The 113,573-nt window shown below is 54.4% G+C and carries 97 protein-coding genes and 1 pseudogene (1 of these 98 cut by a window edge); 60 read left to right on the plus strand and 38 right to left on the minus strand.

What is annotated here, in order from left to right; translation table 11 throughout:
- From ACFFT4_RS05645 to ACFFT4_RS05665, 5 genes are all read left to right on the plus strand, one after another.
- Nucleotides 1-439: the final stretch of an alpha-L-fucosidase gene (locus ACFFT4_RS05645; RefSeq protein WP_378045788.1), read on the plus strand. It extends 806 nt beyond the left edge of the window; only the last 439 of its 1,245 coding nucleotides appear in the window; its start codon lies off the left edge, out of view; it ends in the stop codon at nucleotides 437-439.
- A gap of 66 nt (nucleotides 440-505) precedes the next feature.
- A complete protein-coding gene (locus ACFFT4_RS05650) occupies nucleotides 506-6,748 on the plus strand; it encodes a LamG-like jellyroll fold domain-containing protein (protein ID WP_378045790.1) in 6,243 nt (2,080 codons plus the stop codon).
- A 102-nt stretch (nucleotides 6,749-6,850) separates the two neighbouring features.
- Complete coding sequence (locus ACFFT4_RS05655) at nucleotides 6,851-10,741, plus strand: LamG-like jellyroll fold domain-containing protein (protein ID WP_378045791.1); 3,891 nt, start codon at nucleotides 6,851-6,853, stop codon at nucleotides 10,739-10,741.
- Nucleotides 10,738-12,108 carry an alpha-L-fucosidase gene (locus ACFFT4_RS05660; protein WP_378045792.1) on the plus strand — a complete coding sequence of 457 codons (1,371 nt, stop codon included), beginning with the start codon at nucleotides 10,738-10,740 and terminating at the stop codon, nucleotides 12,106-12,108. The genes ACFFT4_RS05655 and ACFFT4_RS05660 overlap by 4 nt, the downstream gene beginning before the upstream one ends.
- Before the next feature lie 243 nt (nucleotides 12,109-12,351).
- Entirely contained in the window at nucleotides 12,352-12,666 is a 315-nt protein-coding gene (locus ACFFT4_RS05665; RefSeq protein ID WP_181917478.1) for a metal-sulfur cluster assembly factor, read from the plus strand.
- On the opposite strand, the gene ACFFT4_RS05670 is transcribed toward ACFFT4_RS05665, so the two are convergent.
- Together ACFFT4_RS05670 and ACFFT4_RS05675 are read right to left on the minus strand one after the other, a co-directional pair.
- Nucleotides 12,659-13,987 (minus strand): sensor histidine kinase, encoded by a 1,329-nt coding sequence (locus tag ACFFT4_RS05670; RefSeq protein WP_378045794.1) that lies wholly within the window; start codon nucleotides 13,985-13,987, stop codon nucleotides 12,659-12,661. The genes ACFFT4_RS05665 and ACFFT4_RS05670 overlap by 8 nt on opposite strands.
- Nucleotides 13,984-14,676 carry a response regulator transcription factor gene (locus tag ACFFT4_RS05675; protein WP_116059035.1) on the minus strand — a complete coding sequence of 231 codons (693 nt, stop codon included), beginning with the start codon at nucleotides 14,674-14,676 and terminating at the stop codon, nucleotides 13,984-13,986. Before ACFFT4_RS05675 ends, ACFFT4_RS05670 begins: the two co-directional genes overlap by 4 nt.
- Nucleotides 14,677-14,849: 173 nt before the next feature.
- Here ACFFT4_RS05675 and ACFFT4_RS05680 point away from each other — a divergent pair, with 173 nt between their 5' ends.
- The 16 genes from ACFFT4_RS05680 (at nucleotide 14,850) to ACFFT4_RS05755 (ending at nucleotide 30,837) form a co-directional block, all read left to right on the plus strand.
- On the plus strand, nucleotides 14,850-15,221 hold the full coding sequence (locus tag ACFFT4_RS05680) for a DUF6220 domain-containing protein (protein WP_378045796.1): 372 nt from the start codon (nucleotides 14,850-14,852) through the stop codon (nucleotides 15,219-15,221).
- Between the two features lie 40 nt (nucleotides 15,222-15,261).
- Entirely contained in the window at nucleotides 15,262-16,110 is an 849-nt protein-coding gene (locus ACFFT4_RS05685; RefSeq protein WP_378045797.1) for an SGNH/GDSL hydrolase family protein, read from the plus strand.
- Between the two features lie 48 nt (nucleotides 16,111-16,158).
- Nucleotides 16,159-16,803 (plus strand): DUF2306 domain-containing protein, encoded by a 645-nt coding sequence (locus tag ACFFT4_RS05690; RefSeq protein WP_378045798.1) that lies wholly within the window; start codon nucleotides 16,159-16,161, stop codon nucleotides 16,801-16,803.
- Nucleotides 16,804-16,976: 173 nt separating this feature from the next.
- The gene (gene ppsA / locus ACFFT4_RS05695; RefSeq protein WP_378045800.1) at nucleotides 16,977-19,565 is read left to right on the plus strand and encodes a phosphoenolpyruvate synthase; all 2,589 of its coding nucleotides are present in this window, start codon (nucleotides 16,977-16,979) and stop codon (nucleotides 19,563-19,565) included.
- Between the two features lie 80 nt (nucleotides 19,566-19,645).
- A complete protein-coding gene (locus tag ACFFT4_RS05700; RefSeq protein WP_116059031.1) occupies nucleotides 19,646-19,840 on the plus strand; it encodes a DUF2188 domain-containing protein in 195 nt (64 codons plus the stop codon).
- 200 nt (nucleotides 19,841-20,040) lie between these two features.
- Nucleotides 20,041-20,283, plus strand: coding sequence for a hypothetical protein (locus ACFFT4_RS05705; RefSeq protein WP_378045801.1), 243 nt, complete (start codon nucleotides 20,041-20,043; stop codon nucleotides 20,281-20,283).
- A 260-nt stretch (nucleotides 20,284-20,543) separates the two neighbouring features.
- Nucleotides 20,544-22,520, plus strand: a complete 1,977-nt coding sequence (locus ACFFT4_RS05710) for a helix-turn-helix domain-containing protein (RefSeq protein ID WP_378045803.1) — start codon at nucleotides 20,544-20,546, stop codon at nucleotides 22,518-22,520.
- 20 nt (nucleotides 22,521-22,540) lie between these two features.
- Nucleotides 22,541-23,566: a FecCD family ABC transporter permease gene (locus ACFFT4_RS05715; RefSeq protein ID WP_378045805.1), complete on the plus strand. Its 1,026-nt coding sequence runs from the start codon at nucleotides 22,541-22,543 to the stop codon at nucleotides 23,564-23,566.
- Complete coding sequence (locus ACFFT4_RS05720; RefSeq protein ID WP_378045807.1) at nucleotides 23,563-24,576, plus strand: FecCD family ABC transporter permease; 1,014 nt, start codon at nucleotides 23,563-23,565, stop codon at nucleotides 24,574-24,576. The genes ACFFT4_RS05715 and ACFFT4_RS05720 overlap by 4 nt, the downstream gene beginning before the upstream one ends.
- Nucleotides 24,577-24,585: 9 nt before the next feature.
- A complete protein-coding gene (locus tag ACFFT4_RS05725) occupies nucleotides 24,586-25,407 on the plus strand; it encodes an ABC transporter ATP-binding protein (RefSeq protein ID WP_378045809.1) in 822 nt (273 codons plus the stop codon).
- Entirely contained in the window at nucleotides 25,404-27,128 is a 1,725-nt protein-coding gene (locus tag ACFFT4_RS05730; RefSeq protein WP_378045811.1) for an ABC transporter ATP-binding protein, read from the plus strand. Before ACFFT4_RS05725 ends, ACFFT4_RS05730 begins: the two co-directional genes overlap by 4 nt.
- A gap of 260 nt (nucleotides 27,129-27,388) precedes the next feature.
- Nucleotides 27,389-27,988, plus strand: a complete 600-nt coding sequence (locus ACFFT4_RS05735; RefSeq protein ID WP_378045813.1) for a helix-turn-helix domain-containing protein — start codon at nucleotides 27,389-27,391, stop codon at nucleotides 27,986-27,988.
- Nucleotides 27,979-28,332: an AraC family transcriptional regulator gene (locus ACFFT4_RS05740; RefSeq protein ID WP_378045945.1), complete on the plus strand. Its 354-nt coding sequence runs from the start codon at nucleotides 27,979-27,981 to the stop codon at nucleotides 28,330-28,332. The genes ACFFT4_RS05735 and ACFFT4_RS05740 overlap by 10 nt, the downstream gene beginning before the upstream one ends.
- Nucleotides 28,333-28,903: 571 nt before the next feature.
- On the plus strand, nucleotides 28,904-29,608 hold the full coding sequence (locus ACFFT4_RS05745) for a DUF6338 family protein (protein WP_378045814.1): 705 nt from the start codon (nucleotides 28,904-28,906) through the stop codon (nucleotides 29,606-29,608).
- A gap of 605 nt (nucleotides 29,609-30,213) precedes the next feature.
- Nucleotides 30,214-30,456, plus strand: a complete 243-nt coding sequence (locus ACFFT4_RS05750) for a hypothetical protein (protein ID WP_378045815.1) — start codon at nucleotides 30,214-30,216, stop codon at nucleotides 30,454-30,456.
- Nucleotides 30,457-30,837, plus strand: a complete 381-nt coding sequence (locus ACFFT4_RS05755) for a retropepsin-like aspartic protease (protein ID WP_378045817.1) — start codon at nucleotides 30,457-30,459, stop codon at nucleotides 30,835-30,837.
- A gap of 887 nt (nucleotides 30,838-31,724) precedes the next feature.
- On the opposite strand, the gene ACFFT4_RS05760 is transcribed toward ACFFT4_RS05755, so the two are convergent.
- Together ACFFT4_RS05760 and ACFFT4_RS05765 are read right to left on the minus strand one after the other, a co-directional pair.
- A complete protein-coding gene (locus ACFFT4_RS05760) occupies nucleotides 31,725-32,072 on the minus strand; it encodes a hypothetical protein (protein WP_378045819.1) in 348 nt (115 codons plus the stop codon).
- A 374-nt stretch (nucleotides 32,073-32,446) separates the two neighbouring features.
- On the minus strand, nucleotides 32,447-33,175 hold the full coding sequence (locus ACFFT4_RS05765; RefSeq protein ID WP_378045821.1) for an EAL domain-containing protein: 729 nt from the start codon (nucleotides 33,173-33,175) through the stop codon (nucleotides 32,447-32,449).
- A gap of 444 nt (nucleotides 33,176-33,619) precedes the next feature.
- Here ACFFT4_RS05765 and ACFFT4_RS05770 point away from each other — a divergent pair, with 444 nt between their 5' ends.
- From ACFFT4_RS05770 to mntR, 5 genes are all read left to right on the plus strand, one after another.
- Nucleotides 33,620-34,570 carry a metal ABC transporter solute-binding protein, Zn/Mn family gene (locus ACFFT4_RS05770; RefSeq protein WP_378045947.1) on the plus strand — a complete coding sequence of 317 codons (951 nt, stop codon included), beginning with the start codon at nucleotides 33,620-33,622 and terminating at the stop codon, nucleotides 34,568-34,570.
- Nucleotides 34,571-34,575: 5 nt separating this feature from the next.
- Nucleotides 34,576-35,313 (plus strand): metal ABC transporter ATP-binding protein, encoded by a 738-nt coding sequence (locus ACFFT4_RS05775; RefSeq protein WP_378045823.1) that lies wholly within the window; start codon nucleotides 34,576-34,578, stop codon nucleotides 35,311-35,313.
- Nucleotides 35,310-36,164 carry a metal ABC transporter permease gene (locus tag ACFFT4_RS05780; protein ID WP_378045825.1) on the plus strand — a complete coding sequence of 285 codons (855 nt, stop codon included), beginning with the start codon at nucleotides 35,310-35,312 and terminating at the stop codon, nucleotides 36,162-36,164. The genes ACFFT4_RS05775 and ACFFT4_RS05780 overlap by 4 nt, the downstream gene beginning before the upstream one ends.
- Before the next feature lie 68 nt (nucleotides 36,165-36,232).
- Nucleotides 36,233-37,108 carry a metal ABC transporter permease gene (locus tag ACFFT4_RS05785; RefSeq protein ID WP_378045826.1) on the plus strand — a complete coding sequence of 292 codons (876 nt, stop codon included), beginning with the start codon at nucleotides 36,233-36,235 and terminating at the stop codon, nucleotides 37,106-37,108.
- A 14-nt stretch (nucleotides 37,109-37,122) separates the two neighbouring features.
- Nucleotides 37,123-37,536, plus strand: a complete 414-nt coding sequence (gene mntR, locus ACFFT4_RS05790; RefSeq protein ID WP_378045828.1) for a transcriptional regulator MntR — start codon at nucleotides 37,123-37,125, stop codon at nucleotides 37,534-37,536.
- A 24-nt stretch (nucleotides 37,537-37,560) separates the two neighbouring features.
- Here mntR and ACFFT4_RS05795 read toward each other — a convergent pair whose 3' ends face one another.
- The 4 genes from ACFFT4_RS05795 to ACFFT4_RS05810 form a co-directional block, all read right to left on the minus strand.
- The gene (locus ACFFT4_RS05795; protein WP_378045830.1) at nucleotides 37,561-38,535 is read right to left on the minus strand and encodes a TIGR03943 family putative permease subunit; all 975 of its coding nucleotides are present in this window, start codon (nucleotides 38,533-38,535) and stop codon (nucleotides 37,561-37,563) included.
- A complete protein-coding gene (locus ACFFT4_RS05800; protein ID WP_378045831.1) occupies nucleotides 38,532-39,437 on the minus strand; it encodes a permease in 906 nt (301 codons plus the stop codon). The genes ACFFT4_RS05795 and ACFFT4_RS05800 overlap by 4 nt, the downstream gene beginning before the upstream one ends.
- 104 nt (nucleotides 39,438-39,541) lie before the next feature.
- Entirely contained in the window at nucleotides 39,542-40,828 is a 1,287-nt protein-coding gene (locus ACFFT4_RS05805) for a DHHW family protein (RefSeq protein WP_378045833.1), read from the minus strand.
- A gap of 23 nt (nucleotides 40,829-40,851) precedes the next feature.
- Nucleotides 40,852-42,258, minus strand: coding sequence for an MBOAT family O-acyltransferase (locus tag ACFFT4_RS05810; RefSeq protein WP_378045835.1), 1,407 nt, complete (start codon nucleotides 42,256-42,258; stop codon nucleotides 40,852-40,854).
- A gap of 219 nt (nucleotides 42,259-42,477) precedes the next feature.
- Between ACFFT4_RS05810 and ACFFT4_RS05815 the strand changes: the two genes are divergently transcribed.
- The 3 genes from ACFFT4_RS05815 (at nucleotide 42,478) to ACFFT4_RS05825 (ending at nucleotide 49,088) form a co-directional block, all read left to right on the plus strand.
- Entirely contained in the window at nucleotides 42,478-46,569 is a 4,092-nt protein-coding gene (locus ACFFT4_RS05815; RefSeq protein WP_378045837.1) for a LuxR C-terminal-related transcriptional regulator, read from the plus strand.
- A gap of 243 nt (nucleotides 46,570-46,812) precedes the next feature.
- Entirely contained in the window at nucleotides 46,813-48,501 is a 1,689-nt protein-coding gene (locus ACFFT4_RS05820) for a DUF2207 family protein (protein ID WP_378045839.1), read from the plus strand.
- Nucleotides 48,502-48,539: 38 nt separating this feature from the next.
- Nucleotides 48,540-49,088, plus strand: a complete 549-nt coding sequence (locus tag ACFFT4_RS05825) for a LemA family protein (RefSeq protein WP_378045840.1) — start codon at nucleotides 48,540-48,542, stop codon at nucleotides 49,086-49,088.
- 135 nt (nucleotides 49,089-49,223) lie between these two features.
- Here ACFFT4_RS05825 and ACFFT4_RS05830 read toward each other — a convergent pair whose 3' ends face one another.
- The 5 genes from ACFFT4_RS05830 to ACFFT4_RS05850 form a co-directional block, all read right to left on the minus strand.
- The gene (locus ACFFT4_RS05830; protein WP_378045949.1) at nucleotides 49,224-49,859 is read right to left on the minus strand and encodes a DNA-3-methyladenine glycosylase family protein; all 636 of its coding nucleotides are present in this window, start codon (nucleotides 49,857-49,859) and stop codon (nucleotides 49,224-49,226) included.
- Nucleotides 49,860-49,921: 62 nt separating this feature from the next.
- Complete coding sequence (locus tag ACFFT4_RS05835) at nucleotides 49,922-51,106, minus strand: epoxide hydrolase family protein (protein WP_378045842.1); 1,185 nt, start codon at nucleotides 51,104-51,106, stop codon at nucleotides 49,922-49,924.
- 235 nt (nucleotides 51,107-51,341) lie between these two features.
- A complete protein-coding gene (gene msrA, locus ACFFT4_RS05840) occupies nucleotides 51,342-51,863 on the minus strand; it encodes a peptide-methionine (S)-S-oxide reductase MsrA (RefSeq protein WP_378045950.1) in 522 nt (173 codons plus the stop codon).
- A 153-nt stretch (nucleotides 51,864-52,016) separates the two neighbouring features.
- The gene (locus ACFFT4_RS05845; protein WP_378045844.1) at nucleotides 52,017-52,910 is read right to left on the minus strand and encodes an RCC1 domain-containing protein; all 894 of its coding nucleotides are present in this window, start codon (nucleotides 52,908-52,910) and stop codon (nucleotides 52,017-52,019) included.
- A 107-nt stretch (nucleotides 52,911-53,017) separates the two neighbouring features.
- Nucleotides 53,018-53,608 carry a TetR/AcrR family transcriptional regulator gene (locus ACFFT4_RS05850; RefSeq protein ID WP_378045845.1) on the minus strand — a complete coding sequence of 197 codons (591 nt, stop codon included), beginning with the start codon at nucleotides 53,606-53,608 and terminating at the stop codon, nucleotides 53,018-53,020.
- Between the two features lie 165 nt (nucleotides 53,609-53,773).
- Here ACFFT4_RS05850 and ACFFT4_RS05855 point away from each other — a divergent pair, with 165 nt between their 5' ends.
- Together ACFFT4_RS05855 and ACFFT4_RS05860 are read left to right on the plus strand one after the other, a co-directional pair.
- Complete coding sequence (locus tag ACFFT4_RS05855) at nucleotides 53,774-57,652, plus strand: FG-GAP-like repeat-containing protein (RefSeq protein ID WP_378045846.1); 3,879 nt, start codon at nucleotides 53,774-53,776, stop codon at nucleotides 57,650-57,652.
- An 82-nt stretch (nucleotides 57,653-57,734) separates the two neighbouring features.
- Nucleotides 57,735-58,661 (plus strand): phosphotransferase family protein, encoded by a 927-nt coding sequence (locus ACFFT4_RS05860; protein WP_378045848.1) that lies wholly within the window; start codon nucleotides 57,735-57,737, stop codon nucleotides 58,659-58,661.
- Between the two features lie 129 nt (nucleotides 58,662-58,790).
- Here the strand turns inward: ACFFT4_RS05860 and ACFFT4_RS05865 are convergent, their stop codons facing one another.
- Complete coding sequence (locus ACFFT4_RS05865) at nucleotides 58,791-59,363, minus strand: dihydrofolate reductase family protein (protein ID WP_378045849.1); 573 nt, start codon at nucleotides 59,361-59,363, stop codon at nucleotides 58,791-58,793.
- Nucleotides 59,364-59,669: 306 nt separating this feature from the next.
- Here ACFFT4_RS05865 and ACFFT4_RS05870 point away from each other — a divergent pair, with 306 nt between their 5' ends.
- The 6 genes from ACFFT4_RS05870 (at nucleotide 59,670) to ACFFT4_RS05895 (ending at nucleotide 64,052) form a co-directional block, all read left to right on the plus strand.
- On the plus strand, nucleotides 59,670-60,578 hold the full coding sequence (locus ACFFT4_RS05870; RefSeq protein WP_378045851.1) for an NAD(P)-dependent alcohol dehydrogenase: 909 nt from the start codon (nucleotides 59,670-59,672) through the stop codon (nucleotides 60,576-60,578).
- 420 nt (nucleotides 60,579-60,998) lie between these two features.
- Nucleotides 60,999-61,562, plus strand: a complete 564-nt coding sequence (locus ACFFT4_RS05875; protein ID WP_378045852.1) for a sigma-70 family RNA polymerase sigma factor — start codon at nucleotides 60,999-61,001, stop codon at nucleotides 61,560-61,562.
- The gene (locus ACFFT4_RS05880) at nucleotides 61,552-62,055 is read left to right on the plus strand and encodes a DUF3600 domain-containing protein (protein WP_378045854.1); all 504 of its coding nucleotides are present in this window, start codon (nucleotides 61,552-61,554) and stop codon (nucleotides 62,053-62,055) included. Before ACFFT4_RS05875 ends, ACFFT4_RS05880 begins: the two co-directional genes overlap by 11 nt.
- Before the next feature lie 122 nt (nucleotides 62,056-62,177).
- On the plus strand, nucleotides 62,178-62,780 hold the full coding sequence (locus tag ACFFT4_RS05885) for a TetR/AcrR family transcriptional regulator (RefSeq protein WP_378045856.1): 603 nt from the start codon (nucleotides 62,178-62,180) through the stop codon (nucleotides 62,778-62,780).
- 5 nt (nucleotides 62,781-62,785) lie between these two features.
- The gene (gene map / locus ACFFT4_RS05890; RefSeq protein ID WP_378045857.1) at nucleotides 62,786-63,532 is read left to right on the plus strand and encodes a type I methionyl aminopeptidase; all 747 of its coding nucleotides are present in this window, start codon (nucleotides 62,786-62,788) and stop codon (nucleotides 63,530-63,532) included.
- Between the two features lie 76 nt (nucleotides 63,533-63,608).
- Complete coding sequence (locus tag ACFFT4_RS05895; RefSeq protein ID WP_378045859.1) at nucleotides 63,609-64,052, plus strand: cell wall hydrolase; 444 nt, start codon at nucleotides 63,609-63,611, stop codon at nucleotides 64,050-64,052.
- A 93-nt stretch (nucleotides 64,053-64,145) separates the two neighbouring features.
- Here ACFFT4_RS05895 and ACFFT4_RS05900 read toward each other — a convergent pair whose 3' ends face one another.
- Nucleotides 64,146-64,634, minus strand: a complete 489-nt coding sequence (locus ACFFT4_RS05900; protein WP_378045861.1) for a MarR family transcriptional regulator — start codon at nucleotides 64,632-64,634, stop codon at nucleotides 64,146-64,148.
- Nucleotides 64,635-64,911: 277 nt separating this feature from the next.
- On the opposite strand from ACFFT4_RS05900, the gene ACFFT4_RS05905 reads away from it, so the two are divergent.
- From ACFFT4_RS05905 to ACFFT4_RS05915, 3 genes are all read left to right on the plus strand, one after another.
- Complete coding sequence (locus tag ACFFT4_RS05905) at nucleotides 64,912-65,937, plus strand: nitroreductase family protein (protein WP_378045863.1); 1,026 nt, start codon at nucleotides 64,912-64,914, stop codon at nucleotides 65,935-65,937.
- A 95-nt stretch (nucleotides 65,938-66,032) separates the two neighbouring features.
- Entirely contained in the window at nucleotides 66,033-66,920 is an 888-nt protein-coding gene (locus ACFFT4_RS05910) for a fructose bisphosphate aldolase (protein ID WP_378045865.1), read from the plus strand.
- Between the two features lie 374 nt (nucleotides 66,921-67,294).
- Nucleotides 67,295-68,077: an alpha/beta fold hydrolase gene (locus tag ACFFT4_RS05915; RefSeq protein WP_378045867.1), complete on the plus strand. Its 783-nt coding sequence runs from the start codon at nucleotides 67,295-67,297 to the stop codon at nucleotides 68,075-68,077.
- A gap of 124 nt (nucleotides 68,078-68,201) precedes the next feature.
- Here the strand turns inward: ACFFT4_RS05915 and ACFFT4_RS05920 are convergent, their stop codons facing one another.
- The 5 genes from ACFFT4_RS05920 to ACFFT4_RS05940 form a co-directional block, all read right to left on the minus strand.
- Complete coding sequence (locus ACFFT4_RS05920; RefSeq protein WP_378045869.1) at nucleotides 68,202-68,363, minus strand: hypothetical protein; 162 nt, start codon at nucleotides 68,361-68,363, stop codon at nucleotides 68,202-68,204.
- A 114-nt stretch (nucleotides 68,364-68,477) separates the two neighbouring features.
- Nucleotides 68,478-69,830 (minus strand): family 4 glycosyl hydrolase, encoded by a 1,353-nt coding sequence (locus tag ACFFT4_RS05925; protein WP_378045871.1) that lies wholly within the window; start codon nucleotides 69,828-69,830, stop codon nucleotides 68,478-68,480.
- A 57-nt stretch (nucleotides 69,831-69,887) separates the two neighbouring features.
- Nucleotides 69,888-70,700: a carbohydrate ABC transporter permease gene (locus ACFFT4_RS05930; RefSeq protein ID WP_378045872.1), complete on the minus strand. Its 813-nt coding sequence runs from the start codon at nucleotides 70,698-70,700 to the stop codon at nucleotides 69,888-69,890.
- 2 nt (nucleotides 70,701-70,702) lie between these two features.
- Nucleotides 70,703-71,575, minus strand: coding sequence for a carbohydrate ABC transporter permease (locus ACFFT4_RS05935; protein ID WP_378045874.1), 873 nt, complete (start codon nucleotides 71,573-71,575; stop codon nucleotides 70,703-70,705).
- Nucleotides 71,576-71,600: 25 nt separating this feature from the next.
- The gene (locus ACFFT4_RS05940) at nucleotides 71,601-72,920 is read right to left on the minus strand and encodes an ABC transporter substrate-binding protein (protein ID WP_378045875.1); all 1,320 of its coding nucleotides are present in this window, start codon (nucleotides 72,918-72,920) and stop codon (nucleotides 71,601-71,603) included.
- Nucleotides 72,921-73,169: 249 nt separating this feature from the next.
- Here ACFFT4_RS05940 and ACFFT4_RS05945 point away from each other — a divergent pair, with 249 nt between their 5' ends.
- From ACFFT4_RS05945 to ACFFT4_RS05965, 5 genes are all read left to right on the plus strand, one after another.
- Entirely contained in the window at nucleotides 73,170-74,921 is a 1,752-nt protein-coding gene (locus ACFFT4_RS05945) for a sensor histidine kinase (RefSeq protein ID WP_378045877.1), read from the plus strand.
- Entirely contained in the window at nucleotides 74,918-76,450 is a 1,533-nt protein-coding gene (locus tag ACFFT4_RS05950; protein WP_378045879.1) for a response regulator transcription factor, read from the plus strand. Before ACFFT4_RS05945 ends, ACFFT4_RS05950 begins: the two co-directional genes overlap by 4 nt.
- Nucleotides 76,451-76,579: 129 nt before the next feature.
- Nucleotides 76,580-78,112 (plus strand): stalk domain-containing protein, encoded by a 1,533-nt coding sequence (locus tag ACFFT4_RS05955; protein WP_378045880.1) that lies wholly within the window; start codon nucleotides 76,580-76,582, stop codon nucleotides 78,110-78,112.
- A gap of 256 nt (nucleotides 78,113-78,368) precedes the next feature.
- Nucleotides 78,369-79,325, plus strand: coding sequence for a sigma-70 family RNA polymerase sigma factor (locus tag ACFFT4_RS05960; protein WP_378045881.1), 957 nt, complete (start codon nucleotides 78,369-78,371; stop codon nucleotides 79,323-79,325).
- Between the two features lie 76 nt (nucleotides 79,326-79,401).
- Nucleotides 79,402-79,827, plus strand: coding sequence for an SRPBCC family protein (locus ACFFT4_RS05965; RefSeq protein WP_378045883.1), 426 nt, complete (start codon nucleotides 79,402-79,404; stop codon nucleotides 79,825-79,827).
- 79 nt (nucleotides 79,828-79,906) lie between these two features.
- On the opposite strand, the gene ACFFT4_RS05970 is transcribed toward ACFFT4_RS05965, so the two are convergent.
- Nucleotides 79,907-80,323 carry a VOC family protein gene (locus ACFFT4_RS05970; RefSeq protein ID WP_378045885.1) on the minus strand — a complete coding sequence of 139 codons (417 nt, stop codon included), beginning with the start codon at nucleotides 80,321-80,323 and terminating at the stop codon, nucleotides 79,907-79,909.
- Nucleotides 80,324-80,606: 283 nt separating this feature from the next.
- On the opposite strand from ACFFT4_RS05970, the gene ACFFT4_RS05975 reads away from it, so the two are divergent.
- The gene (locus ACFFT4_RS05975) at nucleotides 80,607-81,017 is read left to right on the plus strand and encodes a HEPN domain-containing protein (protein ID WP_378045887.1); all 411 of its coding nucleotides are present in this window, start codon (nucleotides 80,607-80,609) and stop codon (nucleotides 81,015-81,017) included.
- 681 nt (nucleotides 81,018-81,698) lie between these two features.
- The gene (locus ACFFT4_RS05980) at nucleotides 81,699-83,273 is read left to right on the plus strand and encodes a hypothetical protein (RefSeq protein ID WP_378045889.1); all 1,575 of its coding nucleotides are present in this window, start codon (nucleotides 81,699-81,701) and stop codon (nucleotides 83,271-83,273) included.
- A gap of 162 nt (nucleotides 83,274-83,435) precedes the next feature.
- Here ACFFT4_RS05980 and ACFFT4_RS05985 read toward each other — a convergent pair whose 3' ends face one another.
- Nucleotides 83,436-84,386 (minus strand): helix-turn-helix transcriptional regulator, encoded by a 951-nt coding sequence (locus ACFFT4_RS05985; RefSeq protein WP_378045891.1) that lies wholly within the window; start codon nucleotides 84,384-84,386, stop codon nucleotides 83,436-83,438.
- A 150-nt stretch (nucleotides 84,387-84,536) separates the two neighbouring features.
- Here ACFFT4_RS05985 and ACFFT4_RS05990 point away from each other — a divergent pair, with 150 nt between their 5' ends.
- Nucleotides 84,537-85,016, plus strand: coding sequence for a hypothetical protein (locus ACFFT4_RS05990; RefSeq protein WP_378045893.1), 480 nt, complete (start codon nucleotides 84,537-84,539; stop codon nucleotides 85,014-85,016).
- Nucleotides 85,017-85,033: 17 nt separating this feature from the next.
- Nucleotides 85,034-85,510 (plus strand): GyrI-like domain-containing protein, encoded by a 477-nt coding sequence (locus tag ACFFT4_RS05995; RefSeq protein WP_378045895.1) that lies wholly within the window; start codon nucleotides 85,034-85,036, stop codon nucleotides 85,508-85,510.
- A gap of 89 nt (nucleotides 85,511-85,599) precedes the next feature.
- Here ACFFT4_RS05995 and ACFFT4_RS06000 read toward each other — a convergent pair whose 3' ends face one another.
- The 3 genes and pseudogenes from ACFFT4_RS06000 to ACFFT4_RS06010 form a co-directional block, all read right to left on the minus strand.
- A complete protein-coding gene (locus tag ACFFT4_RS06000) occupies nucleotides 85,600-86,154 on the minus strand; it encodes a hypothetical protein (RefSeq protein ID WP_378045897.1) in 555 nt (184 codons plus the stop codon).
- Nucleotides 86,155-86,321: 167 nt separating this feature from the next.
- Nucleotides 86,322-87,731, minus strand: a complete 1,410-nt coding sequence (locus ACFFT4_RS06005) for an MDR family MFS transporter (RefSeq protein ID WP_378045899.1) — start codon at nucleotides 87,729-87,731, stop codon at nucleotides 86,322-86,324.
- A 159-nt stretch (nucleotides 87,732-87,890) separates the two neighbouring features.
- A pseudogene (locus tag ACFFT4_RS06010) lies at nucleotides 87,891-88,139 on the minus strand (winged helix DNA-binding protein); the annotation flags it as partial.
- A 55-nt stretch (nucleotides 88,140-88,194) separates the two neighbouring features.
- Between ACFFT4_RS06010 and ACFFT4_RS06015 the strand changes: the two are divergent.
- A complete protein-coding gene (locus ACFFT4_RS06015; protein WP_378045952.1) occupies nucleotides 88,195-89,175 on the plus strand; it encodes an MFS transporter in 981 nt (326 codons plus the stop codon).
- On the opposite strand, the gene ACFFT4_RS06020 is transcribed toward ACFFT4_RS06015, so the two are convergent.
- Nucleotides 89,172-90,362, minus strand: coding sequence for an MFS transporter (locus ACFFT4_RS06020; RefSeq protein WP_378045900.1), 1,191 nt, complete (start codon nucleotides 90,360-90,362; stop codon nucleotides 89,172-89,174). The genes ACFFT4_RS06015 and ACFFT4_RS06020 overlap by 4 nt on opposite strands.
- A gap of 228 nt (nucleotides 90,363-90,590) precedes the next feature.
- Between ACFFT4_RS06020 and ACFFT4_RS06025 the strand changes: the two genes are divergently transcribed.
- Entirely contained in the window at nucleotides 90,591-90,875 is a 285-nt protein-coding gene (locus tag ACFFT4_RS06025) for a winged helix-turn-helix transcriptional regulator (protein ID WP_378045953.1), read from the plus strand.
- A gap of 54 nt (nucleotides 90,876-90,929) precedes the next feature.
- Here the strand turns inward: ACFFT4_RS06025 and ACFFT4_RS06030 are convergent, their stop codons facing one another.
- From ACFFT4_RS06030 to ACFFT4_RS06060, 7 genes are all read right to left on the minus strand, one after another.
- On the minus strand, nucleotides 90,930-92,057 hold the full coding sequence (locus ACFFT4_RS06030) for an NADH:flavin oxidoreductase (protein WP_378045901.1): 1,128 nt from the start codon (nucleotides 92,055-92,057) through the stop codon (nucleotides 90,930-90,932).
- 71 nt (nucleotides 92,058-92,128) lie between these two features.
- A complete protein-coding gene (locus ACFFT4_RS06035; protein ID WP_378045903.1) occupies nucleotides 92,129-92,440 on the minus strand; it encodes an ArsR/SmtB family transcription factor in 312 nt (103 codons plus the stop codon).
- A 123-nt stretch (nucleotides 92,441-92,563) separates the two neighbouring features.
- Nucleotides 92,564-94,117, minus strand: a complete 1,554-nt coding sequence (locus ACFFT4_RS06040; protein ID WP_378045904.1) for an NAD(P)H-hydrate dehydratase — start codon at nucleotides 94,115-94,117, stop codon at nucleotides 92,564-92,566.
- Between the two features lie 51 nt (nucleotides 94,118-94,168).
- Nucleotides 94,169-95,176, minus strand: coding sequence for a phosphotransferase (locus ACFFT4_RS06045; protein ID WP_378045906.1), 1,008 nt, complete (start codon nucleotides 95,174-95,176; stop codon nucleotides 94,169-94,171).
- A 192-nt stretch (nucleotides 95,177-95,368) separates the two neighbouring features.
- Nucleotides 95,369-96,208, minus strand: coding sequence for a VanW family protein (locus ACFFT4_RS06050; protein ID WP_378045908.1), 840 nt, complete (start codon nucleotides 96,206-96,208; stop codon nucleotides 95,369-95,371).
- Between the two features lie 249 nt (nucleotides 96,209-96,457).
- Entirely contained in the window at nucleotides 96,458-97,012 is a 555-nt protein-coding gene (locus ACFFT4_RS06055) for a GNAT family N-acetyltransferase (RefSeq protein ID WP_378045909.1), read from the minus strand.
- Between the two features lie 2 nt (nucleotides 97,013-97,014).
- The gene (locus ACFFT4_RS06060; RefSeq protein WP_378045911.1) at nucleotides 97,015-97,647 is read right to left on the minus strand and encodes an HD domain-containing protein; all 633 of its coding nucleotides are present in this window, start codon (nucleotides 97,645-97,647) and stop codon (nucleotides 97,015-97,017) included.
- A gap of 217 nt (nucleotides 97,648-97,864) precedes the next feature.
- Between ACFFT4_RS06060 and ACFFT4_RS06065 the strand changes: the two genes are divergently transcribed.
- Both ACFFT4_RS06065 and ACFFT4_RS06070 read left to right on the plus strand, forming a co-directional pair.
- Nucleotides 97,865-98,539: a response regulator transcription factor gene (locus ACFFT4_RS06065; RefSeq protein WP_378045913.1), complete on the plus strand. Its 675-nt coding sequence runs from the start codon at nucleotides 97,865-97,867 to the stop codon at nucleotides 98,537-98,539.
- On the plus strand, nucleotides 98,536-99,714 hold the full coding sequence (locus tag ACFFT4_RS06070) for a sensor histidine kinase (RefSeq protein ID WP_378045915.1): 1,179 nt from the start codon (nucleotides 98,536-98,538) through the stop codon (nucleotides 99,712-99,714). Before ACFFT4_RS06065 ends, ACFFT4_RS06070 begins: the two co-directional genes overlap by 4 nt.
- 197 nt (nucleotides 99,715-99,911) lie before the next feature.
- Here ACFFT4_RS06070 and ACFFT4_RS06075 read toward each other — a convergent pair whose 3' ends face one another.
- Complete coding sequence (locus ACFFT4_RS06075) at nucleotides 99,912-100,202, minus strand: hypothetical protein (RefSeq protein WP_378045916.1); 291 nt, start codon at nucleotides 100,200-100,202, stop codon at nucleotides 99,912-99,914.
- Nucleotides 100,203-100,364: 162 nt separating this feature from the next.
- On the opposite strand from ACFFT4_RS06075, the gene ACFFT4_RS06080 reads away from it, so the two are divergent.
- From ACFFT4_RS06080 to ACFFT4_RS06090, 3 genes are all read left to right on the plus strand, one after another.
- Nucleotides 100,365-104,201: a response regulator gene (locus ACFFT4_RS06080; protein ID WP_378045918.1), complete on the plus strand. Its 3,837-nt coding sequence runs from the start codon at nucleotides 100,365-100,367 to the stop codon at nucleotides 104,199-104,201.
- 101 nt (nucleotides 104,202-104,302) lie between these two features.
- On the plus strand, nucleotides 104,303-105,025 hold the full coding sequence (locus ACFFT4_RS06085) for a response regulator transcription factor (RefSeq protein WP_378045955.1): 723 nt from the start codon (nucleotides 104,303-104,305) through the stop codon (nucleotides 105,023-105,025).
- A 279-nt stretch (nucleotides 105,026-105,304) separates the two neighbouring features.
- Nucleotides 105,305-106,309 carry an EAL domain-containing protein gene (locus tag ACFFT4_RS06090; RefSeq protein ID WP_378045919.1) on the plus strand — a complete coding sequence of 335 codons (1,005 nt, stop codon included), beginning with the start codon at nucleotides 105,305-105,307 and terminating at the stop codon, nucleotides 106,307-106,309.
- A gap of 12 nt (nucleotides 106,310-106,321) precedes the next feature.
- On the opposite strand, the gene hisC is transcribed toward ACFFT4_RS06090, so the two are convergent.
- Nucleotides 106,322-107,380, minus strand: a complete 1,059-nt coding sequence (hisC, locus tag ACFFT4_RS06095; protein WP_378045921.1) for a histidinol-phosphate transaminase — start codon at nucleotides 107,378-107,380, stop codon at nucleotides 106,322-106,324.
- 178 nt (nucleotides 107,381-107,558) lie between these two features.
- Between hisC and ACFFT4_RS06100 the strand changes: the two genes are divergently transcribed.
- Both ACFFT4_RS06100 and ACFFT4_RS06105 read left to right on the plus strand, forming a co-directional pair.
- The gene (locus ACFFT4_RS06100; RefSeq protein WP_378045923.1) at nucleotides 107,559-108,311 is read left to right on the plus strand and encodes a DUF2087 domain-containing protein; all 753 of its coding nucleotides are present in this window, start codon (nucleotides 107,559-107,561) and stop codon (nucleotides 108,309-108,311) included.
- Nucleotides 108,312-108,377: 66 nt separating this feature from the next.
- A complete protein-coding gene (locus ACFFT4_RS06105) occupies nucleotides 108,378-108,743 on the plus strand; it encodes a GIY-YIG nuclease family protein (protein WP_378045925.1) in 366 nt (121 codons plus the stop codon).
- Here the strand turns inward: ACFFT4_RS06105 and ACFFT4_RS06110 are convergent.
- Nucleotides 108,736-109,728 carry a DUF3558 domain-containing protein gene (locus ACFFT4_RS06110; protein ID WP_378045926.1) on the minus strand — a complete coding sequence of 331 codons (993 nt, stop codon included), beginning with the start codon at nucleotides 109,726-109,728 and terminating at the stop codon, nucleotides 108,736-108,738. The two genes, ACFFT4_RS06105 and ACFFT4_RS06110, sit on opposite strands and share 8 nt — an antisense overlap.
- A 101-nt stretch (nucleotides 109,729-109,829) precedes the next feature.
- Between ACFFT4_RS06110 and ACFFT4_RS06115 the strand changes: the two genes are divergently transcribed.
- Complete coding sequence (locus ACFFT4_RS06115; protein WP_378045928.1) at nucleotides 109,830-111,386, plus strand: ABC-F family ATP-binding cassette domain-containing protein; 1,557 nt, start codon at nucleotides 109,830-109,832, stop codon at nucleotides 111,384-111,386.
- Nucleotides 111,387-111,464: 78 nt separating this feature from the next.
- Here ACFFT4_RS06115 and ACFFT4_RS06120 read toward each other — a convergent pair whose 3' ends face one another.
- Nucleotides 111,465-112,163 (minus strand): SDR family oxidoreductase, encoded by a 699-nt coding sequence (locus tag ACFFT4_RS06120; protein ID WP_378045930.1) that lies wholly within the window; start codon nucleotides 112,161-112,163, stop codon nucleotides 111,465-111,467.
- 334 nt (nucleotides 112,164-112,497) lie between these two features.
- Here ACFFT4_RS06120 and ACFFT4_RS06125 point away from each other — a divergent pair, with 334 nt between their 5' ends.
- Entirely contained in the window at nucleotides 112,498-113,073 is a 576-nt protein-coding gene (locus ACFFT4_RS06125) for a TetR/AcrR family transcriptional regulator (RefSeq protein WP_378045932.1), read from the plus strand.
- Nucleotides 113,074-113,119: 46 nt separating this feature from the next.
- Here ACFFT4_RS06125 and ACFFT4_RS06130 read toward each other — a convergent pair whose 3' ends face one another.
- Nucleotides 113,120-113,443, minus strand: a complete 324-nt coding sequence (locus ACFFT4_RS06130; protein ID WP_378045934.1) for a hypothetical protein — start codon at nucleotides 113,441-113,443, stop codon at nucleotides 113,120-113,122.
- Nucleotides 113,444-113,573: the final 130 nt, after the last annotated feature.

The following is a 113,573-nucleotide window of genomic DNA, read 5'->3' on the forward strand; positions in this document are numbered from 1 at the left end:
CTATTATCGCTCCGTCGGCCACGGCGCGAATTTGCTGCTGAATATTGCCCCCGACGATCGCGGATTGCTGCCCGAGGCGGACGTGAAGCGCGCGATGGAGCTCGGAAACGAGATTCGGCGCCGGTTCGATCATCCGCTCGGAGAGACGGAGGGAGCCGGGAATGAGCTGACGATGGAATGGCCGTCTCCGCAGACATTCGATCATGCGGTCGTTCAGGAGCGAATCGAGGAAGGCGAACGCGTGCGCGACTACCGGCTTGAGGCCAGGGTCGACGGACGATGGAGGACGATAGCCGAGGGCAGCGCGATCGGGCACAAAAAAATCGACCGCTTCGCTCCGGTGACCGCCGACGGCTTGCGGCTGACCGTCCGCCAAGCCGATGCGGAGCCGCTCATTCGTCGAATGGCGTGTTACTTCGCGGACGATGCCCGCTCGTAAGATTTGCCGTTGGTCGGATGAGAAAACCTTGAAAATGTGATTGCCAATAAGGAGAGGGGTATGAACATGTCTCGTTCAGCAACGCCCATGTCCGCTTTATTGTCCATTGTAATGTGCGTTTCTTTGCTCTTCGGGGCGACGGCGGGACCGTCGCCGGCCGCCGCGTCGGCTCCGAATCCGGCCCGGGCTTTCGCGTTCGACGAAGGTCAGGGCGGCGGAGCGGCCGACAGCGTAAGCGGCGTCCCGCACGCGATCTCGGGCACGCCGGTCTGGGTTCCGGGCAAGATCGGCCAGGCGCTCGATTTCGACGGACAGACGACGTCCGTCGTGATGGACGCCTTCGACAAGTCCGCTTTCACGATGACGGCCTGGATCAAGCCCCGGTCGTACGCATACAACCATTTTATCGTAGGACAAGGCGTATCCGGCACGCAGCCCGATATGTTCAACTGGTGGGTGAACGACGGAAAGCTGTTTTTTCTGGTGAGCGACTCGGCGGGCAACGGCTTCGGGCTGTGGCCGTTCTCCACGGCCAACGATTCCGTTCCGCTCGACGAATGGACGCATGTGGCGGTGTCGCGCAGCGGCAGCGTCTTTAAGCTGTACGTGAACGGGGCGCCGGCGGCGAGCAAGAGCGCCTCCGGCGCGATCGATCTGTCCGGCAATCCGAATCCGCTGCGAATCGGCGCCCAGAATACGTCCGCCGGGGAACCGATGGGCGTGTTCGACGGAGCGATCGACGAATTCACGATCTATTCGGAAGCGCTTACGGACATGCAGATCGCGGCCATCGCCGCGGAAGGAGGCGGAACCTTGACGGAGACGACCTATTACGTAGATTCGGCGGCGGGAAACGATGCCAATTCCGGTACGGTCGAGGAGGCTCCCTGGCGCACGCTGGACAAGGTGAACGCCGCGACGTTCCAGCCCGGCGACCGGATTTTGCTGAAGGCGGGATCGTCGTGGACCGGGCAGCTCTGGCCCAAGGGCTCCGGAACGGCGGCCAAGCCGATCGTCGTCGACCGGTACGGCCAAGGAGCCAAGCCGGCCATTCACGGCGCCGGTCTATACCAAGAGACAGTGAAGCTGTTCAATCAGCAGTATTGGGAGATCAACAATCTGGAGCTTACGAACGTCGCCGAGGTGCGCCAGACGCGCCGGGCGGTATGGATCGAGGCGCAGGACATCGGCATCGCTCGGCACATCCATCTGAAGAACTTGGACATTCACGACGTAAGCGGGCAAACGGAGGTTCAGGACCTCGAGTCGGGCGGCATCATTGTCCGGGTCACCGGCAGCGCGACGCCGACCAAGTTCGACGACGTGCTTATCGAGGGCAACACGTTTACGGACGTCGACAGCACCGGCATCTTCGTGCGCAGCAACTGGCGCAACCGCGATACGCGAACCGACGGGGTCGGGCCTTGGCTCGGGATGACGAACCTTGTCATTCGCGGCAACAGCCTGAACCGCACGGGCGGAGACGCGATCATTGTATGTGAGGGCGACGCGCCGTTGGTCGAGCATAACGTGGCGGCTCACAGCTATTACGATTCGGTCGGCTACCACGCGGCGATCTGGGCGATCAATTCCGACGACGCGCTGTTCCAGTACAATGAAGCGTACAAGACGCACAACACGCTGGATGGGATGGCCTTCGATATCGACGAGCTGTGCAACAACTGCGTGATGCAGTACAACTACAGCCACGACAACGAAGGCGGGTTTATGCTATTGGTCGGACAGCGGGGCGAGGGGACCGGATACGACCGCGGCGGCATCGTGCGCTACAATGTCAGCGAGAACGACGGGACGGCGCTCATTCAGGCGGTCGGACGGCTCGACGATTACCAGGTGTACAACAACACGTTCTATACCGGGCCGGAATCGAACGCAAGGTTTCTGATGGCGCCGGACGGGAACAACCTGCCGGAGGGGACGCTGAGCTTCCGGAACAATATCATTTACAATTTGGGAACGAACCTGACCTATTATTGCGGAAACGCGACGTGTACGTTCGATTCCAATACGTTCTACGGTAATCATGATGCGAGCGGGCCGGCGGACGCGAACAAGCTGACGACCGATCCGGGTCTGGTCGCTCCGGGCTTCGGGAGCATTGGGCGCACGACGACGGACGGCTACAAGCTGGCGGCGGGATCGCCGTCGCTGGGCAGCGGCACGCTCATAGCGGGCAGCGGAGGCCAAGACTATTGGGGCAACGCCGTGTCGGCGTCGGCGGCTCCGAATCGCGGCGCTTACAACGGCGCGGGTCAGCAGGTTACGTTTATCCCGAAAGCAACGATCGCCGTCGACGGAACGCTTGGCGACTGGGCCGGCCTGCCGGATATCGATCTGAACGCGCAGGGGCAGGTGGAAATGCCGGACTACGGCGGAACCGAGGATTTGAGCGGCAAAATCGCTTTCGCATGGGATGACGATTATTTGTACCTGTCCGCCAGCGTTCGCGACGACGTTCATCATCAACCGGAGACGGGCGACGGCATCTGGCTCGGCGACAGCGTGCAGTTCGCGATATCGCCGGGCGCTCCCGGCTCCAGCTCCTCATGGTATGAATTCGGCATGGCGCTTACGTCCGCGGGGCCGCAATTGTACCGGTGGTCGGGCATCGGCCACTCCGGCGGCTTCGTCACCAGCGGGCAGCTGGCGATCGTCCGGAACGAGCCGGCGGGCGACACCCGTTACGAGCTGGCGCTTCCCTGGGCCGAGCTCTCTCCGATCGCTGCCGCGGACGGCGCGTTCAGCCTGTCGCTGCTCGTGAACGACAACGACGGCTCAGGCCGGAAAGGCTGGATCGAGTGGGGCGGCGGCATCGGCGGCAGCAAGGATTCCGCTCTGTTCCATCCGGCGGCGCTGTCCGGAGCTTCCGCCTCCCGGAGCCCGGCGGAGAACGCTATCGCGCTTGCCGGGATTTTGGGATCCGGGACGCTCCTGAGCGAAGGGAAGTCCGCGATCGTCTCCTCGATCGGCAACGGGAACGACGGCTCTCGGGCGTTCGACGGCTCGCCCTCCACCAAGTGGGAGAGTCAGAACGCCGATCCGCAATGGCTGATCGCAGATCTTGGAAAGCCGCACCTCATCAATCGCGTAAAGCTCGTGTGGGACGACAACGCATACGCGACGAGCTATAAAATCCGGATCTCGGACGATCTCATTCATTGGACGGAGGCGTACTCGACAACGAACGGCTCCGGCGGCACGCTGGACGTAAGCTTCGCCGACACGGAGGGCCGCTTCGTCCAGATGTACGGCACGAAACGAAGCGGAGCAACGGCTTACGCCGTCTACGAGTTCGAAGTGTACGGCGAGGAAATTCCGTACACGCCGCCCACCGTCGCGCCGCTGCTGCCGCATTTGCCGATCCCGACCGACTCGCAGCTCGCTTATCAGAAGATGGAGACGATCGCGTTCGCCCATTTCGGGATGAATACGTTCACCGAGCGGGAATGGGGCACCGGGGACGAGGACCCGACGCTGTTCAATCCGACGGATTTCGATGCCAGACAGTGGGTCAGCGCCTTGAAAGACGCCGGCTTTAAGCTGCTGATCCTGACCGCCAAGCATCATGACGGATTCGCTTTATGGCCGAGCGCTTACACGACGCACGACGTGGCGTCCAGCCCCTGGAAGAACGGGCAGGGCGACGTGGTCAAGGAAGTGTCCGACGCCTGCCAGGAGTTCGGAATCAAATTCGGCCTTTATTTGTCGCCGTGGGATATGCACGAACCGACTTACGGCACGGGGGAACCGTACAACGATTTCTTCGTGAACCAGCTGACCGAGCTGTTGACCAACTACGGGGAAATCAGCGAAATGTGGTTCGACGGCGCGAAGGGCGAGAACACTCCCCAGGAGTACGATACGGAACGCTGGTATTCCGTCATCCGTCAGCTGCAGCCCAATGCGATCATCTGGGGAATGCCGGGGGATGCGCGGTATATCGGCAACGAAGACGGTATCGCCAGCGCGACGAACTGGTCCAAGGTTATCCCTCAGCAGCCGGGCAATCCGTACTGGTCGCCCAACCAATACGGGGAGGGATTCCCGAACGGAACGGTCTGGCAGTCCGGCGAGGCCGACGTGCCGCTGCGGCCGGGCTGGTTCTACCACGATTGGGAGGACAGCCATATCAAGAGCTTGTCGTCCTTGATCGATATTTACCAGCAGTCGGTCGGACGAGGAGCCAATCTGCTGCTTAACGTGTCGCCCGACAAGCGCGGCAAGCTGCCCGAAGCGGATATCGCCCGCCTTATGGAGCTGAGGGAATGGATCGATGACGCTTACGGCGCGAATGCGGCGGCCGGCGCGTCCGCTGCGGCCAGCAATACGCGCGGAGGCGCTGCCGTTTACTCGCCCGCGAACGTCGTCGATACGGATTACGACAGTTACTGGGCGACGGACGATAACGTCACGACGGGTTACGTCGAACTCGATTTCGGAGCGGAGAAATCGTTCGACGCCGTCGTGCTGCAGGAGTATATCCCGCTCGGTCAACGCATTGCCGGCTTTCAGGTGCAAGTATGGAAGAACAATGCCTGGGAGACGGCGGCGACCGGCACGACCGTCGGCTACAAGCGGATCGTGACGTTCCCGGCCGTTGCCGCTTCCAAGCTGCGGATTCAAATCACATCCTCCCAAGCGGCGCCGGCGCTTAATTTCGTCGGGGCTTACGATATCGACGCCGCCGGGGGAGGAGGCTCAAGCGTCGATCAGGACCGGGAGCAGTATTTTTCCTTTGACGAGGGGCAGGGCGGCAGTGTGACGGAGAGCGTCAGCGGACAAACGCTCGCCATTCAGGGCGGCTATTCCTGGGTTCCCGGGAAAGTCGGTCAAGCGCTTGCGTTTAACGGCTGGGATACGTCGATCGTTACCGATTCGATCGTCAAGCAGAATTTTACCTTCGCGGCGTGGATCAAGCCGTCGTCCGACAGCACGAACCGGCTCATTGTCGGCCAAGGGGAATCGGGCAGCGGAATCAATATGTTCAACTGGTGGATCGTCGACGGCCGGATGGAATTTCTTATGTCCGACGAGCTTGGCCAAGGGCATAATCTGTGGCCGTTCGCGACGGCGAACCAGTCGATTCCGCTAAACGAGTGGACGCACGTGGCAGTGTCCAAATCGGGCAGCGAGTTCAAGCTGTATATCAACGGCCAGCTCGCGGTCAGCAAGACGGCCTCGTCCGCGATCCCGCAGCCGAACAACCCGAATCCGTTCCGGATCGGGGGACAGAATGCGAACGGCGGCGCGGGAGAGGTGTTCGACGGGGCGATCGACGAGCTGCGGATGTACCCGAGAACGCTCACCGATCAGGAGATTTACGCGCTGAGCCAGACGGGCGGACAGCAGCCCGGACAACCGATCAACGTTGCGCTGATCGGCGACAGCATCACGACGGGCAGCTATCCGTCGCAGCTGCAGCAGCTGCTCGGATCGGATTATTACGTGAATCCTTACGGGGCGGGCGGTACGACGATGCTGAAGAACGGGGATCACCCGTATTGGGATTCCTGGGAGTTCGTCAACAGCTCGAACTGGGACCCCGACATCGTCGTCATCATGCTCGGCACGAACGATTCGGCGGCGCAGAACTGGCAGTACAGCGCCGATTACGTCTCCGATTACCTGGATATGATCGATCATTACCGCGGCCTGCCTTCGAGTCCTGTCGTGTACGTGGCGACTTCGCCGCACGATTATTGGCCGGGCAACGTCGTCACAAGCGAAGTCGTGCCGCTGCAGATCCAGGCGGCGGCTTCCGCCGGCGCGACCGTCATTCACGTCAATCCGCAGACACAGGGCATGGCGCACAATTTTCCCGATAACGTGCACCCGAACGACGCAGGCTCGACTGCGATCGCAACGACGATCTATAACGCGCTGAAGCCGTCGAGCCTGCCAACGCTGACCCAGGCCTTCTCGCGGATCGAAGCGGAGAGCTTCAGCGCCAAGAGCGGTTCGGTGCAGGCCGAGCCGAGCAGCGAAGGCACGGACAATCTCGGGTTTATCGGGACGGGAGATTATGTCATGTACGAGAACGTGAACTTCGGACTCGGCGCCTCCGTCATCGACGCGCGAATCGCCGGAGATTCCGCGGTCGGCAAAATCGAGGTGCGGCTGGACAGTCCGACCGGGACGCTGCTCGGAACGGTCGACGGAGTGAACACCGGCTCCTATCAGACGTACACGACGGTTCAGACCTCGCTCGGAGCCGTTACCGGCGTTCATAACGTCTATCTCGTATTTACGGCCGGACTGAACTTGAACTGGTTCCAGTTCCGGCAGTAAGCCGGAGTTCGGCGGCCGGGACCCGGCGGGCCTGTGGAGGCCTGCCGGGTTTGCCTCCGGCCGGCGCTGCGCGGTCACCATTCGGAAGGAGGAGAAGACAGGATGAAAATCAAGCTTAAGCCCGCATCGGCGTTTGTCGTATGCGGCTGGCTGCTGCTGCTGGCGATCTGCATGACGGCGGAATCTCCCGAAACGCAGGCCGGCGGAGGAACGTCGAGAACCTATTACGTAGATTCGGCTGCCGGAAACGACGCCAACGCGGGGACGCGCGCGAACGCCCCCTGGCGCACGCTGGACAAGGTGAACGCAGTGACATTCCAGCCCGGCGACCGGATTTTGCTGAAGGCGGGATCGTCGTGGACCGGGCAGCTCTGGCCCAAGGGCTCCGGCACGGCGGCCAAGCCGATCGTCGTCGACCGGTACGGCGAAGGAGCCAAGCCGGCCATTCACGGCGCCGGTCTATACCAAGAGACAGTGAAGCTGTTCAATCAGCAGTATTGGGAAATCAACAATCTCGAGCTTACGAACGTCGGCGAGGTGCGTCAGACGCGCCGGGCGGTATGGATCGAGGCGCAGGACATCGGCACGGCCAGCCATATCCATCTGAAGAACCTGGACATTCACGACGTGAACGGGCAAACGGAGGTTCAGGATCTCGAGTCGGGCGGCATCATCGTCCGGGTGACCGGCAGCGCGACGCCGACCAAGTTCGACGACGTACTTATCGAGGGCAACACGTTTACGGACGTGGACAGCACCGGCATCTTCGTGCGCAGCAACTGGCGCAACCGGGATACGCGCACCGACGGGGTCGGGCCTTGGCTCGGAATGACGAACCTCGTCATTCGCGGCAACAGCCTGAACCGCACGGGCGGGGACGCGATCGTCGTATGCGAGGGCGACGCGCCGTTGGTCGAGCATAATGTGGCGGCTCACAGCTATTACGATTCGGTCGGGTACCACGCGGCGATCTGGGCGATCAATTCGGACGACGCGCTGTTCCAGTACAATGAAGCGTACAAGACGCACAACACGCTGGACGGGATGGCCTTCGACATCGACGAGCTGTGCAACAACTGCGTGATGCAGTACAACTACAGCCACGACAACGAGGGCGGGTTTATGCTGCTGGTCGGACAGCGTGGCGAGGGGACCGGATACGACCGCGGCGGCATCGTGCGGTATAACGTCAGCGAGAACGACGGGACGGCGCTCATTCAGGCGGTCGGACGGCTGGACGATTACCAGGTGTACAACAACACGTTCTATACCGGTCCGGAATCGAACGCAAGGTTCCTGATGGCGCCGGACGGGAACAACCTGCCGGAAGGAACGCTGAGCTTCCGGAACAACATCATCTATAATCTGGGGTCGAACCTGACGTATTATTGCGGAAACGCGGCGTGTACGTTCGATTCCAATACGTTCTACGGCAATCATGACCCGAGCGAGCCGGCGGACGCAAACAAGCTGACGACCGATCCGGGCCTGGTCGCTCCGGGTTTCGGGAGTATCGGCCGCACGACGACGGACGGCTACAAGCTGGCGGCGGGATCGCCGTCGCTGGGCAGCGGCACGCTCATAGCGGGCAGCGGAGGCCGGGACTATTGGGGCAACGCCGTGTCGGCGTCCGCGGCTCCGAATCGCGGTGCTTACAACGGTTCGGGATTGCCGGACGAGAACGCAGGCGGAGGCATTCTCAGCTATGTGATCCAGACTGGCAGGACGGAAACCCGTCTCGTTCGGTCGGCCGAGCCGACGACGGCCGCGGTGAAAGCGAATAAGCCGATCACGGTCACCGATGCGGAAGGTCTGTCGAAAACCTATTATCCGGGTCAGGGCAATCTGATCTACCTCACGATTTCCCAAGATGCGTTAAAGCTGACCGGTAAGGTCAAAAACCTCAAGCCGAGCGGGAAGTATTCGTTGCAGGGAGAAGACGCCTATCGTAACGACGAACTGCCGCTGCTCCTTCAAGTGGACAATACGATCGCTCCGCGCGCCCGCATCGACGCGCAGTTCGCGATCGGCGACCGGACGGTGCCGGTCCGGGTCGCGCCGGGTCAAACGGCTGAAATCGCCTTATCGGCTCCCGGCTTCGAGACAGCCGGCAGCTACCGCGTGGTCGGGGAGATTCTCGACCGAGGCAAGCCGGTTGCCCGGCTGACGAAGGACATTGTCGTGAAGGAGCCTTTGCGGATACAGGCCAGGCATCTGGCAGGCGCGGCAGGCATGGAGCCGGAGACGCTGCGGGTGACGATCCGCAACGAATCCGACCGCGCGAGAACGGTCGAGGAGCTCGCATGGACCATCGGCGACGCGCAGGGAACGGAGCTGCCGAACGCCGAGATCGCGGCGGGGGCCGAGCTGACGATCGACCTGCCGCTCTCCGGTCTGGAGCCGTCCCGGCGTTACCCGGTTACGCTTGCGCTTCGCGCGGCAGGCGGACTGTCGCTGGACTATGAAGGGAGCCTGATCGCCGTCACGTCTTTAGCGCGACAAAGCATTGTCGTGGACGGAGAACCGGACGACTTGACGCCGATACCGTTCATAGAGCTGCCCAACCAGGGCCGGATCGAGATTCCGGACTACGGAGGCGCGCGGGATCTTGGCGGGGACGTCCGGGTCACATGGGACGAGGAGCATCTGTATATCGCGGCGGCGATCCGCGACAATCGCTTCTCGCAAAACCAGTCGCAAGGCCAAATCTGGCTGGGGGACTCCATCCAGTTCGCCTTCTCGCCCGGCATGCCGGGAGACAGCGCAGATTGGCATGAATTCGGGATGGCGCTGACGCCCGACGGGCCGCAGCTGTATCGCTGGACAGGAATCGGCCAGCCGGCGGGGCTTGTCGCCGGCGCCCCGTTATCGATTGTCCGGAATGAAACCTTGAGCGAGACCCGCTACGAGCTTGCGCTTCCCTGGGAGGAGCTGGCTCCGATCGTGCCGGCCGACGGCGCGTTTGCGTTCTCGCTGCTGATCAACGACGATGACGGCGACGGCCGGAGAGGCTGGATCGAATGGGGCGGCGGCATCGGCGGCGGCAAAAACCCCGCCCAGTACTTGCCGGTGCGGCTGAGCGGCCCGATCGAGCGCGAATTGGTCGGCATCGCGATACCGGAGCCGCTGGCTTACAGCGCGATTCCGGTCCCGTTGACGGCGGTAGCGGCGTACGCCGACGGGTTCACGGCGCGAACCTCCCATGCGCAGTGGTCGACCTCCGATCCCGATATCGCAACCGTTGCCGACGGGATCGTCACGTTCACGGGGAATACCGGGCCGGTATCGATTACCGCTTCCTACTCCGGTTTCGAGGCATCCGTCAGCGCGGTCGTGGAGGAGCTGGGACAATATTATCCGTTCGACGAAGGGCAGGGAGCCCGGACGAAAGAAGCGAACGGCGGCTTGGACTACGATATCGAAGGCACGCCGACATGGGTGGACGGGAAGGTCGGCCAAGCGCTGCTGTTCTACGGCAATTCGATCCGAATTCCTCCGATCGCCAAGGCGGATTTCACGTTTGCGGCCTGGATCAAGCCGGAATCCGATGCCTACAATCATCATATTTTGGGTCAGGGAACGAGCGGCAGTCAGGAAAATATGTTTAACTGGTGGATTTCGAACGGTCAGATGTATTTCCTGGTCAGCGACGCGCAGGGCCAGGGACACGGAATGTGGCCGTTCAATACGGATGCCGGGTCCATCCCGACCGGCGAGTGGACGCATGTCGCCGCAAGCCGGGAAGGCAGCGAATTCCGGTTGTACATTAACGGAACCCGCGTGCTCAGCAAGTCGGTCGATCCGATCCAGAACCAGCTGGACAATCCGAATGTCTTCCGGATCGGGGCGCAGAACGGTTCGGACGGCAACGCTTCGGAGGGCTTCCACGGCGCGATCGACGAACTGAGATTATACCCGGAAGCGCTCGGGGACGAACAGATCCGGCAAATCTGGCTGGATGCGCTAGACGAGGGAGAAGGAGCGAATCCATGACGGAGCGAGAGCAGCACGTGCACGAAGGGGTCCACGGCTACAGCGGCAGCAAGATGTGGGTACGGCCGGAAGATCCGCTGCTGCGGGAACGGCTCGAATGGTTTCAGGACCAGAAGCTGGGGTTGATGATGCACTGGGGGCCGTATTCCCAGATCGGGGCGGTGGAATCCTGGGCGCTCAGCGACGAAGACGCGGCGTGGTCCAGAAGCGAGCTCGAATGGGACGTGGACGGCGAGGAATTAAAGCGGCACTACTTCGGCCTGAACCGTTCGTTTAATCCGGTGCGCTTCGAGCCTCGGGTGTGGGCGGACTTGGCGGCGGAAGGCGGCTTCAAGTATTTTATTTTTACGACGAAGCACCATGACGGCTTCTGCATGTGGGACACCGACACGACGGATTATCGGATAACGGGGCCGGATTGTCCGTTCCGCTCCCATCGTTACGCGGATGCGTGCAAGCATTTGTTCGACGCTTTTCGGGAGAAAGGAATGGCCATTGCGGCTTATTACTCCAAAGCGGACTGGCATACGCCGGATTATTGGAAGCCGGGGATCGCCGGAGGCAGCCGCAGAGGGCCCAACTACGATCCGCAGGAAGATCCCGAAGCATGGGAACGATTCGTGGCCTTCACCCATGCGCAGATCGACGAGCTGACGACCCGTTACGGGCGCATCGACGCGTTATGGCTGGATGCCGGCTGGGTTCGCCGTGAGGAAGGGCAGGACATCCGGCTCGAGGAAGCGGTGGAACGCGCGCGGCGGTCACAGCCGTGGCTGCTGGCGGTCGACCGGACCGTGGGCGGCCCTTACGAGAATTACGTGACCCCGGAGCAGACGGTGCCCGAAGCCCCGTTATTCGTCCCGTGGGAGAGCTGCATCACGATCGGAGACGCTTTCTCCTATCGCTTCGACGAGCGTTACAAGCCGACGCGCGACATCGTCGCGCTGCTGCTTGAAGTCGTGGCGAAGGGCGGCAATCTGGCGCTGAACGTCGCGCCGCAGCCGGACGGAAGACTGCCGCGCCAGGCGGCGGAGCGGATCAGGGAGTTGGGCGCATGGCTTGCCGTTCATGGCGAGGGCATCTATCGGACTCGCATTTGCGAGCCGTATTTTGCGGACGAGTGCGCCTTTACGCGGAGAGAGGATCGGGTGTACGTCTATCGTCTCTACCGGGACGAAGAGGAACAGGTGCCGGAACAGATCGCGGTGCCGTATCGCGGCCCGGTAAGCCGAGTTGAGCTAATGGGGGCGGACGAACCGCTGTCTTTCAAGATCGTGGATCAAGGCCTCGTGATCTGTCTGCCGCCGTCCGAGGCGGAGCAGGGGAGAACGGCGCCTTATGCATACGGATTCCGCCTATTCGTTTAATAGGAAAAGATAATCGATAGAGAGGTTGTCGTGCATGTATCTCCTTGCGCTGCGATCCTGAATGGGAAGAGCTAACCCGTTAAGGGGGCGATTTCAGGAGCGGATGAGGCGGTCGCCGGAGATACATGCATTTTTTCATCCCTATCCCGCCGCGGAGCTCTATTCCGATTGTTTTTGTCTTTTTAGACGCATACTATGCCCGAGCAAAAGCAGGATAAATCAACCGCGAAGGATGTGCTGGCCATGAATGAAGACCGGATTACAGAAGCCCTTGAAGAAGTAATCGATCCCGAAATCGGTGTGAACATCGTGGACCTCGGGCTCGTGTACGGCATCGAGGCAAGAGATCACGGAGAAGTTATCGTCGAAATGACGCTTACCATTCCCGAATGTCCTTTGGCGGACCAGATCGTTGCGAGTGTCAAAACGGCCGTCGAAGCGGTCGAAGGGGTAGAGCGGGCCGAAGTGAAGCTGGTGTTCGAGCCGAAATGGACGCCTGCGCGAATGAACGACGAAGCCAGGGAACAAATTCGGTCCAGATCCATGTCCGCTACTTAAGGACGGAAGCAAGCGGAAGCCACCCCGCAAAAACGGCCCCTTCGTCAGACGTATCCCGATGTACCGCAAGCTCCCCGTCGTGGGCCCTTATAATTCGCCGCGCAATCGTAAGGCCTAGCCCGGTGCCTCCGTATTCCGGGTTTCTGGATTCGTCGCTCCGATAGAACGGTTCGAAAATGCGTGCCTCCTCTTTTGCCGATATCCCCGGTCCCGTGTCTTCGATCGAGAACAGCGCCTTATTTTCCCGAGTCGAGCAGTGGATCGTAACCTTGCCGTTAGCCGGCGTATACCGCAGCGCGTTGTCCATCAGATTTCCGATCGCGCGGTGGATCAGATGGGGGTCAGCATGAAGCGCGATGGCCTCGGGAGAGGCGTTGAACCGCAGGTCGATCTTCTTTTCCTTGGCGATTGGAGCGTATTCGGCCACCAGATCTGCAAGCAGCCGATTCAATTCCATGCGTTCCCGGCGCATGGACAGGTCGAGCGAATCCGTTACGGTATAGGAGGAAAGATCGGAGACGAGGCGATTCAGCTGCTCCGCCTTTTGCCTGCAGATCTCCAAGTAATGCGGAAGCTTCTGCGGACTGCCGTGCATGCTTTTCTCTATGCGCTGTAGAAACCCCCGGAGCGTAAAGATCGGCGTTCTTAAGTCGTGAGCAATCGCGCTAATGAAAAAACGGCGTTCTTCCTCCAGACGGGACTGCCGGATCAACGAGTCCTGGAGCTCGTTGCGCATCGCGTGAAAAGCGTTGCGAACGTCGATCACCTCGGCAACGGTCGATGTCGGAAGCTCAAAGTCCAGATCGCCGCCGGCGATTCGTCTGGCGGCTGCGCTGGCCGCTTCCAGCGGCTTGACGACGACCCGTCCGATTTTCAATCCGATAAAGACGATTACGCCTGCCGCAGCGATAATCGACAACACGACTCCCCATCCATTGCCCGCCTTCGGGCCATAGAGAAACATACTGCCCTGCAGCTGGCCTTTTTCCGCAAAAACAATCTGTCTGAACTCCACGTAATTCGAGCCCTCCGGCATAAATCGAAACCGTTCCCGCCCCGAAGCGTCATTCACGATGATACCGAGATGGAGAGAGGAGGCTTGCTTTTCCACGACGGACCGCCACTCCGGATTTTCCCATTGAGCCATTCCGGATTTGCTCGCTTCCTCCACCAGTCCGTCCATTCCCGCCTGCCGCTGCTCCGCTTGCGAGGGATGAAGGAGATAACGGTCGACGAGTCCCGGCACTTCATAGACCAACCGGGGAACAACGGTGACGATGAGCATGCCGAAGAGCATCCAATAGCGAAGCTTCATCTTCATTCCGCCCGCTCCCCCTCGAAACGGTAGCCGACGCCCCAAACGTTCGTAATATATTTGGGTTTACGCGGATTTTCTTCGATTTTCTCGCGAATTCTGCCCATGTGCACCGTGACGGAATGCTTATCTCCGATCCCCTCCCAGAACCGCTGCAGCAATTGTTCATAGGTGAAAACCTGCCGCGGGTATTCCGCGAACAGACATAGAATTTCGAATTCTTTGGGCGTCATGGGCACAGGCTGTCCGTCGATCGTCACCTCGTATGCGTTGACGTTAAGCGCGAGGCGGCCGAAATCGAGTATGACAGGGGATTTCTTCTCGCTGTTGTCGTACCGGCGGAGCACGGCTTTAACCCGAGCGACGACTTCCTCCGGAGTGGCGGTCTTGACAATGTAGTCGTCCCCTCCCAGGCTCAAGCCGCGGATCTTGTCGAGCGCTTCGCCTCTCGCGCTGAGGAACAGAATCGGGGTGTTGCTCGTCTTGCGGACCTGCCGGCAGAAATCGAGACCGCTCTGTCCCGGCATCATCACATCCAATAAAATACAGTCGACCGAATGCCGATCCAGCGCACTGCCGGCTTCCTCGGCGTTATACGCCTCGATCACGTGAAACCGCTCATCCTCCAGAAACTCTCTCATCAGCTCCACGATTTCTTTATCGTCGTCGACAAGTAATACCGTTCGCTTGCTCATAGGCTCTCCTCCCGAAAATGCCGCGCTCGTGCCTGTATTTTAGCACATTAAGCTTCCGTCCAATGGCAGACGTACTGAAATGTAACTGTCTGTTGCTTGTTTTGTGACATTTTCGCACCGTGTTCCGTGAGAAGCGTTCGTTATGATTTTTGTAAACAGAAGGGAGGGTTTAAATGAAAATCGCTCGGTACGCCTACAATATTTTGGCAATGGCATTTCTATTATGCCTTGTCGTTCAAGCGTTTATTGCAGGCCTGGCGGTGTTCACGGACGCGGTCTATTGGGGCTCGCATATCGAATTTGTTCGTTATTTTGCCTTTATGCCTCTGGTGATGTTCCTGCTGACCTTCATCGCCAAAATCGGAGGGGTCCAACGTTGGTTAAGCTTGGGGATGTTCGGGGCGGTTATTTTTCAATTTCTTAATATTCAGGCGCTGCCGTCCGCAGCCGTACTCCATCCCGTCATTGCCTTGATCCTGTTCGCCATGTCGTTCATCGTCGTCCGGAATACCGCCTGGAGGGGAACGCGCGGCGAGATCGGATAGGGGAGCGAGCACCACAAAACGAAATCGGAGATGATCGCAGATGAAGGTTGAAAACAATCAGCAAATGCTTGGACAATGGACCAAGCTTATTCGCATGCAGCACCCGGAGAAAATGTTGAAATTCGTCCGCAGCTTTCAAGACGAGACGTTAGCGACTCTGTACGGCATTCCCGATACGGAGACGTTCCTCCGTCTTAAAAATTCGCTGCAGCGGCAGACGAAAGAGGCGGCGGCGCAGCTGCTCGAGGATCCGGCTTTTGCCGACAGGGTCGATCAGCTCCCGTTCAGGCAGGGGGAGACCATTGTCGGGCTCGGGGAAAGCACGACGGACGATCTGCTCTCGTGGTTTGAAATTTTGCGGCAGCTTCTGGAGCTCAGAAGGCCGCGGGACGGCATCCGGTTGGTCAACGAAGGCCTATCCGGCCATACTTCGTCGCAGCTGCTTGGGCGGATCAACGACACGATGGCTCACAGCCCGGACTGGGTGCTCTGCATGATCGGGGGCAACGATGCTCTGCGCTTCGGTCCAGAACCTTCGCCAACGCAAGTCAGTATCGGGGAAACCTCCCGAAACCTCGCAGAAATTCGCCGACTGGCGCAAGCAAGAGGGAATCCGCGCTGGGTATGGATCACCCCTACGACGATCAACGGCGAGAGGATTGAAGCTTTCCCGCCCTTCCGGCAGGGGGGAATCCGCTGCCGCAATGAGGATATCGCCGCTGTCGGCGACGTTATGCGGAATCTATCCGATCCCGTCGTCGATACGCAAGCCGATTTCGGGCTGCCGGCCAACGCCCTATGGATGGAGGCGGACGGACTTCATCCGTCGCTTGCCGGACATCAGATCATCGTAACTTTGCTGGTACAGGAGCTCACGGGAGGAAAGTAGGGGGAAGATAACGCGCGATAAAACAGCTTAAGCGAGGGAGGTTGGGGAATGACGAGAAAAATCCGAAGAAGTAAAATAGGCTGGGGCTTGCTTGCGGGACTCATCTTTGCCGCGGCAGCCTTCGCCGTGGCTCCGTATCTCACGATGAATTCCGGGTTAAGCCGCGTGCCGATCCGCGATTCGTTCGAGCTGCATTATCCTTTATTGCTCGTGCACATTTATTCGTCCTTTATCGCGCTTGCGATCGGCTGGCTGCAATTCGTTCCCCGTCTCCGCGAGCGTAAACCGCATATCCACCGATGGATCGGCCGAGGTTATTTGACCATGGTGGCGGTTGGAAGCGTAAGCGGCTTGGTCGTCGGGATGTATACGGACAGCTATATCAGGCAGGTTGCGTTTCTGATTCTGGTCGTATTATGGATCGTTACCGGATGGAAGGGCTACCGATATGCGAGAAGGCGGCAATTCGCGGAACACGGAGTGTGGATGATCCGAAGCTATGCGGTAACGTTGGTCGCCGCGACGGCTCGAATCGTAACGCCGCTCTGTATCTTGTTTTATATAGCGAATAAAGGCTTGCCTGACGGAGGCGTCGAGGCTGTATTGGCCCATGTGATGGAGGTGAACATCTTTCTGGGTTTGGTCATTAATATCCTGATCACGGAGTGGCTGATCGTTAAAAAAAGAACCTGACAAGTGTCGGGTTCTTTTTTTACATTGCACATGGGCATGCGCGATGATATAATCAAATAACGAATGTCTTCGTTTAGAAGACATAAATAACGTATCTTATACTTTAAATGTACCACGACAACAAACTGTTGTCAATCGGTTTTTCTCATTTTCAGAAATAGGAGAGATGCGGAATGAAGGCTTTGGTTCTCGGTTTTCGGGAGATGGAGAAAACGCAGCTGGAGCTCGTGGGCGGAAAAGGTCTTCATTTAGCGGAATTATCTAAAGTCGAAGGTCTGCAAGTGCCGGAAGGATTTTGCGTAACGACAGAGGGATATCGAAAAGCAATCGCAAGAAACGAAACGTATCATGCCCTGCTGAATCGATTAAATCTATTAAAGGCGGACGATCGAGCTCAAATCGGCGAGATCAGCAGGGAGCTCCGACAAATCCTTGCGGAAGCGGAAATTCCATCCGACGTAGCGGAAGCCGTTGCCGATCATCTCTCCCGGTTGGGCGACCGGCATGCTTATGCGGTGCGTTCCAGCGCGACTGCCGAGGATCTGCCCTATGCCTCTTTTGCCGGTCAACAGGACACCTACTTAAATATCGTCGGCAAGGAAGCGATCCTGCGGCATATTCGCAAATGCTGGGCGTCCCTTTTCACGGACCGGGCGGTTATTTACCGTATCCGGAACGGCTTCGATCACAGTCAGGTTTATTTGTCCGTTATCGTTCAGCGGATGATTTTTCCGGAGGTTTCGGGAATTTTATTTACCGCCGATCCGATAACCTCCAACCGCAAGCTGCTGTCCGTCGATGCCGGCTTCGGACTTGGCGAAGCGCTGGTCTCCGGACGGGTATCTCCCGATTGCTATAAAGTGCGGGAAGGGCAAATCGTCGAGAAGAGAATATCGGACAAAAAAATGGGGATCTATGCGCGGAACGAAGGCGGTACGGAGACACGAGAGATCGATTCCAACCTCCGGCAGGAGCAGGCGCTGACGGACGAACAAATTTTACGGCTGGCGCGCATAGGGAGACGGATCGAAGCGTATTTCGGCCGGCCGCAGGATATCGAATGGGGGTTGGCGGACCATACGTTCTATATCGTCCAGAGTCGGCCGATTACCACTTTGTACCCGATCCCCGAAGCAGGCGATCAGGAAAACCACGTGTACTTATCCGTCGGTCATCAACAAATGATGACCGATCCGATCAAACCGCTGGGCTTGTCCTTTTACCTGTTAACGACTTCCGCGCCTATGCGCACAGCCGGCGGAAGATTATTCGTCGACATTGCGCCTATAATGGCTACGGCTGCCGGGAGGAAAAATTTGCTGACCCTGGCCCAATCCGATCCGCTCACCAAGGACGCGCTTACGACGCTCCTACAGCGGGGAGATTTTATTAAGGCGCCGTTAGATGAGCAAGCAGCTCCGAGCAGCGCTGTCGATCCAGCGACGCAAATCGAGAACGATCCGTCCATCGTCTCCGATCTGATTCAGAGAAGTCAAGATTCGATCGAAGAGCTCAAGCGGAACATCCAAACGAAATCGGGACCGGATGTATTTGCGTTTATTTTGGAGGATCTCCAGCAATTAAAGCAGATTTTATTCCACCCGCAAAGCTCGGCCGTCATCCGGGCGGGGATGGCCGCTTCGACGTGGATCAATGAAAAAATGAAAGAGTGGTTAGGCGAAAAAAACGCGGCCGATACGCTCTCTCAATCGGTAGCGAACAATATTACTTCGGAGATGGGACTGGCGCTGTTGGACGTCGCAGACGCGATTCGCCCTTACCCGGAAGTCGTTCGTTATTTGCATCAGGTTAAAGAGGATCGCTTTCTGGAAGAGTTGGATCAGCTCGAGGGCGGGCAGGAGGCCCGGGACGCGATCCAGGCGTATCTGGATAAATACGGCATGCGATGCGCCGGAGAAATCGATGTGACGAGAACGCGCTGGAGCGAGAAGCCGATTGCGCTTGTCCCGTTGATTCTGGGCAATATCCAAAGCTTCGAGCCCAATGCCGGCAAGCGGAAATTCGAACAGGGGCTCCTGAAAGCTTCGAAAAAGGAGCAAGAGCTATTGGAGCGGTTACAGCAATTGCCGGACGGCGAACAGAAGGCCCGGGAAACCAAACGAATGATCGACCTCGTTCGGAATTTCGCCGGTTATCGGGAATATCCCAAATACGGTATGGTGAGCCGCTACTTCGTGTATAAGCAAGCCTTGCTGAAGGAGGCCGAACGGCTCGTGCAAGCGGGCGTTATTCGTGAGAAAGAAGAAATCTATTATCTCTTTTTCGAGGAGCTTCGCGATGCCGTAGGCACTCATAAGCTGGATTACGAGATCATTCGCCAACGAAAAGAGGAATACGAACTTTACGAAAAACTGACTCCGCCGCGCGTGATGACGTCGGATGGCGAAATCGTTGCGGGCAAGTACAAACGGGAAAACCTTCCGGCCGAAGCCCTTGCAGGTTTAGCGGTTTCTTCCGGAGTGGCGGAGGGGCGAGCGCGCGTTATTTTGAAGATGGAAGAGGCCGATTTGGAGGCCGGAGATATATTGGTCACGTCTTTTACCGACCCTAGCTGGACGCCCTTGTTCGTATCCGTCAGAGGCCTGGTCACCGAGGTCGGCGGACTGATGACCCACGGAGCGGTTATCGCGCGCGAATACGGCCTGCCGGCAGTGGTCGGAGTGGAGAACGCCACCAAGCTTATAAAAGACGGGCAGCGCATTCGGGTGCATGGGACGGAAGGGTATATCGAGATCTTGTAAGGAGCCGATCGGCCGCGCCGTGATTCAAATTCGCTGAAGTCGTCTAAAAGAGGGTAGAAAAGCTGCGGGAGGAATAAACGATGCCCTGGAATAAGGACGACTATCCGGATTCGCTCAAAAACTTCATGGCCCCGATCCGCAACAAAGCGATCGACATTGCCAACGAGCTGCTGGAGGAAGGCTATTCCGAAAGCCGCGCGATCTCAATCGCAACCGCCAAGGCCAAGGAATGGGGAGAAAACCGCCACAAGCAGATCCGCAAGAAAGGACACTGACGGCTGCCGGAACCTTCTAAACCGCGTTAATCGCGGTTTTTTTCATTTTCTCCACATAAATTTTGGTGAGGGGATCGACGTCGTGAATACATGAACATTATAGAAAATCAGTGCAATGCCAATGCAGTAGTATAACCTCATATAGCTGAGCAAACTTTGCTAAAATAAACATAATAATCATATGGGAGGTGGAAACAGATATGAAATGGCAAGAAGTAAGAGAACTGTTTCCAAACCAATTTGTTTTAGTTACTATCCTTAAATCGCATGAAGATGGAGACAGAAAAATTATTGATGAAGTCGCACTTATTTACTCAGTATCTAACGAGGAAGCAAACAAAGAATTCTTTAAAGCTGCACCTGGGAACATTGTATATCATACGTCCAAAGAGGAATGTATTGTACACATCCGCAGAGATCCTCTTCTGAGGGTTAGACGGTAATGCTCAAAAATGCCAAAACCCTTCACCAGTAAGGCTTCCCGCCATTCCTCCACTTTGAGATCGAAAGTCGTCGTTTTGCCAACCGCATAAGTAACAAAGTTCTCCGTGTAGTGAGCCTCATTATTCCCTCATGACCCGATCCGTCTTCCTCATACATAACAAGTAAAAAACTAACCTTTTTCATTCTCACTTCATATCATTGATAATCATTATCATTTATACTGACCTATAGATAGCCTTTAGTGATGGAGTGAATACAGATGCGAGAAGACACTGGAGCGATACGAATCTTTACTCCAGAAATGCTCGAAACGATGGCTCATATATGGACACGTTCCTCGATTTCATTGATGGATGTGCGCCACAAACCTATTTATCCGAATCAACCGTTGCAGCATTACAAATTGCCCAGCAGTATGTTGGTGTATGCCTATGGAGGAACGGCGAATGTTCAGCTAAACGAAGCCGCTTTTGCAATGGAGCGGTTTGGTCTTTTTCATGGCGGGAAGGGAACGGTGCTCAGCATCTTGCCTGATGATGTGACGTTGGAAAGCTATATGGTGCTATATAAAGCGGAGACGCCGCTCTTTTTCAAAAGGGACCTGCAGCGCTTGTTGGAGCAGGTGAATCCGTTTCTGCAACAGTTTGGCTATGTGCCGAGAAATCCGGTGGGGCTGCTCAGTTTGTTTCAACAGATGATGGACAGCTGGAATCGGAGAACGGAGATGAATCATTTTCATACCAAAAGCTTGTTCTATCAATCGGTGCACGAAATATATAGGGATCTGGAGAACGGAAAGACAAAGTTTCTACAGCCAGATCCAGTGATCTCGGCCAAACGGTATTTGGATGAGCATTATATAAAGCCGATTATGTTTCAGGAAATCGCCGATATGTTCGCCATAAGCAACGGACAGTTGACGCGTTTATTTAAAAAACGGGAAGGAAGCAGCCTGCAAGAGTACGTTATACAGAAGCGACTAAACACCGCTCGGCACCACTTGGAGAATACGAATGCAACGGTGAAGGAAATTGCTGAAGGTTGTGGCTTCATAAATGAGAAAAACCTATTTCGTATGTTCAAAAAGTATTACAAAATGACGCCAAGCGATTATCGGAAAATAAACGCACTATCCATGCAGGTTTATGGTATTGATAATGATTCTCACCGTCCTTACAATAAGAGAGAACTAGACAGACTAGTCAAATCGACAGGGGATGGGGAATTGCACATGTTGGGAAATACAAGGAGCAAGGAAATGATATTGGCGGCTGCTATGAGCTTGATGCTGTTATTGTCGGCATGCTCATCATCAGCGCCAGCGAACACAGGGTCACCAGATTTGACACCGGCGCAAACGCAGGTGCAAACGACGTCAACCACGGAAACAAAGGAGACGGAGAACGCAGCGCAAACGCGGATTATCCACACGATCAAGGGGGATGTGGAGGTTCCGATCAATCCGCAACGAGTGGTCGTCAACTGGTACTATCCTGAATTATTTTCACTGGGTATACAACCGGTTGCTCTAATGGGTTTTGTAACAGGAGAAAATGTTCATTTCTTTGATCAAGCGGCTGGAATTCCAACGATGAATTATGATAATTGGGACGTTGAAACGATTATGTCCTATGATCCCGATTTGATTATCAGCATCGCAGAGGATGAATTTACAGCCAATAATTATGAAAAGCTGTCGAAGGTTGCGCCTGTCATTGCGATCTCTTCCGGCCTTGCTCCTGCAGAACGTCTGAATTTTATAGGAGAAGTGTTCGGTAAGCAGCAGGAGGCGCAAAATCTAGTGGATGAATTCAATGCCAAATTAGCCTCCCTAAAACAGCAGCTTAAGGAACATGCGTTGGACTCCAAAACGGTTAGTGTATTTCAGGATTGGGCCGAATGGGGGTTTAATGCTGAAACCGCAAAAAGAGGCGCCAGTCTTCTCTATACCTATTTAGAGCTAACAATGCCTGAGGAGTTTGAGCGTCTGGTTGGTGAAGGCGGTGCTGCTATTTCTTACGAAGCTGTTCCTAAGTATACGGGTGACTACGTTGTTTACGTGAATCATGATTCCGATTTTGCAAACTCGGAAATCTGGAAAAGCATCGATGCCGTCAAGAATAACCAGGTGTTATACATGGAAGAAAAAGACCAGGATGTCATGCTGTTCGATGATGTGGAAAGCATGAGCGCCCAGATCGACTATTTTACGACCCATTTGTTCCATCTTGAGTAGGGAATTGAAAGGAAGCGGTTATGAAAATAAAGTCAGCCCAAAAACAGGCGAGCGTATCGAATTTTACGATGTATATGATCGTGGGGCTTGGGTTAACCGTTCTTGTATCGGCAGCGTCAATTTCCTTTGGCGCTGCCGATATGCGCTTGGCGGATGCATGGGCGGCCGTATTTCGGTTTGATCCAAGTCTCACCGATCATCAGATTATCCGCACCCTCCGGTTCCCCCGTACGGTAGCCGACCTGGTCGTCGGATGCAGCCTTGCGGTCTGCGGGGCAATTATGCAGGGGACGACGCGCAATCCGTTGGCAGATTCCGGACTGATGGGGATTAGTTCGGGAGCGGGCTTTGCAATCGCGGTTTGTCTCGCTTTCTTCCCGGGTACTGCGTATGGACAAACGGCATTGTTCGCTTGTCTGGGAGCCGCGCTAGCCACAGGGATGACGTATTTTATCGCCTCGTTGGGCGAACGGGGCATGACCCCTCAACGGCTTGTGCTTGCAGGATTGTCGATCTCGATGCTCTTTGGCGCACTCAGCCAGTACCTGGCGATTAACTACGATCTGGGGAGAGCGCTTGCCTTCTGGACGGCGGGCAGTACTGTCGGGGTCAAATGGGGCGAGTTGCTGATCATATCCCCGTTGTTTATCGGCGGGGTGCTGCTCGCCATAGGCTTGTCTCCCTCGGTTACCTTACTGGGCTTGGGCGATGATGTTGCCGAAGGGCTGGGCATTCGCAGTGGGCTTGTTAAAGGACTGTCCACGATAGTCATTCTGGTGCTGACGGGGCTTGCGGTCGTGGTCGTGGGACCGGTTGGCTTTGTCGGTCTGATCACCCCGCATATGGTCCGTTATCTGGTCGGCGTCGATTACCGTTATATTATTCCGGCCACCGCCGTTTACGGCGGGCTGCTCACCGTTTCGGCCGATCTGATTGGCCGGTTGATCAACAGACCCTTCGAGACGCCGATCGGCATTATTTTCTCCATTATCGGCGTGCCGTACTTTCTCTTCCTGGCTCGCAAGCAGAGGAGGGAGTTTGAATGATCAAGCAGCGTTATACGATGCGGCGGGGGATGGCCGTAATCAGTCTGCTGTTCTTTCTGATTGTGTTGTTTGCGGCGATTGGCATGAATTCCGGCAAGATGAATCTTTCTCCATTGGAAGTATGGGACGTGCTGCTTGGAAACGGCACGGAAAAGCAAAATCTCATTGTACTTACCCTCCGTCTGCCGCGCATTGTTTTATCCATTCTTGTCGGTCTCGGCATGGGGGCGGCGGGTGTGGTGATGCAAAGCTTGCTGCGCAATGATATGGCCAGTCCAGGGACGCTGGGGATCAGTTCGGGCTCGGGCTTGTTTGTGCTCGTCTTCGTGGTTTATTTGGCGCCCATGGGGGCTCGTTCCTTCGTTATTTTGCCGCTGCTTGCCTTCGTGGGAGGTCTGATGGCGGCCGCCTTGATCTTCCTGTTATCCTATCGTCGCGGGAGAGAAGTGTCGCCCATCGGCCTGATCTTGACCGGTGTGGCACTTGGCAGCGGGTATGGCGCATTGACGACCTTTTTAACGCTTAAATTGGACGATTCCCAGATGAACTTTATGCTGCGCTGGTCGGCCGGCAGCTTGTGGGGCGATAATTGGTCTTATATCGCTATATTGACCCCTTGGGTGTTGGTATTGTTTGGTTATATCTTTTATAAAGCGCGAATGCTGAATGTCCTCCATCTGGGCAATCAGACGGCGGAAGGTCTGGGGCTGGCGGTGAAACCGGAATTTCTCGGCTTGTCGCTGGCCGCGGTTGCGCTTTCTTCCGGCAGCGTGGCGTTGGGCGGCAGCTTCTTCTTTGTCGGTTTGATTGCGCCCCATATCGCGCATAAGCTGGTCGGGCCTGATCATAAAATGCTTGTTCCGGCTGCCGGCCTGACGGGAGGGTTCATCGTGGTGCTGGCCGATACGATTACCCGCGCGATCAGTTTTGGCGGGGTTATGCCGACCGGGATTGTGATTACGGCGATCAGCGTTCCCTACTTTCTCTACTTATTGGCCAGGGCGAACTAGGAGGATAACATGGAATGTATTACAGCGAAACACGTTGATATTGCCTACGATGACACCCTTATTGTGAAAGAATTGAACCTGCAGATTCCCCGCGGGCAGATCACGACGATGATCGGGCCGAACGGCTGCGGGAAATCAACGGTATTGAAAGCGGTCGGACGTTTGCTCAAGCCGAAAAACGGCACGGTCTATCTCAACGGCGCAGATATTCGCACGCTGCCGACCAAAGAGGTTGCCAAACAGATGGCGATCCTGCCGCAAACCCCGACCGCTCCGAGCGGCTTGACGGTGGGGCAGTTGGTTGCCTATGGACGCTTCCCCCACCAGCGCGGGTTCGGCAAGCTGAGCCATGAAGACAAGCGGATCGTTGCTTGGGCGTTAAGTCTGACGCAGCTAGACGAATTTGAGCATCGTGAGGTCGATACGCTCTCGGGCGGTCAGCGCCAGCGGGTGTGGATCGCCATGGCGCTGGCCCAGCAGACGGATCTGATCTTGTTGGATGAACCGACAACTTATCTCGATTTGGCGTATCAATTGGAGGTATTGGAGCTGTTGTACGAACTTAATCGCAGTCAGCAGGTAACGATTGTGATGGTGCTGCATGACCTGAATCTGGCAGCGCGTTTTTCCGATTACATGGTGGCCATTTGCAATGGGCAAATCGTGGAGCAGGGCTCGCCTGAGCGAGTGATGACCATTCAGACGCTGCGGGAGGTATTTGCCATTGATGCGGATATTATGCTGGAGCCGCGAACGGGGCGTCCGGTTTATGTGACCTATCAGTTAATGCGTGATCGCAGCAAGGAACGGAGGGAGGCGATGGCGACATGAGAATGGCATGGCGTGTTTTAGTTGAGGCGCGAAAATACTGGGTGCAGTTAGGGATTGGATTTGCCGGTGTCGTGATCGCTACGATCGCCGGGTTTTATTTGCCATGGGCGCTTCGCTCTCTGACACAACTGGCCACAGAGGGCAGTTCCCATTTTGCCGCAGAAGCGTTGACGATCGGTTTGTTGCTGCTCGCATCAACTTTGCTGCAAGCCATTGGGTCATCACTGTCAGGCTACATGAACCATTACGCCGCTCTTCACTATGTGGCAGATTTGCGGACACGATTATACGGCAAGTATCAGCAAATGAGCTTGCGTTATTTCAATCGAAGCCGAACCGGCGATTTGACCGGACGAGTCGTGAACGACGCGATGGAGGCGGAAATCTTTATTGCCCATGCCATTCCCGATTTTGTGGTCAATGTACTGACTTTTGTCGGCGTGGGCATCTTGCTGCTGACAATCAATGTGAAGCTGGCATTGATTAGCCTAATTACGATCCCGCTTTTGCTGGCGATTACGATTTGGCAGAGCAAGCGTCTGTCGCCGATGTGGCGTGAAAATTCCAGGGTTCGGGGCGAAATTGCCGGTAAGGTGCAGGAGAACATGTCAGGGATAAAGGAAATTCAAATCTTCAATCGACAGCAGGAGGAACAAAGCAACGTCTCTCGTCTGGCGCTTAAACATACAAAAACCTACTTGCACGCCAGTTTGTTCTATGAAACTTCAAAGCCGCTTCTTGCGTTTGTGACCGCGCTCGGAACGGTATTAGTAGTGATTGTTGGAGGAAGGCTGATCGGAACAGGCGAAGTCAGCATTGCAGATATTATCGGATTTATTGCCTACCTGGGGATGTTTTATAATCCCGTTAAATCCTTCTCCGGCTTGATGGAAATGGCCGGTAAGGCAGGAGCGGGTCTTAAACGGGTGTTTGACGTATTGGAAGAAGTGGAAGATGTGCCGGAAAAACGTCATGCCATCACGTTGCCTCGTATACAAGGGCGAATTGTCTTTCAAGATGTATCGTTTGCTTATCAGGATGGTTTGACTGTACTGGAGAAACTGAATCTGACCATTGAACCCGGACGGACGGTGGCGCTTGTGGGAACAACAGGTGTGGGAAAGACAACGTTGGCCAGCTTGGTCAATCGGTTCTACGACCCGCAAGTCGGTTCGATTCAGTTGGATGACATCGATATTCGCGATGTGACATTAGCCAGCTTGCGGGATAATATTTCGATGGTACTGCAAGATACGTTCCTGTTTGATGGGTCTGTGTATGACAATATCGCTTATGGTTGGAAAGGAGCGGCGCAGGAAGATGTAGTAGCCGCAGCGAAAGCAGCCAAAGCGCATGATTTTATTGCACTTATGGAACAAGGCTACCATACGATCATTGGTGAACGCGGCGTGCGCTTGTCAGGCGGGCAGAAGCAACGATTATCGATTGCGCGGGCAATTCTGCGCAATGCGCCGATCCTGATTCTCGATGAAGCGACATCAGCGCTTGATACGAAGACGGAGCATGAGATCCAGGAGGCGCTTGATGAGATTTCAAAAGATCGCACCACGCTGGTCATTGCGCATCGGTTATCGACGATTCGCCATGCGGATCAGATTGTCGTATTGGAAGGAACGGGCGTAGCCGAGACCGGTACGCATGATGAATTAATTCGACTTGGCGGCATTTATGCGCGTTTATATGCGACTCAGGCTTCCTGATGAGGGCTCAGCCCCCAACCTACTCCCCAAGAAACATAAAGGATATAACGCCATATTCACGTCGAGGGCCTTACGGCCTTTGATTATCAGATGTATAATCAAAGAAGAATATTCGGACAACGCGCGACCCGGCCTAAGATAAGAACTATCTACGGCCGGGTCGCGTCGTGAAAGAGCGAATGAATATAATCATTAAGCAGACGATTCATAACCCTCTGTTCACGCATCGGACTAACCCACGAAAGGAACAAAAAGCGATAATGGACACAAACAATTACAGTGACCGAATGAACAAGGTTTTCGCTTTGGTTGAAAACAATTTAAGCGGCAAGCTAACGCTCGACTTAATGGCTAAGGAAGCCCACTTTTCAAAATACCATTTTTCCAGAATTTTTTCGGCCATGGTGGGCATGACGCCTATTGCGTATTTGACAAAAGCCAGGTTGGAGAAATCGTTATCCTATCTATCCGACGCCAATCGAACGATACTCGAAATTTCCCATCTGTGCGGCTTTGAATCAGCTTCAAATTTCAATTTTGCCTTTAAGAAGCAATTCAACAAGACGCCGAGTGAATATAGGCAAACGCTAAACAAAGATAGCAATATTTCTTTATCGTTTAGCAATAAGCAGGAAGAGGAACCGAGTCCTTCTCGTTATAATGGAAATGTTCATAACAATTTTCTGAGGAGGATTTGGCAAATGAATGTTTCAATCAAAGAGCTGCCCGAGTATGAAATTGCGTTCGTAAGGCATATTGGCAGCTACCTGGACACCTATAAGGCGTGGAATAAACTGGGGAGTGGACAAACAAGTATCAGCTGTATCCGCCAAATCAATATTTCATTGGAATTTCTTTAGACGATCCAAATACGACGGAAGAACACGAGTGTCGATATGATGCATGCGTGACCTTGCCGCAATCGTTTATTAAAGAGAACGAATCCGAAGTGCAATTCAGGAAATTGCCGGGAGGGCTCTACGGACTGTACCATTTTTATGACACAATCGATAAGTTGGGTATTGCCTATCAAAGCATTTTTGGCCAATGGCTTCCCCATAGTGAATTTGATCCGGACGAACGAGAATGTCTTGAATTCTGCATGAACAATCCGTTTGAAGATCCGGAAGGAAAGGCAAAAGTCGATCTGTATATTCCTATCAGGGTCAGGCTCTTGCATATAGGGAAGAGAAATCGGTTATAGGAGAGATGGAAAGAAGAACTTCGTAGGTTACACTAAAGAAAAGAAATATGAGAAAAATTCCGAAAAAAGAATTTAAACATTATATTTTATTTTTATTATCACAGGGACTAAAGCTGGCCAATGACAGCTTTAGTTTCTTGCGTAACCCTGCGACTAATTTTTTCGGTTAATATTTACGGATTGAAAAATAAATTACAATTTCCAACCGCCTTGTCCGAAAGCGAATCATTGTCGCACCTCCCTTCAATGAAGAGGTGAAGCCCACAGATACCTTCTCTCAGGCCTGATATTAAAGATAGCACATCTACTTTTAATTGTAAATATTGAAGAAAGTGCAAGTGACATAACCATATGAATAACACACAGTTGGGGGGAGTATCTTAAATGGAAATGCTCCCTCAGTAGTCGTCCTAGTAAGCGGAACAGTTATATCAAGTAAAAAAATTAAAATAGGAATCCACTCTTGAAAAAGAGCGGATTGATGAGAAACAAGAATTCCACCGACAATTTCTGAAGAAAGGATATATTTCCATGATGTAGAATAATTGTTTTAAGGAGATGAGTAGGGGATATGGATAGTTTTGTTGGAACTATGATATTTGTGATCCCAGGTTTTTTCATGTACTTCTGGATGCAGGCATTTGGAATGAATCCAGTAGTGAAGCATACTCCCGTTGAATTCACAACTGTATCAGCGCTTTTATGGATCCCAGTTTCTGTTGCCACATTGCTTTTTCACAATACTTTATATTACATATTGAGCTGGTCGGAGAAAATAAATCAGGTATGGACTATTAATGAAATGGTTAAAGCGGCGCAGAAACCCGAATATTTACTTTGGTTCCTTCTCCTGAGTGTTCCTGTTAGTTATATCTTTAGTGCACTTTGGGTTCTGTATGGAATGAAGAAGTTAAGGGATGTAACAAATTATGTGCGTAACAAAAAAGGGCTTGCTGACCTCTCGGAACATACATCAGTCTGGGATGAGTTATTTCTCAAAAAAGAAGCTCAAATTGTTGAAATTGGTAAAATCGATAAACCTGAATCAGCTCTCATTGGGGAGTTGGGAAAAGTGTCAAGAACTTTCGAACCTGAAAGAATTAGTTTAAATCACGTGGATTATGTAACCCGAATAGTTAGAGAAAAAAAAGTCCCTGTTGACAAGGTATTTGTGGATGTCAAATCAGGGACTTATGTTAAAATCTTTGACTCTGAGAAATTTCAAATTGCCCAAAACGAAGAAAAATCTACTTCTCTTTTGGAGGATTTGAAGTAGGTTTAACCATGGACGGTTTATTGACTGAGTCTTGTACAAGTTTTCCACTTTTTGACAATGGTAGCTTTTTGTTTGGCATTGAAGTCTCCTTAGTTATTTTTTGGGAGGAACAACTATCGAAGGTTTTTCGACAGAACGTTCTTGTCTAGAAGACTGTACAATAGATGGCTTATTCACTGATTCATTCAGTATAGTGGGTGACTGCTTGTCCGAAGACATAACGATCTCCTCCTCTCTTAAATTCTTCCATCACCCCCAAATATTCGACAAGAGAGAAGGATCCTCCTTTCTCTAACTAAGAAATTACATATTTTGCTCCCTCAATAATACTCGGTGTTACCTTATCATACTTAATCAAGGCGTTGGCACCCATAGAGAAACTTACGATGCTTGTTGACGATTCAAGGTGGCGATAAACGAAAGCGCTGGCCTGGAAGGGCCTTTGAAGCAAAATTTATTTTGTGGTTTTGGAGGCGCTTTTTGTGAACCGGAGAATCAAAACAAATGCAATCTGCATCAACTCCCTCCCGATTCGAAACGCTCAATAGTTCCTTGCTCTCCCATAAGTGGTATAATGAATTCAAAACCGTTTGGAGGGATCCAACGTGAAATGGCAGGAAGCTCAAAGGATCTATCCCAATCAATTTGTCAAGTTTGAAATTCTGCATTCGATCGAACAAGATAATAAAGAGATTATTGATGAAATTGCTTTGATCGGTCCGGTTAAGGACGAAGATGCGACGCGAGAGTTACTTAATTGTAAGAACAGAACGCTTGTTTATCATACTTCTAGAGAAAAAGTTGAAGTAATCATTCGAAGATACATTGGTTTAAGGAGACACCTTTAAATGCAAATTGAATTTAGAGAAGGACTCCTATTCACTGAAATAACAGTCCAGTACAAGGGTAAAAAAAAGTTAATCAAGAATATTGTAATTGATACGGGTGCAAGCCATACGCTAATATCCCAAGATGCAGTAGACGAGATCGAAATAAGGGCAACCCTGGATGACCATTTCATTACCAGTTTTGGAATCGGTGGAGAAGAGTATGCATTTATTAAGAAGATAGATTCAATTGAAATTGGTGATTATTTAATTCAAAATGTAGAAATAGATTTTACATCATTTAAGTATCACAATGTAAACGGACTACTTGGACTGGATATCTTACTTAATGGAAATTTCAATATTGATTTACTCAACTTAGAGCTCAAGCGTCTGCAATGAAAATTGCAGATTTTTTATTGGTAATTTCATCGAAGGGATTGAACTTCATCTAACGAGATACAGTTTCTTCGCGACTAAAGGCAGTGGGGCATTATGAATACAATAACGCTAGTCGAAATTTTGCAATGCATGAAAGGGAATAAGATCCAATGAAGAAATTAACAACCTTTGTATTAGAGCTTTGTAGAATAATTGTTTTATTTGCACTCACTTTGTATGTGTTGGATTTAGTCGAAAGAAATCTCCTTAAAATCATAACCGGAAGGACGGAATATTATTGGAGCATGACTCTAGGCAATCTGTTTATCTTTTTTGTAATATACAGAAATTACTTTCAATTTAATGGGTGGTATAAAAGCCAACAGAATATCAAGCTGAGCAAAACGACAACTTGGCTATTTATCTTAATATCTCTTGGACTCATCATAGTGCCCATTTTGATAAACATTAAATAATGAAATAGGGCATGCGCTCTCGGCTCGGGTTAGAAGTGAATTACAAAATAGCATCGTTCGGAGGCAGTTATGATCTTTTTCTATTCTTTGGGAGTTACAACCGTAGTCCTGGCGTTTGGCATTTTTTTGACCTTCAAGAAAAAGAATTGGGGAATGCTTTGGGTATTTTCTTTATTCTTAGCAGGCAATCTTCTGGAGGTTGTCATCCCTTTTTTATTTCAAAAGTTAGTGTCAGATAATTTAGACAGGATATATCTATTTCCTTATTTTCATTCCATTCGCTATCTATTTTACTTAATTGCGGTACTGATCTTGATTCAGAAAGTCAGGAAACAGAATATTCGCTAATCGTATTTCAAGAGCGGGATTTATCGCCCAGAAGTATCCATTTACCGCGCCTGGCTTAAGAGAATGTGGATTTAGAGCCGTTTCCTACTTCTGCTTAACCAGGATGACGCCAACGATAATGACGGCGAGGCCTATCCACGTTTTCCAAGAAGGAATTTCCTTCATAAACCAATATCCCATCCAGACCGAGATCAGCACCTCGATGCATTTGGCGATAATGAGGACATAACCCAGTTGATTAACGGCCTTCATGCCGAACTTGACTCCGTATCCGACGCTTAAATTGGCAGCGAGAAAGAAAGGCAGCATCAGGAGCTGGAATTTTAGCGTGGATATGAAATGCGGAGCAACATGCTTGCTCTGGTAAGAGAAAATAACGTTGATACAGGTCAGGCCCACGAACATGAGCGCAAGGCTGATCAAATACGGCATAATATCACACCCCGGGATACGTAGTGGGATTAATGTTTCCTTGATCCAACAATTTTATCCCGGGGCATCTTTCTAATCCATTCGTTCTGCAATACACTCAGCAAGCGCATCGACATAGTCTGCGGCGTCGTTCAGAAATTCCGTTGCCGCAAATCATTCCCGCTCCGTAAACGCGACAGGAAGCTGGAGTCCGACTTTCTCCAACAAAATAGCGCCGGTCCGCGAGAAGGGAATGGACACCGGGCCGACCGAACTGGCAAAAATGATCGCTGCGAGCAGCGCAATTAACAATCCGAAAACGACAACCAAAATCGTGCGGCGTTCACTTGAGACAGGCTGAAGCGGCTTTGATGCGTGCATGCGACTAGTCCTTTCTAATGACTGTAGTCAAATGAGGGATGGCGGCGAGCCGCCGGACGTCCGAGCAGATAGCCTTGGCCGAGCGGAACGCCCAGCGATCGTGCGACGGAAAGATCGTCGGCGTGTTCGATGCCTTCCAGAACAAGCAGCATTTCTCCGCGGCAAAACTCGGCAAACAGGGACACCAATCTTTGCTTGGCTGTGTTCCTGGCCAACTGCTTGCCGAAATAGCGATCCAGCTTTACGATGTCCGGCTCGTATTCGACAATCTTCTTGAGCGAGGCGGCGCCCGAACCGACATCGTCAAGCGCAATTCGAAAGCCGTATCGGCGCATTTCAGACAACTTTTCCCCCAGCAAGCCGATATCCCACATCTTTTCTTCCTCAGGCGCTTCGTTGATCTCCAATATAATTTGATTTAAAGGGAATCGACTGTTCAGCATATCCTGGACGATCCACTTGCTAAACGCCGGGTTTAGCAGGGTGGAAGGAAAGACATTGACAAATAACCAGGCAGCCGGTTCGTCATGGCCTATCTGTTGAAAATAGGTTGAGATCGATCCGGCCATCGCACGGCAATCCAATTCGTACAAATCGTTCCGGGTGCGCGCCAAGCGAAATAAATGGTCCGGCAAAATCTTCTCGGATGAACGAAGAAGAGCTTCATACCCATAGACTCGTTGATCCTCGAGCCAGACAATGGGTTGGAAAAGGGAGTAGCAGTGATATTGTTCGAATGTCATCCCGAGACCTCCTCGTTTTGTCCCTCGTTCACGACTAGCGGGATATGCGTCAGTGATTTTTCCTAATAGAAAAAGTTTTTCCCGTAGGCAAATCTTAAATTGCTGTTATTCTACATCAAGAAGGCATCTGTTTGCAATGACTAATTTTCATGCAAAACTCAGCTTCATGAGTATAACGGAGCGAAAAACCAGAAGATGAGGACTCTTTAATAAAAAAGTTTCCTTAGGGAAACATAAATTCTATCTCTAGAAAGAATAATTAAAACCCAGTTTTATCAACGGTTTAACTGATTTCCGTTTAAACCTAAAGCAAATAGAACGAACAAAAAGTCTTGACAACAGAAAAGTTGATAATTAAGTTATACATGACCATAAGTTTTGCCTTAGGTAAAATATTTTGGGTTTGAACAATTCATTTTTAGGAGGAGAAAAAGAGTGGAGCGTATGCGTTTTAAGCAAAGAGGAATTTTATTCGGAGTGTGTTTGCTGGTTCTGGCTGTGGTGATGGCAGGGTGCGGATCTGACAAGAAGTCGGATGAAAAAGCAAGCGGAGAAAGGCTGAACGTCGTGACTACCATTGCGCAGATTGCCGAACCGATTTCTGTCATCGGAGGCGATCGGGTAACGGTGCAAAGCCTGATGGGACCGGGCGTCGATCCGCACTTGTATAATGCGACCCAAGGGGATATCGACAAGCTGGAAAGCGGCGATGTCGTTCTCTACAGCGGGCTCCACCTGGAGGCCAATATGGTCAAAGTGTTCGAGGAAATCGGCAAATCCAGACCTACGCTCGCGATTAGCGAGTCCATTCCGGCGGATCAGCTATTACAGGACGAAGAGGGGGCAACCGATCCGCATGTCTGGTTCGACATTGACTTGTGGAAGCAGTCGCTGAATGCGGCAGTCGAGGAGCTGAAGAAGGCCGCCCCTGGCGATGCGGATTATTTCGAAACCAACAAGCAGGCGTACTTTCAAAAGCTGGATGAGCTGAAGGCGGATGCGCAAGAGAAATTGTCACAGATCCCGAAAGAAAAACGCGTGCTGATTACGGCGCACGACGCGTTCGGTTATTTCGGACGGATGAACGACATTGATGTCATCGGGCTGCAAGGGCTAAGCACCGAAGACGAAGTGGGTTTATCCGATATCGAGGACACGGTAAAGCTGCTGGTGGAATACCAGGTGCCTGCCGTATTCGTGGAAAGCAGCATTAATCCGGCCTCCATCAATGCCGTAATCGAGGGAGCCAAGAAGCAAGGGCTCGATGTAGCGGTAGGTGGCGAATTGTTCTCCGATGCGATGGGCGACGCAGGTACGCCGGAAGGAACTTACCTTGGGATGTATGGTCATAATGTCGATACGATTTATCAAGCGTTAAGCGCTGAAGGGAAGTGACGGGGATGCTCCCGGTTTTAAGCGTTGAGGGGTTATCCGCTTCGTATCGCAAAAATAAAGTGCTGGACAGCGTCGGCTTCGATGTCGGGCCGGGGACGATGACCAGTATCGTAGGGCCGAACGGGGCGGGGAAATCGACCTTGCTCAAGGTTATGCTGGAATTGCATCCCCGATTGGCGGGGAAGGTGTCTTATTGGGGGGCGCCGTACCCGCAGGCGAAGTCCCGAATCGGCTATGTGCCGCAGCGCGGATCCGTGGATTGGGATTTTCCGACCCATGCGCTTGATGTCGTATTAATGGGACTGTACGGAAAAATCGGCTGGTTGAAATGGCCCAAACGAGCGCATCGCGAAAAGGCGATGGAAGCCTTGGCCGAGATGGGCATGGCGGATTACGCTTCGCGCCAAATCAGCCAGCTCTCCGGCGGCCAGCAGCAGCGGGTCTTTCTGGCCCGGGCTCTCGTCATGGATGCGGATCTGTACTTCCTGGACGAACCGCTGGCCGGCGTGGACGCGGCTACGGAGCGAGCGATCATGACGACGCTCAACTTGCTGAAAAGCCGGGGAAGAACGGTGCTGGTCGTCCATCACGATCTGCAGACGGTCGAAGATTATTTTGACCACGTCCTGCTGCTGAATCGAACTGTGATTGCGCATGGTCCTACGGAAGAAATCTTTACCGAGAACAATATTTATCGGACGTACGGGGGAACGCTGCGCTGGAGGGGAGCGAAGTCGGGATGATGCTGGGATTGTCGCATAACGCGCAATGGGTATTGCTGAGCACTTTGATTTTGGGAACGGCTGCCGGCATTATCGGCTGCTTTGCCTACTGGAAGCGGCAAAGCCTGATGAGCGACGCGTTGTCCCATGCGGCTCTGCCGGGCGTTATTATCGGTTTCGCCATCCTTGGCGTGAAGAATCTGCCGGTCATGATCGCCGGAGCCGCAGCGAGCGCGCTGTTCGGGGCCTTGCTTATCCACTGGATTCGCTCTTCAAGCCGTGTCAAGGAAGACGCGGCGATGGGAATCATCCTGTCGGTCTTCTTCGGTCTCGGCATCATGCTGCTGACCTTTGTCAATCGCATGGCCGGGGCCAGCCAGAGCGGCCTGGACAGCTTTATCTTCGGCCAGGCGGCTTCGATGGTGGGCAAAGACGTATGGCTGATGTCCGGATTGGCGCTGCTTGTTCTTTTGCTATCGGTGATCGCGTTCAAGGAATGGAAGCTGTTTCTGTTCGATGCGGCGTTTGCCAAAGGGTTAGGGTTGTCAAGCCGCTGGATGAACAGCCTGTATATGTTTAGCCTTGTGCTGGTTATTGTCGTCGGCATTCAGGCGGTGGGAGTCATCCTGATGGCGGCGCTGCTGATTACGCCGGCCGTCAGCGCGCGATACTGGACGAACTCCTTCAAATGGATGATGGTATTGTCGGCCTTGTTCGGAGGCGGATCAGGCGTCATCGGAACGCTGCTAACCGCGTACGGCAAGGGATGGCCGACTGGCCCGTTTATCGTGATTGCGGCCGCTTCTCTGTTTGTCGTCTCGTTGGCCTTTGGCGTTCGCAAAGGCTTGCTGGTCACCGGGATTCAGCAGTAACGCCAACGCAAGCTGCTTAATCAATCGTCCGTTCATCCGCAGGGAGCGCTGGAAAGGGGGAATTCGGCATGAGCTATGCCGGCTGGATCATACTGACCGCTTCGCTGGTCGGAGTATCCTGCGGGCTGATCGGTTCACTGCTCATTCTGCGCCGTATGGCGATGATGGCGGATGCCATCAGCCATACCGTATTGCTGGGCATCGTGATCGCGTTCTTGGTCACGCGCGAACTGAGCGGCAGTCATATGCTGATCGGCGCAATCGCCGCCGGATTGCTGACCGCGGTTTTAATTCAGTGGCTGCATTCTCTCGGCGTACAGCAGGAAGCCTCCATAGGCGTCGTTTTTACCTCTTTATTTGCCGTTGGCGTCGTGCTGATTGCGACCAAGGTCGGGAATGCCCACTTGGATGTCAAACACACCTTGATGGGGGAAATCACGTTTATTCCATGGGAGAAAACGAGGCTGCCCTGGATCGGAGAGGTGCCGGAAGCGGTCTTTATTTTATCGCTCGTGCTGGTCGTCGTTTTGGTCGCAATCATCGGGTTTTTCAAGGAATGGAAGCTTACTTCGTTTGATCCCGCGCTTGCGGCGAGTATAGGCATTCCGGTTGTGCTTATGCATTACGTTTTTATGGCGCTCGTCTCGGTGACGACGGTAGCCGCCTTCGATGCTGTGGGCGCGATTATGGTGGTGGCGATGCTGATCACGCCGGCGGCGGCCGCTTATCTGTGGACGGACAGACTGGCGGTGATGATGGGGTTAAGCGGAATATTTGGCATTGCTGCCGCGGTTGCCGGTTATTATATCGCCGTGTGGCTGGATACATCCATCTCCGGATCGATGGCTTTTGCGACCGGACTGATCTTCATGATCAGCTTCGTCGCTTCGCCGAAGCACGGCATCGTGTCGAGACTCATGCGGCCGACCTTGACATCAAACTAACAGGAGGGGACGAGATGACAACGCCCGGCATGGAGGATCATTTGGAGCAAATCTATCTGTTGTCGCTTGCCAAAGGGTACACTCGGGTTTCCGACGTTGCCGACGCGTTGTCCGTCCATCCCTCGTCCGCTTCGAAGATGGCGCAGAAACTTGGAGAATCCGGCTATGTGGAGTATGAGAAATATGGCCGGATCTCCTTGACGGGAAAAGGAACCCGAATTGGCCAGCAACTGCTCGACAGACATCGGCTGCTGGAACGTTTTCTTAGACTGATTGGGGTGCCCGAGCAGCGCGTGGAGAGTGAAGTCGAGCAGTTGGAGCATCATTTTAGCTGGAATACGCTTGAACTGCTTCGCGATTTGGTACGTTTCCTGGAAAACAATCCGGCGGCAGCCAGAGGCCGCAATCTAAAGAAGCGGCAAATGTAGCTTTGCCGCTCTTAAACCGTTCCGTTAAAACATCCGATAAACGTAGGGGTCTTTAGGCGTGGCAATTTTTTGGAACTCGGTTACTTTAAGCACGGGAATGGTCTGCTTGAACGGTTGATACAGCTCGGAGGTCAGCGTACCTGTTACATGAACCCAGTCGTCGTCGTTGAGATCCGTCCCCTTGGGAAAGTCGACCAGCATCCCGAACACTCCGGAATCCGCGGCACAGTGGATAAAACCGAAGCGAAAGACGAAATAATGATCTCCGTCCACCTGTTCTCCCTTATATGCAAATCCGTTAAACGAAATCGTCCTCCCCATGAACTGGCCCGGATAATTATAAAGAACCTCCATTGCTTTCAAATAATTTTCATCGTCCAGAGAGACCGTATCGAGATCGATGAACGCCTCAAGCTCTTTGTTCTTAAATTCATTGTAGCCTTCCTTGCCGTAAAACACGCTGGAATCCGGCTTGAGAAACTGATGCTGGCCGGGGTTTTGGTCGGACAGAGAGAGCTCCATCGAGGGAAAGGAGAAGCCTTTGGCTTTCACAAAGCTCGAGTCAAGCGTCGATACCGGCAGAAAAACGCCCGTAAATATGGGGAAAATGAGCACCAAGTAACCGACAGAGCGTTTCCATCGGGAGGACGATTCGTGAGAATGTCCGAAATGATCGTGCGGGTGGGACGAGCTTGCATGATCGTGCGCATGCATGTGCACGTGATCGTGAGCGTGTATGTGTTCGTGAGCATGATCTGGCTCCTGCTCGCTGTTAGGCTCTTGATCATGCTGCGACGCGATCTCTTCCGCTTTTTTCTTTTCCGCCTGCTCCAATTGATACATTCTGATCACTTCCACGACACAGAGAAGCAGCAGAATGACAATTGCACTGATCGACAAATAAGCATAACGCGTGTTGATATATTTGTTCAATTGGCCTTGAAAATGAATGAACGAGAACATCATCGCAAAGCCGAACAAGATAAAAAAACGAGTCATCCTACAATCCTCCCAACGATTAACGATCCAATTAACGTAAACAGGGTGACGAGCGCAATCAAGACGGCGACGAATTTACCGCGAAACGAACCGAGCAGCATCAGCGTGTTCTTGATGTCGATCATAGGGCCGTACACCAGGAAGGCGGAGATCGACCCCATTGAGAAGGTGCTGCGGAAAGAAGAAGCGATAAACGCATCGGCTTCCGAACAGAGCGACATCGTAAACGCCAATCCGATCATGACCAGAGAGGCCAGGACCGGATTGCTGCCGATATGCAGCAAGGACGAAGTCGGAATGAAAGTCTGCATGCTGGCCGCAATAAAAGCGCCGAGCACGAGATATTTTCCCACGGAAAAAAATTCGTCAATCGCATGCAGGAACACATGGCCGAGCTTCGGAAAAAACGGCTGGCGACGGGGAGGCTCGACGACGGTCTCCGCCGATGCGGCGATTTGCTGCTCGTGCAGCCGCAGCGGCAGCACAGGAAACATAAGCGCGACGCACATAGATACGGCCAAAGCGACCAGGAAAGCCATTCCCGCGCGGATCACGACGACTCGCCAATCGTTCCCGAAAGCGATATAGGTCGAGAATAGAACGATCGGATTGATAATAGGCCCCGTCAGCATAAAAGCGATGCCCGCATTGAGAGGGACGCCTTTATTCAATAGACGACGGGTAATCGGAACGATTCCGCACTCGCACGCAGGAAATAGGATGCCGATGCTGCAGCCGAAAAGGGAAGCGAGAAACCGGTTTCTAGGCATCACTCGAGAAATCCAGCGTTCCGTAATGAACGACTGAATAAAGCCTGAAATCAAGACGCCCAACAGAACGAACGGGATCGCTTCCATAATCATGCTTAGAAAAATCGTATTGAGCTGAAGAAAGGTTTTCATAGGGCACCTGTTACTTTTATTAGATTTCGTGATTCCCAAATCATGTTCAGATTTTTATCTTAACAAATCCGGCATGCGAAGTCTCGGGAAAAATCCCTCAGAAACTATCGTACGGAAGATTTCTCGAACTCATAATTGCCGCTGAACAAATTATCGTCGTGGAAAGCGATGAGCAGCATATCGTAATGCTCGTTCGTTATAATCTCCCGCAGGCTGAATTCCGTGAAATAGCGGTTATCGAGAACGGTCAGCTTGTTGAAATGCCGAGCCAAGTAGGGCGTAAGAGGATTCATGAACGAATCCTTCAGCAGCAGGACGTTCAATTGATTATTCGCCTGCGGATTCTCATACGTAATTTTTTGTCTGTCGCCCCCATAGATCGTTCCATACGTATAAGTGGATTCGCCCGGCTTGAATCCGTAGAAATCGTTAAAATCCGAGACGGTTTGCGTGCCGTCCTTGTTAATTACCTCAAAGCGGGCGAATTCGAATGGGATTCGCGGCTTGTAAATGATCGTTCGATCCGCATGGTCGGGATTGATCGCGTAATTAAGCTGAGTATTATAGCTGCCTTCGAACCGTCCGTCCGTTAACCGGGCAACCTCGATCTCGTCTAAAGCCATCGGCTCGTCCTCGAATACGAGCGACCGCTTCGAGAGCTCCGTAATCATCTCCCGGTAAGCGAGAAACGCGCCTTGGATATTCCAATGATGATCGGTCTCCAAGTACAATTGTTCCAGCTCCGCTTTCGTAAAACGATCGAACGGCCGCCCCGTGTCGATGACGTTCACGCTTTTATCCAGTTTGGACAGGAAATACGCCTTCGACTTGGTATACGAATCGGTCCGCAGGTAAGCGGGGTACAGATGCATCAGCGCTTTGGTACGCGACGGGTTGAAGACGAAGTAGGTTTCCGTTCCTTGCTCCTCGGCAAATAGGATCGCTTGGTTAAGCTTGTCCGTGGCCTCGTCGATCGACCCGGTATAGACGTATTTGCCGGGAAGCGGAAGAATCCACTTCCGGTTCGTGAGCACGAGCTTGGACACGATGCGCGCATCCCATACTTTCGAGCCGTCCTCCGGCTTCTGTCGAACGTTATCGCGAAACAGATTTTCGAACAGCATCGTATTGAAGAGTTCGGAGTTTTGCTGCTTCTGAAAGAGCGTAACCAGCTCATCGCGAGCCGCGATTTGATCGTTCAAATATTGATTCATAGCCTGGAAGAACGCTCCGGATCTTAAAGAATCGACTCCGAGAACAGGACGCGCGCTTAAAGATCTGTTCTCGCTTGTCGAGAAGCTCCTGTCCGGCATAACCAGGCTGGCCAGAGAGAAACCGCCGATAATCGTCAGGAATGCGGCCACATATACGTACGAGATCGATTTTTTCACAAGCATACTCCCTTAAGAAATCGTTAGAACCGGAAATACAAGAACGGGTTGTAGGTTGAATTAATCAGGTACAAGATCGATTCCGCGAACAGGAAAAAATAGAATACGAAAGAAACTGCCGCTTGTATGCGGTCCAACCGCGGATTAAGCCGCAAGCTCCGCAATTTCGTGAATAAAGGCGTAGCGGCGATAATCGCAAGGAGAAAGTAGTACCAATTCATATAGATTAGCGAGAGCGCCTGGTTATCGAATGCTGGATGGCCTCGGGCGCCGAACAAGGAAGCCAGGAAATTCGCGGCGTAGCCGAAATCGTCGGCCCGGAAGAATACCCAGCCTATCATGACAAGCAGCAGCACCAGAACGTGGTTTAAGGGATAAAGCCGGGATAGCAGCTTGTCCAGTCCGGCCTTTTCAAGCGCGATCAATATACCGAAATAGAGACCCCATGCCAAAAAGGTCCAACTCGCTCCATGCCATAATCCGGTCAGCGACCACACGACGAACAGGTTTCGATACGCCTTCCAGCGTGCGACCCGGCTTCCGCCAAGCGGGATATACACGTAATCTCTGAACCAGCTGCCCAAAGAAATATGCCAACGTCTCCAGAACTCCGAAATGCTCCGGGAAATATAAGGGTAGTTAAAATTCTCCGCGAACTCGAAACCAAACATTTTCCCCAGCCCGATCGCCATATCGCTGTATCCCGAGAAATCGAAATAAATTTGCAGCGTATACGCGATAATGCCTAACCAGGCGCTGCCGGTCGACAGATCGGAGGCGGAATTCATGAACACCGTGTCCGCGACCAAACCGAGAGGGTTGGCCAGCAGTACTTTTTTGGACAGGCCCAGTATAAAACGTTGAATCCCCTCGGCGAATTGCACGGAAGAGAACACGCGATGGTTCAACTGCCTGGCGACGGCGTTGTAACGGATAATCGGACCTGCGACCAGCTGCGGAAAAAAGGTAATGTACAGCGATAATTTGAAGAGATTCCGCTGCGCCTTTTCTGTTTTACGATAGACGTCAATTAAATAGCTCAACGCATGGAACGTGTAAAATGAAATGCCGATAGGCAGCGGAATCGGCCGCAGCTCCAGACTTGTGTTGAAGACCGAATTGACGATGTCGGCGATGAAGTTCGCATATTTGAAAAAGCCCAGAAGTCCGATATTAACCAGAATCGCTGACGCAAGAATCAGCTTTTTCTTCTTCTCGTTCCGCCGCGCGCGATCGATCCAGATCCCGTACCCGTAATTCACGAGGATGGACGCGATCATCAGCAGAACGTATCTCGGTTCGCCCCAGGCATAGAATACGAGACTGAACAGCAGCAGAATGATATTTTTATATTTGAAGGGAACCGCGAAATAAAGCGCGAGAACAAGCGGCAAAAAGAAAAACAAAAAGCCGACCGAACTGAAAACCAAATCCAACTTCCCCTTAAAAATGCGTGTAATGGTTACTAGATGACAAGGTAAAAAATAATGTTAGCGCCGATTCGCGGGAATGTCAAAATACAATTTTTGGTCATCCCGCCGCAAACGATTGTCGAAAGAGGGTAGGGGGCCAAGTCGGATTTTAGCATCTATTGTAAAACCGTTTATACCTTTATAATAGAAACTAAAAACTCGCGGAGATACCGATTCATGTCCATAACGAGCTCAAGATCGATCAAAAGCCTGCTGGAGGAGTCTTCGCTCTCCCTGGATCGGGTTATAACGTATGGCATTCAAATGGCGGAGACGATTCATGACGCGCATCTTCGGAGCGGGATCATCGCCGATCTGCAGCTTGACGATTTTTACGTGCAGTCCGGCGATGGGGTGACGTGGTCGGCCGCCACCGCATGGAACCCGGCATACGGTTCTCCGGAGCTGCTCGGACTGGGACGCAGGCCCGATGAGCGCAGCGACCTCTATGCGTTCGGGGCAATGCTGTACGAGATGCTGACCGGACGTCTGCCGATAGAGCCGGAGGGCGAGCAGACGTGGGAGGAAGCCCACCTCATCCGTTCGCCGCGTCCATTTCCGCAACCCGTCGCCGAGGCGGCGGGGCCCCTGTGCCGAATCATCGGGAAAGCGCTGGAGAAGTCGCCCCAAGCCCGCTATCAGACGGCCTACGGCATGCTGATGGATCTTCGGCTAATGCGCAAGAACCCGAATCACGCAGAGGAGCTTTGCCGATATGACCGGCGGAGCAGGCTGACCAAGCCGGAACGCGCGCTGGGAAGACAGGAGGACTTTGCCGGGTTAAATCGGGTTTTCCGCGCGTCTCGTACGGAGCGGCAAGTGCTTGAGATAACCGGAGCGAAAGGAATAGGCAAAACGCGGCTGATGAAAGAATGGAAACGGCAGCTGCTCCGGGAAGACGTCTTGGTTGCGCTGGTGTCCGCGCTGGACGTCGGCAGCGGAGGCGAGCTGCTGGAGCAAGCGGAGGAGCAGTGGCTGCGGCAAGCGCTTTGCCGGCAGGACGTCCAGGCCGGGCGAACGTACCGGACCGAGAGGGAATTGCAGCACGTGTTGATCCTCGATGACGGGGAACGTGCGGACTTGTCCGTCATCGACGAGGCGTTCGGTTGGCTTGAGCGGCTGGAGCCAAGTCGCGGCGGGCTGCTTGTGCTTTTGCATTCCGACGCCGCAATTGACTTAAGAGACCGGGCTGCGAGCCTGCAGGTCAAAGAGCTACCGATCTCCCGTCTCAGGCTGGAGCCTCTCGGGTATGAGCATGTGCTGGAATGGCTGACCGCTGCGCTGCACGAGCGATCGCCGCGCGTGCGGGTGCTGGCCGGAGCTTTGCAGCAGTGGAGCGGCGGCGTGCCGCGCGAAATCGAGGAAAATCTGACACGCTGGCATGCCGAGGGCAGCTTATCCTATCACTACGAACGGCACCACTGGGAATGGACGGAAGATCTGATTTCCAAGGCGCCGGTCTCGGAGGGGTACAAGCAGGCGATGGACAACCTTATGGAGCGGCTGCCGGACGAGTCGGTCCACGCGCTGACCATCGCGGCGTTGATCGGCCCCCGATTTTCTGTGCGGGCGCTGATCGAGCTGTCTAACCTCGACGAAGACCGGCTGCGGACATGGATAGAGATCGCTCAGGCATCGGGCTTCATCAGTCCGGAAGAGGACGCCGGAGACGATTATTTGTTCCTGTCCGCGTATGTCCAGTCCAAGCTTTACCGGAGCATACCGCAGAACGAACGGAGCGTCTGGCACTGCCGGATCGGGGAGGTCTACGATCGGCATGGGGGAGAAGAAGCGGGCGAGACGGCGCGGCGGCACCTGAATTTGGGAGCGGACCAGCTGTCCGGGCATCGCCGACGCCTGTTGGCGGAGCGCAATTACACGGCGGGAATGCTGGCCATGAACCAGGCCAGATTCGCCCAAGCGACGGACGATTTCGAACAAGCGCTGGGGCTCGCAGAGCGGGAAGGGGAACAACCGGACGAGCTTGCCTGTAAAATCGGGTACCAGCTTTATAACCTGCTGCACTACAGAGGCTCCACGGAACGGGCGGTCGAAGGGTTCGTCTGGATTCGAGAGCACGCCGACAAGCTGTCAGACGAAGACCGGCTGGCCGCCTGTCTCTGTCAGCAGGATCTGTTTGCCGTTAACGATCCGGGAATCGCGCTTCGGCTCAGTCGGGATACGATGGCCGTCTTTGGCTGGCGCCTCCCCGAACGCGTATCTCCGCTGACCGCGTTGACGGAAGCGTTCCGGGCGACCCTGTTGGCGCGCAGGATCGAAGCGAAGGACGAGCGGATCGCCGACAATTTGGATTTTGAATACGTCGCGCAATCCAGAATTTTGTTAGGTCTGATGTATACGCTAAGCATTTCCGATCCCGTTTTATTGCTCTATGCCTTTTCCCGGTTCGTCCGGCACGGACTGACGCGGGGGCGCAACGAGTATTTCCTGAACTTGCTGGATTCCTTCGAGCTGCTGCTGCAGCGCGGGCTGCCCGGAATATACCGCCATTGGCCCAAGCGGCTGCGCGACGCCTGGAGCAGCGGCTTGCGGGTTCGCCCCGCTCAACAGACCAGGCGGTTATATACGAAGGGGATGATCGAGCAGTTTGAGCGCCCGGAGGAGTCGGCTTCCATAATGGAGCGAGTGCTGCGCCAGACGAGGGAGCAGCATCAGGTGACCTTCTTTAACCTCGCCGCGATTACGAGCCTGATCTCCACCTGGGGAACGGCCAGGCAGCTGCGTGAATTGGTCGGTTACCTGGAGCAAGAGGCGGAACCGCTGCTGGACGCGACGTCCCTGCGCATGATTCGTCTTGTGAAAAGCTATCTTCGAGCTTGCGAAGAGGACGGCGCATGGGAACGCTATACCCGCTCCAATCCTCCGGAAGGAGAAGAGGAACAGCCGGACAATTACGACTTTGTTTTGCGCGCCGAGCAAGCCTACTTGCATGGCAGGTATGCGGAGACGCTCCTCTTCGCGCAGCGGGCGAAGACGATGGAGATGAAGATCGACTGGGTTCGCAATCGAAGGGTGCTCCTGTTCGAAGCGCTGGCTCAAGCGGCTTTGTACGAGGAAGGGACCAAGGCTGAGCGTCGGATATGGTCCCGGGCGATTCGCCGGAGGATCAAGAGGATGGACGCCTGGCAAGGGCCGTTCGGCCGCAGCAGCTCCGCTTATTGGCTGATCCGGGCCGAATGGGCAAAGGCCAACCGGCAGAATCGCGCTGCCCTCCATGCGTACGAAAGAGCGGCCGCCTGCGCGAAGCACGAATTTCCGAGCGTTTTCCGGCCGCTGTGCATGGAGAGGCTGGCTCTGTATTACCGCGAGAAGGGCATGGAGGCCGGAGCGCTGATCGCTTTGCTCGAAGCGATGTCCGCTTATTCCGCTTATGGTTACGCGGCCAAGCGGAATCGTCTGGAACAAGAGCATCCCGATGTGGAGGGATCGATTCGCGCGTTTGCTTCGCTGCCGGAAGCGGAGGCCGCGGAGGAACGGCGGACACCGAAGCGATCGGAACGCTTGACGGAATCGGGAGATCGTCCGTTCGAACCCGCCACGGCGTTAAAAACGATGCGGCCCGAGGAGCTGCTGGCGGTCGCCTGTCGCAAAGCCGGAGCGGATCGCGGCCTGATCGCGGCGACCTCGGAAGGAACGGCGCTCCGCGTTCTTGCCTATTACGGCGTTGGCGATCGGAAGGAGAGCGCGCTGGCCCAAGGGGTGCTGAAAGCGGCCGTCGCGAAGAAAGGCCCCGTAGTGCTGCCAAATGCGGAGCAGAGCGAATTTCTGGCGGACCCGCACATTGCGGCAGGCCGGTCGAAGTCGATTCTCTGCTTGCCTATCGACTTGCCCGGGATCGCCTCTCCCGCCGTCCTGTATTTGGAAAACACGCAGATTGCCGACGTTTTCTCCGAAAGAATCGCCGCGGACATCGAAGCGTTGGTGAAAAACTTCGCTTATCTGTCCCTGTTCGAAGAGCCTTCGGATGCGGTCTGGGGAGTCTGGTCCATCGAGAAGGAAGCCGTCGCCCGGAGCGCCGCCGGAAAATCCGGAACGTCCGGCAATCCGGAATCCTCGCTGTCGGATCGGGAGACCGAGGTGCTTCGCGCGATTGCAGCCGGGTATTCGAACAAGGAGATTGCGGCTTTATTGGCCATTACCGAGGCGACCGTCAAAACCCACACGCATCATCTGTACGGGAAGCTTGGCGTCAAACGACGCGGCCAGGCGATCGCCAAAGCCAGAGAATTTAATCTCGGCGGCTTGTAAATCCCCGCGAATGCCTCGGAAGGGCCGTCTGTCGCCGTTATCCCTGGCATAATTCGACAAAATCAAACGAAAGTTTGATGACTTTATCCTCCTTTTTGACTATGATAACGACACGAAACATCGCAGAGGAGGGGGACAATGGGAGCAGCGGCAGTCAGGGCGTCATTCCATTTTGCATCAGACCGGATAAAACGATGCCTTACATTAGCCGTAATCGTCGCCGGTATTTTAGGTTTTCTTCTCATGCCTCTGTTTGTCCGGACCGCGTTCGCAGAGGATCGCTCGTTTGAAATCGGCGAGGTAGAGATTCATGCCCGCATCGATCGCGACGGCAATATGACAGTGACAGAATGGGATACATACCATTTTGACGGAGCCTTTAACGGCGTTCTCGTCGATCTCAATGCTTCCGGCTCCGACGGGATTGAGAGCTTTCAAGCTTACGAGGCGGCCGAACAGCAAAGCATCCCGCTCGAATTCGAGGAAACGGCCGACGGAGACAAGCTCCATTACAAGATTTACGCAAAATCCGAGAACGAGACGAAGGTGTTTCTGTACACCTATACCGTCAAAAACGTCGTGCAGGTGTATGCGGACACCGCACAGCTGTATTGGAAGTTTTTCGACGAGACGAACCCCAGCCTGTTGGGAGAGGTTCGCATCGAGGTCGAGCTGCCGGAAGGGGCCGAGGGGGCGCAGATTCAAGCGTTTGGGCATGGACCGGACAGCGGGGCTTTCGACATCGAGGAGCAAGGTCTTGTCCGCTACCAAGTGAGTCCGCTGCCTTCCGGCAAAATGCTGGAGGTGCGGATGCTGTTTCCCGGCTCCTACGTTCCCGGCAGCACGAAGATCAGCGACGAGGCGATGCTGGAGCGGATTTTGGAGGAGGAACGTAGGTGGGCCGAACCGTCCCCCGATTACAGTCCGTATGGCGCTCTGGCCCTGCTGATCGCGAACCTGGCCGCCGGCATTCTCGTCTATCGCAAATACGGCAGAAAACGAAAATCGGAATGGAGAGGAAAATACTATCGAGAGCTCACCGGGGACGTGACGCCGGCCGTCGTGGGCTACCTGATGAACTATCACGCGACTCCCCGAGACCTCATCGCCACATTAACCGATTTGGTGAGAAAGCGGCACGTCTCCATGAAAGCCGTTAAGACGATGAACGGCAGACGCGAACGGACCGACTATGAATTCCAACTTTTGATGGTTCGGCTGCACATGCTGGAGCCGCACGAATCTCAGTTGATCCAATGGTTCTTCAAAAAAATAAAAGCCGGAAAAACGGTAAATCTATCGGACATCCGTAAGCAAGCCAAAGAACAAGCGACTGCGGCTCATTTCGGAAAACAATGGGATAAGTGGAGAGAAAAGGTTGAAGAAGCGGCATACCGTATGGGCTATATTGAAGATCGTCCTGATGGGATAGCCCGGTACGTTACACTTGCTGCCTTGCTGCAATTTTTCGGGTTTTGGTTTCTGGCGCCGGAAGGTTGGAGCTGGTTAATGTTCTGCGCCATTCCGCTCTTCTTCTTCAGACCTCCGAAGAAGCGGAGAACGACCGTCGGCCAAACCGAATTTACGAAATGGAAGGCGTTTAAGCGTTTCCTGCGCGACTACAGCCGGATCGCTTCCCGGGAACCGCTGGCCGTTCACCTTTGGGAGCACTATCTCGTCTACGCGATTGCGCTGGGGGAAGCGAAGAGGGCAATCGCGATTACCCGATTGAATGTGCCGGAAGACCGGAACAGTCTGGGGCTTGGCGACATCGGCACGGCCTACTACTATTACGACGATTGGACCCGTATGTTGGAACAGACGCTGTCGTCGGCCGAGAAAACCGTCAACACGTCGAGCGATTCCTCCGGGGGCGACTTTTCTTCCGGCGGAGGCGGCGGAGGCGGGGGCGGAGGACGCGGCGCGTTCTGAGCTGCGGAGGACGGATACAGACTTAGGGAGGAATTTTCATGGAAACGTACATTTGGATTGCGGTTGGCGTGATCGTGCTTTTGTGGATCGTCATTACCTATAATCGGTTTATTATCCTCCGGAACCGGGTCCGGAACAATTGGTCGCAGGTGGATGTCGTGCTGAAAAACCGCTTTGATCTGATTCCCAATCTGGTGGAGACCGTGTCGGGATATTCGGCGCATGAGAAGGAAACGCTCAGCCGGATAACCGAGATGAGAACGAGGTACGCGTCGGCGCAGTCGGTGAACGAGAAAGCCGAAGCCAGCGGCGAGATGTCGGCGCTGGTCAACCGGCTCATGGTCGTCGCGGAAAGCTATCCGGACTTGAAGGCAAGCGAGAACTTCCTCTATCTCAAGCAGCAGCTTGCCGAGATCGAGGACAAGATCCGCTATGCGAGACAATTCTACAACGACACGGTGGAAGCGTTCAACACGGCGATCGCGGTGTTCCCGTCCAATCTGATCGCCGGCCTGTTCGGCTTTCGGGAGCAAGCCTTCTTCCATATCGACGAAGCGGAAAAAAGCAACCCGCAGGTTCGTTTCTAAACATGGATTTGCCAATATATGATACGATACTTGTTTTCAGTTTCCATGAAGGAGATCGCATTCAGAAATTGGAGCTGAAAACCCATAATTTATACGATTACGAACGAATAGTTAACCTGCTAAAATAAATCTGGATCATTCGAATTCAGCCTCTTCGGCGATCAAGCCGCTATTCAGGGCTTCCCACAGGTAAAGGGAGACGATGGACGAGTAGGGCTTCCATTGGGCGTGTCTGCTCTGCAAATGCGCCAGTCCATCGCCCTTATCCGCGGCGTAAAGCCACTCCGCAGCCCGCTGAAGCCCTCTGTCTCCGAGAGAGAGGACGTCCGGCCTGCCCAAGTAGAAAATAAGAAACATCTCCGCGGTCCATCGGCCAATCCCCTTAATGGAAGTCAACGACCGAACGACTTCTTCGTCCTCCAGCTCTCCGAATGCTTGAAAGTCAAGATCGCCTGCCTTGACCCGCTCGGCGACGTTGCGGATATAGCCAAGCTTGTTCCTCGACAATCCCGCGGCGCGCAGAGCCTCCTCATCCGCGGCCAAGACGGTATCCGGCGCAATCGTTCCGCAAACCAGCTCCACCCGGCGAAAAATCGTCGCAGCCGCTTTGCCCGATAGCTGCTGCCCGACTAAAGATCTCGTCAAGTAGAGAAAACCGTCCCGCTCCCCGGCAATGCGGAGGGGACCGATCCGCCGGATAAGCCTGTCCAGCAAAGGATCGTTTTCGCGCAATTCGCGCGCATAACGGGTGTTGGGATCGACCTCGAACACATAGGTCAAGTTAATCATCCTTTCTGGCGGGAGTCCAACCGAACAAGTGGGAGTCGACTAGCTTAGAGAGCTTGCAGCCCGCGGAAGAACGTACGGATGTCGGCGATCATTAAATCCGGCGCATCGATCGCCGCGAAATGAGTGCCTCTGTTGAATTCGCTCCAATGCACAATGTTGCTGCCCTGCTCCGCATAGCGGCGAATCGCCACGTCGGATTGCTCGAACAAGGCAACGCCGACAGGGGTTGGCGACGGCTCCTTGGGCGCCCAGGCCGCGGGATCGTGAGCCCCTTCATAATACATTCTCGCAGACGAACCCGCGGTTCCGGTCAGCCAGTAAAGCATCAGATTGGTCAGGAAACGGTCGTTCTCCACAGCCCCGACGGCATCCCCGAAGCCATAGAACAATTCGGCCGTCCAAGCGAGCAGGCCGATCGGGGAATCGTGAAGCCCGTAGGCCAGCGTCTGCGGTCTGGTGGACTGGATCATGTTAAATCCGAACCGCTGGCTCATAAATTGCCCCAGACGAGCCAGCCGGGCTTTCTCCGCATCGGTCAGCGAAGAGAGCGTATCCTCGTCGACCTGCCCCATCGGGATGAAGCCCATCGTGGCGGCGTTGACGTACACGCCGACAACTTGCTCCGCCGCCAGGCGTCCCATCTCCGGCGCGATCGTCGCGCCCATGTCTCCGCCCTGTACGCCGTAACGATCATAGCCCAAGCGGCGCATCAGCTCCGCAAAGGCTTTGGCCGCCCGCCCGGACGTCCAGCCAGCCTCGGTCGTGGGACCGGACAAGCCGAAGCCCGGAATCGAGGGGATGACGAGATGGAACGCGTCGGCCGCATCGCCACCGTAAGCGGCCGGATCGGTCAGCGGTCCAATAAGGTCCAGAAACTCCACCGGAGATCCCGGCCACCCGTGAATCAGCAAGAGCGGCTGAGCGGTCGGCACGGAGGAGGGGATATGAAAGAAATGAACGTTGGCTCCATCCACGGTGGTCGTATATTGCGGAATTTCGTTCAGGCGCGCTTCCTGCTTGCGCCAGTCGAACGCCGTTCTCCAGTAATCCGCCATCTCCTTCGCAAAATCAAGCGGAACGCCGTAATCCCAGCCCATTCCCGGAAGTTCGTCGGGCCAGCGCGCAAGCGCCAGGCGGTTGCCAAGATCGTCCAAAGCCGCTTGCGGGGTCTCGATGCGATAGGGGCGGATGTCATTCGAATTTACTGCTGCAGAAGGGATTGGATTCATCGTATTGAGCTCCTCTTTGTTTGGGATATCCCCATCTTAACCGTTCGTTCCTGACAGCTGTCTGTCAGGGACGTTAAAGAAGTTTATAATGGGGTATTTCCAATCCTAATCTTTGACAAGCCAGGAGGGCTAGCGTAGGTCTTACTCATAGCTCGTAAAAAGTCAAAAGCTGCCGGCGTATGCGGCAGCTTCGGGTTTCCAGGAGGGCTTGATCCATCCGCCTTCCCGGTCGGCTTCACTTATCTTTCCAGTATTTCTCGATGATCGCTTCGCGTCCGGAATAAATGCGGGATTCCTTGTAGTATTCGGGGTTTTTCCGGTGATAGTTCTGATGATATTCTTCCGCAGGGTAGAAGACGGAAGCCTCTTCAATGGCCGTCACAACGGGCTTGTCGAAGCGCCCGCTCTGCGCCAGCCGTTCGCGGGACTCGAGCGCCAGCCGCCGCTGCTCCTCGTTATGATAAAGAATCGCCGCACGGTACTGGCTTAAGCGATCGTTGCCCTGGCCGGTCGCGTCGGTCGGATCGATCTGCGGCCAATAGAGCTCCAGCAGCTTCTCATACGGGAAGATCTCCGGGTCGAACGTAATTTGCACGACCTCGAGGTGTCCCGTTTCACCTGTCAACACTTGCTCGTAGGTCGGATTTTCCAGATCGCCGCCCATATAGCCGGAGACGATTCCGTGAATGCCGGGTTGCTCTTCGAACGGACTCACCATACACCAGAAGCAGCCTCCGGCGAACGTCGCTTTTTGCAGCATGCTCATTCCTCGTTCCTTGTTGTTCTGATCTTCGGCCAAACTCGCCGCACCAACCTTCATTATAGGTAAAAAACCGAGAATTACAAGAAGCGGTATGGGCGGTTGAAAATCTTTCGTGTAGGCGCGTGAGAAGGGGAGGGCCGCAGCGGTTTAACCTCGATTGCCGGGCAGTCGGATGCCGTACCAATCGCTTACGTCGCATTGGCCGTATTCGTTATCGCCGGCCGCGACTACCGTGCCGTCCGACTTAAGTCCGACCGTATGCGAGCACCCCGCGGCAATCGCCACAATATCGCGCCAATCACTTACCTCGCATTGGCTGTGCAGATTCAGACCGGCAGCCGTCACCGTACCGTCGGATCTAAGCGCAACGGTATGATAGCTGCCCGCCGAGACCGCCACAATTCCGTGCCAGCCGGTTACGTCGCATTGCCCGTGCTTGTTCAAGCCCGCAGCCGCAACCGTGCCGTCCGATTGGAGCCCGACGGTATGCAGGTAACCTGCCGCTGCCGCCGTTATGCCGCGCAAGCCGCTCACCTCGCATTGGCCGTACCGATTATTTCCCGCAGCTGACATTGTCCCATCCGATTTAAGCCCAAGCGTATGCCAATCGCCCGCCGCGATCGCCACAATGTCGCGCCAACCGTTTACCTGGCATTGGCCTTCGTTGTTGCGGCCAGCGGCAACCGCCGTGCCGTCGGATTTAAGGCCGACGGTGCGACGCCAGCCCGCCGCCACCGCGACGATATCGCGCCAGTCGTCCACTTCGCATTGCTTGTCCTTATTCCAGCCCGCCGCAACCACCGTGCCATCCGATACCAGCCCGACCGTGTGGGCGTTGCCCGTATTCGTCGCCCGATGAACATTGCCGGCCGCGACCGCTGTAATCCGGCGCCAGCCGCCTACCTCGCATTGGCCGCATTTATTATCGCCGGCCGCGACTACGGTGCCGTCGGATTTAAGCGCAACGGTATGACGACGTCCCGCCGCCAGGGAATTTTTCCGACCATCTGCGTCCCATATTCCAATGCTGAGACCCGGCATAGGATCGCTCCTTAGCTTAAAGTCAACTTTTATAATAAGAGTTCCAACCGACCGATTCTTTGAAAATCGACCATCCATCCCGAGCATTCGGGCGAAAGTGGTGAAAGCTAAGGAGTCTCTGTTTGAATCCCGTTCAGAAACAAATCGACAATTTGCCGGGCGACTTCGCCAGGCGACAGCCGGTCGGTCAGCAATTGGGTGACTGTCAAGCGATCGATGACTCCCACCAAGCTGTGCGCGACCACCTCCATGTCCGGCTCTTTCCTGAAATAACCGTGCTCCTGCTCCGAACGCAAATTGTCCGCGATAATCCCCGCCATTGTTTTCTTGATCGTTTCCGCCTCCGCGTCCTGGATAAAGCCGATTTGCGTAAGACTGCGATTATCGTTCAGGTAGCCGAGAATTCGCTCCAGGACGAAGGTGACCCGCGGGGAGATTTCCCCCTGCCGCAAGCCCGGTTCAATCCGGCTGCTCTCGATCAAGTCGATCAAGCCGGTATGGAATTGGCGAACGAGTTCCTCGTAGATCGCTTCTTTGCTTGAAAAATAGATATAAAAGGCGGGCTGAGTCAGGTCCGCTTTCTTTACGATTTCGCTGATTTTGGTCTCATGATAACCATGCAAGGCGAATTCCTCTTCCGCGATGCGCAGCAGTCTTTGCCGCGTTTCCCGTCCCTTGAGTCCTTTTTCGTTCGACATAGCGTTATGCAACCTCCAACATTGCCGAATATGCGGCAACAGTATAATAGTACGGTTCTTCCCCGGAATTGTAAATCCGGCGTTATTGTCGTTGCTATAAAAATTACTTTATAGTAACATTACTAAAAAGTAATATACTATATTCGAGTAAAGGAGAGCTTCGAAATGAGGTTCCCGGGTAAAACCGCCATTGTATCCTTCTTGTTTTTCTTCCTGCTTAGCGCGACGGTCTCGGCCTTCGCGTCGCCGTTATTCCCGTCGGATCCGCGTTATGCGACGGGGACGACTCCCGTTCAATTCGCGGCCGGCGATCTTGACGGGGACGGCCTCCTGGACCTGGCTGTCGTCAATGCCGGCACGAACGATCTGTCCGTGTTTTCCGGAAAAGGGGACGGCACCTTTGGGGTCGCGATCGCCTATCCGCTGGATTTCGAACCGAGAACCATCGCGCTTGGCGACTTCAATAACGACGGCTATCCGGACGCCGTCATTCCTTGTTACGATTATTGCAGCCACGGACTCTATCTTCTTCTGAACCAAGGGGATGGCAGCTTTGGCTCCGCGACGCCTGTTCCGGGTATTGCCAACGGAGACGAAGCGGCGGCGGCCGATTTCAACGGGGACGGCAGCATGGATCTGGCCGTGTCCCACTTGGTGGGCGGCAAGCATACGTACTCTGTCATGCTGGGTGACGGAAGCGGGGCTTTGAGCCTGGCGAACAGTTACGAATTGTCCGGGAACGCCTCTTCTATGATTTCCGGCGACCTCAACGGGGATGGCCAACCCGATATCGCGTTTGTGGTGGGCCGGAAAAACAAGCTGGTCGTCGCGCTGAATGCGGGCGGCGGCTCGCTCCAGCCGCCAATTATGCAGAATACGGAAAGCAATCCGGGCGCCGTTGCGCAAGGCTTCTTCGATGACGATCTCCTTCCCGATCTGGCCGTCGTCCATACGGGGGGCAGTCAGCCCGGCGTAACGATCTTCATCGGGCAGGGCGAAGGACAATTCGCGCCTTCGTCGACCTATCGCGCCAATAACGGTTATTCGGTCGCGATCGGGGATCTCGACGGAGACGGCAGGGTCGATCTGGCGGTCCCGAACTTTAATCATAACGAACTGACGGTGCTGCACGGAAACGGCGACGGAACCTTCCTGCCGACTCCGCGTTATCTCCCCGGGGGCAGGGGACCGGTAAGCATCCGGATCGCCGACTTGAACGGAGACGGCCTGAACGATCTGATGACTTTGAATCAGCTCTCGAACGATGTCTCCGTATGGCCGGGGAGAGGCGCATCCGATCTGGGGCTTCCCAGGATCTACTCGACCGGATACGCCCCGACCGACATCCAGTTAGGGGATTTCAACGGAGACGGCATGGTCGAGGCCATACTCCCGACCTGGGCGGGTTACTCGATCGTGCGGGGAACCTCGCCCACCGACTTTAGCCTGAATACCAACTATGGTTTGGCCGGCGCAGACGACGTATCCGGACTCGCCGCTGCCGATTTTAATCGAGACGGGTATAGCGACTTTGCCTTGCTGAACGCGACGAAGAACAGGATCGAAATTCGATTGGGCAGTGCCGGCGGTTTTCAAAAATCCCCTACTCAGGTAACGCTTGACGGCACCCTGTCCGATATCGCGATCGGCGACTTTAACGGAGACGGTGAGCTGGATATCGCCGCTGCGAACAGGGGCGGGAACGACCCGTTTATCGTTCTGCCCGGCGTGGGCGACGGCACGTTCAGCGCGCAACACACCTATTCCCTGGACGCCTCTCCGATGAGCTTGGCGCCTGGAGATTACAATGGCGACGGATTGGAGGATATGGCCATAACTTATGTCGACTCCAATCGGATCACCCTGCTGTTAAGCACGGATATGGGGAATTTTGCAGATATTCGCACCTTCGCGGCGGACGGTGTTCCGTCCGGAATCGTATCCGCCGACTTCAACGGGGATCGGATAGCGGATTTGGCCATTGCCGTAAAATCCACGAACAAGGTATATGTCTACGCAGGTTCGTCGGACGGGAGCCTCAGCTTGACTGCCGATATCGGCCTGGAGGGCGGCCTGTCCAATCTGGCCGCTGGCGACTTTGACGGGGACGGGATTCTCGACCTGGCCGTTACGGCGTCTTCCACCAGCAAGGTTTACGTGCTGCAGGGACTGGGAAACGGCGCTTTCACGGGTATCCAAAGCTATGCAACCGGCATTTTTCCGATCGCGGCGGCCGCCCATGACTTCAACGAAGACGGGAAATCGGACTTATTGATCGCCGGCAAAAATAATGGGGACGTCACGCTCTTGCTCAGCCTTCCTCCGATGGGAAGGATCGAACTGGACTCCCCGGCCTATATGACGGGCAAAGACGAGGGCAGCGTTACGATTCAGGTGAAAAGAACGGGGGGAGAGATCGGCGTTGCTTCCATCGCATACCATACCGAGGACGGAAGCGCGATAGCCGGAACCGACTACACGGGCGTATCCGGCACGCTCGTCTTCGCGGACGGACAAACGACGGGATCGATCTCTATTCCGATACTGGACAACGATCAATACGGGAGCGATAAGTCATTCACAATCACGCTAAGCCGCCCGAGCGGAGGAGCGGTCTTAGGACCGCTGCGCTCTGCGACTGTCACCCTAACAAGCTCTGTCCTGCCCGTTCAAGGAGCTTATGAAGCGAAAAGCGAAGCGGCCGACGCCGCGCCTGTCGCAGGCGAGGAAACGTCCGTCACGTTGACCGTATATCGTTCGGACGGAAGTCGGGATACGAGCTTTAACGGCAGTTATGACGTTACCCTGAGCGGATATTCGACCGCACCGGACGGAACAAGGGGGAGCTTCATGGGGCAGCCGCTGCAGGAAGGAGGATACTCGCGAGCCTTGACCTTCGTCGACGGGGAAGCCTCGGCGACCCTCGCCCTGAATCGCGCCGGACTGCAGGAGATTCAATTCGAGTTGGAACAAGTCGCTTATCCGACGAGCATCGCACTGCTGGACATTAAAGCTGCCGCCGTACAGGAATTGCGGATCTCGAGGCAGCCGGCAGGCCCCGGCAGCGCCGGAGGCGGACGGCTTGGGGTTCAACCGCAGGTGACTGTCGTCGATCGCTTCGGAAACCCGATTGCGGGCCTAACGATTCAGGCCTCCCGGGAGGAAGACGGAAATTCGTGGACTCTCACGGGGAGCAGCGCGGTAACCGGCGAGAACGGAAGAGCCGAATTCGTCGATCTGGCGGCAAGGAATACGGCCGGCCGCGATCTGACCGGCGTTCGCATCCGTTTTGCCGAAACGGCTTCCCTGCTGAGCGTGAGCAGCGACGGCATAACACTATTGCGCAGCAGATCCGACCCGGGCAATCCCGCAGCCCCTGCGCCATCCGAGCAGACAAGCCCTGCAACCGAGCAGACAAACCCTGCTGCTCCCGGGGACACGGCAATCCCGGCGGACCCCGACGACTCCGGGAAACCGGAAGAGGAGAGTGAAGGGGCGCCCGAACGGCCGCCTTTCAACGACATTGCCGGGCACTGGGCGTATGCCTTCATCGCGGAGTTATATGCCGACGGAATCATCAAAGGATACCCTGACGGCACCTTCCGTCCGAATGCCAACATGACGAGAGCGGAATTCACAACGATTCTTGTCAACGCCCTGAAGCCGCCTCAAGCTTCCGGCACGCCTTTTTTTAAGGATACGGCCGGGCACTGGGCGGCGGAGGCGATTGCCGAAGCGCAAGCAAGCGGGATTGTTAAAGGCTACGCGGATCAGACGTTCCGGCCGGACGAATACTTGACCCGCGAGCAGATGATCGCGATGGCGGTCAGAGCCTTCCGGCCGGAGGACGAATCGGGCGGCGAAAACCGGACTTTCGCCGATAGCGCCGAAATTTCAGCCTGGGCAGAGGAGTCCATTCAGACGGCCGTTCGATTGCGGTGGATTGCAGGCTATGCCGCCGACCTCTTGATGCCGCAGCAGTTGGCCAAACGAGCGGAAGCGGCCAAGATTATCTCCGTTATCCGGAAATCTCGGACGCCGTAAAATATAAGCTATGCTGGCATCGCGGCCCCGAAGGAATTATGATAGATCTGTCGGAGAGAATCAATTAACGGGAGTTGCAGCGATGACGGCTTACGAGAAACCGGATTTGGCGATAAGCGAAGTAGAAAATGTATTGCGGCGTCATCTCGGGCCAGAGGTGGCGGAGATTGCGCCGATGTCGGGCGGAAACTTGAGCAGCGTGTTTTCGTGCGTTGTCGAAGGAAAAGGCTATGTTGTGAAGTTCAGCGATCTGGATGGCGCGTATGAGACGGAACGGTACGTATCGAATTTGCTATCGAACGAGGGTATTCCTTTTCCCAAAAGCTTGGTTTTGGACAAAACCGGCCAACTCGCCTATTTGATCATGGAGCGAGTAGAGGGACGCACCCTGGCCGATTGCACGGCGGAGGAACAAACCCGCCAGTTGCCGGAAATGATCGGCATCCTGTCAACAATGGCCGAAATAGATGTGGGGACAACGTCGGGATACGGATGGATCGGTCCTGACGGCAACGGAGCTTATGCGTCTTGGAAGGACTTCGTCGTTGCCGTAAATGCGGAAGATCAGACGGGGACGTTCTGGGAGAACTGGTACGAGCTCTTCCGCACGTCCTGCCTGGAGAGGGACGTATATGAGGAAATCTATAGTCGTTTGATGACCTACATTCCCTATAACGAACCGAATAGACGCTTTATACACGGAGATTTTCATCAATGGAATATTTTGTCCGACGGAACGCGAATTACCGGCATCATCGATGGAAATTGCGTGTATGGCGATCCTCTTGTAGACCTTGCGATTCTCGATCGGCATATGCCTGGGAACGACGTTGCGAAGTCGTATCAAATCTACCATGAAGAAGCCGGGATCGCGATTCCCGACTTCAAGGAGCGGCTGATCGGCGCCTATTATTTCAAGGGACTCGACGGCCTTCGATTTTACGCCAAGATGGGATGGAAGGACGCTTATCAGGGCACACGAAGCTTCCTTCTAAACTTAAAAGCTTAACGGCAAGAAAACGGGCAGAGGTTAAAGGAGTGCGGCAGTCGGCCGGAATGTTGACAGAAAATAACGGATTAGACTGCCGCTGCTTTGTTGAACTCACGTACTCGTCAGTAAAACCGTGTATGGCGCGGCTTATTTCTCCAACTCATAACGGGTCGCGATAATGCCCGACTTGAGCGTTCGGCTGGACAGCAGCTTGAGCTTGATTTTCTCACCGCTGCCGTCAAATACCGTTTTTCCGCCGCCGCCCAGGACGACCGGACAAATCGTCAGCAGGAATTCGTCGATCAAGCCAAGCTCAAGCAGCGTCTTCGCCGCGCCCGGACTGCCGAAAATCACGAGATTTTTGCCAGGCTGCTCCTTAAGCGCCTTGATTTCCTCTGCGATATTGTCCTTGATCAGCACCGTATTGTTCCATTCCGCCTTGTCCATCGAGCCGGAAATGACGATTTTCTTAACCTCCTGCACCCATTTGGCATGCTCCATATTGTGCGTCGACGCATTCGGATTGTCCAAAACCGTGGGCCAGTAGCTCTCCATCATTCGATACGTCGTGCGTCCGTATACGGGAGAGCCGACTCCGGCTACGACCTCTTCGGCGTATTTCTCGAGTTCCTCGTCGTACGGAATCCAGTCCAGTCCGCCGTTCGAATCCGACGCATACCCATCCAGTGACACATGCATGAACAATACAAGTTTTCTCATATTCGTTTCTCCTCTGATTCCAAAATTTATTTTGCCGATTGTTTTGGCCTTTGGGCCGGCGTTTCGTCTTGTCCACAAGTTCACTATAAATCATTACGTTACGTTAGGTTCAAGTGGAAATCCGAATTTTTATTAACTACCGTTTTCCCACACCCAAATCCACCCAGTATTATCCAGCCGTTATTCTACCCAATCGAAGGCTTTTCATTAGCAGTTTTTGGTGTATTATGAAAAGTAGAGTAATTATCATCGGAGAATGATTTAAACCGATTGCTGCATCAGCTCATTTCTCAAGGAGGAGTAAGGATGAGAGCGATTGTCTATTCCGAGTACGGACCGCCCGATGTGCTTCATCTGAAGGAAATAGAGAAGCCGGCGCCGAGGGACAATGAAATCCTGGTGAGAGTACATGCGACAACGGTAACGGCGGGGGACTGGCGGATGCGGAAGGCCGATCCCTTCCCGGCAAGGCTGTTTAACGGCCTCATGCGGCCGAAAAGAGAGACGATATTGGGGTTTGAGCTGTCCGGAGAGGTTGAAGCGGCAGGCAAAGCTGTAACGCGATTCAAGGTCGGCGATCCGGTGTTTGCGTTTTGCGGGTTCGGCTTTGGCGCCTATGCCGAGTACAAATGTCTGCCCGAAAATGGAGTCGTGGCCATCAAACCGACCAATGTGTCGCACGAAGAAGCTGCCGCGGTTCCCGTCGGGGGGATAACCGCTTTGAACATGCTTAGGAGAGGAAATATCGCGAGCGGGAAGAAGGTTCTTATCTATGGAGCCTCGGGAAGCGTGGGCACCTATGCGGTACAGCTTGCCAAACAGTATGGGGCAGACGTAACGGCGGTATGCAGCACCGCTAATCTCGAGATGGTGAGCGCGATAGGAGCCGATCGGGTCATAGACTATACGAAACAGAATTTCGCGGAGAGCGGAGAGAATTATGATTTAATCTTTGATGCCGTTGGGAAAAAAATATCGAACATCGCCAAATCAAGCTTCAAGAAAACGCTGCATCCGAACGGAACAATGGTGAATGTGAATATGTCGCACAAATTTCGCGTTGAAGAACTCCTTTTCCTCCAAGAGCTGCTTGAAGCCGGCAAAATCAAACCGGTCATTGATCGAAGCTATCCGCTGGAACAGGTTCCCGATGCCCATCGTTATGTGGAACAGAAGCATAAGAAGGGGAATGTCACGGTCACCGTTATCAAGTAGGGTGCTGCCGGATGTCAGGCACATAACAAATAATTCAAGATGAAGCGAGGTAGGGCGTGTATGCATACTCCGAGGATAGCAGATGTTGCCGAATTTTCGTTCCATGCAAGGAACTTTTGTGAAGGCGTACCGGGGGTACGTCAAGCAAAAGTGACGCAGCAGGGGGCGAAAAGGCGGTGAAAGATGCCTCTGAGCGGGTTTGCATACACGCCCTAGGCAGATTGTCCGGCATCAGAAAAATAATCGGGTTCGTATTGGCCGAATGACGCAAAAAGCCGGTTTTCACCCCGTTAAGCGGTGTGACCGGCTTTTTTTATCGCCTTTTTCGTCGTATGACTTCAACCTTCCGGGATTTTCTTACTGAACCTTTTTCCCCGCGGGAGCGAATTAAGAGTTGTAACACGTTCAGGAGGGGCCCCCATGAATGATAAAGAGTTACTTCCCTGGCTGGAAAAAGCGACGTCGGGCGACGAGTCCGCCTTTCAGCTTGTCTACCAGGCGACTCATCAAGACGTCTATCGGACGGTTGCTTTTCTCGTCTACAACAAGCAGGACATTGAGGATATCGTAAACGAAGTTTACATCCGCATGTGGCGGTCGTTTCGCAAGTACGATTCGAGCCGGCCGTTCCGGTTTTGGCTGCACGGAATCACCGTTCGTCTTGTCCAGGACTGGAGAAGGAAGGCCTGGCGGCGAATTCGCCTCTTTGAACGAAACCGCCAGATGATCAGCGAGCAGTTCGACTGGACGGACAAGGCCGTCCTGCAGTCCGAGATGCAGCTTGAGCTGTTCGGCCTTGTCCGCCAACTGTCGTACAAGCTGCGCGTGGTCGTCATCCTGCGCTATTTTCACGACTATGCGCTGGAGGAAATCGCACACCTGCTGCAAATCCCCGTTGGCACGGTCAAATCCAGGCATCATCTGGCGCTGAAAGAGCTCCGGAAACGATGCGAAACGACGGGAGGGGAAGAGTATGTCCATTGACAGGGAATTGCGCGAAGAGCTTCGCCAGGCGGCCGATTCGATGCCATGTCCGCCCGATCTGTACGACCGTGTCCGGCAGTCCTATCAATACTATGCGAATGCAAAGAGAGGTAGATCTCCGATGAAAAAACGCCTGCTGGCAGGGATCGTCGCAGCAGCCGTCCTGATTCCATCCGTCGTATTTGCCGCTTCCTATCTGGCCGATGATATTTTCGGTTCTTCTGCAGCCATTGAGCAGCGCGGCGGCACACAGGAGGATTATCAGGAAATCGAGGCCATGCTGCAAGCGGCAAAAGACAAGCTCACGGAAGACGAATTTCAGGACTATATGGAGCTGACCAAGCAGTTGATGCAGTTAAAGCTGAAGATCACCGACGCCAACGGGATCAAGCACGAGGATAGGCTGACCGCGGAAGAACGGCAGCAATTCGAACAGCTCTCCTCCAAGCTGGCCCCGTATTTCGAGAAGATCAACGAATCCGCCAAGCCATAAGAAAATAAAGCAGGGCCCCGTCCGATGTGGATGGGGCTCTTTTGAATACTTGATCCTTGCATTCAAATGATGTACATTGGTTTTATATTGACATTACAGAAGGTCTAAAAAAAGGAGGAGCCATGTCACCGCGTACCAAAGAACAGAACGACGCGATCCGCGAGATGCGGATGAGCCAAATTATGCAGGCGGCTGCGGAAGTGTATTTGGAGAAGGGCATTCAGTTGGAAATACGCGACGTTGCGGTCAAGGCCGAGCTCGGCTACGGAACCGTGTATCATTACTACAAAAATAAACACATGCTGTTGGAAGATCTACTGTGGGATGCCCTGAATCAAGCGGAGACGGCGGTGCAGCCCGCTTGGACGGGGGAGGGCGGCGGCTTGCTTCAAGCGGAGACGTTCTCCCGGCTGCTCCTGCGAAAGTGTGTCCAGGACCCCGCCGTATTTATTTTGCTTAAAACGGTGGCGGATAATTTTCATCATTTTCCGGGCAACCGGTTCGCCAAGCTGTTCGGCGTTTTTCAGGAACGGATCTATTTGCCGTTTGTGAAGCTGATTCGCGAAGGGCTCAGGTCCGGGTCGGCGGAGAAAACCGCCAATCTGATATTCGGCTCGCTTGTCGGCTGCGCGGCATTGAACATTCATCACCATATGCGGAACGAGATCGATGAGGATGAGATCGTCGATCTGATTTTTTCAGGCGTACGGCCGAAGGAGAAATGAAGGGCATGGTCATCCTGAAATCGAAAGCAGAAATTGAGGAAATGAGAAAAGCCGGCCGAATTGTCGCGGCTTTTCATCAAGCCATCGCGGACATGATCCGGCCGGGCGTCACCACGCTCGATATCGAGTCGTTCGCGGTGCGATTCCTGAAGGAGAAGGGCGCCAAAGCGTACACGATAGGCTACAACGGTTATCCGTATGCGACATGCGCGTCGGTCAACGACGTCGTTGCGCATGGTTTTCCGAGTCGAAAGCCGCTGAAGGAGGGCGACATCGTGACAATCGACATCGTCGCGCAGGCGGATGGCTGGGTCGGCGATTCGGCTTGGTGTTATGCAGTCGGCGAGGTGTCGCGGGAAGCCCGCGATCTGATGCGGGTAACGAAGGAATGCTTGGATCTGGGCATCGAAAAGGCGGTCGTCGGAAACCGGATCGGCGATGTGATGCACGCGGTTCAAACCCATGCCGAACGCAGCGGGTATTCCGTGGTGCGCGATCTGCTCGGTCACGGCGTAGGCAAGGAGATGCACGAGGAGCCTAACTACCCGCACGTCGGGACTCCGGGCAAGGGGTTCCGCTTGAAGGAAGGAATGGTGTTGACGATCGAGCCGATGATCAATGCCGGCAAAGCGTTCATGACGGTTGATGCCGACGGCTGGACCGCCAGAACCGCCGACGGCTCGCTTTCCGCGCAGTACGAGCATACGATTGCCATTACTTCGGATGGACCGGTTATCTTGACCGCGCAGTAAGCCCGGCTTTGGCCAGAGTAACACTTCCGCTTCGCCTACAATATGATGAGTCTAGAAAGCCTAAAGAGGTGAACCAATGGCAGTCGTAAAAGCCAGGCAACAAGATATCGATATGTTGGCGAGGTTGCTTCGTGCGGAAGCTGAAACCGAAGGCGAAATGGGCATGCTCCTTGTCGGAAACGTCGGCATTAACCGAATCAGAGCGAATTGCTCCGATTTTAAGGGACTCCGGACCATTCCCCAGATGATCAACCAGCCGCATGCGTTCGAAGCGCTGCAGCACGGGATGTACTATCAAAGCGCAAGAGACAGGGAGCGCCGTCTGGCGCAGCGGGCCGTGAACGGAGAACGGAACTGGCCGGCGAATTACTCCCTATGGTATTTCCGTCCGGGAACGTTCGACAATCCCGGCCCCTGTCCGCCAACCTGGTACAATCAGCCGCTCGCAGGTCGCTGGAAGAAGCATTGCTTTTATGAACCGACCGCGGAAGAATGCGAAAATGTCTATAACACGTTCTGATTCTATCGTCCAGAATAATAACGCAAGGACCTCGCGGCATAGCTGGCGAGGTCTTTTGCGTTGGGGATTCTCAAATCCCCTTATGTTGATGGCTCATTCTCCCTTAACAATATCATCTTGTTTTTCAATCATGATTTGAAAAAACTTCGTGACGGCCTGCAGCTCCGATTCCGAGAACGAATGCAAGGCGGCTATAAATCTCCGTTCTATAACTTCATGCATCATCGCATGCACGTCAAAAACCTTTCTGCCCTTAGGAGAAAGAGTAAAATATTTTTCTTTCTTATTGTCCACCATCTGACTTCGCTTAATAAATCCTTCCGCAAGCAATTTATTGCTGATTTTCGAAATGCTGGCTTTGGATAAATTCATTTTTTCTGCAATCGTTGTCGTGTTTACGGGCTCGTAATTCCCGATGCAATCCATGACATGCACAGTCGTTAAATTGTTAGGAATGGTTGAAATGCCTTGTATCCGCGCCAATTCAATAAACTCGCCAATTTCGGATGAAAACATTTGTTCGGTTAAATGAGTGAAATGAAGAAACCGCTCATACAGTATTCGCTTCAATCCCTCAGACATAAGGCCAGACCCCTTTGCAAAAATTAATCTTTTCTTTACCCGATCACTCAAACAAGAGCTGATACTCAATATTGTTTACCTATTAATTATTTTATCATACCTTTCAAGATTGTTCAAAACCTTATCTCGACAACGTTTTGTGAAGAATCTCTTTGTTATCTTATTCAAACGAAACCAGTTGACAGACAATTAATTTTAAAATATAGTTTCTTTGTTAACAATAATGTAAGCCGCGCAGCTGCAGCCTTGTTCTTCGAAAACCGAACGGAGGATTGCTATGAATTTTTCCCAATTGATAAAAGAGCGCCGAACCATACGCAGGTTCAAGCCGTCACCGGTTCAACAGCAGCTCGTGCTTGCCTTGCTCGAGCAAGCCGCGACTTTATGGGGCGCTGAGGGATCGCAGAACTGGCGCTGTATGTATTACGACTCAACAGAGGCGCATATACGTCTTGCGGAAAGCATGCTTGCCAAAGTAACAGCCAGTCAGCTTGGGAAGTTTATCCCTTCTAAAATGACAGAGCTTCTCACCAAACCTGTCCTTAACACACCGGCTCTTCTGGTTTTCATTGCCGCAGCTGGTGACAATCAACGGCAGAGCGACGAAAATTACGCCGCCGTCTGCAGCATCATGCAAAACCTTCAATTGCTTGGCTGGGAAGCCGGTCTGGGAATGCTTTGGTACACAGAGCCGTTTTTGAACAATCCGTCATTTTTTGAGGAGATCGGCTTACAGCCGGGCGAGCGGTTTGCCGGAATTTTAAACATTGGATATTTTGACAGGGCGCCCAGAGCTCGGAGCAGAACACCCGCAGAACGGAATTGGACGGAATTCACAACGAATAGCCAAACGCTCAAGGATAATGAGCATTCTTATGTACCGTCAGAAAGCATCCTGGAGAAATTGAACATAGCTGTCTGGGCGCCGAATGACGGACTTCGGGAACCGTGGCGCTTTATTTACGTGACCGATGACGAAGCGGTTGCCAAACTCCAGCCTTCACGCGGGAATAGCTCGCCCTCCTTCCTTGTCGTTGTGGAAAAAAAAGAAACCGACCCTCATAAGCAGGGGGAGGATTATGCCGCAATATGTTGTTTGATTCAGAACTTTGATTTGTTAGCCAAGGCCGAGGACTGGGATGTACGCCGCACAATTCCGGAATGGGTGTATGAACCGCAACCGCCTATTCCACTTAAGATTCATCAACAAGAGAAAATCGTGGCTGTGCTGGAAATCGGGAAGATGGAACAACGTCCGCGTTCGTCTCTAGCTTCCCCGGCGTTAAATGTAACCAGACTCTGAATCAGTATTCGTTTTATCCGTCTATTTGACAGGCAGGATAATTAATCTCTATACTTTTCTTAAATCCCTGCTCACGGAAGGACTGACGGTCTCTAATGAATAACGAACAACTGGAACGAATTCGTTCAGGCCAAGGATTCATTGCCGCGTTGGATCAAAGCGGAGGCAGCACGCCCAAAGCGCTGCTTCAATACGGTATCGAGGAATCCAGCTATGCGAACGAAGAAGAGATGTACAAGCTGGTTCATGACATGAGAACGCGAATCATCACCTGTTCTGCATTCGATTCGAAATCTATTTTAGGCGCCATCTTGTTCGAGAATACGATGAATCGAACCATCGACGGTCTGTATACGGCGGATTATCTCTGGAAAAAGAAGGGTATTGTGCCTTTCCTGAAAATTGACGAGGGACTCGCCGATTTGGAGAACGGCGTACAGGTTATGAAACCCATGGCGGGGTTGGATAACCGGTTAGTCCAAGCTATCGATAAGAATATTTTCGGAACGAAGATGCGCTCGGTCATTAAAGAGGCGAACCCGGCCGGCATTCGAACTCTCGTCGAACAGCAGTTCGACTTTGCGAAGCGCATATTCGCGGCAGGACTTGTTCCTATCGTGGAGCCCGAAGTAGACATCAACAGCAAGGATAAGGTTGAATCGGAGAAGTTGCTTAAAGAAATGATTCTGGAGCAATTGTCGCGTCTCGAACCGAACGTAAAGATTATGCTGAAGCTGACAATTCCGTCCGTAGACGACTTCTATGAAGAGCTGATGGACAATCCCCACGTCGTCCGGGTTGTCGCTTTGTCGGGAGGATACGAGATGGAGGACGCCAATGCAAGACTTGCTCGCAACCGCGGGCTGATTGCCAGCTTCTCGCGCGCGTTGGCGGAAGGATTAACCTTGCAACAAACAGATTCCCAATTCGAAGAACGGCTCGGCGGCACCATTCGCTCCATTTTCGAAGCTTCTATTACTTAATAGACGAGTGACATCCATTCAAAAATTTAACCCAAATCTAAAACCCAAGAGATATTCCACGGCGGGAGTTTCTCTTGGGTTTTATCTTCGTTGCAATGTGGTGCCGGGAGAGTATCACATAAAGGTCTGCGCTAATGTACATAATCCTTTAAAGCTTTTTTAACAACCATTCTAATAAAAGCACTTTTCGTAAGACCATTCTCGTCAGCAAGATCAGATATCAATCGATTCTCGTCCGAAGAAAGTCTGATCGTAAGGGCTTCCAGTATTCGCTGGACTTACTGGAACATTGTTGGACAGAGAGAGCGAATAAGCGAGCGCAATCAGATAATCCATACGAGAGTATTAAAGTACAAGGAGAGGAGAGGTTAAGTATGGGCAATGTGATTTCCAAGGACGGCACGAGTATCGCTTACGAGCGCAAAGGGGAGGGGAGTCCGATCATTCTCGTGGATGGGGCGTTCTGCAGCCGGTCTTTTGGACCAATGGGCCGATTGTCATCGCTCTTGTCCGAGCGTTTCTCCGTCTATATTTACGACCGCAGAGGCCGGGGAGACAGCGGCGACGCTTCGGCGTACAACGTCGATCGCGAAATCGAAGATCTGGATGCTATATTAAAAGAAGCAGGAGACGAGGCGTCCGTGTTCGGCATGTCGTCAGGCGCCATGCTCAGCCTGCTGGCAGCCGGCGGCGGTCTGCCGATCCGCAAGCTGGCTTTATTCGAACCGCCTTACTTGCCAGGCGGTGCAGGCGACCTTGCTCAGGGCGATCCTGCGGCGCGAATCACCGAATTGGCGCGGTCCGGTCGCCGGGGCGACGCAGTAGGGGTGTTCATGACGCAAGTTATGGGAATGCCGGAAGAGGCCTTTAGTGGAATGCGACAGGCACCGACGTTTCCGGCGATGGAGGCGGTAGCGCATACGCTTGCCTACGATGTTATGATTACAAACGATCGCTCGCTTGCAGGGAAACTGGCGCAGATTGCGACACCGACGCTCGTCATTGGCGGAGATAACAGCCCCTCGCTGCTGCGGCAGGCGGTCGAGTCCATCGCGGATGCCATGCCTCATGCAGAGCGGCGAATGTTGTCAGGGCAAACGCACGACGTCAACCTGGACGTTCTTGCCCCGGTTCTGGATGCGTTCTTCGCATCTTGAATCGTCAACTTCCTTTCGAGCCGACATATGGAGTAAGCGAACACATGAAAGGGACGTGGCCCCATTCCTGCAGGGGCCACGTCCCTTGTATATGCCGCGCACCGAACGGTTCACATCGTCATTCTCAAAACTTGGGCAGGATGTACTTGGCCAAGAAATACAGGATGCCGAAGAAAATGATCAGGTAGGCCGCATACTTGATGAATGTAGCTGTCACCCGGCTGGAATCCGATCTTTTCTCGATATGGCGCTCTTCCACCTCGATGTTGCGCTGATCGGTAGTCATGCGAATCAACCCTTTCTTTATAAGTTGATATTGTTTACCCCGAGCCAGCGCCAGCCAATCACGAGAAGGGAGGGAAGGACCCTACGAGTCGTCGATTGATCAATAGACCTCCAATCAGTTCAGCGCGTAACGTTCATTCACGTTATCCTTCCAGTACCACTCCAGCAGATCGCCTTCCGCTTCCCACATCTCGTCGAACATCTTGCGGATATTATCCAACGACACGACAGAAGCCGCATTCGGATCCAAAGCAACCGCGTAGAAAGCCTTCTCCTTGTTCCTCTCCAGGATGGACTCGACGGTCAGCTGCACGCATACCGCATTGGCATGATTCAAACCGGCGAGGTGGGTAGGGAGATTTCCGACAACGGACGCATTGATGCCATGCCGATCCGCAAAACAAGGGACCTCTACGCACAGCTTGCTTGGCAGATTCGTGATCAACCCGTTGTTCATGACATTCCCGATAAAACGGAACGGACGATCCGTGACGATTCCGTCCATAATGCCGGAGGTGTACTCGCTCGACTTCTTCAGCTCGCCCGTTAGCTGGGCTTCGCCATCGATACCGTCGCGGAGCCATTCCCGTTCGTGAACTTCCAACGCTTCCCGAACCGGGTCCCTGGGCTTCAGGTGATAATGCTTCATCAATTCCGCGTTACGGCGGAAGTACGGCATGTACTCGGAATCATGCACGTTGCTCTCCGTTGGAAAATAACCGAACTTGCGTATTACCTCGACACGCACGGATTCGTTTTTCAGAAACTCGATCTGCTCGTCCGTACTCGGATGGGCCAAGGTTTGACGCAGCAAGGGATACAAGTCCTCGCCGGTGTCCGCGCGTTGATATTCCAGGAACCAGGACAAGTGGTTGATGCCGGCAACCTTATAGGTTACGTCTTCATCCTTGAGCCCGATGAATTTGGTGATTTCGCTGCTCGTATGCTGAACGCCGTGGCAGATCCCTACGTTTTTGATACTGCTGGCCAAAGAATGAATCATCGTAAGACCGACCATTGGATTCGTATGATTGAGCAAATAAGCGTCGGGGCAATACTTCTCCATATCCCGGCAAATTTGCAGCTGAACAGGAGCCGTGCGCATCAGACGGAAGGCAGCGCCTACAGAATAGGTATCGCCTACGGTTTGTTCGATTCCATACTTGCGCGGGATCTCGATCTCCAGGTTATACGGGAAGCCGTAATAGGCGCCGCCGCCAACGGAGACCGAGGTGATGACAAAGTCCGCTCCGGGCAGAAGCCGGGTACGATCCGTGCTGCTCTCCACCTTAGTGGGCAGCTTGTACTTTTCGATCGTGTTTCGAACATAGTCCGTAATCTTCTTCAGCCGTTCCTCATGCACATCGCACAAGCAAATGGTTGCATCTCGCAGCGATTCCATGGACATGATGTCAATGCTTAATCTGCTGCCAAAACCGCTTCCCGCTCCAATAATCACAATCTTCATTCGGATCACTCTCCCAATTTTCTTGTTTCCACTCTCTAATTCTATTATATGCGCTTTTCAGCCTTTGACAGCTCCGGAAGAAAGACCTTTAATAAATTGATTTTGCAAGGAAAGATACAGAACGATAACCGGCACACTGGCGATCAGACAGCCGGCGGCCATACGCTCGACATAATGAGAATATTGCGAGAAAAAGGAGGAAAGGCTGACCGTGATCGTTTTCATCGCATTTTCCTGCAAAAAGAAGAGAGAAAAGTTGTAGTCGTTCCAGATCGAGACGCCGACGACAATAAACGCGGTAGCCGTAACCGGCTTGAGCAGCGGGAATACGATTTGCAGCAGCAGCCTGATACGGCCGCAGCCGTCGATCCAGGCCGATTCGTCGAGTTCCCTGGGCAATGTGCCGATGAACCCGGTGTACAGGAAAACGATCATCGGCAGGTTAAACGTAATGTGAAGCACGATGATGGACGCGTATTGATTCATCCCGCCCAAATCGACGATCAGCTTGTACAGCGGCACGAGTACGGTCAGATTCGGCACGATCATGCAAGCGATGAACAACGAGTAGACCGCGTTGTTGAGCCGCGTTCGGTAGCGGGCGAGCGGATAGGAGGCGATCGCGCCGATCAGGATGACAAGGCCGATGGAGACGGCCGTAATGATGACGTTGTTCAGCAGCGCCCTGCCCAGGTTGGCGTTGACCCATGCCTCGGCGAAGTTGGCCATGCGAATTTCGCGGGGCGGAAGCCAGAGCGAGCGGAAAGCGGTCGGCGATTTCAGGGCGAGATTAAGCAAAATGTAGAAGGGCACAAGGTGAAGCGCCCCGATGGCAACCAGGCTCGCCCTTCCCGCAAGTCGTACCGTCACGTTCACATCTCCACCTCTTTCCGGCGCAGAAGCCATAGGGTAGCCAGTCCGAACGCCGCGGCCAGAACAAACATCAGATTGCCCAAGGCTGCCGCGTAGCCGGCGTTTTGCTCGGCAAAATAAAGCTGGTACATCATCGTGGACAAGGAAGACGTACTGTAACCGGGTCCGCCGTTCGTCAGCGAGACGATGACGGCGAAGATGTTCAACCCGCCGATGATGTTAACCGTCATGCTTATGGTCACGGACGGCATCAGCAGCGGCAGCGTCAGTCCGCTGAAGCGGCGCCAGGCACCGGCTCCGTCCAGTTCGGCAGCCTCGTAATACGTCTGCGGAATGCTCTGCAGACCCGACAAATACAGGATCATCGCCACGCCCACGTATTGGAACGTATTGGCTGCCACCACGGCGGCGACCGCCAGATGGCGGTCGGCCAGCCAATTGATCGGCTCCAGGCCGAACACGCCGAGCAGATCGTTAACCGCGCCGCCGTTAAAGCGCAGAACGAAGTACCAAATATAGCCCATGACAAGATTGCTGATGATGATCGGCATATACACGATCGTACGGACAACTCGCGTGCCTCTCAGCTTCGTATCAAGCAGCAGAGCGTACCCGAGACCGATGACGTTTTGCAGCAGCGTGCTGCCGATTCCGTATATCAGCGTGTTAACCAGCACTTTCGCGATGCGTTTGTCCGACAGCATGGCCGCATACTGCTCGAAGCCGACCCATCCGTATTCCGCAGAGTATCCGTTCCAGTTCGTGAACGAGTAGAAGATGCCCCTCGTGAACGGGTAAAGAATAAAGACGAACAGGAAACAGAGGGCCGGGATATACAGCAGATTGACCCTTCTTGCTTGTCCATGCTTCATAGCTCAGACGCTTCCTTTCCTAATCCTATTGCTGTTGACTGGATTGCTGCTGATTGCGAAGACGTTCGTACTCCCGCGCCATATTGGAGGAGAATTCGGCTGTCGTGATACCGCCGGCGAGCAGATCCTGGGCGTTTTTGCACATGACGTCCCACATGCCGTTCGGAAGGAAGTCGCGGTCGAACACCGGGAAAATGCGCAATTCTTCGCCGAGGTCGGTGTACGCGTCCTTCATGTCGCTCGGCACGTTGGTCAAGCCCGGCTCAAGAGAACTGCCGCTGATCGTCTTCGCGTTGTCCGGTTCGGCGAAGAAGGAGAGGAGCTTCCGGGCTGCGTCCTTGTTCGGAGAGTCCTTGAAAATTCCCACCGTATCGCCTTCGCCTCCCGTCCACACCGGCTTGTCGCCGGCAACCATGGTCGGAATCGGCATCATGCTCAGATGAATATCGGGATTGAGTCGCTGCACCTCCGGCACGATGCCGGACCCGTACAGCGTAAACGCGATTTTGCCTTGCGCCATCAACTGCGAGGAATCCACATACTTGGCCGTCAGTACGTCCTTGTTCAAATAGCCTTTCTCATAGAAGAGCCGCAGCTGTTCCGACAGATAGTCCCACTTGTGCCAATCGAACGAACCGTCGAGCAATTGCGGCGCGCTGTTGTCGGTCGGGCTGATCAAGTACGGAATCGCCAGCATGTTATACCAGACTCCGAGCGGCCAGCTATCGGAGCCGCCGATATGGATCGGCGTCACCTGACCTCCGCTTTTCTGAAGGATCGTCTCGCACGCCGCGACGAACTGCTCCCATGTCGTGGGAACGGCTATGCCGTATTCCTGCAGCAGGTCGACGTTGTAATTGATGCCGGACTTTTGCTGGGTAATCGGCAGCGCATACAATTTGCCGTCCTCGTCGGTGACAACGTCTTTAATCGACGGCGAGACAAATTCCGCCCACGGCTCGTCGCGGAGGTCTTCCAGGAAGCTGCCGTAACGCGCTTTCGCCCAACCGTGCGTCTGAAAGACATCGGGTATGTCCTTCGAAGCCATCTTGACCTTCATTATGTTCTCGTAGTCGGCTCCCGGAAAGGTGACCTCCACCTTGATGTTCGGATTTTCCTCCATGAAGGCATCCAGCACTTTGCGGTAATTCTGCACGAGACTATCTTCGGACGCGGTGGAAAAGAAAGACAGCTTTACTTGCTTCTGATCGCCGCCGGCAGAGCCGGACGAGCTTGCCGACGGTTGCATGGACGCGCTGTCGGACCCGCCGCCGGAGCAGGCGTTGAGCAGCAGGACGGCGGACAGCGCCATGGCCGACAGCAGGGCCGGTCGTTTCATGAACATGTGAAATACCCCCATTGATCGTTATCGTATTTTTGCTGCAAGCGCTTGCAGTTAAACTATAATAGAACAGCGTCCATAACAACAATGACGCAAACCTACGATCAGGTGCCAATATCTACGATCCGGCTTGCCGAGGCCATAAGGCGGAAGGAGAAGCATTCGACGCCGGCGAAAGTAGCATGCGAACGGAATCGAAAGGAAAGATTAAACGACAGGGACTCTTGTCCCTTCCGGAAGGGGCAGCGCCCGATGAGAAGACTTAACTCTATGCGATCCAAGCTCGTGCTGCTATTCGTCGCAGCGACCGTGCTGCCGACTTTGCTTATGACGTTGGCCATCTCCTACGCTTATGAGAGAAATATCGACGCGGAGACCCAGAAGCTGACCCACAACGCGCTCGAAGCGTTATCGGGCAACATCGACACGTATTTGAACGATTTGCAGCGTCTGACGATCGCACCCTATTTGAATGCCGACGTAATGGCCGCGCTTAAGTCGGAAGCCAACAACAGCGGTCCGCCGCCCGATCGGATTACGCAGCTGCGCAACGAGCGCGCGCTCGGCCACGACATGCCCTATTATTTCCAAAATACGCGAAAAGAAATATTGTCCACGCTGCTGCTTCCGTTCGGCGGACGGCCATACGCCGCCGCCCGCAACGGTTTAAGGCAAACGCCCGGCTACGATTATGCCGCACAAAGCTGGTACAAACGGGCGGTCGCCGCTGACGGCATGGAGGTGCTGATCAGCGGTCACGAACAGGATTATTTCGAATCGTACGACACGAAGACGACGGTGTTTTCCGTGGCGCGGCTCATCAAAGACCCCGACTTGTCCATTCCGCTGGCCGTCATCATGGCGGATGCCGATACGGCGGTGTTCGACCGGATTTTGGAAAATGCCAAATTCAGCGTTTCGTCCATCGTGACGATTCTGGACGAGTCCGGCGGCTTGCTGTACGCGAACCGTCCGCTGTCGCCGGAGCTGCGCGCCAGCCTGGCGGAGCGAGCGGACGTCGTGCGCGCCGACGGCGGGTCGTATGCCGTCGTGTCGGAGCCGATTGGCGTCTCCGGCTGGCGGATCCAGGTGCTGCTTTCCCATTCAGAGATGCAGTCGAAGGCTCGCTTCGTCTATTCGACCGGTTTTTTATTTGCGATAGGAGGCGCATGCGTCGCATTGCTGCTGTTTTTCTTCTTGTCGCTGTCCGTTGTGGGCCCGTTCAAGGAAATGATCGGCGTCATGCGGAAAGTGCAGAAAGGCGATTTCACGGCTGTGTACCGCGTACTGGGCAAAGACGAGATCAGCCAGCTCGGCCATGCCTTAAACCATATGGTGTCGCAGCTCAGCGATTTGATCGACCGCGAATACCGCGCCGTCATCCGGCAGAAAAACGCCGAATACCGGGCGCTTCAGTCGCAAATCCAGCCTCATTTTCTGTTCAATACGCTGAACGGTTTCATCGGCCTGAACCGGCTGGGTTTTCGGGATACGCTGGAGAAATCGATTTTCGCCCTGAACGGGCTGCTGCGCTATACGCTGCGCAGCGACGACTGGACGACGCTGAAGGAGGAGTTCGACTTCGCCGCCCGTTATTGCGAGCTCCAGTCGATGCGGTTTCAAGACCGGCTGCGATATGACATTGCATGCGATCCTTCATTGGAAACCGTGCGATTACCGCGGCTGCTGCTGCAGCCGCTTGTCGAGAACGCGGTCATTCACGGTATCGAGCCGCTGGATCGGCCGGGTACGGTGTCCGTGAAAGCCTCGTTCCGCATGGTCGAAGGTCGCCGGATGATCGCTGTCGTCGTCGCCGATGACGGCGCCGGCTTCGATGTGCCTCCCGAAGAAGCGACGCCGCTGGATCGCGAAATGATCGGCATTCGCAATGTGGAGAGCCGGCTGAAGGCTGCATTTCCGGGCGCGTCGCTGCGGATCGCCAGCCGTCCGGGTGCAGGAACCGTCGTTACGATCGAAATACCGGAAGGAGAGAGCGCACCATGAATATTTTGATTGCCGATGACGAATATTTGGCGCGGGAAACGTTGAAGAGCATGCTCCTTGATCTGCCGGTAACTTCCGAAGATATCGGGGAAGCGGCGAACGGAGCGGAATTGCTGGAGCAGGCGGAGCGGCTGCAGCCGGACATCGCTTTTGTCGACATCCGCATGCCGAAGCTGGACGGGTTGGAAGGCATCCGGCAGGCCCGGCTTCGTTCTCCTGCCACGCAATGGGTCATCTTGACGGGTTATGCGGAATTTGAATACGCCCGTCAAGCGCTTCAGCTCGGAGCGTCGCATTATTTGCTAAAACCGCCCGAGCCGGACAGCGTTGCCGAGGTGCTGCGCGAGCTGGCCCCCAAAATCAACGCGGAACGGCGGATGAGACAGGCCGCGTTCGAACAGGCGCTGGCGCCGCTGCTGCAGGTGCCTTCCTCCAATTGGCCGACAGACCTGGAGACTAAGGCGTTCATGGAAGCAGGCTTGTCGCCGAATCGTTTTGTCGCCCGATGGATCTGCGTGGACGACGTTCGATCCAGGGAACAGCTGATGGCGCTGCTGGTCAGAGCGCAATCCCGATTGCGGGAGGAGGCGTTGGCAGTGTCCCGCGACGGTTGGGCGACAGCGCTTCCGCCCGAAGGCAACGGGTTTTGGGTTGCTGCAACCTGGCGGTCCGAACCGGAGGCTGATCGTCGCTGCGGAGAAGGCGGGAAGCGGGAGACTGAATTTGTCGAACATGCGGCGAGGGTGATGCGGGAGTTGGCGGGACGCGATGGGGGAGCGGCCGTTACCTCTTTTGACGCCTCCGGTTCCGGGACGGAGGAGCCGAAGCACTGGTTGCGGCGTGCGGGATCGATCCGATGGCAAGCGGGAAGGCGGGCGCTGCAAGGATTCGGCTCCGACTGGTCGACGCTTTCTTCAGGGCCGTGGCCAGCAGATGATGGGCGGCTGCGCGCCGTGGATTATGCCGAGAAGCTGTCCGCCGCCTTCGCCGGGAGCATGTACGAACACGCGCTCAAGCAATCGTTGTCGTTCGAATATGAGATGGCGAGCGGCGAGGCTTCGGCGGGGGCAGGCTTCTTCGCCAACTTCGCCCGATATTTTAACACCAGGACCGGTATAGCGCTTCCTGCCACGGGGCCGCTCGGCGAATGGGCCCGCAGGCTGCGTGACGAGGCCAAGCTTCGATTGGAAGCGCAGAAGCCGGAAGCGGAGAGCGGGGAAACGGCGGTACGGCGGGCAATCCGCTATATCGAGTCCCATTACATGGACGATATCGGCATCGCCCAAGCGGCCGATCGTCTCAATCTGACGCCCAACTATTTGAGCCACTTGTTCCACCGGGACACCGGAATGACTTTTAAAGCGTATTTGACCCATATCCGCATGCTGAAAGCAAAGGAATTGCTGGGGGAGTCCGGTAAAAAGATCAAAGACGTCGCAGAAGCAGTCGGCTACTTTAGCGCACGCCATTTTTCCAAAACCTACCTCAAGTATTACGGCCATTTTCCTTCGGAGGAGAAGAAGCGTTGAGTATAGAGCGTAACACCGACACTTCACCCCTGACTTCCAGAATGATACAATAATTGCGAAAGCTTGAACAATAGCAGCAGCAGAGGCAGCCAGAGGGATGGCACCCATCGTAATTGAGGAGGACTTACATTGTTAATTAAGAAATGGCTGCCTGCAGCGATGTTTTTGATGTGTTTTGCCCTCGTCCTGGCACTATCGGCACATGCAGAAGAAAACGATCTGTCCGACACAAGAGAGACCTTATTCAAGATGAACGATCCGAACGCTTTGATAAACGGGAAAAAAGTCGTTCTGCTAGTTCCGCCTACGACGATAAACAACTATACCTTTGTACCTTTGAGGAGCGTAGGCGATGCGATCGGCGCGAATCTGGAACGAAAATCGGATGAGATCAAGCTCAGTTATGAAGGAGTAACGATTGAGATCACGGTTGGCCGAGCGGAGGCGTTCGTACAAGGCAAGCCAGTTCGTTTGGAACAACCGCCCGTTGTCATTAAGGGGACAACGATGGTTCCATTAAGATTTATTGTCCATTCTCTGGGACTTGATCTTCGGTACGATCCGGCCGCGAAAGAAATACGGATTTCACCGAAAATCAAAAAAACGCCGGAGCCCATAGACGAAGATCAGCCAGGGGATAATAAGGAGGTTGAGGAGTCAGCACCGGTCATCCGACCGCGAATGGAAAATTTGACCGTGGATTATTTGTCAGCCAACTATATTAACTTAAAAAGCTTGGAGAAGATCAGGCTGTATTCCTACGGAAACACAAGCATAGCCGCCGCTAAAGATAATCAAATCTACATTCTGAATAGGGAACCGAACAAAGGTTATCAAATTAAAAAGTATGACCCGAATTCTGCGGATAAACTGTCGGTTGTCGCATCCATTGATGAGCGGTTTAACTTCGAATACTCCGTTCGGGACAAATACAAAATCAACTTTAGCTATGGAGAATTCGTTCCGAAGAAACTCGTCTACAACGACGCAACGGATACGTTGTATTTGCTGGGAGAAAGCGCGGCGATGTATCCGGACAAGCTGCGCCTTGCGGTATTTTCGATAACCCCTGAAGTGAGAATGGTTACCTACCAACTGGAAAATTCAAGTTTCTTTAAGTTGGAAGATTCTTTTTTCACCACATTGGATAACAAGACATTTTATTACGGCGAACCTTATTCGAAAATGATTTATTCCGCAAACAGGGGTCAAGCCTTGGAACTGGTCAACAGCTCTCCAACGTCGGACAAAACCCAGTTGATCCCGACCGTGAAAGATGGAGAGTTATATGTTTTCGATAAAAAGAGCAGCACGATTTTCAAGTGGACGGGAACGGGATTGGTTAAGCATGTACAAGCCGCCATTAACTCGGACTCCGTCTTGCAAGCAGCGGCATCGTTCGGTTATTTTTATGTGCTGGATGATCGCCAAGTTGTACATCGCATTACACCGGATGGCGAAATGGAGTCTTATGCGGAGCTCGGAAAGGCGAGCTTTAATCCGGGGATATTAGGAGTTCCGGAGACGAGCAACTGGAAGCTGTTCGGCGACGAAAAACTTAAGCTTGATCGCTATCAGCTGCAAATGTCGGCGGATAGCAACGGCAATTTATTTTTGTTTGACGATGGAATCTTAAAGCGGGTAAACGTGTATCCGAGTTAAAATATTGATAACATGCTTATTGAAGTCAAGCTGATGATGGAGGGGGCTCTTTGAATAAGTGGGTTGGTGCACGTAACCTATTTCGAGGTTGAGATTTTAGACGGAGAACCAACAATTCATGACCCCGATGGTCTTATTTATGAAATCGGCTGGAAAACCTCTGAGCAGTTAAATGAACTGGAACTTTCCTTTCCCGAAGATAAAGCATTTTTGTTGCAGTATATCGAACAAATAGCATTGAGCTAAGGAGGCCGCGATGAACGAGAAAGCATTTGACGAACCATTATTTGCAAGCTTGAAGCCGGGCTTAACCTCGTTCTGTTACCGAATGCTAGGCTCCATGGACGATGCGGATGATGCCGTTCAGGAGACGAGTATTCGGGTCTGGCAGAGCTGGAGCACGTTCAGACAGGATTCCTCGTTCAAAACTTGGGTCTATCGGATTGCCTCCAACCTGTGCCTGGATAAGCTGAGACAATCCAAACGTCGCGCGCTTCCCGTTGACCTGTTCGATCCGGCCGTCGCCATCGTAGAGCCGCGCGACACGCTGCCGGAGTCTGCCTGGATCTGGCCGTCTCCCGACTTTGGGGGCAATCCGGAGGATCGGCTCGTCCGCAGAGATACCCTTCGACTGTGCTTCATCGCTCTCCTGCAGATCTTGCCTCCGCGGCAGCGCGCGGTACTCATTTTGAAGGATGTATTTGAATGGTCCTCCAAGCAGATCGCGGAAACGTTGGCGATGTCGCCGGCAGCGGTGAACAGCGCCTTGCAAAGAGCTCGAGAGACAATGGACCGGGCGCAGCTTCGCTCGGATGAGCTCAGCAGCATGAATGTTCAACCGGAGCAGGAGTTGCTGTCCCGGTATGTGGAGGCCTTCGAGCAATTCGATATTGCTGCGCTCGTCGCGTTGTTCCACGAGGAAGGCTGCATGTCGATGCCGCCCTTCGAGATGTGGATCCGCGGCAAGGAAGATTTGTCCGCCTTTTATTCGCTTACTCGCTGGCATTGCGAAGGTTCGCGATTTGTGCCCATTACGGTGAATGGCGGTTATCCGGCGTTGGCCCAGTATATGCCGGACAAAGAGGGCTCTGGCCTGGTACCCTGGGGCATCCACGTCATCGAAACCAAAGAAAATCAAATTCTGCATGTTCAAAACTTCATTCATACGCCATTATTTTCGCGATTTGGGCTGCCTGAACGAATTGACCGATGAATTTCGTCATTGACTTACGTCTATATTATTGAGAATAACCAAACGACGAATATCATGAGAGAGGTGTCTATTTAAATTGGAAACGAATCAACCGACGAAAGTAACCGTGCAAGCCGTTATTCAAGCTCCTGTCGAGAAGGTATGGCGCTATTGGACCGAGCCGGATCACATCACGAAGTGGAATCAAGCGTCCGAGGACTGGCATGCGCCGAGAGCCGAAAACGATCTGCGGGTCGGCGGCAAGTTTCTGACACGGATGGAAGCGAAGGATGGCAGCATGGGCTTTGATTTTGGCGGCGTCTACGATGTCGTGAATCGGCATGAAGCGATCGGTTACACCATGGGAGACGGAAGAAGAGTGGACATTACTTTCGTCGATCAAGGGAATGAGACGAAGGTCATTGAAACGTTCGACGCGGAAAGCTCCAATCCCGTCGAGTTCCAGCAAGCAGGCTGGCAAGCGATCATGGACAATTTCAAAGCCTATACCGAACAAAACTAATCATCGCGAAGAAGACGCCGGGGAAGATGCCCGGCGTCTTTCTTTCTGAACCTTAGTACGCGCGTGCTCTCCGTTAGCCTCAACCTTGTGCCGCATCCACGTTCATGCAGTTAATGGCCCACAGATGGCCATCCAAGTCCACGAAGCCCCAATGATACATGACCCCATGATATTCAGGTTCAGCGTGCAATTTCCCGCCCATGGAGACCGCGGTATTCACGATTTCGTCGACCTTTTCCCGGCTCTCGAAGGCCAAGGCGATCGTCATCTGCGCATACTTGCTCGTATCAACAGATTCCCTCTCCGTGAGCGTATTAAAGAAGGCTTGATCGATCAGCATGACCTGCAGGTTGTCGCCGATCACGATGGCTGCCGAACTCTCGTTATCGGGGAAATGCGGGTTGAGCTCGAATCCGAGTCCGGTGAAGAAGGCTTTCGATTGTTCTACGTTTTTTACAGGCAGGTTGAAGCTCGTGAATGCGGACGTTAATGCCATTTTCAAAACACCTCTTCGTCAAATTAGTTTGTGTTCATTATACCCTTCGTTTATATAGACGACAGCCGATCCGGGAATTCATCGGTCTCATGAATTCGGAAGCGTAAATTTTGAAAAACAACTTGGTAATGAGTTCGTTATGTCCAAAAAAGTATAGACAAGGGATCTTTATTTTTTTATCGAATACTGTAATATTAATTTAGGGGACAATGGAAATTAAAATATGTAGGGCCAAAGCAACAAACATCTACTGGTCAACACACAGTGAGAGGAGGGAACAGGATTGGATTTTGATGGATTGGCAAGAAGCTCTTTACGTCGAGCAAGTGACGATTGGAAGTTTTTAAATATGCAAGGTCACGAAAGAACATCTGTAATAAAATGGGCTCAATCATGCGCGGAATCCGCATTACGAGCGATACTGTTTCATTATAATATTCGGTTACCAAAAACACATGATCTTGACGAGATTGCAAAAAATAACAGTCGTTTGTTACATGAGATATGGACAGAACTTCAGCCTCAACTTCATACTTTTGAGAAGCTTTTTACATGGCGTAATATAGTTTATCATCATAATGATAGTCCACCTGTCGTTAATCATCCTTCAATTGGAACTAACTGGGATAAAGAGGCCTACGATTGTGCAAAGATTATTTATGAAATAGCTGTCAGGGTAGTAGATAAACAATAATAAAATCTCATTTGGAGTAAAATGTGATTGTGTTAACTGATAAGAGAATTTCTGAGATTCTTGAGCTTACAATGTAGGGAGTTATAAACAGAAGTTTACAACAATCATTATAGGGAATTATTTAATTTGGCTCGGGTTGTTTTATTACATATGTATAAAATGCAATGTATTCTTAATTTTAATAAATCATCAAAATCGCCTTTGAAATAAAAGCATTCAATATGAGTTGTCAATTTATATCGTATTATACGCATGGGCCAATTATTTTCTGGTCTTTTTTTGTTGAAACAGAATAAAGGAGATAAAAGGTCTTAATATGATTATTATCGAATTTATGTAAGAAGTAGTAAAGAATACGTGGTGGGATACTCTGGTTAGCATAACTGCACTTTAGCTTAACGCCAACGACCATCTTTTAAGCCGCATTACGTGAAAAAAACTTTTTTGCGGCAAAGTTGAGAATAATTAACTATAAGCTGATATTAATTTATCAAAAAGAAATGGATGGATCTTATGAGTCAATTTAACAGTTACATTTCAGTGGACATGATGTATAAAGATTTACATCCCGGGCTTGATCAACTTCGAGAGCTTGTGAGTCAGCTCAGTTGCTCAGATGCATTGTTCTGGTGTGCAAGGATTAACTTAGCACTAAGTTCTAATGGTAACGAGAGTGTCCAGATGCAGTTGTTCGACATGTTAACTTCATCGAAAGAAAAATATTGGTTAAAAAAAATATCCAGAAAATTAAGTAAAGAAAGAAAGCCAATTATCTTCTTTTTTCGCGGACAAATATTAGAATTAATGCGATGGATAGTTTTATTTTGCCATGACCATCCCAATGATGGCGTTACTTTTGATATTGAAGAAAACAGAGTAATATTTTTTAAATGTGCGCTTATTGCTAGTGATCTATGGAGTAATCAAACGTATGGATCCATTTTGGATGATGAAAAGGATATTTCTGTCGCTAAGGAGTTTGCACGAGCCCCATTCAGAAGAGCGTTAGAGGCAGGGAAACATGCACCTGAGTTATTTATTACATTCGGCAGAGGATGGAATTTCTATAAGAAGTATTTTAGTAAACACTTTCCTACTTTTCATGACGATTTTATGCGAGATACACAAATGACTTTTGAAGAATACATGATTTGCTTTTCAGCCTTTGCAGTCAGTTTTATGGACCCCTTAGTAAACCGAATTGTTTTTGATATAAACACGGTAGGTGATACTACTTTAATTCCAGAGCAAATTGATAAATTTGTTAAAATGGAATCACAATCATTGGATGAACTTTATGGTAGTCTTTGGAATGAAAAAAGTGATGCTGAAGTTACCGAAATTACTGTAGGTCCTCTTAATACATTATCACTAAGAAATAAGCCCATTTATTCCAAACCTGACGGCAGATCTGTAATATTAGATCCTGTTTTTTTTCATGAGCGCGTTCTGGTAAGTCCTATATTCCAACTCATCCGTTTGAATTCTTTTAACCACAATGAGATTTTTTCAGCATTTGGTAATGCATTCGAGGATTATTGTTGTGACATATTAAAGAGAATGTACTCAACAACCACACGAGAGAACAATCTAATAAGACAAAAAGAATATCTGCGACGTGATGGCCAAACGCTTCTTCAAATCGATGCAGCAATACTTCGAGAGAAAACAGCTGTAATATTAGAAATGAAGTCCTCCTTTCTTAGAGAATCAGAGATTAACTTGGATGGTGTTTCCTATGCAGAAGAACTAAGGATGAAGTACAGTTCAACCAAAAAAAATGGTATTGAGAAAGTTAAAGGAGTAGGCCAGTTAAGCCGAACAATAAAACATATCCTGAAGAAAAATAATGATGTATTAGCCAAAGATTTTAATGAAATCCAAGAGATAATACCAGTATTAGTAGGCCATGATAGTTTATTGGATGCACCATTAACGATTGAACTGTTACGTGAGGAGTTTCAAATATTGATCGAACAAGATATCGGACAAATTAATCGAGAGGGATTATTGAACATATATTCTTTAACTATATTAACTATCGACGATCTGGAATATTTGGAGGACTCGACTCAGCACTTCAATATTATAGATCTACTAAAGGATTATTCTCGCAGTAGTACCGTTGATTCGCTTCACAACTATATTGTAGGTTCTAAGAAATACGGATACTACGCAAATAGCCATCTTGTAAATACCAGTTCTGAGATTCTAAAAAAAACGAGAGAACTACTTTTCAACCAAACCGACTATTAAATCATCTTTTACTAAGGGGGGGTTGCCTGTTGCCTGATAAGCCAAAGAACAAGGCAAGGTCTCAACGAAGCAGGTTATACCCCCGCAGCTTAGTGACATATGTATAAAATACGGGTTTTGTGAAATAGTCTTATGATCGTTTCACTCATAGTTGTAAATTTGCTAAAATGCCGGCATAGCCCCTAGACGCTCTTGCAAAATCACGCGAAGCTCATTGGGGATCCGTTCAAACTTGACCCCTCTTCCCAGAAATAAAAGCCAATCCGCGTAATACGCCAGCGTCTCCTCATCGGTCACATCCAACTGCACATTAAAAATCCCGCTCGACTGAAACATTCCGGTTAAGGACAAAATAATCCCCGGCGGATGCATACGCTTAAAGCGCAGAATCCCCGTCGCATCAAGCTTCACAACAAGATTCGCCTCGCGTGCGACAAGCCGTTTTTTGTTTAGAATCTCTTGCTCGGACAATTTCATCTCCTGCTCGGAAATTGCCGAATCCCGCAGCATCTCGACAGGTAAATAACGAAACTCATCCGTATCAAAATCATAAACCTCGACCAGCCACTGGGCGTTCGAGTTAAACGTATGCAGCAAATAAACGTCCATCAACTGCGGCCAGCCCGGACTCAGCTCATAGGTCAAGCGCAAATGCTTATCCCTTACAGCAAGCGTAATCAGCTGGTTCAGCTCCTCGGGCGCCGCATCATCAAGCTCCAGAAGGTGCGGATTTGCCGGATTTGTATTTTCAAAAAGCAGAATATTATTCAGCTCGATCAGCTCGTCTTGCTGGGATTGCGATGCGATGCCGATGAGTTTTTCAGTGATTGAGCGACGATTTTGCAGATAAGGCAGCTGCGAATTTTTCGAAGCGATAAAGCTGATAAAAATCGCCTTTAGCTCTTCCGGCGTGAAGCGGACGGCTGGCAGATACTGATTGGGCAGGACATTGTAGCCCCCGCCCCGCCCAAGCTCGGTCGTCAGAGGAAAGCCCATCGCCTGAATCTCGTTAATGTCGCGGATCGCCGTCGCGCGGGAAATCTTGAACTCCCGCTGAATTTCGGCAATCGTAAAATGCGCGCGGTTATTGATGAAGCGCATGACCAGGTTCACTCGTTCTGTTTTCTTCATGCTTCTATTGTATCAAGAATGAAGCCAAACGAAACTTTACTTTTTGAATTCCCAATAAAAAGTATCATTTTTTGATACATTCAGCCAATAGAATCAGTCTTGTAAAAATAAATCCCCAAAGGAGAAAACAAAATGTCTAACTACTCGATCCAAACGATCTCGGAAAGCTACAAAATGACCGGTTTCGGCGTTTCATTCGAAGACTTCAACGACTGGGCAGGCAATGCCGCAAAAACTGCAGCGAAAAAAGCGGAAATCACCGAAAACGGCAAGCTTGCCGAGCTGCTCGCGCTCGCCGACGGGCAAGAATATCAAATCAACTACGTCATCGACGGCAAGGCTTGGCGCGGCTTCGGCGTAATGGGCGAGTTTGACGTGGAAGGCGCGGCCGTCCTCGATTTCCTTGCCGGCGATTACCTCGTCGTGTCCGGCACAGGCGCTGACAAGGATCGCCTTGCCGACGAAATCACAGGCAAAGTTTTCGGCGGCTTGCTGCAAGAAATCACGGACTACAAATACGTTGGTCCTGGTAACTCGACCTTTGTCAAAGCAGCTGAAAACGGTGAATTCTACGGTGAAATGTGGCTGCGCGTAAAAAAAGTCGAAGGCTAATCAAAGGAGCGCTCACAATGGCAGATTACACACTTGAACACAAACCCTCCTTCACATTGACCGCTTATGGCTTTTCAATCCGGTCGAATTTTCAGGACTTTCCATCCGTGCAAAAAGAAAAAGCCGAGTTTTGGAACGGACTCAAATCTGACGGGCGTTACGATAAGCTCAAAGACGCCGCAAAGGACGATCGCGAATGGTCGGTTAACGAGGTTTATCAAGGCAAACCGTGGAATTATTTTGCGGTAGAAACAAGAAAATCCGTGAATGACGCAACGCGCATCATTGAGTTTCCGGATAGCGAGTACATTGTCGTCGCAGGCACGGGCGACAAGGAAGCCTTGTTCGATCAGCTGACTTACCGTGCTTTCGGCGAAGTGTTGGGACAAGTCACCGATTATGCCTACATCGGCGGTCCAAACGCGACTTATCGCATAGATAACGGCGACGGCACTTTCTACGGCGAATTCTGGGTGCCAGTGGTTAAAAAATAGCGAGCTGCTTAGGCCCATGTACAATTACATGGGTCTCTCCTCGAACCAGGACATGCGTGCAGGTCCTCTTTATCCTGCTTCATTTCCGCTCACTCGGCCTTCACCGAGATCGGAATTTTGATAAAACCGACGCCTACCGACCGAACGCCATATTTCATGTCAGAGCCTATCGTAACCAATAGGTTGAAGGTTTCCTCAGGCAATATGGCTTTGCGATCGGCAACTAAATCGAACATGACCGTTCCCGTTCCTCCGCCCACAGGTTTAAATGAAGGATTGAAACCAATTTCAACTCTATTTCGCCATTCGTCAATAACACTATCTCTTTCAAAAGCACGCGGCTTCAAATCTGTCTCTTGACCCTCAGGTGTACTGCTTAACAGATTGGAAATATACCATTTCTTCGGGATGTAAAAAGTCAAACCGGCAAAATCCTCCGGATCGATCTCATACGACGCTGTGATCCGCATATGATCGGCGATTCCTTTGTCTTTGTCGCCCCATACCAGGATCGTTCCTTTAACCGATGAGTTTTGATTTTCAGTCGTGGACTTCACGCTGAATTCCTTGGTGAGCGCAACGCCCTCATTAAGTGCAACTTGATCGGTAAGCTTCTGTTGAAAAAAATAGCGCTGCACGATCAAGACGGCTGCCACAATCAATACGGCAGTTAAAATATATTTGGCAGAAGGCTTCAGTTTAATCCCTCCGAATGAAATATTTACAAATTCACCCCTCCATTATATCAGACAAATCCGCTCGCCGTTCGCGGAAACCCAAACTGCCGCCTAAACAATAAGCCAGATGGTTATTAAACCTTCTTTTTATGAGTGAGAAATAGACCCGGAATGAAGATGGCGACAAGAACAATGACTGAAACCAGGAAGCCTCCATGATAACCCTTAATGTCATTAATAATCTCGGGCTGCAGCCCCTGTGCGACGGTGGCGACCACGGTTGCGATAACGGCGGAACCGAAGCTTGAACCGATGTTTTCGATCATATTGATTCCGACCCCCGCCTCCGGAAGCTGTTTGTCGCCCAGTCCCAGATAAGCTTCGCTTGTCAGCGGAAGAATAATCCCGCCGAAGCTGGTGCCCCGGATGAACAAAATTATGGAAATCCAGATCATGCTCGTTTGAGCGGTGATAAAAATCAGCGGAATAGATCCGATCAGCGAAAGAGCCAGACTGACCATAACTACGTATTTCGCGCCGATTCGGTCAATCATTTTGCCGATCAACGGCCTGGTCACGAGCATTCCGATTCCTTGAGGAATTAAGGCAAGCGCCGCTTCGATAGCCGTAAAATGACGAAAGTTTTGGAAAAACAGCGGCAGGATCAGCATCGGCCCCATGATAGAGATGTTCGCCAAGAACAATCCAATGCTTGCCGTCGAGAAGCTCTTGTGCGTAAACAAAGTCACGGGCAGTACGGTTTGATTTTTCCTCATCCGATTATAGACGAGATAAACTGCGACCAAAACGAGACCGATGCCCACCCACAGTAAGGTTGCACGATTGGAAAATGAGGCATGATCCGCCGCCTGCGTAATGCCGTAAATCAGCGACGCGCTTATTAAGGATAAGTTGATAATGCCGAAAACATCGAGCTTGCTGTCCTTGTTGAACGGTTCAAAGTCGGGAATCTTCTTCATCATAAGCGGCGCGGCAATCAGAACGATAAAGACGTTGATGAAGAAAATCCAGTGCCATGACGCGCCATGAACGATGAAACCTCCGATTACGGGGCCCAGGATCGGTCCGAAGATCATCGGGGTGCTGACGATGGCCATCACTCTCCCCAAATTTTCTTGACCGGCCGTTTTCACCAACAGCGTCGACATAAGCGGCGTAATAATACCGGCGCTGAAGCCTTGCAGCAACCGGAAAAAGATAAAGCTCGAAATATTCCAGCTCACTCCCACGAACACCGAAATCACGCCAAAGGCAACGACCGCCCCGATGAAAACCTTCTTTCCGTTAAACTTGTTCATCAGCCATCCGGACACGGGAACCGCTATTGCCAGGGCCAGTACATAACCTGTGATCGACCATTGAATCGTATTTAACGAGGTGTCGAAATCCTGGGTCAGTTTGTCGATGGCGATGTTCACCATCGTCGAATCCAGCATGGGAGCAATGGCTCCCAGCGCAATCGCCCAGGCGGCCAGAAGGATTTCCTTCGGCAATCCAGGCTGCTTTACTTTTGCTGCTATCATCGCGTTCTCCTCTCAGAAGTCGTATTTTTGATTCCTTGGAAACATAACTTATCTTATCGCGACATTGTTTCCTTGTCAACAAAATTGAGATCGTAAAAAAACAGCCTGATCTCCGTAGAGCTCGGCTGCCAAGGTTCATTTTCACAATTCAATTCAAGTTCACTGGCGGTCTTCGGCAGGACTAACCCCCTGTCGCTTGATTTCTTCGTCCAAATGCCGGCTGTACTTTTCCATGAAACGAAGCATGCCGTCGAATTGTTCCTCGGTGACGTGCTCGAATACCGCTTTATCCCGCTCTCGGAACTCTTGGTGCAGCTCCTCATGGATTTGATAAACGGCTTTTCCCTGCTCGGTAAGCGCAAAATAGATCTCTTTTTTGTTATCCGGCTTCCGGTAGCTTTCGATCAGCCTCGTGCGGCTGGTGCAAGCCTCGGGTGCCGGCGCGATTCCTTCCTTGTCGCTCGTGTTGATCTCGCGATACGTGCCGATCGAGCGCCGCGGCAAAGCGATGGCCGCCATTATGTCGGCGGTCTCGCTCGGCCTTGGCCTCGGCCCGGTCGCGGGCGGCGCGGTCGTCGAATATTTGGGCTGGCACTACTTGTTCGTCGTCACCGCGATCACGCTGCTGCTCTTGCCTTTCTTCGCGGCGCTTATTCCCGCGGAGAAGGCGCGGAAAGGCTCCTTCGACCTTGCGGGGGCCCTCTTCGCCGCCATCGGGACGACCGGGCTGCTGCTCTTCCTGACCAGCTCGTCCTGGATCGCGCTTGCGGCCGGAGCGGCGGCGCTTCTGTTGTTCGTCGTCCGAATCAGGACGGCGGCCGAACCCTTCGTCGCTCCCTCGCTGTTCCGCAATCGCACCTACCTCATGCTTGGAGCGGTCGGTATCGCGGGCTACTTATGCAGCTTCGCGACGCTGTACCTGCTGCCCCAAATTCTCGTGCGCCATTACGAATTAAGCGCCATCGGAGCGGGACTGGTCATTTTCCCGGGATCGCTGCTTTCGCTGCTCGTCTCGAGAAAGGTCGGCAGCGTCATCGATCTGAAGGGCAACGACGCGATTATTCGTTATGCCCCCTTCGCCCTGCTGCTCTCGGTCATTCTGTTCGCTTTATTCGTCGGCGCTGGCTACGTCGCCCTGCTGTTCGCCTATATGATTCTCAGCGTCGGCTTCACGTTCCTGACGAGCAGCATTTCCAACGAGATGTCCCGAATCCTGGAGCCGAAGCAGATCGGCTCGGGCATGGGGCTGTTCCAGCTGCTGCAATTTTTCAGCGGGGCTTTCGGCGTGGCCGTAACGGCGAGCGCCCTCGGCTGGCAGAAGGCGTACACGCTGCCGCATGCCTTCGGCAATATCTACTGGGGATTAGCCGTCGTTGCCGCCGCCTCGATTCTATGCGGATTGACGTATCTCCGTTCCAGAAACCGGCAAGCGGCGGCGGCTTAACGTGATTTGGAGGTCGCGATGTTCTTCCCGGTCCTCTCGATCGCTTGACCGCGGTTCATCGAAACGGCAGCCATGATCAAGCTCAGTACCGCGGCGGCGCTCGCAAGCCAGGGATGATACCGGACCGAAGCGGCCGCCTCCGCGGCAAAGCCTCCGATCCCCGCCCCGGCGGCGACGCCAAGATGAAGGATCGACGTATTCAGGCCGAGCACGAGATTGGAGCGGTCGGGCGCTTGCCGGATGAAGTACGTCTGGGTCGCGGGAATGACGAGCGCCATCGAGAACATCCAGAGCAGCAGAACGGCCAGCGCCGGAACGGCTGCCCCTCCCAACGGGGGCAGCAGGGCCAGCGTTGCGGCCAGCGCCCCGAGGCCGCCCAGGAGCAGCCGCTTCGTGCCCCAGCGATCCGTCCATGCGCCTCCCGCTCGCGAGCCGATGACGCTGAACGCGCCCAACGCCAGCATCATGTATCCGAGCTCCGTCGTGTTCAGGCGAACGATGTTTTGCAGGTACGGCGTAACGTAGCTGTTCATCGTTGAGCTGCTCGTGCTGAAGAAGAAGGAGAAGGCGAATCCCGCCGCCAGCGTCGGCGACTTCAACACGGAGAACTGGCGGGTAAAAGGAATCGGAGCATCCCCTGCGACGGACGGAAAATATTTGGCGATAAGCAGCAGAACGCCCGCCGCCAGTAGGGCCAGACCCGCGACGATAATACGCCAGCTCCGCCAATCCGCCAGCGCGATGCCGAGCGGAATGCCGATCACCATCGAGACGCTGACCCCCAGCACCACCGTCCCGACCGCTCTGCCGATCTGCGAGGGCTCCGTCAACTTCGCGGCCGAACTGAACGCGACGACGGTGAAGACGCCCGATGCCAAGCCGACGATCGCCCTGGATATCAAGATTATGCCGAAGTCCGAGCTGAAGAACGTAATGAGGTTTCCGAGCGCGAACACGGCTAACGAATAGAGGAGCAGCGTTTTGCGTCCAATGCGCGACGTTAGCGCGACGACGATCGGCGTGCCGATCGCGAACGCCAGCGAAAACGCCGTAATCAACTGGCCCGCCAAGGCGATGGATACGCCCAGATCGTCCCCGATCGGCTTCAAAACCCCGCCGACGACCAACTCGGCCGTTCCCGCCACGAAAGCACCCGCCGCCAGCAGCAGTATGCCTGTATTTTTCATCGATAACACCCTTTCGATTGCTCGGTTTTGTCGACTAACGGATCCGTTAATTGACAGTATAGAGCCGGCGCTATCATAATGTAAGAAGGCAAATAAGTTTGATGTAATCCAATCTATTTGATCAACCAACAATTTGTAAGTGGGTGAGCGAATTTGTCCGATGAAGCTTTGGAACCCGCCAACTCCGCCGAAGTCTCCCCTCCTTTCCCGAGCATCTGCAACGCGTTGATGATTCTCGGCTCCAAGTGGGCGTTTCCCGTCTTGGCCGAATTGACCGCCGGTCCGCTCCGGTTCAAGCAGCTGCAGCGAAATACGAAGGTGATCAACACCCAGTCTTTGACCGACACGCTGCGCTTGCTGGAGAGAGCCGGCGTCGTGCATAGGGAAGTGTTCCCTACCGTTCCGGTCACGGTGGAATACTCGCTTACGGAGAGCGGCAACGATTTTCGCGCCGTATTGGGAGAAATGGATCGATGGGCTACCAAATGGGGCGGCAGATTAAAGCAGGTCTAGAAAAAATGGCGGCGCAGGATCTCTGCACCGCCATTTCCTGATGGATTCGTTGACTCAGAACAGCGTCTGAAGAGCTTCCGCCTTAAACGGCTGCAGCTCGTCGAACCGGCCGTCGCGGACCTTCGCCGCCCACGACGGATCGGCCAGCAGCGAGCGGCCGACGGCGACGAGATCGAACTCCTCGCGCTCCAGTCGCTCCAGCAGCCCGCCGATCTCCGTTACATTCGAGCTTTGACCGCGGAACGCTCCGTTGAATTCGCCGTCCAGGCCGACCGAGCCGACCGTGATCGTCGGCTTGCCGGTCAGCTTCTTCACCCATCCGGCCAAGTTCAAGTCCGATCCCGCGAACTCCGGCTCCCAGAAGCGGCGCGTCGAGCAGTGGAAAATATCGACCCCGGCTTCGACAAGCGGCGTCAGAAACTGCCGCAGCTCCTCCGGCGTCTTGGCCAGCTTGGCCTCGTAAAACCCGGACTTCCATTGGGAAATACGCAGAATGATCGGAAAATCTTCGCCTACCGCGCTTCTGCATGCTTTAACGATATCGGCCGCGAACTTCGTGCGGGAGACGAGATCGCCGCCGTACAAGTCGTCGCGGAGGTTCGTCTGCTCCCAGAAAAACTGGTCGATCAAATAGCCGTGCGCGCCGTGCAGCTCGATGCCGTCGAACCCGATGCGCTTGGCTTCCGCAGCCGCTCGTCCGAACGCCTCCACGATCGATTCGATCTCTTCGACCGACAACGGCTCGTTGATTTTCTGCCCGTCGAGCCCCAGACCGGAAGGGCCGACCGACGGCGCTTCGGGATTCGGCAGAGATCCGTTCGGGCGCGTCATGCCGACATGCCAGAGCTGCGGCACGATTTTGCCGCCGGCTTCGTGCACCCCGGCGACGACCCGGGCCCAGCCTTCCAGCGGCGCTTCGCCGTGGAACGACGGAACGCTGGGATTGCCCGTCCCGGCCGGATGGTCGATAATCGTGCCTTCGGTGACGATCAACCCCACCCCGTTTTCCGCCCTGCGCCGGTAATAAGCCGCCACATCCGCTCCGGGCACTCCATTCGGCGAATGAGCCCGGGTCATCGGGGCCATGACGACCCGATTGGACAATTGCAGCTTTTCCGACGCGAAAGGCTTAAACAACGCTTCTGCCGCCTGCGTCAGCGGACCATCGACTTTTTTACTCATTCCACTACCTCCAATTTACTTAATCTGTATATATATAAATATAGATATACACCAAAACGGGAATAACGCGCCTAAAGACGATCTTGAAGCTGTGCGATAAACTGCCTGATGCCGTCTTCGTCGCGCCGATAATACGTCCATTGACAGTGCCGCCTGGATTCCAGCAGCCCGGCCCGCTGCATTTTCACAAGGTAGCCCGATATGACCGATTGAGCGAGTCCGGATTTGTCCGCGATTGCCCCTACGCATATCCCTCCCTGGAAATCGCAGTCCGCGGGCATATGGCTTTGCGGGCCGAAATGCCGTTCAGGCTCTTTCAACCACTCCAATATGCGAATTCTCGTCTCGTTCGAAAGCGCCTTGATGATCGATAAAGTATCCATGAGCTTAGTATATCTATTTTTCTAGAAATGTAAATCTATTTGACGCATGCCTTGGACGGGCGTAGGCAGTCCCGCGTCGGCCAAGGCCTCTCTCGCGACAAGCGCACCGTCCGCAAGCTCACCTTACAGGGCCTCGACGATATCGCCCGCGAGCAGCGAGCCGATCGAGCTGCGGCCCGCCGCGGCCAGGTCGCCGGCCGCGCCGTGCCAGTAAACCCCGACCGCGGCGGCTTTCTCGGCTTCGAACCCCTGGGCCAGCAAGCTGCCGACGATCCCCGCGAGCACGTCGCCCGCGCCGCCGGTCGCCATGCCGGCATTGCCCGTCGTATTCACCCAGGCGGTCCCGTTCGGCGAAGCGACGACGGTGCGCGCGCCTTTCAGCACGACGTGCAGCCCGTATCGCGCCGCAAGCCCCCGAGCCGCGCCGAGACGATCCCGCTCGATCTCGGCAACGGATTCGCCGCACAGCCTCGCCATCTCTCCCGGATGCGGCGTGACGATCGTCTCCGCCTTGCGCGGCCCCCACACCGCGAATTCGCCGGAAGCGATCGCTTCGGCAACCATATTCAGCGCATCCGCGTCCAGAACAAGCGGCGCATCCACGCCGTGCCACAGCTTGTGCAGCCACTGCGTGTCCCCCGGCCAGCGGCCCAGGCCCGGTCCCGCGACGACGGCCTGCTTGCCCGCCGCCTTCGCGGCCACCTCCCCGGCGCTCGTTCCGCGCCATTCCCCGAGCCCGGCGTCGGCCGCACCGAAGAGCATCGCCTCGGGAACGCTTCCCGTCAGCGAGGCGGCCATGGCCTCCGGAACCGCCCAGGTGACCAGACCGCAGCCGGCCCGCAGAGCCGCCCGGGTGCACAGCAATCCGGCGCCGCTCATGCCGCGCGAGCCCGCCACGATCAGCGCATGGCCGTACGTGCCTTTGTGCGAGTTCGCCTTTCGGGCAAGCGGCAGCGTCACGTCGAAGCGGTCTCTCAGCGATGCCTTGGCGAGCACGAAAGTACGCACATTCTCCGAGCGGACCGCCGCCTCCGGAATGCCGATCGCGCGGACGACTACCTCCCCCGCGGCGTCCGCTCCGGGATAGGCCAGCAAGCCGATCTTCGGCAGAGCCAGCGCCACCGTGACGCTGGCCCGGATGCACGGCTCCGCCACAGCTCCCGTATCGGAGTCGAGCCCGCTCGGCACGTCGATCGCCACGATCGGCCGCTTGCTGCCGTTCGCCTCACGGATCAACGAAGCCATCGGCTCGCGCGGCGCCCCCGAGGTTCCCGTGCCCAGCAGCGCGTCGACGATACCGTCCCAGCGCTCCCAATCGATCGCTCCGGGGGAGTACGCTTCCTGCGCCAGCCCGATGCGCAGCGCGATGTCGCGCTGCAGCGCCGCTTCTCCGGTCAGCGTGTCCGGCGGAACCGCATAAACGATACGCACCTCGTAACCGCGGTCGGCCAGGTGCCGCGCACAGACGAGACCGTCGCCGCCGTTGTTTCCTTTGCCGGCCAGCACAAGCCATCTCGGCGGTCGGCCGCCGGGTGCGGCCGTCTTCGCTTGCCGCTTCTCCACTTCGTCGGCCACGGCCCTTCCCGCATTCTCCATCAGCGCCATTGCAGGAATTCCGATTGTCTCGATCGCGTACCGATCGATTCTGCGCATCTCCTCCGCCGTAACCAGGTACATTCGGGCGCCTCCTTCTCCTCAGTCGCAATCTGTATCCGTCCAGCAAGTATTTTATTGCATTAAATATTTTTCAACCCTGTCCGTCAGCCATCCGTTCTCTCCGTTCAGCCGAATCAAATTGCGCGCTGCCGAAGCCGTCTGCTCCTTCAACACCGCAACGCCGTCCACGCCGTCGAAATATCGGTTCAGGAAGTGCAGAAACACGTCGAGCGTCCGCAGCCGGATCAAGCCCGGAATCGCCTCCGCTTCTTCCCGGCTGAGCCGCAGCCGTCTGCCCGCGCCGCGCAGGAACGCTTCGATCGTGTACGCTCCGCTGTCCGCGCCCAGAAAACCGGATAGGACAACGGCGATTTCCATCGCCCGAAGATCCCGGGTGCAAAACTCGAAATCGAGCACGGCCCCGATCCGTCCGCTCTTATCCGCAGATACAAGGCAGTTCGAGAAATTGATATCTCCGTGAATCAGTTGGTGCGGCAGCTGGCGGAAGCGGGGCGCATACGCCCGGAATCCGTCCAGTTCCTCTGCGATCAACCGCAGCGCGGACGCTTCCTCCTCCAGCCCCGCGGGCGGTTCCGCGCAGAAGCTCGCCACCTTGTCCGGCGTGCACCAAGGGTATGAGGCTTCCATCTCGTAATAGGGAGCGTAAGCGGGAGCATCGAGCAGCTCCAACGCGGCCAGCGCATGTACAAGCTCTCGGGTCGTTTCTCCCAAGCTTTCCGCGGCTCCGACCGCTCCCTCCTCGGGACGATCTCCGTCGATATAGGCGAACAAACAGGCCAGCCTTCCGGTGCCATCCTCCAGCCGAACGATCGTGCTCCCGTCTTCGCACGCCGCCGGCTTAGGCACCCGGAAGGAAAGGTTAACCTCATTAAGTTTCTCCAGCAAGCGATGCTCGAAGCGGATTTTCTCCTCGTCCTTATGCGTCTCGTAAATTCTCAGCACCCATCTGCGTCCGTCCGCGCGCACGAATCGCGTCGTATTGTTCCAGCCCGAGTGCCCCTGCTCGATTTCCCAACGTCCTTCCGGAAAATAACGGTGCAAAATTGCGTCGAATGACAAGCCTTTTCCTACTTTCCTGCGTTTTCATAATGAGCCTTAGCGGCGGGCTTCCCCGATTGACGAGCAGCCCGCTCTCTTTTCCGCCCGGTCTCGCTCCGTTCAGCCCGTTCCGCTCTTTACCGCTTCGCGATGACTCCGCACCGCCCGTTCCGGTTCGTCCCGGCTCACTGCACTCGGATTGCACGTTACGATTCATTCCGCCGCGTCCGAGGCTCCGCTTGAAGGCTCGTGCAGCAGCGGCGAGTACATCATCAGCGCATGGTTTTCGGCGATCGCTTCCTCCGTCAGCCATTCCCCGTCGGCCGTATAGACGTCGCGGTACAGCTCGTTGTTCCGGACATAGCCGCCCCAAGGCTCCAGCGTGATGCGGTGATTCCTCTCCCGCACCTCGTAACGGTAGCGCGAAGGCTGTTCCGCATGCCATGCTCCGTACAAATACTCGTCATCCATTCTTAAGCGAAGCTGGTAGACCGACGAAGTGCGATTCGTAATCCGCAAATCCAAATAATTATAAGAGCACGTGGCGCCGCTCCCGAACGGCTGGGTCCGCGATGCGTCGGGAAACACGTCGTAGCTGTGCCGATGCCGCTCGGTCACGGTCAGCTCCGTATGCAGCGTCATCCAGTAAATGAGGTTGGACAGCTGGCACAGCCCCCCGGCCAGCCCCGTCCGCACCTGGCCGCAGAACAGCACCATTCCGTCCACGTAACCTTTGCGCCGCGTCGGTTTGCCGATCGAACGCCAATAGGACAGCGTCTCTCCCGGATGCAGCAGCAGCCCGTCCAGTCGAGGCACCGCCGCTTTCAAGTTTACAACCTTGTTGATCTGCAGCCGCATGTCGGCGTTGGCGAGCTTCCGCATGAGCGGGGTTCGGTGCTGCGCGGCGACGCACGGCAGCGGCTCCGCGCTTCTCCTGTTCGCGAATCTGACCCCTCCGAACATCCATTCCGCATACCGGCGCGTCACATAAACCCACTTGCCGACCTTAAGCCTGAGCGGCGAACGCGCAACCGGCCGAAGCTCCAAATTCATAACTTACTCCCCCCACCTCGTCACCGATTAACGGTCCGGCAGACCGTTAATCCACCATTTCCCCACGTTGCCGCCACTTAACGGTCCCACAGACCGTTAATCCACCATTCTCCCACGTTTGCCGCCACTTAACGGTCCCACAGACCGTTAATCCACCATTCTCCCACGTTTACCGCCACTTAACGGTCCCGCAGACCGTTAATCCACCATTCCACCACGTTTGCCGCCACTTAACGGTCCCACAGGCCGTTAATTCCGCCCCGCCGCTTGTTTCCAGTCGGATTTCAGCAGTCCCATCTGCACAATGTCGCAGTACCTTCCGTTCCGGTACAGGCGCTCGCGCAGCCGGCCTTCCTCCACGAATCCGCAGCTCGCGTAACAACGGATGGCCCGCTCGTTAAAGTCGTACACCTCCAGCTCGAGCCGGTTCAGGTTCAGCTCGCGGAACGCGAAGTCGGCCAGCAGCTTCATCGCTTCTGTGCCGAAGCCGCGTCCCATCTGCTCCGTCGATCCGATGACGATGCCGATTTTGCCGACGCGGTTTTTCCAGTCGATCGAGTCCAGGTTCACCTGCCCGATATACGCCTCCGTGGCGAGATCGGCGATCACGAAACCTCGCGCGTCCGAGTCGCCCTCCAGCATCGCTTCCAGATAAGCTTCCGTAGCTTCCTGCGCATGGGGGTACAGAAAAATGTCGGACAGCTGGCGGACGATCTCCGGATCGTTCACCCACTGCCGAATCCACGGCAGATCGTCCCTGCGGTATTCCCGCAGCATCACGCTCGTCCCCGGCAATCGCGGCACGCTCAGCCCTCCCCGTCGCTCGCATCGTCCAGCAGAATGCCCTGGTCGATCGATTTCTGCAAAATTTCCCCCGCAAACGTCCACAACGTCTCCGAAGCCTGCCGAACGGGCTCCAGCCGCTTCAGCACCTGCGAGCGCACGATTCGGTTTTCGCGCCAGCTTACGCCGCCGGTATAATAGTTATGGACCACCGGCTGCAGCCGGTCGAGCGCCGAAGCGTACTTCGCCTCCGCGGTCTCTTCCTCCTCGAACTCCCGCCACAGCGCCATCCATTCCTCCCGCTGATCGTCCGGCAGCAGGCCGAAGAGCCTGTCCGCCGCCGCTTTTTCGCGTTCCTCCTTGTCCTCGTAGCCCTGCGTATCGTAAGCGAACGTATCGCCCGCGTCGATCTCCACCAGATCGTGCAGCAGCAGCATACGGATGACGCGGTTCAGCTCCAGCGACGAATCGTCGGCATGCTCCAGCATCAACAGCGACCACAGGGCGACGTGCCAGCTATGCTCGGCCGAATTTTCACGGCGGCTCTTGTCGATTAAGTACGTTTTGCGAAGCACCGATTTCAGTTTGTCGATTTCCACCAGAAAAGCAAGCTGCGAGCTCAGACGGTCGCTGCCGGCCCATAGGTTCTTGGTCATTCGTTTTCCCTCCGCTCTCTATGGCCTCATTGTACCATGGACGCCGGCGCGGTTCCTATCCGTCGATGTTCATATTCAGTTCATATTCGGGGCGCAAAATAAAGCCGAAGGCCGAACGCCATGCGTCGCATGAAAAGTGGAATTTCGGCCGGATTAAGCGGATAATGGAAGAAAATCTTGCGGCGAAATTACATTGTCCGGTAAGGAGGCGTTGTCCATGACCCGAATACTCGTCGTCGACGACGATCCGCACATTCGCGAATTGGTCGAGGTGTTCCTCGTGCAGGAAGGCTTCGAGGTCGTTGCCGCGGCGGACGGCATGCATGCGCTTGAGCTGCTGGAGTGCTCTCCGGTCGACCTGGTCGTTCTGGATATTATGATGCCGCGCATGGACGGCTGGGAGCTGTGCAAGGAGCTGCGCGAGCATTACGATATGCCGCTGCTCATGCTGACCGCCAAAGCAGAAACGACGCAGAAAGTCAAAGGCTTTCAGCTCGGGACGGACGACTATATGGTCAAGCCGTTCGAGCCCGTCGAGCTCGTCGTGCGGGTGAAAGCGCTGCTTAAGCGCTACCGGATTTCGATCTCCCAGAACGTCACGGTCGGCAATGTCGTATTGAACCGGCAGACCTATACGCTGCAAGTCGGCGATCAATCGCTTACGCTTCCGCTCAAGGAGTTCGAGCTGCTGTTCAAGCTGGCCAGCTATCCGGGCAAAACCTTTTCCAGGGAGCAGCTGATCGAGCAAATCTGGGGCTTCGATTACGAAGGAGACGAGCGGACGGTGGACGTCCATATCAAGAGGCTGCGCGAGAAATTCCCCGACGGTCAGTACGGCTTTCGCATCGCGACAATCCGCGGTCTGGGCTATCGCCTGGAGACTGCGCCATGAGGGGCGGCGGACGCCGGACGCGAGGCCGGCCGGAATTCACGGGGCGAAGATGGAGCCCTTGGCTGAAAACCTACCGCGAGAACAGGGAGCACCGACGGCGGATGGATGAGCTTCACAAACCGTTCAAACCGCCGCGCAAATTGATCTTCCTGTTACTTCTGCTTCTTCACCTATCCCTTGCGGCCGGATGGATGCTCTCATACTGGCTCACGCATTTGATCTACCGGACCTGGTTTCCGCAATACGCCAATACGCTGCTGCGCGACTTTCTGACCGTCGAATTGACGCTTGTCGTCATTTTTGTCGGGGTCAACCTGTTCCGGGTCCTGGTCGCGCCCGTGCGCCGCCAGATGGAGTGGTTCATGCAGCTGATCGGCGCGATGAAGCAGCTGGCCACAGGGGATTTCAACATTAATCTGGAGCCGAACTCGCGCTTTACGGGGCAGTTCACCCCGCTCGTCACGAGCTTTAACGAGATGGCCTCCGAGCTGAGGCAGATGGAGCAGATGCGGCAGGAGTTCATCTCCAACGTGTCTCACGAATTTCAGTCTCCGCTAACCTCGATTGCCGGTTTTGCGAGAGCGATGAAGAACGACCAGGTGGACTCCGACACGCGCAAGCATTATTTGGACATTATCGAAATCGAGAGCAAGCGGCTTTCCCGGTTAAGCGACAACCTGCTCAAGCTGACGTCGCTCGAATCCAACCGCCACCCGTTCGAGAAAAAAGCGTATCGGCTGGACCGCCAGCTTCGTCACCTCATCCTGTCCTGCGAGCCGCTGTGGCTGGCGAAAAACATCGAGATGGACGTCGACTTGCCGGAGTGCGACGTCACCGCGGACGAAGACTTGATGAGCCAGGTATGGATCAATCTGCTGCACAACGGCATCAAGTTCGCGCCCGAAGGCGGAACGATCGGCATCCGTCTGTCGCTGCTCAACGACCGGGTCCGCGTGCTGATCTCCGATAACGGACCGGGCATTTCCGAGGCCGCTCTCCCTCATATTTTCGAACGGTTCTACAAGGAGGACAAAGCGCGGACGCGTTCCAGCGGCGGCAGCGGTCTGGGGCTGTCGATCGTCAAAAAAATCGTCGAGATGCACGGAGGGACCGCGTACGCTTACAACCGTTCTCCCTCCGGCGCCGTCTTCGCCATCGAACTGCCGTTCTCCTAGGGCGTGTATGCAAACCCGCTCAGGGGCATCTTTCACCGCCTTTTCGCCCCCTGCTGCGACCCTTTGACGTACCCCCGGTACGCCTTCGCAAAAGTTCCTTGCATGGAACGAAAATTCGGCATAATCTGCTATCCTCGGAGGTTGCATACACGCCCTAACCAATCCGCTGAAAACGTTAAAAAACAGGCTTCCGGCGATTATCCCGGAAGCCTGTTAAGCATATAACGAAGGAACAGAGCCTGGAGCTCGCGCGGAGAGCGCGTTCTCGTCTTGGCCGTCATGCAGGCCAGCCGGGTCGCCAGCACTTCCGGCTCCTCTTTCGTGTACAGAGCAATCTCCTCGTCTGACATTCCGTATAAGAGACACAGCTTGAGCATTGTCCTCTCGCCCGCCGTAAAGCCGTATCGCTCGCCGAACTCCTCGCACAATCGGACGGAACGGGCGTCGTCCGTTGTCACGACCTCCCAATCCGTCATCATGATCGTCACGATATCGAATCTCCTCTCGCAGCAGCAAGTTAGGTCTGTCGAAATTGTTTTCCATTAGCTATGATAGAATCAATGTATTAGAAGATTTAGGCAGGATGTATTTGTTTTGTATGAAATTGTCTAATAAATTTCCAACGTTATCCTTAACAGGGGGTATTCGGCTTGTTCCAGTCGCTTCGCTTCAAAATCGTCGCCGTCCTCGTTATCCTTAATTCGGTCTCGTTCCTTGCGATAAGCCTCATCAATTACGGGACCTTCAATAAACGGATGGACGATCAGCTGATCCGCCACAGTCTCTCCAGCCTGAACAGCACCGCCGTCCATTTAAGCGAGCTGCTTTCTCTTCATCTGAAGGAAGCCGAACGGATCAGCCGCTCCGTTCCGCTGCGCTTGCAGACGGCGGAAGAGCGCCTGGCCTACCTGCGAAGCGCGTCGCCGCAGATCGATCTTCCGATTCGGCAGATCGGCTTTGCGTCCCTGTGGGGCAGCATGACGCTGGCGAACGGAGAGACGTTCCGGGTGAGCGGCATTCCCGCGTACGACTCCGCGCTGCAAGGCAGCGGCGCCTACGCGGCAATGATGCTGGATTCGACCGGTTACCCCGTGCTCTGGCAGATGGTTCCGTATTACGGCCTGGACAATCGGCTGACAGGGGTCATCGGCTTCGCACTCGACGCTCCCGCACTGTTATCCGGGCAGCTGGACGCGCATTCCGACGACTACCGGGACAGCTCGATGATTCTGATCGATCGCGAGACGAACCTGCTTTATTATAAGGACACTTCCCTCATCCTCAAGCGGAATTATTTGACGGACGAGCCCGCCGTCGCCGACTTCGCGAAGCGGCTCCAGAACAGCGACCAGGGCTACGGAGAGTCGATGCTGTTCGGCCGCGTGCTGAAAATGTTCTACGTGAAAGTTCCGAATACGGATTGGTATGCGGTCTACTCGGTGTCCAAGCAGGAATTCGAAGCGCCGCTGCGCCGCTCCCTATGGCTGAACGTCGCCCTGATCGCCGCTACGGTGCTCGTGCTGGGGCTGTTTATGTACGGCGTGATCCAGCGCTCGATTCTCGGCCGGTTAAAACAGGTCGTCGCCGTCACGCAGAGAGTGGCGGCGGGAAATTTCTACCCGCGTCCGCTCGCGGTCGAAAGCCGCGACGAAATGGGCGTGCTGGCGGATTCCGTCAACGGCATGATCGACAATCTGCAGGAGCTTTTCGAGCCTTATCAAGCGTTTATTCGGCATAATCAATATGCGATGATCGTCACGGATGCCCATTTCGTCATCACCTCCTTTAATCAACGCGCGACGGACATGCTCGGCTACAGGCCGCACGAAGTCGTCGGAAGAAAATCGCTGCTCCTCTGGCACGATCCCGCCCAGCTGCAGGAACGGGCGGCCTACTATTCGGACAAGCTGCAAAGCCGCGTGGATCCGGACGAATCCGTCCTGTTCCTGCCGCCGCGCAAAGGGTTTCTGCCCAATTGGGAATGGACGTGGGTCAGCCGGATCGGCCTGCGCTTTCCCGTGTCCTTGAACACCAGCGTCATCCGCCATCCGGACGGAACGCCCAAAGGGTACGTGCTTATCGCCAGAGACGTCAGCGAGATCAAGCAGGCGGTCGCCACGAACACGAGGCTGTTCGCCATTATGGACAGCGCGCACGACATGATCGCCTCCTTCGACAAGCGCGGTCAAATCTTCTACTTGAACAAAGCGGGCCTCGCCCTGCTCGATATCGAGTCGTTAAGCGAGAGCAACCGGCACCTCAACAAGTATATGTCCATTCCGATGACCGTCCGTTTCGCCGAAGGGCTGTCCGAGGCGCGGACGCACGGCTATTGGCAGGACGAGATCGACTTCACGACCGCCAAGGGGCTTATTCAGAGAACCTCCATTACCGTCGTGGCCCATCAAGCCCATGACGATAAGGAAATCTACTATTCCACGATCGTGCGGGACATTTCCCAGCTGAAGGAAATCCAGTCGCAACTGCTGAGCGCCAAGGAAGAGGCCGATCGCGCCAACGAAGCGAAAAGCTCGTTCCTGGCAAGAATGAGCCATGAGATTCGCACGCCCTTGAACGGAATTATCGGCCTCACCCACCTGCTCCAGCGCTTGGAGCTTACGGAGCTGCAGGCCAGCTATCTCGATCAAATCTCGGTCTCCTCGGACAACCTGCTTCGGCTGCTGAACGATATTCTCGATTACTCGAAGCTCGAGGCGGACAAGCTGACGATCGAGAACGTGCCGTTCGAGCCGGAGGAGCTGCTGCACAAGCTGAGCGGCTTGTTCGCCGTGCTGATCGGCCCGAAGCCGGTCGATTTCATTATCCGCTCCGATTCCCGCATTCCCGACTGGCTGATCGGCGATCCTACCCGGCTAAAGCAAATTCTGCTCAATCTGGGCAGCAATGCGATCAAGTTTACGAATATCGGCTTGATCGAGCTGTCCGTAACGGCCGGCGAAGTCGACGACCGCTCCGCCAGACTGAAATTTTCCGTTAAGGATACCGGCATCGGCATGACCGAGGATCAGCGCAAGCGGCTGTTCAAGCCGTTCGTGCAGGCCGACGAGAAGACGAGCCGCAAGTACGGGGGAACGGGACTCGGGCTGGTCATCTCCCATACGCTCGTGGAACGGATGGGCGGCGCTCTCTCCGTTGCGAGCCAGTATCAGGTCGGCAGCGAATTTTCCTTCGAGCTCTCGTTCTCCGTCTGCGCGGACCGTCCGTCGGCCGACCATCCGCAATTCCCGGGCTTGAAGCTGCTCGTCCTGGAGGACGAGAACCGGGTAGCGGAGCATTGGCGCGTTCTGCTCACGTCGCTCGAATGCGAGACGGTGGCCTTATCCTCGTGGAGACAGGCCCAAGCGCTGATGAAGGAATCGCGCTGGGACGCGATCGTCATCGACCTGGAATGCGGCGACATGCACGGAGAGGAGACGTGGACGGCATGGAAAACGGAGCTGGACGCCGCCGGCGTGAAGGCGATCGCCTCTACGACCCTGTCCGGCCGCGACGCCCTGTACCGGCTTGCGGACGCCTATCGCCCGGAGGCCGTGCTGGTCAAGCCCTCCACCCCGCTGCAGGTTCGCCAGGCGCTGCTCGTCATCACCAGCTCTTCCCCCCGAACGGCGGGACCGCTTCCTTCTCCGTCGGCGGAAGCTGCGGCCGCCCTGGAGACGAATGCGGCAGGCTCCGCGGACGTTTGCCCGCGAATTTGGGTGGTCGACGACCAAGAAATCAACCGGATCGTCATCCAGCAGCTCCTCGGCTCGCAAGGTTATACGACGTTCATGCTGGAGAGCGGAACGGAAGCCGTCGCGCGGATCGAATCGGGGGAAGCCGGGGTCGATCTCATTTTGATGGATTTGCATATGCCCGACATGGACGGAATCGAGGCGACGGTCCGAATCCGCAAGCGGTTCGGCCAAGAGCGGCTGCCGATCGTCGCCGTTACGGCCGACGCGACACCCGAGATGCATGCGCGCTGCCGCGAGGCGGGCATGAACGCGATCGTGACCAAACCGATCGAGCCCGTCGTCCTGTATGCCTGCATCCGCCAATGGCTGCCGAGCCTTGGCCCCGCCCCCGCAGCGCCGGCGCCTGCCGAAGCCGAATCCGAGGCCGGGGCCGCCGCGAGCTGGCCCAACTTTCCGGAGCTGCAAGCGGCGGCCGCCCTGCAGCGAATTGGCGGCAAGGCGCATCTGTACGTCAAGCTGCTGGAGAAATTCGTCGCGCAATACGCCGATTTCCGGCATCGGCTGGAGCAGCTTCTGGAGTCGGGCGAGACGAACGACGCGATCCGGCTCTCGCATTCGCTGAGCGGCTCCGCGGGGCACCTGGGAGCCGCGGCGATTCAGGAAGCGGCGGCGGCGCTGGAGCGCTCGCTTCGCAGCGACGAACGGGTTCCGGAAGCGCTGGAGCGACTCTATCGGTCTCTTGAAGCCGGAATGAACGCCATTCATCGTCTGCTGGAGTCGAAAAGAAGTTAGACGTATGTCAAAGCGCGTTATATAATAGACATGCAAAGGCAAATGTTAGCAAAATATGAGCAATTCTAACACTTTACTAAAAGGGTGTGACTGACTTGACGTTGACGAGAGTGCTTGTCGTTGAAGACGATCCTATCATCGGAGAGATGCTCACCCTCTATTTGACCGAAGAAAGCTTCGAAGTGAAACGCGTAGAGACCGCCCGGGACGGCAAACGCGCGCTCGATGCGTTTCAGCCGGATATATTGCTTCTGGACTTGATGCTCCCCGATGCCAACGGAACCGAGCTGTGCGCGGAGTTCCGGCAGCTGTCGGCGATTCCCATCATCGTCATCTCCATGAAGCCGTCCGTTACCGCCCGAATCCAGGCGATCAGCAACGGAGCGGACGATTTTCTCGTTAAACCGTTCAGCATGCAGGAGCTGAAGGTGCGCATGGAAGCCGTGCTTCGCCGGACCCAAAGCCTGAACCGGAGCGTCCAGCCGGCCGCCGTTGCCCACGGCCGCGATTCGAACGCCGATTCGCCCTCCCCTGCCGACGGCTTGACGATGGACCTGGTGCGACGCACGATCGTTCTCGACGGCGAGCATATCGAGACGACGTTTTCCGAATACGAGATTATGAAGCTGTTCTACCAGCATCCGAACCGCGTTTTCAGCCGGGAAGAATTGATTAACGCCGTCAGGGGCATCGATTCCTTCATCAACGACCGGGCCATCGACGTTCACGTGACCAATCTGAGACGCAAGCTGGAGAAAAACCCGAAGGAACCCCAATACATCAAAACGGTATGGGGCGTCGGCTACAAATTCATGAACCCTTAAGCCGTTCGCTTCCTGCCCCGCATAACGATCGACAACCTCCTCATCTCTTCCGTCTGACGGTCGACCGGGAGGTTTTTTTCATTCCCGCTTTTCCCCCGCGAACGGATATCGGCCGGCCGCCGCCCAGGCGGAGTTTTTTTGCGATTCGACAAGTCCTTAATACTTTTCCCGTAATTTCCCTAATGATTAGCGTTCAAAATGAAAGGGGTTTCTCGGCAAGATTTTCGAGTTGGGCTCGCCGAGACGGCAAACGCCGTTTAAGCAAGGGAGAGATCACCGTTGACGGACTGGCTTAACCTGATCGGATTGACCATACCTGTCGCTGTCGTCGTCCTCGCTCTGGCGATCGGCATGCGTTTATACCCGCCAAGGCGGCGCCGGGGCGAGCGGATCGACCACGACCGCGAGGTTGCCCGGCAGGCCCGGCATGCTAGCCCGCCGCCGGCTTATCCGCCCCTTGAAGAGCTGGCGACGCAAGCGCGGCGGCGCGCGATGATCGAGCGCTTCGTTCGCACCGCTCTGCAGGAAGGCCAATTGTACATTCATTATCAGCCGCAATATGAAGTCCGTTCGGGGAGATTAAGAGGCTTCGAGGCGTTCGTCCGCTGGGAGCATCCGGAGCTGGGGTACGTGGAGCCCGGAGAATTCATTCCGATCGCCGAGAAGGTCCAAGCGATGCCGAGGATCGGCGAATGGGTCTTTCGGGAGGCCTGCTCGACTTTGCGGCAGGTCGCCCCTGCCCCGTCCATTTTGACGTTATCCGTCAACCTGTCCGCGATTCAATTGCTGGATTCCGGATTTTCCAAAATCGTGCAGAAGGTTCTGGCCGATACCGGAATAGCCCCGCATCGTCTGGAATTCGAGATCGCGGAGCGGGAGCTTGCCGGTTTGTTCGAGCAGGCGGAGCGGTCTATGAAGCGGCTCCGGGCGATCGGCGTCCGATTGGCGCTCGACGATTGCGGCTTAAACGTGGCCTCGTTGTCCCGCCTGCGCAAGCTGTCCGTCCAGACCGTCAAGTTTGCCAACGTGCCGCTGGGAGAAGCCTCCGAGGATGCCGATCGCAAGCCGAGCGAGTCCTTGCTCGAAGCGATCCGCCACCTGCAATGCGAGATCGTCGCCATGAGATTGGAGACGTACGAACAGCTTGCCTTCTGCAAGAAAAACAACTGCCAGTTTGTCCAAGGCAACCTGCTCTGCCCGCCGGTAGTCGGGGAGCGGCTGCCCGAGCTGATCGCCGCGGCGCGGAACGTTCCCGGCAGTCCGGTCCCGCCCCCTCCCGTCTGACGGCCGGCCGCGTTACCCCGCGATTTCCCGCAGGGCCCCGAGGAGCGCGTCCATCTCTTCGTCGGTGCCGATGCTGACGCGCAAATACCGGTCGATTCTCGGCTTGTTGAAGTAGCGGACGAGAATGCCCCGTTCCTTTAAGGCGGCGAACAGCTCCTCGGCCGCTTTCACGGGATGCGTAACGAAGACGAAATTCGCCAGCGAATCGATCACCTCGAAGCCCAGCTCCCGGAGCGCCGCGGTCGTTCTCTCCCGCGTGGCGACGACTTTGCGGTTCGTCTCCGCGAAATACTCCCGGTCTTCGATCGCGGCGATCGCGCCGGCAAGCGCCAGCCTGTCCAGCGTATAGGAATTAAAGGAGTTTTTGATCCGGTTCAGCCCTTCGATCAGCTCCGGATGCCCGAGCGCCATGCCGACCCGCAGACCGGCCAACGACCGCGACTTCGACAGCGTCTGCACGACCAGCAAATTCGGATATTCTGCGATCAGCGGAACGACCGACTCCCCGCCGAAATCGATATAAGCCTCGTCCACGATCACGACCCGATCCTTGTTCGTCTCGAGAATTTCCTTAATGCCATTAACGATTAAAAAGCGCGCCGTCGGCGCGTTCGGATTCGGCACAATCACGCCGCCGTTCGGGATGGCATACGTCTGCGGATCGATCCGGAACTGCTCGTCCGTCGGCACGGTAATGTAGGGAATGCCGTACAGCCGTGCATATACCGGATAAAAAGAATAGGTAATATCCGGGAACAGGATCGGCTGCCGCGCCGAGAAAAACGCCGGAAAAGCGAAGGCCAATATTTCGTCCGAGCCGTTGCCGACGAAGACGTGCTCCTTCGTCACGCCGTAGTAGGCGGCGATCGTTCGGCACAGGGCGTCGCAGGTCGGGTCGGGATACAGGCGCAAATCCGCGCCTGCCGCCTCCCTGATCGCCTCAAGCGCTTTCGGCGACGGCGGATAAGGGTTCTCGTTCGTGTTCAGCTTGATATAAGTCCGGTCTTTCGGCTGTTCTCCCGGTACGTAAGGCTCCAAGGAAGCCGTCAATTCGCTCCAGTATGTACTCAACGACAGAACCTCCACTGTTTTTCCCCTGATTATACCTTCCGCCGCTTTGCGGGTCTATATCGCGCCCAGTCTCTCTGCGGCCGAGCTCCGGTCATGAAAGTTAGGCGTCGTTGACTAAATCCAAACAATGATTTATATTGTCTATAATAAACCAAACGATAACTGGATGTGTTTGTGTATGGACCTGTCGGATATTTTCTGGAACAGCTCGATGGAAGAGCTCAAACGAGGATATGTGCGCGAGGACGAGCATTTCGTCTGTCTGCTGTGCGGCAAACGGACCGAGCATGGCGTCGTCTATCCGGCGGACGGCCGATATTACGATGCGGAGAGAGCGATGCGCCATCATATCGCCAAGGAACACGGCTCGGTATTCGACAGTCTGCTCGGCTTGAACAAAAAGCTGACGGGGCTGACCGACCACCAGAGCCAACTGCTGCGCCTGTTCCATCAGGGCAAATCGGACGACGAGGTGCGCAAGGAACTGGGGATCGGCAGCGCTTCGACCATCCGCAATCATCGCTTCGTGCTGAAGGAGAAGGAACGCCAGGCCAAAATCTACCTTGCCCTGATGGAGCTGCTGAAGGAGAAAGACCGCCATGCGCCCGACATCGTTCACGTGCCCAAAACCGCGCGCATGGTCGACGAACGCTACCATATGACCGCCGACGAAGCGAAGAACGTGCTGGAGAAATATTTTCCGGACGGCCGGGACGGCCGGCTGACTACGTTCGCGATTAAGGAAAAGCACAAAATCGTCGTCCTGACGGAGCTCGCCAGACGCTTCGAATCCGGACGCGCGTACGCGGAGAAGGAAATCAATGAAATTTTGCGGACCGCCTACGAGGATTATGCCGTCTTAAGAAGATACCTGATCGAATATGGATTTATGGACCGCGAGCCGGACGGCAGCCGGTACTGGCTTAAATAGGCCGCTCCAAAAGTCCGCTTATGATCGCGAAGCCTCGCAATGAATACAGAACGGAGAGAGAACAAGATGACAGCGAAAAGCAGAGAAGAACGCGCAAAATTGATCGCCCAATACAAAGAAATCCCGATCCAGGCGGGCGTGTACCAGATCCGCAACAAGCAAAGCGGCAAAGTGCTTGTCGATTCGACCCCGAATCTGAAGTCCTTGAACGGAAGAGCCAGCAGCCTGAATTCGGGCACCTTTCCGAACAAGGAGCTTCAGCGGGAATGGAGCGAATACGGAGAAGACGCGTTCGCAATGGAGGTGCTCGAGGTGTTGAAGCCAAGCGACAATCCGTTCGTGAACGTCAAGGACGAATTAAAGGAGCTTGAAGCCCAATGGATCGACAAGCTTCAGCCGTTCGGCGACAAAGGTTATCACAAGCTCAAATAGGAGACAGATAACGGCCCGCGGACAGGCCGATTGTCTCGAAGCGGTCTTCGGAGGAGGCTGCGATATCGAGGTTTTCCCCTTCCGCCCCGAGCCACTGCACGCCCAGCACGACCTCGTCGTCGGCGCTCCGCGCCGCGAACAGGAAGCGGAACATATCCGGCGAGATCTCCGCCCCGTCGTCGACTCTCCAGGTCGAAAATTCGTCGTAGACGGCCGGATAATCCAGGAATACCAGCCGCTCTCCGTCCTCCCACACGAGACTGGCCAGCATATCGTCTCCCTGGCGTTGATACTGAACGGCATAGATTCGCTGGCCGTCCCGAGCGTGCGCGAGCAGCCAGCCCTGCTCGATGGCCCTGCCCTTCGCCTCGGCGATCTTCTTCGCCGCCTCGTCCGGCAGCTCGCGATCGGCCGAGGGCTTGAGCGGCAGGAGCGCCTGAACGTCGAATTGCTCCTCGCTCACGAGGAAATAGCTCTCGTTAGGCGTCGCCTTCCCCTCCTCGATCGTGTAAATATCGCCTTCCATGTTATCGAAGTTGTACGAAGATTGCCTTCCGTTGTCCTGCTCCGTGCGGGTCTGATGCTTCTCGTAGCGGATGCGCAGCGTCTGGCCGCCGCCTTCTCCAATCGCCAGACGGTAGCTTTCCAGCTCGCCGGCCCCGGCCGTTTCCGGCTCCATCCCGTCGGTCAGCGCCATCAGTCTCGTTCCCTGTTCGTCGGCAAATCCGAACAAGCCGGACAGCGACTCCGGATTCAGAACCGCCGCGGGCGGCTCCGTCGCTTCGGACGGGGAAGGCGGCACAGATGCTCCGCCCGTCTCGGGAACCGCGGACTCGGTCGGAGTCGCTTGCGGAGTCGACGCGCTCGGACCCGATCCGGTTCCGCCCGAATCGTTCCCTCCCGCGCACCCGGCAACGGCCAACGCCAGCAGCACGATCAGCCCTCTGAATTTCACATTTAACGCCCCCTGCCGTTTTTTCTTCATTATAACAGTTTGCTCCCCGACAATCGAAAGCGTTGAGTTTTCCTCCGTCCACCGCTTATAATGGACATTAGTGTGCCAATAAAGGAAAAGGTGTTTAATTCATGAGCATATTAACCGTTACGAATTTATCCCATGGCTTCGGAGACCGGGCCATCTTTAACGACGTCAGCTTCCGCCTGCTCAAGGGCGAGCATGTCGGCCTGGTCGGCGCCAACGGCGAAGGCAAGTCGACGTTTATGAACATCATCACGGGCAGCCTGGAGCCGGACGCCGGGAAAGTCGAATGGGCGCGCAAAGTCCGCGTCGGCTACCTCGACCAGCATTCCGTGCTGCAGAAGGGCATGACGATTCGCGACGTGCTGCGCGGCGCGTTCCGGTACCTGGTCGACCTCGAGGCCGAAATGAACGGGATGTATGAGAAAATGGGCTCCGTCGAGCCGGACGAGCTGGAGCGGCTGCTGGAGGAAGTCGGCACGATTCAGGACATTTTGACGAACAACGACTTTTATCTGATCGACGCCAAGGTGGAGGAAATCGCGCGCGGTCTGGGATTGGGAGACATCGGCCTCGACCGCGACGTGCACGACTTGAGCGGCGGCCAGCGCACGAAGGTGCTGCTTGCCAAGCTGCTGCTGGAGAAGCCGGACATTTTGCTGCTCGACGAGCCGACCAACTACCTGGACGAACAGCATATCACTTGGCTGACGCGGTTTCTGCAAAACTACGAGAACGCCTTTATTCTCGTCTCCCACGACATTCCGTTCCTGAACAGCGTCATCAACCTGGTGTACCATATGGGCAACCAGGAGCTGAACCGGTACGTCGGCGATTACGACAATTTCGTTCTGCTCCATGAAGCGAAGAAGCAGCAGCTGGAGTCGGCCTACAAGCGTCAGCAGCAGGAGATCGAGGATTTGAAGGACTTCGTCGCCCGCAACAAGGCGCGCGTCTCGACGCGCAATATGGCGATGTCGCGCCAGAAGAAGCTCGACAACATGGACGTTATCGAGCTGGCGCGCGAGAAGCCGAAGCCGGAGTTTAACTTCAAGGAGGCGCGCACGTCCGGGCGGATGATTTTCGAGGCGAAAAACCTTGTCATCGGCTACGAAGAGCCGCTCTGCCGTCCGATCGACCTGTTGATGGAGCGCGGCCAGAAAATCGCCCTCGTCGGCGCCAACGGCATCGGCAAGACAACGCTGCTGCGCAGCCTGCTCGGCGAGCTCTCCCCGCTCTCGGGAGAAGCCAAGCAGGGAGACAATCTGTTCGTCGGCTATTTCGAGCAGGAGGTCAAGGAAATCGCCGACGAAACGTGTATCGACGCGGTGTGGAAAAACTTCCCGGCGATGACCCAGTTCGAGGTGCGCGCGGCGCTCGCGAAATGCGGCCTGACGACCAAGCACATCGAGAGCAAGGTCGCCGTGCTGAGCGGCGGCGAGAAAGCGAAGGTGCGGCTGTGCAACCTGATCAACCGGCAGACGAACCTGCTCGTGCTCGACGAGCCCACCAACCACCTCGACGTCGACGCCAAGGACGAGTTGAAGCGCGCGCTCAAGGCCTACAAAGGCAGCGTTCTGCTCATCAGCCACGAGCCGGAATTTTACCGCGAGGTCGCGACCGACGTCTGGAACTGCGAAAACTGGACAACGAAGGTCTTCTAAAAAGAAAGGACCGATGCGCCGGGAAGAGCAATTGCTCCCTTCGGGCGTGTCGGTCCTTTTTTTCGGGCGCGCGCGTAATCAGGATATTTGAGGGTAGATCGCGGCAACTCCGCCGGCGAGGGCTTGCTGAATCTTGCGGCTTACTTCATCGGCGACAATTTCCAAGCTGTCCGATGCAATCCCGTCAATTGCAATTTTCGCAATATCCGCGGGGCTGGATTTGGGAGCGTCGATGCCCGCCGTCATATCCGTATCCATGAAGCCGACATGCAGGCCTGCGACTCTCACATTCCGAGGAAGCAGGTCTAAACGCAGCACGTTCGTCAATCCCCATTCCGCCGACTTGGCGGCGGTATACGCGCCTGCGCTTCCCAAACTAAACCAGGATAAGACGGAAAGAATATTCAGTATGGCCCCTCCCCCATTGTTTGCAATCACGGGAGCAAAAGCGCGGACCATGGATAATGTGCCAAAAACATGCGTATCGAACTCCAATTTGACTTGATCGAGATCGTCTTCAAGCAAGGATGCGCCCGTAGACGTGCCCGCATTGTTGATCAGAAGCGTAACATCCCCCGCTGCCCCGACGGCTTCGGCCACTTCTTCAGGCTTGGTAATATCGAGCTTTACGGGTATTGCGCCGGGAATGGCAACGGAATCCGGATTTCTGGCGCCGGCGTACACTTTGGCCCCTCTGGCTAGAAGTTCAAGCGCAAGCTGACGGCCCAGACCTCGATTGGCCCCCGTAATAAAAGCGATTTGTTCGGAAATATTCATGGTGGTTTGCTCCTTTGGTTGGTTTTCGTTAACAAATAAAATCCGAATAAGTAACTGATCACCTCTTCATTTAAGAACGTTCATTCTTTTAAAGACAACAAAAATCGACATGAATGACTTGTTTGATGTAACTAACTATACTGTTTTCAAGAACGATCGGTCAAGTATATTTTATAAAGAAAGGTCTGGACTTGCTAAAAACAGCCCATTACCATGCGATTGTTCGATAAACTTTCCGGCTGCATCTCATTGTTCACCGTCGTTTCCTCTCATCAAATTGTTTACTGATCATTCTTAAAAGAGTATGATATTAAGCGGGGGGTGGGATTTCACCATGGCAAGGCCCAGAGAATTCGATCAAGAAGCGGTTCTGGACAGAGCGATGGAATTGTTCTGGACCAGAGGGTACGAACGTACATCCATTCAGGATTTAGTTGAACATACAGGGGTGCATAGAGGCAGCTTGTACGATACCTTCGGAGACAAGAATCAATTGTTCCTGACTTGTCTGGACCGATTTCGGCAGCATTCAAAACCGCTATTTCGTATATTGGACGAACCCGGTTCCCCGAAAGAGGTTTTAGAACGTTTCTTCGACAAGCTCATCGAGCATGCCATGACGGACGAAAAAAGAGGCTGCATGATTGCCAACACGGCCATGGACTTGGGTGCGGTCGAACCTGCTATTGCGATGCGAATCGAAGCCTACACACTGGATATCGAAACGATATTTTATACTTTTTTACTGCGGGCGCAAAAAGACGGAAAAATCAAAAGCAGGCATAGTCTTCGCGAGCTTTCCCGATTCTTGGTCAACACGAGACACGGACTTTATGTGATGGCGAAAACCGCTGCCGATCGCAAGCCGCTGCAGGACGCTTGCAAAGTCGCGTTATCAATTATGGTTTGACTGCGGCTGACCAATTGACGCACATGATTGACACTCGCCAGAATCTTCAGGCTCCAAAATCGGTCGAAGCCGCCCAGTAACGGCCCCCCAGACCGTTAAAAGCGGGCAGCTGCACGAATTGGCCCGCGTAACGGCCTCCCGGACCGTTAAAAGCGGGCAGCTGCACGAATGGGCCTGCGTAACGGCCTCCCGGACCGTTAAAAGCAGGCAACTGCACGAATTGGCCCGCGTAACGGCCTCCCGGACCGCTAAAAGCAGGCAACTGCACGAATTGGCCCGCGTAACGGTCTCCCGGACCGCTAAAAGCAGGCAACTGCACGAATTGGCCCGCGTAACGGCCTCCCAGACCGTTAAAAGCGGGCAGCTGCACGAATGAGTCTGCGTAACGGCCTCCCGGACACTAGCCATGCGTAAAACCTGACATAAAAAAAGACAAGCTATATGTTACTAATTATGGTAATTGTTAATTGTTTTACCTGTCCATCCATAAAAAAATCTCC

Source organism: Cohnella cellulosilytica (assembly GCF_042431195.1).
Lineage (GTDB): Bacteria > Bacillota > Bacilli > Paenibacillales > Paenibacillaceae > Cohnella > Cohnella cellulosilytica.

What these genes read in the sequence shown, in the direction of transcription:
- ACFFT4_RS05650 (WP_378045790.1), top strand. Translation starts at nt 506, where the DNA reads ATGTCTCGTTCAGCAACGCCCATGTCCGCTTTATTGTCCATTGTAATG.
- ACFFT4_RS05655 (WP_378045791.1), top strand. Translation starts at nt 6,851, where the DNA reads ATGAAAATCAAGCTTAAGCCCGCATCGGCGTTTGTCGTATGCGGCTGG.
- ACFFT4_RS05660 (WP_378045792.1), top strand. Translation starts at nt 10,738, where the DNA reads ATGACGGAGCGAGAGCAGCACGTGCACGAAGGGGTCCACGGCTACAGC.
- ACFFT4_RS05665 (WP_181917478.1), top strand. Translation starts at nt 12,352, where the DNA reads ATGAATGAAGACCGGATTACAGAAGCCCTTGAAGAAGTAATCGATCCC.
- ACFFT4_RS05670 (WP_378045794.1), bottom strand. Translation starts at nt 13,987, where the DNA reads ATGAAGATGAAGCTTCGCTATTGGATGCTCTTCGGCATGCTCATCGTC.
- ACFFT4_RS05675 (WP_116059035.1), bottom strand. Translation starts at nt 14,676, where the DNA reads ATGAGCAAGCGAACGGTATTACTTGTCGACGACGATAAAGAAATCGTG.
- ACFFT4_RS05680 (WP_378045796.1), top strand. Translation starts at nt 14,850, where the DNA reads ATGAAAATCGCTCGGTACGCCTACAATATTTTGGCAATGGCATTTCTA.
- ACFFT4_RS05685 (WP_378045797.1), top strand. Translation starts at nt 15,262, where the DNA reads ATGAAGGTTGAAAACAATCAGCAAATGCTTGGACAATGGACCAAGCTT.
- ACFFT4_RS05690 (WP_378045798.1), top strand. Translation starts at nt 16,159, where the DNA reads ATGACGAGAAAAATCCGAAGAAGTAAAATAGGCTGGGGCTTGCTTGCG.
- ppsA (WP_378045800.1), top strand. Translation starts at nt 16,977, where the DNA reads ATGAAGGCTTTGGTTCTCGGTTTTCGGGAGATGGAGAAAACGCAGCTG.
- ACFFT4_RS05700 (WP_116059031.1), top strand. Translation starts at nt 19,646, where the DNA reads ATGCCCTGGAATAAGGACGACTATCCGGATTCGCTCAAAAACTTCATG.
- ACFFT4_RS05705 (WP_378045801.1), top strand. Translation starts at nt 20,041, where the DNA reads ATGAAATGGCAAGAAGTAAGAGAACTGTTTCCAAACCAATTTGTTTTA.
- ACFFT4_RS05710 (WP_378045803.1), top strand. Translation starts at nt 20,544, where the DNA reads ATGCGAGAAGACACTGGAGCGATACGAATCTTTACTCCAGAAATGCTC.
- ACFFT4_RS05715 (WP_378045805.1), top strand. Translation starts at nt 22,541, where the DNA reads ATGAAAATAAAGTCAGCCCAAAAACAGGCGAGCGTATCGAATTTTACG.
- ACFFT4_RS05720 (WP_378045807.1), top strand. Translation starts at nt 23,563, where the DNA reads ATGATCAAGCAGCGTTATACGATGCGGCGGGGGATGGCCGTAATCAGT.
- ACFFT4_RS05725 (WP_378045809.1), top strand. Translation starts at nt 24,586, where the DNA reads ATGGAATGTATTACAGCGAAACACGTTGATATTGCCTACGATGACACC.
- ACFFT4_RS05730 (WP_378045811.1), top strand. Translation starts at nt 25,404, where the DNA reads ATGAGAATGGCATGGCGTGTTTTAGTTGAGGCGCGAAAATACTGGGTG.
- ACFFT4_RS05735 (WP_378045813.1), top strand. Translation starts at nt 27,389, where the DNA reads ATGGACACAAACAATTACAGTGACCGAATGAACAAGGTTTTCGCTTTG.
- ACFFT4_RS05745 (WP_378045814.1), top strand. Translation starts at nt 28,904, where the DNA reads ATGGATAGTTTTGTTGGAACTATGATATTTGTGATCCCAGGTTTTTTC.
- ACFFT4_RS05755 (WP_378045817.1), top strand. Translation starts at nt 30,457, where the DNA reads ATGCAAATTGAATTTAGAGAAGGACTCCTATTCACTGAAATAACAGTC.
- ACFFT4_RS05760 (WP_378045819.1), bottom strand. Translation starts at nt 32,072, where the DNA reads ATGCCGTATTTGATCAGCCTTGCGCTCATGTTCGTGGGCCTGACCTGT.
- ACFFT4_RS05765 (WP_378045821.1), bottom strand. Translation starts at nt 33,175, where the DNA reads ATGACATTCGAACAATATCACTGCTACTCCCTTTTCCAACCCATTGTC.
- ACFFT4_RS05770 (WP_378045947.1), top strand. Translation starts at nt 33,620, where the DNA reads ATGCGTTTTAAGCAAAGAGGAATTTTATTCGGAGTGTGTTTGCTGGTT.
- ACFFT4_RS05775 (WP_378045823.1), top strand. Translation starts at nt 34,576, where the DNA reads ATGCTCCCGGTTTTAAGCGTTGAGGGGTTATCCGCTTCGTATCGCAAA.
- ACFFT4_RS05780 (WP_378045825.1), top strand. Translation starts at nt 35,310, where the DNA reads ATGATGCTGGGATTGTCGCATAACGCGCAATGGGTATTGCTGAGCACT.
- ACFFT4_RS05785 (WP_378045826.1), top strand. Translation starts at nt 36,233, where the DNA reads ATGAGCTATGCCGGCTGGATCATACTGACCGCTTCGCTGGTCGGAGTA.
- mntR (WP_378045828.1), top strand. Translation starts at nt 37,123, where the DNA reads ATGACAACGCCCGGCATGGAGGATCATTTGGAGCAAATCTATCTGTTG.
- ACFFT4_RS05795 (WP_378045830.1), bottom strand. Translation starts at nt 38,535, where the DNA reads ATGACTCGTTTTTTTATCTTGTTCGGCTTTGCGATGATGTTCTCGTTC.
- ACFFT4_RS05800 (WP_378045831.1), bottom strand. Translation starts at nt 39,437, where the DNA reads ATGAAAACCTTTCTTCAGCTCAATACGATTTTTCTAAGCATGATTATG.
- ACFFT4_RS05815 (WP_378045837.1), top strand. Translation starts at nt 42,478, where the DNA reads ATGTCCATAACGAGCTCAAGATCGATCAAAAGCCTGCTGGAGGAGTCT.
- ACFFT4_RS05820 (WP_378045839.1), top strand. Translation starts at nt 46,813, where the DNA reads ATGCCTCTGTTTGTCCGGACCGCGTTCGCAGAGGATCGCTCGTTTGAA.
- ACFFT4_RS05825 (WP_378045840.1), top strand. Translation starts at nt 48,540, where the DNA reads ATGGAAACGTACATTTGGATTGCGGTTGGCGTGATCGTGCTTTTGTGG.
- ACFFT4_RS05835 (WP_378045842.1), bottom strand. Translation starts at nt 51,106, where the DNA reads ATGAATCCAATCCCTTCTGCAGCAGTAAATTCGAATGACATCCGCCCC.
- ACFFT4_RS05845 (WP_378045844.1), bottom strand. Translation starts at nt 52,910, where the DNA reads ATGCCGGGTCTCAGCATTGGAATATGGGACGCAGATGGTCGGAAAAAT.
- ACFFT4_RS05850 (WP_378045845.1), bottom strand. Translation starts at nt 53,608, where the DNA reads ATGTCGAACGAAAAAGGACTCAAGGGACGGGAAACGCGGCAAAGACTG.
- ACFFT4_RS05855 (WP_378045846.1), top strand. Translation starts at nt 53,774, where the DNA reads ATGAGGTTCCCGGGTAAAACCGCCATTGTATCCTTCTTGTTTTTCTTC.
- ACFFT4_RS05860 (WP_378045848.1), top strand. Translation starts at nt 57,735, where the DNA reads ATGACGGCTTACGAGAAACCGGATTTGGCGATAAGCGAAGTAGAAAAT.
- ACFFT4_RS05865 (WP_378045849.1), bottom strand. Translation starts at nt 59,363, where the DNA reads ATGAGAAAACTTGTATTGTTCATGCATGTGTCACTGGATGGGTATGCG.
- ACFFT4_RS05870 (WP_378045851.1), top strand. Translation starts at nt 59,670, where the DNA reads ATGAGAGCGATTGTCTATTCCGAGTACGGACCGCCCGATGTGCTTCAT.
- ACFFT4_RS05875 (WP_378045852.1), top strand. Translation starts at nt 60,999, where the DNA reads ATGAATGATAAAGAGTTACTTCCCTGGCTGGAAAAAGCGACGTCGGGC.
- ACFFT4_RS05880 (WP_378045854.1), top strand. Translation starts at nt 61,552, where the DNA reads ATGTCCATTGACAGGGAATTGCGCGAAGAGCTTCGCCAGGCGGCCGAT.
- ACFFT4_RS05885 (WP_378045856.1), top strand. Translation starts at nt 62,178, where the DNA reads ATGTCACCGCGTACCAAAGAACAGAACGACGCGATCCGCGAGATGCGG.
- map (WP_378045857.1), top strand. Translation starts at nt 62,786, where the DNA reads ATGGTCATCCTGAAATCGAAAGCAGAAATTGAGGAAATGAGAAAAGCC.
- ACFFT4_RS05895 (WP_378045859.1), top strand. Translation starts at nt 63,609, where the DNA reads ATGGCAGTCGTAAAAGCCAGGCAACAAGATATCGATATGTTGGCGAGG.
- ACFFT4_RS05900 (WP_378045861.1), bottom strand. Translation starts at nt 64,634, where the DNA reads ATGTCTGAGGGATTGAAGCGAATACTGTATGAGCGGTTTCTTCATTTC.
- ACFFT4_RS05905 (WP_378045863.1), top strand. Translation starts at nt 64,912, where the DNA reads ATGAATTTTTCCCAATTGATAAAAGAGCGCCGAACCATACGCAGGTTC.
- ACFFT4_RS05910 (WP_378045865.1), top strand. Translation starts at nt 66,033, where the DNA reads ATGAATAACGAACAACTGGAACGAATTCGTTCAGGCCAAGGATTCATT.
- ACFFT4_RS05915 (WP_378045867.1), top strand. Translation starts at nt 67,295, where the DNA reads ATGGGCAATGTGATTTCCAAGGACGGCACGAGTATCGCTTACGAGCGC.
- ACFFT4_RS05920 (WP_378045869.1), bottom strand. Translation starts at nt 68,363, where the DNA reads ATGACTACCGATCAGCGCAACATCGAGGTGGAAGAGCGCCATATCGAG.
- ACFFT4_RS05925 (WP_378045871.1), bottom strand. Translation starts at nt 69,830, where the DNA reads ATGAAGATTGTGATTATTGGAGCGGGAAGCGGTTTTGGCAGCAGATTA.
- ACFFT4_RS05935 (WP_378045874.1), bottom strand. Translation starts at nt 71,575, where the DNA reads ATGAAGCATGGACAAGCAAGAAGGGTCAATCTGCTGTATATCCCGGCC.
- ACFFT4_RS05940 (WP_378045875.1), bottom strand. Translation starts at nt 72,920, where the DNA reads ATGTTCATGAAACGACCGGCCCTGCTGTCGGCCATGGCGCTGTCCGCC.
- ACFFT4_RS05945 (WP_378045877.1), top strand. Translation starts at nt 73,170, where the DNA reads ATGAGAAGACTTAACTCTATGCGATCCAAGCTCGTGCTGCTATTCGTC.
- ACFFT4_RS05950 (WP_378045879.1), top strand. Translation starts at nt 74,918, where the DNA reads ATGAATATTTTGATTGCCGATGACGAATATTTGGCGCGGGAAACGTTG.
- ACFFT4_RS05960 (WP_378045881.1), top strand. Translation starts at nt 78,369, where the DNA reads ATGAACGAGAAAGCATTTGACGAACCATTATTTGCAAGCTTGAAGCCG.
- ACFFT4_RS05970 (WP_378045885.1), bottom strand. Translation starts at nt 80,323, where the DNA reads ATGGCATTAACGTCCGCATTCACGAGCTTCAACCTGCCTGTAAAAAAC.
- ACFFT4_RS05980 (WP_378045889.1), top strand. Translation starts at nt 81,699, where the DNA reads ATGCAGTTGTTCGACATGTTAACTTCATCGAAAGAAAAATATTGGTTA.
- ACFFT4_RS05990 (WP_378045893.1), top strand. Translation starts at nt 84,537, where the DNA reads ATGTCTAACTACTCGATCCAAACGATCTCGGAAAGCTACAAAATGACC.
- ACFFT4_RS05995 (WP_378045895.1), top strand. Translation starts at nt 85,034, where the DNA reads ATGGCAGATTACACACTTGAACACAAACCCTCCTTCACATTGACCGCT.
- ACFFT4_RS06005 (WP_378045899.1), bottom strand. Translation starts at nt 87,731, where the DNA reads ATGATAGCAGCAAAAGTAAAGCAGCCTGGATTGCCGAAGGAAATCCTT.
- ACFFT4_RS06020 (WP_378045900.1), bottom strand. Translation starts at nt 90,362, where the DNA reads ATGAAAAATACAGGCATACTGCTGCTGGCGGCGGGTGCTTTCGTGGCG.
- ACFFT4_RS06025 (WP_378045953.1), top strand. Translation starts at nt 90,591, where the DNA reads ATGATTCTCGGCTCCAAGTGGGCGTTTCCCGTCTTGGCCGAATTGACC.
- ACFFT4_RS06030 (WP_378045901.1), bottom strand. Translation starts at nt 92,057, where the DNA reads ATGAGTAAAAAAGTCGATGGTCCGCTGACGCAGGCGGCAGAAGCGTTG.
- ACFFT4_RS06035 (WP_378045903.1), bottom strand. Translation starts at nt 92,440, where the DNA reads ATGGATACTTTATCGATCATCAAGGCGCTTTCGAACGAGACGAGAATT.
- ACFFT4_RS06040 (WP_378045904.1), bottom strand. Translation starts at nt 94,117, where the DNA reads ATGTACCTGGTTACGGCGGAGGAGATGCGCAGAATCGATCGGTACGCG.
- ACFFT4_RS06050 (WP_378045908.1), bottom strand. Translation starts at nt 96,208, where the DNA reads ATGAATTTGGAGCTTCGGCCGGTTGCGCGTTCGCCGCTCAGGCTTAAG.
- ACFFT4_RS06060 (WP_378045911.1), bottom strand. Translation starts at nt 97,647, where the DNA reads ATGACCAAGAACCTATGGGCCGGCAGCGACCGTCTGAGCTCGCAGCTT.
- ACFFT4_RS06065 (WP_378045913.1), top strand. Translation starts at nt 97,865, where the DNA reads ATGACCCGAATACTCGTCGTCGACGACGATCCGCACATTCGCGAATTG.
- ACFFT4_RS06070 (WP_378045915.1), top strand. Translation starts at nt 98,536, where the DNA reads ATGAGGGGCGGCGGACGCCGGACGCGAGGCCGGCCGGAATTCACGGGG.
- ACFFT4_RS06100 (WP_378045923.1), top strand. Translation starts at nt 107,559, where the DNA reads ATGGACCTGTCGGATATTTTCTGGAACAGCTCGATGGAAGAGCTCAAA.
- ACFFT4_RS06105 (WP_378045925.1), top strand. Translation starts at nt 108,378, where the DNA reads ATGACAGCGAAAAGCAGAGAAGAACGCGCAAAATTGATCGCCCAATAC.
- ACFFT4_RS06110 (WP_378045926.1), bottom strand. Translation starts at nt 109,728, where the DNA reads ATGAAGAAAAAACGGCAGGGGGCGTTAAATGTGAAATTCAGAGGGCTG.
- ACFFT4_RS06115 (WP_378045928.1), top strand. Translation starts at nt 109,830, where the DNA reads ATGAGCATATTAACCGTTACGAATTTATCCCATGGCTTCGGAGACCGG.
- ACFFT4_RS06120 (WP_378045930.1), bottom strand. Translation starts at nt 112,163, where the DNA reads ATGAATATTTCCGAACAAATCGCTTTTATTACGGGGGCCAATCGAGGT.
- ACFFT4_RS06125 (WP_378045932.1), top strand. Translation starts at nt 112,498, where the DNA reads ATGGCAAGGCCCAGAGAATTCGATCAAGAAGCGGTTCTGGACAGAGCG.